The sequence below is a fragment of the Bacillus sp. J41TS8 genome, assembly GCF_018333035.1.
GTDB classification, from domain to species: domain Bacteria; phylum Bacillota; class Bacilli; order Bacillales; family Bacillaceae; genus Bacillus; species Bacillus paralicheniformis.
On the sequence record NZ_BORF01000010.1, the window covers coordinates 1 to 115343 of the forward strand.

107 protein-coding genes and 1 other annotated feature (1 of these 108 running past the window's edge) are annotated in these 115343 nt (G+C 46.0%); of the genes, 78 read left to right on the plus strand and 29 right to left on the minus strand.

What is annotated here, in order from left to right:
* Positions 1 to 186 precede the first annotated feature (186 nt).
* Positions 187 to 1617: an alanine/glycine:cation symporter family protein gene (locus tag KI350_RS14030; RefSeq protein WP_143261174.1), complete on the minus strand. Its 1431-nt coding sequence runs from the start codon at positions 1615 to 1617 to the stop codon at positions 187 to 189.
* A 23-nt stretch (positions 1618 to 1640) separates the two neighbouring features.
* Positions 1641 to 2624, minus strand: coding sequence for a glutaminase (locus KI350_RS14035; protein ID WP_020449986.1), 984 nt, complete (start codon positions 2622 to 2624; stop codon positions 1641 to 1643).
* A 388-nt stretch (positions 2625 to 3012) separates the two neighbouring features.
* On the opposite strand from KI350_RS14035, the gene KI350_RS14040 reads away from it, so the two are divergent.
* Together KI350_RS14040 and KI350_RS14045 are read left to right on the plus strand one after the other, a co-directional pair.
* On the plus strand, positions 3013 to 4341 hold the full coding sequence (locus KI350_RS14040) for a sensor histidine kinase (protein ID WP_031305214.1): 1329 nt from the start codon (positions 3013 to 3015) through the stop codon (positions 4339 to 4341).
* 6 nt (positions 4342 to 4347) lie between these two features.
* Positions 4348 to 5283, plus strand: a complete 936-nt coding sequence (locus tag KI350_RS14045) for a DNA-binding domain-containing protein (protein ID WP_020449988.1) — start codon at positions 4348 to 4350, stop codon at positions 5281 to 5283.
* Positions 5284 to 5325: 42 nt separating this feature from the next.
* On the opposite strand, the gene KI350_RS14050 is transcribed toward KI350_RS14045, so the two are convergent.
* The 3 genes from KI350_RS14050 to KI350_RS14060 form a co-directional block, all read right to left on the minus strand.
* Positions 5326 to 5862 carry a GNAT family N-acetyltransferase gene (locus tag KI350_RS14050; RefSeq protein WP_020449989.1) on the minus strand — a complete coding sequence of 179 codons (537 nt, stop codon included), beginning with the start codon at positions 5860 to 5862 and terminating at the stop codon, positions 5326 to 5328.
* A gap of 93 nt (positions 5863 to 5955) precedes the next feature.
* Positions 5956 to 7761 (minus strand): BlaR1 family beta-lactam sensor/signal transducer, encoded by a 1806-nt coding sequence (locus tag KI350_RS14055; protein ID WP_020449990.1) that lies wholly within the window; start codon positions 7759 to 7761, stop codon positions 5956 to 5958.
* A gap of 1 nt (position 7762) precedes the next feature.
* Positions 7763 to 8149, minus strand: a complete 387-nt coding sequence (locus KI350_RS14060) for a BlaI/MecI/CopY family transcriptional regulator (protein WP_020449991.1) — start codon at positions 8147 to 8149, stop codon at positions 7763 to 7765.
* A 364-nt stretch (positions 8150 to 8513) separates the two neighbouring features.
* On the opposite strand from KI350_RS14060, the gene blaP reads away from it, so the two are divergent.
* The 21 genes from blaP to KI350_RS14165 all read left to right on the plus strand — a co-directional run bounded on the left by blaP (position 8514) and on the right by KI350_RS14165 (position 31864).
* Entirely contained in the window at positions 8514 to 9437 is a 924-nt protein-coding gene (gene blaP, locus KI350_RS14065; protein ID WP_023857755.1) for a class A beta-lactamase BlaP, read from the plus strand.
* 342 nt (positions 9438 to 9779) lie between these two features.
* A complete protein-coding gene (locus KI350_RS14070; protein ID WP_143261176.1) occupies positions 9780 to 11531 on the plus strand; it encodes an alkaline phosphatase D family protein in 1752 nt (583 codons plus the stop codon).
* A 22-nt stretch (positions 11532 to 11553) separates the two neighbouring features.
* Positions 11554 to 11766, plus strand: a complete 213-nt coding sequence (locus KI350_RS14075; protein ID WP_020449994.1) for a twin-arginine translocase TatA/TatE family subunit — start codon at positions 11554 to 11556, stop codon at positions 11764 to 11766.
* Positions 11767 to 11841: 75 nt separating this feature from the next.
* Positions 11842 to 12576 carry a twin-arginine translocase subunit TatC gene (gene tatC, locus KI350_RS14080; RefSeq protein WP_020449995.1) on the plus strand — a complete coding sequence of 245 codons (735 nt, stop codon included), beginning with the start codon at positions 11842 to 11844 and terminating at the stop codon, positions 12574 to 12576.
* Positions 12577 to 12770: 194 nt separating this feature from the next.
* The gene (kdgD, locus tag KI350_RS14085) at positions 12771 to 13697 is read left to right on the plus strand and encodes a 5-dehydro-4-deoxyglucarate dehydratase (protein WP_020449996.1); all 927 of its coding nucleotides are present in this window, start codon (positions 12771 to 12773) and stop codon (positions 13695 to 13697) included.
* A 20-nt stretch (positions 13698 to 13717) separates the two neighbouring features.
* Positions 13718 to 15184: an alpha-ketoglutaric semialdehyde dehydrogenase GucD gene (gucD, locus tag KI350_RS14090; protein ID WP_020449997.1), complete on the plus strand. Its 1467-nt coding sequence runs from the start codon at positions 13718 to 13720 to the stop codon at positions 15182 to 15184.
* Positions 15185 to 15224: 40 nt separating this feature from the next.
* On the plus strand, positions 15225 to 16601 hold the full coding sequence (locus KI350_RS14095) for an MFS transporter (protein ID WP_020449998.1): 1377 nt from the start codon (positions 15225 to 15227) through the stop codon (positions 16599 to 16601).
* Positions 16602 to 16638: 37 nt separating this feature from the next.
* The gene (gudD, locus tag KI350_RS14100; protein ID WP_020449999.1) at positions 16639 to 18006 is read left to right on the plus strand and encodes a glucarate dehydratase; all 1368 of its coding nucleotides are present in this window, start codon (positions 16639 to 16641) and stop codon (positions 18004 to 18006) included.
* A 106-nt stretch (positions 18007 to 18112) separates the two neighbouring features.
* On the plus strand, positions 18113 to 18814 hold the full coding sequence (locus KI350_RS14105) for a FadR/GntR family transcriptional regulator (protein ID WP_154495802.1): 702 nt from the start codon (positions 18113 to 18115) through the stop codon (positions 18812 to 18814).
* 88 nt (positions 18815 to 18902) lie between these two features.
* On the plus strand, positions 18903 to 20429 hold the full coding sequence (gene garD, locus KI350_RS14110) for a galactarate dehydratase (RefSeq protein ID WP_020450000.1): 1527 nt from the start codon (positions 18903 to 18905) through the stop codon (positions 20427 to 20429).
* A gap of 311 nt (positions 20430 to 20740) precedes the next feature.
* Positions 20741 to 21451 carry a hypothetical protein gene (locus KI350_RS14115; RefSeq protein WP_020450001.1) on the plus strand — a complete coding sequence of 237 codons (711 nt, stop codon included), beginning with the start codon at positions 20741 to 20743 and terminating at the stop codon, positions 21449 to 21451.
* A gap of 1 nt (position 21452) precedes the next feature.
* Positions 21453 to 23375: a DUF6792 domain-containing protein gene (locus tag KI350_RS14120; protein ID WP_020450002.1), complete on the plus strand. Its 1923-nt coding sequence runs from the start codon at positions 21453 to 21455 to the stop codon at positions 23373 to 23375.
* A gap of 15 nt (positions 23376 to 23390) precedes the next feature.
* Positions 23391 to 23744: a hypothetical protein gene (locus tag KI350_RS14125; RefSeq protein WP_020450003.1), complete on the plus strand. Its 354-nt coding sequence runs from the start codon at positions 23391 to 23393 to the stop codon at positions 23742 to 23744.
* Positions 23745 to 23996: 252 nt separating this feature from the next.
* On the plus strand, positions 23997 to 24674 hold the full coding sequence (locus tag KI350_RS14130; RefSeq protein WP_126430477.1) for a response regulator transcription factor: 678 nt from the start codon (positions 23997 to 23999) through the stop codon (positions 24672 to 24674).
* Position 24675: 1 nt separating this feature from the next.
* The gene (locus KI350_RS14135; RefSeq protein WP_023857761.1) at positions 24676 to 25611 is read left to right on the plus strand and encodes a HAMP domain-containing histidine kinase; all 936 of its coding nucleotides are present in this window, start codon (positions 24676 to 24678) and stop codon (positions 25609 to 25611) included.
* 94 nt (positions 25612 to 25705) lie between these two features.
* Positions 25706 to 26650, plus strand: coding sequence for an ABC transporter ATP-binding protein (locus KI350_RS14140; protein WP_025810825.1), 945 nt, complete (start codon positions 25706 to 25708; stop codon positions 26648 to 26650).
* The gene (locus KI350_RS14145) at positions 26644 to 27327 is read left to right on the plus strand and encodes an ABC transporter permease (protein ID WP_025810824.1); all 684 of its coding nucleotides are present in this window, start codon (positions 26644 to 26646) and stop codon (positions 27325 to 27327) included. The genes KI350_RS14140 and KI350_RS14145 overlap by 7 nt, the downstream gene beginning before the upstream one ends.
* Positions 27328 to 27342: 15 nt before the next feature.
* On the plus strand, positions 27343 to 28041 hold the full coding sequence (locus tag KI350_RS14150; RefSeq protein ID WP_023857763.1) for an ABC transporter permease: 699 nt from the start codon (positions 27343 to 27345) through the stop codon (positions 28039 to 28041).
* A gap of 96 nt (positions 28042 to 28137) precedes the next feature.
* Complete coding sequence (locus KI350_RS14155; RefSeq protein WP_020450009.1) at positions 28138 to 29211, plus strand: DUF3900 domain-containing protein; 1074 nt, start codon at positions 28138 to 28140, stop codon at positions 29209 to 29211.
* 150 nt (positions 29212 to 29361) lie between these two features.
* On the plus strand, positions 29362 to 30534 hold the full coding sequence (locus KI350_RS14160) for a DUF4885 domain-containing protein (protein WP_025810823.1): 1173 nt from the start codon (positions 29362 to 29364) through the stop codon (positions 30532 to 30534).
* Between the two features lie 418 nt (positions 30535 to 30952).
* The gene (locus tag KI350_RS14165; RefSeq protein ID WP_025810822.1) at positions 30953 to 31864 is read left to right on the plus strand and encodes a macrolide 2'-phosphotransferase; all 912 of its coding nucleotides are present in this window, start codon (positions 30953 to 30955) and stop codon (positions 31862 to 31864) included.
* 34 nt (positions 31865 to 31898) lie between these two features.
* On the opposite strand, the gene KI350_RS14170 is transcribed toward KI350_RS14165, so the two are convergent.
* Complete coding sequence (locus KI350_RS14170; RefSeq protein ID WP_025810821.1) at positions 31899 to 32318, minus strand: MarR family winged helix-turn-helix transcriptional regulator; 420 nt, start codon at positions 32316 to 32318, stop codon at positions 31899 to 31901.
* A 277-nt stretch (positions 32319 to 32595) separates the two neighbouring features.
* Here KI350_RS14170 and KI350_RS14175 point away from each other — a divergent pair, with 277 nt between their 5' ends.
* The 16 genes from KI350_RS14175 to KI350_RS14250 all read left to right on the plus strand — a co-directional run bounded on the left by KI350_RS14175 (position 32596) and on the right by KI350_RS14250 (position 46901).
* The gene (locus tag KI350_RS14175; protein ID WP_025810820.1) at positions 32596 to 34107 is read left to right on the plus strand and encodes a class I adenylate-forming enzyme family protein; all 1512 of its coding nucleotides are present in this window, start codon (positions 32596 to 32598) and stop codon (positions 34105 to 34107) included.
* A gap of 107 nt (positions 34108 to 34214) precedes the next feature.
* Complete coding sequence (locus KI350_RS14180; RefSeq protein ID WP_023857768.1) at positions 34215 to 35429, plus strand: serpin family protein; 1215 nt, start codon at positions 34215 to 34217, stop codon at positions 35427 to 35429.
* 111 nt (positions 35430 to 35540) lie between these two features.
* Positions 35541 to 36368 (plus strand): PPC domain-containing protein, encoded by an 828-nt coding sequence (locus tag KI350_RS14185; RefSeq protein WP_023857769.1) that lies wholly within the window; start codon positions 35541 to 35543, stop codon positions 36366 to 36368.
* 63 nt (positions 36369 to 36431) lie between these two features.
* Entirely contained in the window at positions 36432 to 37259 is an 828-nt protein-coding gene (locus KI350_RS14190; RefSeq protein ID WP_059230726.1) for a DUF4885 family protein, read from the plus strand.
* Positions 37260 to 37376: 117 nt separating this feature from the next.
* The gene (locus KI350_RS14195) at positions 37377 to 38129 is read left to right on the plus strand and encodes a MerR family transcriptional regulator (protein WP_020450017.1); all 753 of its coding nucleotides are present in this window, start codon (positions 37377 to 37379) and stop codon (positions 38127 to 38129) included.
* 211 nt (positions 38130 to 38340) lie between these two features.
* Positions 38341 to 38520 (plus strand): hypothetical protein, encoded by a 180-nt coding sequence (locus KI350_RS14200; protein WP_023857771.1) that lies wholly within the window; start codon positions 38341 to 38343, stop codon positions 38518 to 38520.
* A gap of 15 nt (positions 38521 to 38535) precedes the next feature.
* Positions 38536 to 38883 (plus strand): PadR family transcriptional regulator, encoded by a 348-nt coding sequence (locus KI350_RS14205; RefSeq protein WP_059230724.1) that lies wholly within the window; start codon positions 38536 to 38538, stop codon positions 38881 to 38883.
* Positions 38876 to 39391 (plus strand): DUF2812 domain-containing protein, encoded by a 516-nt coding sequence (locus KI350_RS14210; RefSeq protein WP_020450019.1) that lies wholly within the window; start codon positions 38876 to 38878, stop codon positions 39389 to 39391. The genes KI350_RS14205 and KI350_RS14210 overlap by 8 nt, the downstream gene beginning before the upstream one ends.
* A gap of 58 nt (positions 39392 to 39449) precedes the next feature.
* Positions 39450 to 39708 (plus strand) — a binding site (T-box leader).
* Positions 39709 to 39808: 100 nt separating this feature from the next.
* Positions 39809 to 39970, plus strand: coding sequence for a tryptophan RNA-binding attenuator protein inhibitory protein (locus tag KI350_RS14215; protein WP_035337337.1), 162 nt, complete (start codon positions 39809 to 39811; stop codon positions 39968 to 39970).
* A 19-nt stretch (positions 39971 to 39989) separates the two neighbouring features.
* Positions 39990 to 40934, plus strand: a complete 945-nt coding sequence (locus tag KI350_RS14220) for a DMT family transporter (RefSeq protein ID WP_023857775.1) — start codon at positions 39990 to 39992, stop codon at positions 40932 to 40934.
* Positions 40935 to 41425: 491 nt separating this feature from the next.
* On the plus strand, positions 41426 to 42493 hold the full coding sequence (locus KI350_RS14225; RefSeq protein ID WP_020450023.1) for a YecA family protein: 1068 nt from the start codon (positions 41426 to 41428) through the stop codon (positions 42491 to 42493).
* A gap of 120 nt (positions 42494 to 42613) precedes the next feature.
* A complete protein-coding gene (locus tag KI350_RS14230; RefSeq protein WP_020450024.1) occupies positions 42614 to 43330 on the plus strand; it encodes a lantibiotic protection ABC transporter ATP-binding protein in 717 nt (238 codons plus the stop codon).
* The gene (locus tag KI350_RS14235) at positions 43327 to 44085 is read left to right on the plus strand and encodes a lantibiotic immunity ABC transporter MutE/EpiE family permease subunit (protein WP_023857778.1); all 759 of its coding nucleotides are present in this window, start codon (positions 43327 to 43329) and stop codon (positions 44083 to 44085) included. Before KI350_RS14230 ends, KI350_RS14235 begins: the two co-directional genes overlap by 4 nt.
* 1 nt (position 44086) lies before the next feature.
* Complete coding sequence (locus KI350_RS14240; protein WP_025810815.1) at positions 44087 to 44857, plus strand: lantibiotic immunity ABC transporter MutG family permease subunit; 771 nt, start codon at positions 44087 to 44089, stop codon at positions 44855 to 44857.
* Positions 44858 to 44877: 20 nt separating this feature from the next.
* Positions 44878 to 45540, plus strand: coding sequence for a response regulator transcription factor (locus KI350_RS14245; protein ID WP_212930503.1), 663 nt, complete (start codon positions 44878 to 44880; stop codon positions 45538 to 45540).
* Positions 45531 to 46901 (plus strand): sensor histidine kinase, encoded by a 1371-nt coding sequence (locus KI350_RS14250; RefSeq protein ID WP_020450028.1) that lies wholly within the window; start codon positions 45531 to 45533, stop codon positions 46899 to 46901. Before KI350_RS14245 ends, KI350_RS14250 begins: the two co-directional genes overlap by 10 nt.
* A 56-nt stretch (positions 46902 to 46957) precedes the next feature.
* Here KI350_RS14250 and KI350_RS14255 read toward each other — a convergent pair whose 3' ends face one another.
* The gene (locus KI350_RS14255) at positions 46958 to 47857 is read right to left on the minus strand and encodes a LysR family transcriptional regulator (protein WP_020450029.1); all 900 of its coding nucleotides are present in this window, start codon (positions 47855 to 47857) and stop codon (positions 46958 to 46960) included.
* Positions 47858 to 47966: 109 nt separating this feature from the next.
* Between KI350_RS14255 and KI350_RS14260 the strand changes: the two genes are divergently transcribed.
* The 3 genes from KI350_RS14260 (at position 47967) to KI350_RS14270 (ending at position 51279) form a co-directional block, all read left to right on the plus strand.
* Positions 47967 to 48383: a tautomerase family protein gene (locus KI350_RS14260; protein ID WP_065643673.1), complete on the plus strand. Its 417-nt coding sequence runs from the start codon at positions 47967 to 47969 to the stop codon at positions 48381 to 48383.
* Positions 48367 to 49107: an SDR family NAD(P)-dependent oxidoreductase gene (locus tag KI350_RS14265; RefSeq protein WP_065643674.1), complete on the plus strand. Its 741-nt coding sequence runs from the start codon at positions 48367 to 48369 to the stop codon at positions 49105 to 49107. The genes KI350_RS14260 and KI350_RS14265 overlap by 17 nt, the downstream gene beginning before the upstream one ends.
* A gap of 87 nt (positions 49108 to 49194) precedes the next feature.
* Entirely contained in the window at positions 49195 to 51279 is a 2085-nt protein-coding gene (locus tag KI350_RS14270) for a class I SAM-dependent methyltransferase (protein ID WP_065643675.1), read from the plus strand.
* Between the two features lie 10 nt (positions 51280 to 51289).
* On the opposite strand, the gene KI350_RS14275 is transcribed toward KI350_RS14270, so the two are convergent.
* Both KI350_RS14275 and KI350_RS14280 read right to left on the minus strand, forming a co-directional pair.
* Entirely contained in the window at positions 51290 to 52366 is a 1077-nt protein-coding gene (locus KI350_RS14275) for a DUF4352 domain-containing protein (protein WP_065643676.1), read from the minus strand.
* A gap of 617 nt (positions 52367 to 52983) precedes the next feature.
* Entirely contained in the window at positions 52984 to 54384 is a 1401-nt protein-coding gene (locus KI350_RS14280; protein ID WP_065643677.1) for a YfcC family protein, read from the minus strand.
* Positions 54385 to 54509: 125 nt separating this feature from the next.
* Here KI350_RS14280 and KI350_RS14285 point away from each other — a divergent pair, with 125 nt between their 5' ends.
* Together KI350_RS14285 and KI350_RS14290 are read left to right on the plus strand one after the other, a co-directional pair.
* Positions 54510 to 55679 (plus strand): M20 family metallopeptidase, encoded by a 1170-nt coding sequence (locus tag KI350_RS14285; protein WP_039073158.1) that lies wholly within the window; start codon positions 54510 to 54512, stop codon positions 55677 to 55679.
* A gap of 173 nt (positions 55680 to 55852) precedes the next feature.
* The gene (locus KI350_RS14290) at positions 55853 to 56983 is read left to right on the plus strand and encodes a type II asparaginase (RefSeq protein WP_026580480.1); all 1131 of its coding nucleotides are present in this window, start codon (positions 55853 to 55855) and stop codon (positions 56981 to 56983) included.
* 31 nt (positions 56984 to 57014) lie between these two features.
* Here KI350_RS14290 and KI350_RS14295 read toward each other — a convergent pair whose 3' ends face one another.
* Positions 57015 to 57467, minus strand: a complete 453-nt coding sequence (locus tag KI350_RS14295) for a GNAT family N-acetyltransferase (protein ID WP_039073159.1) — start codon at positions 57465 to 57467, stop codon at positions 57015 to 57017.
* A 100-nt stretch (positions 57468 to 57567) separates the two neighbouring features.
* Here KI350_RS14295 and KI350_RS14300 point away from each other — a divergent pair, with 100 nt between their 5' ends.
* A complete protein-coding gene (locus KI350_RS14300) occupies positions 57568 to 59067 on the plus strand; it encodes an amidase (RefSeq protein WP_020450038.1) in 1500 nt (499 codons plus the stop codon).
* A 22-nt stretch (positions 59068 to 59089) separates the two neighbouring features.
* Here the strand turns inward: KI350_RS14300 and pepF are convergent, their stop codons facing one another.
* Together pepF and KI350_RS14310 are read right to left on the minus strand one after the other, a co-directional pair.
* On the minus strand, positions 59090 to 60925 hold the full coding sequence (gene pepF, locus KI350_RS14305; protein WP_048350147.1) for an oligoendopeptidase F: 1836 nt from the start codon (positions 60923 to 60925) through the stop codon (positions 59090 to 59092).
* 111 nt (positions 60926 to 61036) lie between these two features.
* The gene (locus KI350_RS14310; RefSeq protein ID WP_017474015.1) at positions 61037 to 61306 is read right to left on the minus strand and encodes a GlsB/YeaQ/YmgE family stress response membrane protein; all 270 of its coding nucleotides are present in this window, start codon (positions 61304 to 61306) and stop codon (positions 61037 to 61039) included.
* A gap of 170 nt (positions 61307 to 61476) precedes the next feature.
* Here KI350_RS14310 and KI350_RS14315 point away from each other — a divergent pair, with 170 nt between their 5' ends.
* Positions 61477 to 63192, plus strand: a complete 1716-nt coding sequence (locus KI350_RS14315) for a serine hydrolase (protein ID WP_023857783.1) — start codon at positions 61477 to 61479, stop codon at positions 63190 to 63192.
* 59 nt (positions 63193 to 63251) lie between these two features.
* Here KI350_RS14315 and KI350_RS14320 read toward each other — a convergent pair whose 3' ends face one another.
* The 6 genes from KI350_RS14320 to KI350_RS14345 all read right to left on the minus strand — a co-directional run bounded on the left by KI350_RS14320 (position 63252) and on the right by KI350_RS14345 (position 69358).
* Positions 63252 to 64574: a (Fe-S)-binding protein gene (locus KI350_RS14320; RefSeq protein ID WP_025810806.1), complete on the minus strand. Its 1323-nt coding sequence runs from the start codon at positions 64572 to 64574 to the stop codon at positions 63252 to 63254.
* Positions 64571 to 65983, minus strand: a complete 1413-nt coding sequence (glcD, locus tag KI350_RS14325; protein ID WP_023857785.1) for a glycolate oxidase subunit GlcD — start codon at positions 65981 to 65983, stop codon at positions 64571 to 64573. The genes KI350_RS14320 and glcD overlap by 4 nt, the downstream gene beginning before the upstream one ends.
* A 119-nt stretch (positions 65984 to 66102) precedes the next feature.
* Entirely contained in the window at positions 66103 to 66405 is a 303-nt protein-coding gene (locus KI350_RS14330; protein ID WP_023857786.1) for a PTS sugar transporter subunit IIB, read from the minus strand.
* Entirely contained in the window at positions 66402 to 66734 is a 333-nt protein-coding gene (locus KI350_RS14335) for a PTS lactose/cellobiose transporter subunit IIA (RefSeq protein WP_020450044.1), read from the minus strand. The genes KI350_RS14330 and KI350_RS14335 overlap by 4 nt, the downstream gene beginning before the upstream one ends.
* 16 nt (positions 66735 to 66750) lie before the next feature.
* Entirely contained in the window at positions 66751 to 68037 is a 1287-nt protein-coding gene (gene celB / locus KI350_RS14340; RefSeq protein ID WP_020450045.1) for a PTS cellobiose transporter subunit IIC, read from the minus strand.
* Positions 68024 to 69358, minus strand: a complete 1335-nt coding sequence (locus KI350_RS14345; protein ID WP_026580483.1) for a 6-phospho-beta-glucosidase — start codon at positions 69356 to 69358, stop codon at positions 68024 to 68026. Before KI350_RS14345 ends, celB begins: the two co-directional genes overlap by 14 nt.
* A 162-nt stretch (positions 69359 to 69520) precedes the next feature.
* On the opposite strand from KI350_RS14345, the gene KI350_RS14350 reads away from it, so the two are divergent.
* The 4 genes from KI350_RS14350 (at position 69521) to KI350_RS14365 (ending at position 75355) form a co-directional block, all read left to right on the plus strand.
* On the plus strand, positions 69521 to 70255 hold the full coding sequence (locus KI350_RS14350) for a GntR family transcriptional regulator (RefSeq protein ID WP_020450047.1): 735 nt from the start codon (positions 69521 to 69523) through the stop codon (positions 70253 to 70255).
* Positions 70252 to 70986 carry a chitin disaccharide deacetylase gene (gene chbG / locus KI350_RS14355; RefSeq protein WP_026580485.1) on the plus strand — a complete coding sequence of 245 codons (735 nt, stop codon included), beginning with the start codon at positions 70252 to 70254 and terminating at the stop codon, positions 70984 to 70986. The genes KI350_RS14350 and chbG overlap by 4 nt, the downstream gene beginning before the upstream one ends.
* Before the next feature lie 400 nt (positions 70987 to 71386).
* Positions 71387 to 73183 (plus strand): glycosyl hydrolase family 18 protein, encoded by a 1797-nt coding sequence (locus KI350_RS14360; protein WP_374706257.1) that lies wholly within the window; start codon positions 71387 to 71389, stop codon positions 73181 to 73183.
* 90 nt (positions 73184 to 73273) lie between these two features.
* Positions 73274 to 75355, plus strand: coding sequence for a glycosyl hydrolase family 18 protein (locus KI350_RS14365; protein WP_035337317.1), 2082 nt, complete (start codon positions 73274 to 73276; stop codon positions 75353 to 75355).
* Positions 75356 to 75414: 59 nt separating this feature from the next.
* On the opposite strand, the gene KI350_RS14370 is transcribed toward KI350_RS14365, so the two are convergent.
* Entirely contained in the window at positions 75415 to 76365 is a 951-nt protein-coding gene (locus KI350_RS14370) for a trypsin-like serine peptidase (protein WP_023857791.1), read from the minus strand.
* 171 nt (positions 76366 to 76536) lie between these two features.
* Here KI350_RS14370 and KI350_RS14375 point away from each other — a divergent pair, with 171 nt between their 5' ends.
* The 3 genes from KI350_RS14375 (at position 76537) to KI350_RS14385 (ending at position 79782) form a co-directional block, all read left to right on the plus strand.
* A complete protein-coding gene (locus tag KI350_RS14375; RefSeq protein WP_020450052.1) occupies positions 76537 to 77310 on the plus strand; it encodes a glucose 1-dehydrogenase in 774 nt (257 codons plus the stop codon).
* A 157-nt stretch (positions 77311 to 77467) separates the two neighbouring features.
* On the plus strand, positions 77468 to 78298 hold the full coding sequence (locus tag KI350_RS14380) for a DUF1835 domain-containing protein (RefSeq protein ID WP_023857792.1): 831 nt from the start codon (positions 77468 to 77470) through the stop codon (positions 78296 to 78298).
* Positions 78299 to 78384: 86 nt separating this feature from the next.
* Entirely contained in the window at positions 78385 to 79782 is a 1398-nt protein-coding gene (locus KI350_RS14385; RefSeq protein ID WP_035337312.1) for a YcdB/YcdC domain-containing protein, read from the plus strand.
* 53 nt (positions 79783 to 79835) lie between these two features.
* Here KI350_RS14385 and KI350_RS14390 read toward each other — a convergent pair whose 3' ends face one another.
* Positions 79836 to 80687 carry a sulfurtransferase gene (locus KI350_RS14390; RefSeq protein WP_035339249.1) on the minus strand — a complete coding sequence of 284 codons (852 nt, stop codon included), beginning with the start codon at positions 80685 to 80687 and terminating at the stop codon, positions 79836 to 79838.
* A 154-nt stretch (positions 80688 to 80841) separates the two neighbouring features.
* On the opposite strand from KI350_RS14390, the gene KI350_RS14395 reads away from it, so the two are divergent.
* Complete coding sequence (locus tag KI350_RS14395) at positions 80842 to 81270, plus strand: cell wall hydrolase (RefSeq protein WP_023857795.1); 429 nt, start codon at positions 80842 to 80844, stop codon at positions 81268 to 81270.
* Between the two features lie 46 nt (positions 81271 to 81316).
* Here KI350_RS14395 and KI350_RS14400 read toward each other — a convergent pair whose 3' ends face one another.
* Positions 81317 to 82309, minus strand: a complete 993-nt coding sequence (locus KI350_RS14400) for an LLM class flavin-dependent oxidoreductase (protein ID WP_223254832.1) — start codon at positions 82307 to 82309, stop codon at positions 81317 to 81319.
* Between the two features lie 297 nt (positions 82310 to 82606).
* Between KI350_RS14400 and KI350_RS14405 the strand changes: the two genes are divergently transcribed.
* Complete coding sequence (locus tag KI350_RS14405; RefSeq protein WP_035337311.1) at positions 82607 to 83953, plus strand: C40 family peptidase; 1347 nt, start codon at positions 82607 to 82609, stop codon at positions 83951 to 83953.
* Positions 83954 to 84004: 51 nt separating this feature from the next.
* Here KI350_RS14405 and KI350_RS14410 read toward each other — a convergent pair whose 3' ends face one another.
* Positions 84005 to 84817: an ABC transporter permease subunit gene (locus tag KI350_RS14410; protein ID WP_023857798.1), complete on the minus strand. Its 813-nt coding sequence runs from the start codon at positions 84815 to 84817 to the stop codon at positions 84005 to 84007.
* A complete protein-coding gene (locus KI350_RS14415) occupies positions 84814 to 85701 on the minus strand; it encodes an ABC transporter ATP-binding protein (RefSeq protein WP_035337307.1) in 888 nt (295 codons plus the stop codon). Before KI350_RS14415 ends, KI350_RS14410 begins: the two co-directional genes overlap by 4 nt.
* Positions 85702 to 85849: 148 nt before the next feature.
* Between KI350_RS14415 and KI350_RS14420 the strand changes: the two genes are divergently transcribed.
* The gene (locus KI350_RS14420; protein ID WP_023857800.1) at positions 85850 to 86437 is read left to right on the plus strand and encodes a TetR/AcrR family transcriptional regulator; all 588 of its coding nucleotides are present in this window, start codon (positions 85850 to 85852) and stop codon (positions 86435 to 86437) included.
* A 113-nt stretch (positions 86438 to 86550) separates the two neighbouring features.
* Positions 86551 to 88446, plus strand: coding sequence for a DUF2207 domain-containing protein (locus tag KI350_RS14425; protein WP_212930504.1), 1896 nt, complete (start codon positions 86551 to 86553; stop codon positions 88444 to 88446).
* Between the two features lie 44 nt (positions 88447 to 88490).
* On the opposite strand, the gene KI350_RS14430 is transcribed toward KI350_RS14425, so the two are convergent.
* Positions 88491 to 88979 carry a DUF4188 domain-containing protein gene (locus tag KI350_RS14430; RefSeq protein WP_023857802.1) on the minus strand — a complete coding sequence of 163 codons (489 nt, stop codon included), beginning with the start codon at positions 88977 to 88979 and terminating at the stop codon, positions 88491 to 88493.
* Positions 88972 to 89535 carry a PadR family transcriptional regulator gene (locus tag KI350_RS14435; RefSeq protein ID WP_026580493.1) on the minus strand — a complete coding sequence of 188 codons (564 nt, stop codon included), beginning with the start codon at positions 89533 to 89535 and terminating at the stop codon, positions 88972 to 88974. The genes KI350_RS14430 and KI350_RS14435 overlap by 8 nt, the downstream gene beginning before the upstream one ends.
* A 315-nt stretch (positions 89536 to 89850) precedes the next feature.
* On the opposite strand from KI350_RS14435, the gene KI350_RS14440 reads away from it, so the two are divergent.
* The 10 genes from KI350_RS14440 to KI350_RS14485 all read left to right on the plus strand — a co-directional run bounded on the left by KI350_RS14440 (position 89851) and on the right by KI350_RS14485 (position 98000).
* On the plus strand, positions 89851 to 90453 hold the full coding sequence (locus KI350_RS14440; RefSeq protein ID WP_020450063.1) for a TerD family protein: 603 nt from the start codon (positions 89851 to 89853) through the stop codon (positions 90451 to 90453).
* A gap of 27 nt (positions 90454 to 90480) precedes the next feature.
* Positions 90481 to 91062: a TerD family protein gene (locus tag KI350_RS14445; RefSeq protein ID WP_020450064.1), complete on the plus strand. Its 582-nt coding sequence runs from the start codon at positions 90481 to 90483 to the stop codon at positions 91060 to 91062.
* A 79-nt stretch (positions 91063 to 91141) separates the two neighbouring features.
* A complete protein-coding gene (locus KI350_RS14450) occupies positions 91142 to 91720 on the plus strand; it encodes a TerD family protein (RefSeq protein ID WP_020450065.1) in 579 nt (192 codons plus the stop codon).
* Between the two features lie 65 nt (positions 91721 to 91785).
* Positions 91786 to 92559, plus strand: coding sequence for a TerC family protein (locus KI350_RS14455; RefSeq protein ID WP_020450066.1), 774 nt, complete (start codon positions 91786 to 91788; stop codon positions 92557 to 92559).
* A 92-nt stretch (positions 92560 to 92651) separates the two neighbouring features.
* Positions 92652 to 93833: an HpcH/HpaI aldolase/citrate lyase family protein gene (locus tag KI350_RS14460; protein ID WP_020450067.1), complete on the plus strand. Its 1182-nt coding sequence runs from the start codon at positions 92652 to 92654 to the stop codon at positions 93831 to 93833.
* Between the two features lie 149 nt (positions 93834 to 93982).
* On the plus strand, positions 93983 to 94204 hold the full coding sequence (locus KI350_RS14465) for a helix-turn-helix domain-containing protein (RefSeq protein WP_003178729.1): 222 nt from the start codon (positions 93983 to 93985) through the stop codon (positions 94202 to 94204).
* Positions 94205 to 94209: 5 nt separating this feature from the next.
* Positions 94210 to 95814 (plus strand): YceG family protein, encoded by a 1605-nt coding sequence (locus tag KI350_RS14470; protein WP_035337292.1) that lies wholly within the window; start codon positions 94210 to 94212, stop codon positions 95812 to 95814.
* A 16-nt stretch (positions 95815 to 95830) separates the two neighbouring features.
* The gene (locus tag KI350_RS14475; RefSeq protein ID WP_020450069.1) at positions 95831 to 96925 is read left to right on the plus strand and encodes a toxic anion resistance protein; all 1095 of its coding nucleotides are present in this window, start codon (positions 95831 to 95833) and stop codon (positions 96923 to 96925) included.
* Between the two features lie 151 nt (positions 96926 to 97076).
* Positions 97077 to 97778, plus strand: coding sequence for a cytochrome c biogenesis CcdA family protein (locus tag KI350_RS14480; protein ID WP_023857805.1), 702 nt, complete (start codon positions 97077 to 97079; stop codon positions 97776 to 97778).
* 21 nt (positions 97779 to 97799) lie between these two features.
* Positions 97800 to 98000, plus strand: coding sequence for a hypothetical protein (locus KI350_RS14485; protein WP_035337290.1), 201 nt, complete (start codon positions 97800 to 97802; stop codon positions 97998 to 98000).
* Between the two features lie 88 nt (positions 98001 to 98088).
* On the opposite strand, the gene KI350_RS14490 is transcribed toward KI350_RS14485, so the two are convergent.
* On the minus strand, positions 98089 to 99294 hold the full coding sequence (locus KI350_RS14490; RefSeq protein ID WP_023857806.1) for a nitrate/nitrite transporter: 1206 nt from the start codon (positions 99292 to 99294) through the stop codon (positions 98089 to 98091).
* Positions 99295 to 99744: 450 nt separating this feature from the next.
* Here KI350_RS14490 and KI350_RS14495 point away from each other — a divergent pair, with 450 nt between their 5' ends.
* The 3 genes from KI350_RS14495 to KI350_RS14505 all read left to right on the plus strand — a co-directional run bounded on the left by KI350_RS14495 (position 99745) and on the right by KI350_RS14505 (position 103124).
* The gene (locus KI350_RS14495) at positions 99745 to 100704 is read left to right on the plus strand and encodes an L-lactate dehydrogenase (RefSeq protein WP_035337288.1); all 960 of its coding nucleotides are present in this window, start codon (positions 99745 to 99747) and stop codon (positions 100702 to 100704) included.
* A 49-nt stretch (positions 100705 to 100753) separates the two neighbouring features.
* Complete coding sequence (locus KI350_RS14500; RefSeq protein WP_059230773.1) at positions 100754 to 102376, plus strand: L-lactate permease; 1623 nt, start codon at positions 100754 to 100756, stop codon at positions 102374 to 102376.
* Between the two features lie 109 nt (positions 102377 to 102485).
* The gene (locus KI350_RS14505; RefSeq protein WP_023855684.1) at positions 102486 to 103124 is read left to right on the plus strand and encodes a LysE family translocator; all 639 of its coding nucleotides are present in this window, start codon (positions 102486 to 102488) and stop codon (positions 103122 to 103124) included.
* Here KI350_RS14505 and KI350_RS14510 read toward each other — a convergent pair whose 3' ends face one another.
* A complete protein-coding gene (locus KI350_RS14510; protein ID WP_035337285.1) occupies positions 103125 to 104459 on the minus strand; it encodes an amino acid permease in 1335 nt (444 codons plus the stop codon).
* A 176-nt stretch (positions 104460 to 104635) separates the two neighbouring features.
* Here KI350_RS14510 and nadE point away from each other — a divergent pair, with 176 nt between their 5' ends.
* The 7 genes from nadE (at position 104636) to KI350_RS14545 (ending at position 112977) form a co-directional block, all read left to right on the plus strand.
* Positions 104636 to 105454: an ammonia-dependent NAD(+) synthetase gene (gene nadE / locus KI350_RS14515; RefSeq protein ID WP_020450077.1), complete on the plus strand. Its 819-nt coding sequence runs from the start codon at positions 104636 to 104638 to the stop codon at positions 105452 to 105454.
* Between the two features lie 121 nt (positions 105455 to 105575).
* Entirely contained in the window at positions 105576 to 106103 is a 528-nt protein-coding gene (locus tag KI350_RS14520; RefSeq protein WP_212930505.1) for a shikimate kinase, read from the plus strand.
* 262 nt (positions 106104 to 106365) lie between these two features.
* On the plus strand, positions 106366 to 107136 hold the full coding sequence (locus KI350_RS14525) for a nucleotidyltransferase domain-containing protein (RefSeq protein ID WP_145608026.1): 771 nt from the start codon (positions 106366 to 106368) through the stop codon (positions 107134 to 107136).
* A 370-nt stretch (positions 107137 to 107506) separates the two neighbouring features.
* The gene (locus KI350_RS14530) at positions 107507 to 108418 is read left to right on the plus strand and encodes a proline dehydrogenase family protein (RefSeq protein WP_171866290.1); all 912 of its coding nucleotides are present in this window, start codon (positions 107507 to 107509) and stop codon (positions 108416 to 108418) included.
* A gap of 23 nt (positions 108419 to 108441) precedes the next feature.
* Positions 108442 to 109992 carry an L-glutamate gamma-semialdehyde dehydrogenase gene (gene pruA, locus KI350_RS14535; RefSeq protein WP_023855681.1) on the plus strand — a complete coding sequence of 517 codons (1551 nt, stop codon included), beginning with the start codon at positions 108442 to 108444 and terminating at the stop codon, positions 109990 to 109992.
* A gap of 130 nt (positions 109993 to 110122) precedes the next feature.
* Positions 110123 to 111571, plus strand: coding sequence for a sodium/proline symporter PutP (putP, locus tag KI350_RS14540; protein ID WP_145608025.1), 1449 nt, complete (start codon positions 110123 to 110125; stop codon positions 111569 to 111571).
* Between the two features lie 161 nt (positions 111572 to 111732).
* On the plus strand, positions 111733 to 112977 hold the full coding sequence (locus KI350_RS14545) for a PucR family transcriptional regulator (RefSeq protein WP_023855679.1): 1245 nt from the start codon (positions 111733 to 111735) through the stop codon (positions 112975 to 112977).
* Between the two features lie 37 nt (positions 112978 to 113014).
* Here the strand turns inward: KI350_RS14545 and KI350_RS14550 are convergent, their stop codons facing one another.
* Positions 113015 to 113860 carry a TIGR03943 family putative permease subunit gene (locus tag KI350_RS14550; RefSeq protein WP_145608024.1) on the minus strand — a complete coding sequence of 282 codons (846 nt, stop codon included), beginning with the start codon at positions 113858 to 113860 and terminating at the stop codon, positions 113015 to 113017.
* Between the two features lie 4 nt (positions 113861 to 113864).
* Positions 113865 to 114776, minus strand: a complete 912-nt coding sequence (locus KI350_RS14555) for a permease (protein WP_049937190.1) — start codon at positions 114774 to 114776, stop codon at positions 113865 to 113867.
* A 179-nt stretch (positions 114777 to 114955) separates the two neighbouring features.
* On the opposite strand from KI350_RS14555, the gene KI350_RS14560 reads away from it, so the two are divergent.
* Positions 114956 to 115343, plus strand: partial view of an acetylxylan esterase gene (locus KI350_RS14560; RefSeq protein ID WP_035337279.1) — the start only. It continues 569 nt past the right edge of the window; only the first 388 of its 957 coding nucleotides appear in the window; the start codon lies at positions 114956 to 114958; its stop codon lies off the right edge, out of view.

The following is a 115343-nucleotide window of genomic DNA, read 5'->3' on the forward strand; positions in this document are numbered from 1 at the left end:
CCGGGACAAGTTCACTTAAGGCAAAGACTTCAAGCTGTTCGCGCTGATCTTTAGAGTGCTTAGACAACATGGAAAAACCTCCAAAAACTAGATTTCACTCACATTTTAACAAAAAAAGCTTGTCGATCAAGCCACTTTTTGTGGCTTTGTCGACAAGCTGAAAGCCGCCGGATACGGCGGCTTGTGTTATATCGCATTTTTGCTTTCGGTTTTTTGTTCGGTGCCGGAGCGTTCCCAGCATTCGACGCCTTCATGGTTTTCAAGAGCATCTTTATAAAAGACCGGATCTTTTCCAGCTTTTCGCTGTTTCACATAGTCTTTCAAGGCGGCAAATGCCACTTTTGACAGCAGGAAAATCGCGATTAAGTTGACGATGACCATCAAGCCCATGAACAAGTCGGCGAGGTCCCACACAAGCTGGACTTTTGATACCGATCCGAAGATAACCATCGCAAGCACACAGATTCTGTAAATGAAGAGCCATGCTTTGTTCGTGTGCAGGAATTCGATATTCGTTTCTCCATAGTAGTAGTTTCCGATTAAGGTGCTGAAAGAAAACAGGAACACCATAATGGCAAGAAAGCCTGAGGCCCATGCTCCGATGTGCGTGCTGAGCGATGCTTGCGTCAACTCGATTCCGCTCAGCCCCGGTTCTTGATACGCATCGGAAAACAAAATGATAAAAGCTGTGCTTGAACAAATCACCAAAGTGCTCGTGAAAACCCCTAAAGCCTGGACAAGACCCTGTTTGACAGGATGGCTCGTTGTCGCTGCGGCTGCTGCATTCGGCGCGCTGCCCATCCCGGCTTCATTCGAGAAGAGGCCGCGTTTGATTCCGTTCATTAGCGCTGCGCCGATGGCTCCGCCTGCCGCTTGTTCAAGGCCAAACGCATGACCGACAATCAAAGAGATGACGTCCGGCAGTTTCGTAATGTTCATCAGCATGACAAAAACGGCGACGCCGATATATAAGACGGCGAGAAATACGACAATATATTCGGACAGCTTGGCGATCCGTTTGATACCGCCGAAGGTAATGATGCCGAAGGCAATGGTAATAATAATCCCCAGTGTAAGACGGTCTGTGCCGAATGAGTTTTCAAAAGCGACCGTTATCGTATTGGACTGGACCGCGTTAAACACGATTCCGAAGGATAATGTAATCAAGACGGCAAACAGCGCACCCATCCAGCGTTTTTTCAAACCCTTTTCCATATAGTAAGCAGGGCCGCCGCGGAAGCCGTCTTTATCCTTTATTTTATAAATTTGCGCCAGCGTGCTTTCGACAAAGCTTGACGCCGAACCGATGATGGCGATGATCCACATCCAAAAGATAGCGCCGGGTCCGCCCAAGGCAATGGCGATCGCAATCCCCGTAATATTTCCTGTGCCTACTCTCGCGGCCATGCTAATGCAAAAAGCCTGAAAAGGAGAGATTCCGTTTTTGTCGGGTGCTCCTTCCTTTAAAACCCGGAACATGTCTTTCAGCAAGCGAACTTGAAAGAACTTCGATTTAAAAGTAAAAAACAGTCCTGAAGCCAGAAGCATAATAATTAATAGTTTTGACCAAAGAAAATCATTTGTGACAACAATGACTTCTTGAAGGAATTGCTGCATGCTTTCACCTCTTTTTTGTGATTTTAAAAAATACTGAGATCCCATTCACGGGCTATATGTTTTAACAGCATTCCGCCCGTCATGCTGTTGCCGTAATCGTCAATCGCCGGACCGTAGATGCCGATGCCGCATCCATGCCGAAAAGGCTGTTCTCTTTTCATGCTGGCAGGCACCGCGCACATGATTCCGCCGGAGACGCCGCTCTTTGCCGGAATGCCGACAAAGGCCGCGAATTTTCCTGAAGCATTGTACATGCCGCACGTCAGCATTAAAGCTTTTGTCAGCCTGGCGACATCCTTCGGGATCACCTGCTCTTGGCGGAGAGGGTGATATCCGTCATTTGCGAGAATCATGCCGATCAAGGCGATGTCTTCAGTGCTTCCTTCCATGGAGCATTGCTTCAAATAGACTTCAAGCGTTTCTTCGACGTCTGCTTCGAGGAAGCCGGTTTCCTTTAAATAATGGGCCAATGCTCTGTTCCGATGGGCGGTTTGCCACTCTGACCGAAATACTTCCTCATTGATTTCAAGCCGTTTTCCAATCATTTTTTCAATGACTTCATGAAGCGACTCCATTTTTTCCAGTGCCGATTCACCGGGTAGGATCGACGCAACGGTCAGCGCTCCGGCGTTGATCATCGGGTTAAACGGCTTTCCCGGCTTGTGCATTTCAAGGCGGATGATTGAATTGAACGCGTCTCCCGTCGGTTCTACATCAACACGGTCTAATACGTAAGAAATCCCTTTCGTCAAACACGCTGCGATAAAGCTGACCACCTTTGAGATGCTCTGGAGTGTGAATGATACGTCCCAAGTTCCTGCTTTGATCACCGTTTGATCAGAACCGATCACACAGATGCCGAGCTGGTTAGAGTCGATTTTTCCTAAAGCGGGAATGTATTCGGCGTTGCGTCCGCTTGCGGAAAAAGGACGGTAATGTTCAACCAAATCTTCAAGGCGGGATTGCCAGAAGCGGGCGTCATAGCGTTCTTCCAATACTTCATTCATCGAATTTCCTCCAATCTGACCTGTTAAAGCTTGCAGGTTTGCTGAAAAAATACGAGGCTCTAAAAAGCGGTGATTAGGGCATGGCGGCAGAAGGCAAAGGGGTATAAGCCTCTGCCGCACAAGTTGTTTTAAAGCCTGTTCTTTCCTGGGAAAAGGGGTTTGGGTTGCGCAAGGGAGTGAGTTGCGGGAAAATATAAGCGTTTTCAAATAGAGAAAATATACATTCAATTTATAATAGAACCTACATAAACCTACAAAAAGCGACAAAAATATTTAAAAAATAAGCCAATTGATTTAAAAATCAAATCGACTGTGGGTAAAATGGGAGTTGCGGAAAACGTGCGGTTAAAGTCAAAATAAAGCAACACGTTTGTAATGGAGGATCAGCATGATGGGTGGAAATTGGGGAAGCGTGATGAAAAAGGCGGCCCGGCTTGTAAAGAAAGACGGCTATATCTTAACAGTGATGATGTTAACGGTGCCGCTCGCAGGAGAGCTGAAGTTTTATCCGTTGAACGAGACCTTCCGGGTCAGCTTCGGCGTTCCAACTTTTTTCTTTCTTTTGTTGCTGCTGCGGAATGTCCCGGCTGTGCTGTCCGGCTTTTTAACGGGAGCGGCCGTCGTCGGGTTTCGGGTGCTGCTTGATGCATTCGGCCCGGGGCAGATCGATTGGTTGTCATCCTTTTATCACCATTATCCGACTTTTTTCTTTTATTTCACATATGCGTTTCTATTCTACTTGGCAAAAGTGAAGCGATTTCAATTTCGCCCGCTCTACATCGGGTTTCTGGGCTTCGGAATTGAACTGATTGCCGATGGAGCCGAACTGGTCGTTCAATATATGATGTTCGAGTCTACCGTCACCCCGGGAAAGATCCGCGACATGATGGCGATTGCTTTTTCCCACAGCTTTATTGTGCTGAGCTTTTTTAATGTCATGAAGCTGTATGAAACGCAATCGCGGGAAAAGCAGATCCGCGAACAAAATGAGCACATGCTGATGATCGTTTCAAATTTATACGAAGAAACCGTTCATTTGAAAAAGACGTTGAAGAATACTGAAGAGATTACGAACGAATCCTATCAGCTGTACAGGCTCTTAAATAGACAGAGCGATAACAATTCCTCTGTCCGGCAGATCAGCCAGAAGGTGCTGCGCCTCGCCGGTGAAATCCACGAGGTCAAAAAAGACAACCAGCGCATTTTCGCCGGGCTTTCAAAACTAATTTCGAAAGAAAGCTTCAGAGACTACATGGCGGCAGAAGATCTGGTCCGGCTTGTGACCGGCATTAATCGAAAGTATGCCGAATCGCTCGAAAAAGACATTGACTTTCATTATTCGATAGGCGGAGAACATCCAAAATACCACGTGTATACTGTATTATCCGTGATTAATAATATTATGGCGAATGCGGTGGAAGCGATTCAAAGACAGGGCTCCATCCGCCTCAGCCTCTATAGGCGCGCCGATGACATGCTGGAATGCCGCGTGGAAGATGACGGACCGGGCATTCCAGAGAAAGTCGGGGATGTGGTGTTTGAGCCGGGATACACGTCAAAATATGATGAATTCGGAACCCCTTCAACCGGAATCGGTTTGTCTTATGTGAAGGAAACTGTCGAGGAGCTCGGGGGGAGCATTCGATTTCAGAGTGATGCAAGCGGTGTTGTGTTTACGATCAGACTTCCGGTCCAACAATTGATTCAGAAAGGGTGAAGGCCTGTGCGTTTTTTTATTGCAGATGATGACCGTGCTGTGCGATCGATTTTAAAACAAATCATTGAAGACGAAGATTTGGGAGAAGTGGCCGGAGAAGCGGAAGACGGCTGCGATTTGGAAGGCCACGTCCTGAATTTGCAGCAAATTGATATTTTGTTTGTCGATCTTTTAATGCCGCTCCGCGACGGAATTGAGACGGTTCGTCATTTGTATGGCGCTTTCTCAGGGAAGATCATCATGATTTCCCAGGTGGAATCGAAGGAAATGATCGGTGAAGCCTATTCTTTGGGGATTGAATATTATATACATAAACCGATTAACCGCATTGAAATCTTGAACGTCATTCAAAAAGTCAAGGAGCGCATCGAGCTGGAAAGGTCGATCCATGACATACAATCTTCGCTGAACCGGCTCGTGAGTCTCGGCAGCGGACGAAAAAACGGCTTTAGGGAAAAAAGCATTCAGGAAACGGGCGAATTTCTCCTTTCTGAACTCGGAATCGTCGGGGAGAGCGGGTCCCAGGATTTACTCGCCATCCTTCAGTATTTGTTTGATGATGAACAGACTTCATTATATGAAAAGGACTTTCCGCCGCTCAAACAGATTTTTCATCAGATTGCCGAGCAAAAGCTCGGGCCGGCTGCTTCACCCGTGGAGATCAACAGGGAGATTAAAGCGTCTGAGCAGCGGATACGGCGGGCGGTCAGCCATTCGCTAAACCATTTCGCATCACTCGGTTTAACAGATTTTTCAAATCCGCGGTTTGAAAGCTATGCGTCCCGTTTTTTTGACTTTACTGTCATCAGCAAAAAAATGAAAGAGCTGCAGAAAGACTCTGCCGCCGCCTTGCCGTCCGCCCGCGTCAACACGAAGAAATTTATTCAGGTTTTCTTTTTGGAAGCCAAGCGGTTGAGCGAAAGCGCCGGAAAAAGGGGTTAAAAAGAGCTTCCTCACCTTAGAGGAAGCTCTTCTGCATGCCGGTTACCCAGCGTATTCTCTTTTCAGCAGCGAAAACATGTATACGTCAATCAGTCTTCCTTTCGCTTTCTCGTAATCTCTTAGCAGTCCTTCCTTTTGAAAGGATAACGAGTTGAGGAGTTTGATTGAAGGCGTGTTTTCGGGCTCTACCTTCGCTTCGATCCGGTTGAGGTTCAAGCTTGTAAAGCCGTAGTCGATCAGCTTTTGAACAGCTTCGGAAGCAAAGCCTTTTCCCCAATGATTTCTCCCTAAGTCATAGCCGATTTCAGCTCTGCCGTTTTCCTGGTCGATCATATTAAAACCGCACGTCCCGATGACTTCATCCGTTTCTTTCACAATGATTGAAAAGCGGTTTGCCTGCCCTTCAAGGCTTAAATCATTGATCATTTGGATCATGTCCCGCGCCTGTGAGACGTCTGTAAAAGGCGTGATATTCATATATTTTGTGACTTCCGGATCTGACCAGTATTGACAGAGGACATCTGCATCTTCCAATTCCATTTTTCTCAAAGTCAATCTTTCTGTATAAAGGGTTTCCATGTTCTTGCCTCCAAGTTCCGTATTATTAGGAATGTGAAAGGACCATTCATCGATTTGCGCATCATTCATGTTCATAGAATAAAAAGTAAACTGTTATCGGGAAACGGAGGGATAAATCCCTTTTTTATCTAAAATGGAAAGTGCAATTTCGGCAGCGGAGCTTCCGGCAGCCCGTTTTTCACCTTGAATATGAACAGCAAAGAAAAAAGTATTATCGGCAGTTTCTACATACCCGATAAACCAACCGGCATGGAGTTCCCCGTTGATTACCGAGGTTCCGGTTTTACCGGATAAAACCCTGCCATTTGATTCTTCTAAACGTATCGAATCTTTCACAGTTTCAATATTAGACTGTTTAAAATCAAATTCGTTATCATAAAACTTTTTTAATATATTGACCTGTTCAAGTGGAGAAATTTGAAGAGAGCCATCCAGCCAATAATCGGCCGGGACTGAAAAATCCTCATTTCCATAATGTATAGATTTGAGATAATGACGTAAATGATCCTCCCCAATTTGCCGGTCCAATTTTTGAAAATACCATGTTGTGGAGCTGCTCATCGCAGAGAATAAATCCTGGTCTTGATTCCATTCTTTATACGGATATTGAGTCCCATCCCAAGTCATGTGAGAGTCGTTCTTCGTGATGATCCCGGATTCCAGTGCGAGCAATGCGCTAAACACCTTGTAGGTGGAAGCAGGTGCGAATCTGGAGGTGCTTTCTTTCCTATTGTATATTGTATACTTTTTCCTATTAGAATTAAACAGGACAAAGCCCCCTGAGGCTGAAAATTTATCAAAAAAAGTGCTGTAATCTTCGTATTCTACATTGGTGCCGGGTAAAAAGCGTGTTTCTTTTTGCATGGCCAATATAGACACAGAAGGAGTACCGGCTAATATGGCCCCAAGAACAAGAGTGAACACTAAGGCGCTTTTCGCCTTTAGCAAAGGTGATGCCGTCTGAAAGTTGACAACTGTAACAATCCGTCTTTTGATATGTTTGTATGAGTTGCTGAATTCAGAAGCGGCTAACAAAGACGATGTTCTTTGCTTAATTGAAGTGAATTTTAAAATCACCTCGCCATATTTGAGGTGCAATTTTTTATCAAGCGTTTTTAATACGGCAAAGTCGCAAGAAATCTCCATCTCCGTTTTCGCTTCCTTTGATAAATACCATACGAGAGGATTAAACCAATAGACGATTTTCAACAGGCAAAGAAAATAGTTGATAAGCATATCTTTTCGTTTGCAATGGTACAGTTCATGAAGCAAAACACATTTCATTTCGTCGGCTGAAAACATTGAAATATCTTTTGGCAAGATAATATATGGACGAATGACCCCAAATGTAATGGGGGATTTTATCAATGGAGAACGGCCCAAAATGACTTTTTGATGAAAGCGTATTTCCTCTTTACATGTGTGAAAAAGGGATAATAGCTCTTTGTTGTTAACAATTTGCAGGTTCTTTTTTATTTTGCCGATTTTTAGATTGCTATAAAGAGTAGCCAAAAGCATAACGGCAACGCCCAATATCCAAACTGCGAAAAAGGCTGAATCTATCATTTTGGAAGACGATTGTTCAATCGACAACGAAAAGTCCTGCACCCAGTTTACATGTTGGCCGATTGCTTCTGTCGTCTTGTCTGTGGAGTGGGTTTGGGATAAGGCCGATTGAGCTCCTCCTAAATTCAGAATCCAGTCAAAATGATGGCTTTTTAGAAAATGAAAGGGGATAAAAGGAGCGATCAATGCCAAAAGAGAAATCACGCTAATATAATAGTGGGTGCCTACAGTGATTTGAGTCCTGAGCAGTTTTTTAATGAGTATGATGATAGAAAAAAACAGAGACAATAGAATTTGACTAACCAAAAAGGGAATAAAGAAAGAACTGCTCATTTCATTCCTTCTTTCTGTTCTTATGTTCTTCTAATATTTGATACAATTCATTAATTTCTTCACCTGACAGCTGATCATTCTCCAAAAAGTTTAATACCATCGAATTAAGAGTTCCATTGTAAAACCGGTTTAAAAAACTGTGACTCTTAACCTCTATATAATCACTTTCGTCTATATTTGGTGTGTAAACGAAAACCCGTCCTTCTTTATGGTGGTTTAAAGCGCCTTTTTTAATGAGGCGCAGCAGCATGGTTTGGATGGTTTTAGGGCTCCATGTACTGGTTTTGGATAACTCTTTAATTACCTCATTGGTATTGATCGAAGAATGCTTCCAGATGACTTTCATCACTTCTAATTCCGCATCAGAGATTTGAGGTATTTTTTTCATTTTAATCATCCTATACTTACAAATGTAATACTCTCATTATAGGTTTGCCATTTTAAGAAGTCAATTTAACTGGAGTGAACATGCAGTTTCTGCATTTTTAATTCCATCACTTCCCTCCGTTCATTTGTCCCCGGTGGAAACGAGGTCATCATTTCCTTCCGAAAAAACGGTTGCATTTAAATCTTACATATGTAATACTTTCAAAGACTACATTTGTAAGATTTGATGTTTGAGTCGGCTGAAAGATCGTACGTACCAATTATTGTTTCGTGATTGTTCAAGCCATAACACTGTAGGGATAGTGGAAAGAGTGCTTCATCTGGTTACGATCAATCAAATATTCAAACGGAGGGAGACGATTTTGATGAAATTATGGTTCAGTACTTTAAAACTGAAAAAGGCTGCAGCAGTGTTGCTTTTCTCTTGCGTCGCGCTTGCAGGATGCGCTAACAATCAAACGAATGCCTCGCAACCTGCCGAGAAGAATGAAAAGACGGAGATGAAAGATGATTTTGCAAAACTTGAGGAACAATTTGATGCAAAACTCGGGATCTTTGCATTGGATACAGGTACAAACCGGACGGTAGCGTATCGGCCGGATGAGCGTTTTGCTTTTGCTTCGACGATTAAGGCTTTAACTGTAGGCGTGCTTTTGCAACAGAAATCAATAGAAGATCTGAACCAGAGAATAACATATACACGTGATGATCTTGTAAACTACAACCCGATTACGGAAAAGCACGTTGATACGGGAATGACGCTCAAAGAGCTTGCGGATGCTTCGCTTCGATATAGTGACAATGCGGCACAGAATCTCATTCTTAAACAAATTGGCGGACCTGAAAGTTTGAAAAAGGAACTGAGGAAGATTGGTGATGAGGTTACAAATCCCGAACGATTCGAACCAGAGTTAAATGAAGTGAATCCGGGTGAAACTCAGGATACCAGTACAGCAAGAGCACTTGTCACAAGCCTTCGAGCTTTTGCTCTTGAAGATAAACTTCCAAGTGAAAAACGCGAGCTTTTAATCGATTGGATGAAACGAAATACCACTGGAGACGCCTTAATCCGTGCCGGTGTGCCGGACGGTTGGGAAGTGGCTGATAAAACTGGAGCGGCATCATATGGAACCCGGAATGACATTGCCATCATTTGGCCGCCAAAAGGAGATCCTGTCGTTCTTGCAGTATTATCCAGCAGGGATAAAAAGGACGCCAAGTATGATGATAAACTTATTGCAGAGGCAACAAAGGTGGTCATGAAAGCCTTAAACATGAACGGCAAATAAAAACATTGCGATGAATCCGTCAAAACATCATCTTACATAAAGTCACTTGGTGATCAAGCTCATATCATTGTCCGGCAATGGTGTGGGCTTTTTTTGTTTTCTCTCTTTAAAGATCATGTGAAGAAAAACGGGAAAATCGGTCTGCGGGAAAGGACCGGGTTTTTGTCGAAATCATAGGCGAATGGATTGGATTGTGACAAAATTCGACACATCTATTGGCGGTGCGACTTGATGGACCATCAACCGCGTCTCTCCTCCTGTTTACAATACTTTACAGTTCATTAATAAACTCTGCCTATAATAGAACCCGATCAATCATTTGTATAGAGAGGGGTAATACGAATGACACATGAAGGACCGCTGGAGGAATGGATGAAAAAGCTGAGCGAGGAAAGCCTCAAGGACAATACGTTTGACCGCCGCCGTTTTATTCAAGGGGCCGGCAAAATAGCCGGGCTTTCGCTCGGACTTGCAATTGCGCAATCGATGGGGGCAATCGAAGTCAATGCAGCACCGACATTCTCCGAATATCCGTTTACACTTGGCGTAGCATCGGGAGATCCGCTTTCTGACAGCGTCGTGTTGTGGACAAGGCTGGCGCCCGATCCGCTAAACGGGGGCGGGATGCCGAATGAAGCTGTATCCGTGAAATGGGAGATCGCGGAAGACGAACGCTTCCGCCGTATCGTCAAACGGGGAACCGAAAAAGCGACACCGCACCTTGCACATTCGGTACATGCTGAGGTATCCGGACTGAAACCGAATCATGTGTACTATTACCGCTTTAAATGCGGCAGCCAGCTGAGCCCCGTCGGCAAGACAAAAACGCTTCCGGCGGCAGGGGCAGATGTTGCTACATTCACATTCGCTTTTGCTTCATGCCAGCAGTACGAACACGGCTATTATACCGCCTATCAGCATATGGCGAAGGAAAAGCTCGATCTTGTGTTTCATCTCGGCGACTATATTTATGAGTACGGTCCGAATGAATATGTTTCAAAAACAGGCAATGTCAGGACACACAGCGGTCCTGAAATCATGTCGCTGCTTGATTACCGAAACCGCCATGCCCAATACCGTTCAGATGCAAACTTGAAAGCCGCGCATGCCGCCTTCCCGTGGGTTGTCACATGGGACGACCATGAAGTGGAGAACAACTACGCGAATGTCATCCCTGAAAAAGGCCAGTCAGTAGAAGCGTTTATTAAACGGCGCGCCGCCGCATACCAAGCTTATTACGAGCATATGCCGCTCCGCCGCAAATCCCTGCCGAACGGTCCTGATATGCAATTGTACCGGAATTTTTCCTACGGAAATCTGGCGGACATTAGCGTGCTTGATACCCGTCAGTATCGCGATGACCAAGCCAATGGAGATGGCAATAAGCCTCCTTCTGATGAATCGAATGATCCGAAGCGGACACTGCTTGGAGCCGAACAGGAGGCTTGGCTGTTTGACAACCTGAGTCGTTCTGGGGCGCAATGGAACATCATTGCACAGCAGATTTTCTTTGCGCAATGGAACTTTGGAACAAGCGCGGCGCCGATTTACAGCATGGATTCGTGGGATGGATACCCCGCTCAGCGCAAGCGGGTGATCGACTTCATCAAATCTCAAAAACTGAACAACATCGTCGTCCTCACCGGTGATGTGCATGCCAGCTGGGCAAATAACCTGCTCGTTGACTTTGACAATCCAAAATCGGACATCTTCGGTGTGGAATTCGTCGGGACGTCGATTACATCTGGAGGAAACGGCGCTGATAAAAGAGCGGATACGGATAAGATTTTATCGAACAATCCTCATATCAAGTTTTTCAATGATTACCGCGGCTATGTGCGCTGTACGGTCACACCGGAAGAATGGCGGACAGATTACCGCGTGGTCCCATATGTGACAGAACCGGGTGCCGCGATTTCGACAAGAGCTTCCTATGTTTATCATAAAGACTACACAGGGCTGAAACGGACCGCTTCCAACATTGTGCCTGGAGGCGTGAAGAAGTCAAACGAAGTCGAAGAAGACCGTTTCCTCGCACATACAAGAGCCCATCAGAAGCAAGTGAAGCAAAAGGAGAAAAAAGTAACCCAGTAATCAATGAAAGGATGACAGCAAAATGCTTTCAAATATCGGTATTCCGGGTCTCATCCTGGTTCTGGTAATTGCGCTGATCATTTTCGGGCCTTCAAAGCTTCCGGAAATCGGCCGGGCTTTTGGAAAAACGCTGACCGAATTCAAAAGCGCGACAAAGTCATTAGTATCTGCCGATGACAATGAGATCGGACAAGAGACTAATGTGAAAAAGCAAAGCGATCCATCGGCAAAATAGATGATCAATAGAGCGGGCGGGTGAACCCGTCTGTTCTTTTTTTCTGTTTAGCATGTGAAGGGGAGGAAGTCGAAGGTGAAAAAAAGGGAAACACATTTGATTGCCCATCTTGAAGAGCTGCGCCAGCGAATCATTAAAACGCTTCTGACGTTTATTCTGTTTCTCATCACCGGCTTTTTGTTTGTTCAGGACATCTATGACTGGCTGATCAGAGACCTTGATGAAAAGCTTGCTGTACTGGGGCCGGGGGATATTCTTTGGGTATATATGATGATTGCGGGGGTGCTGGCGGTCGCAGCCACCATACCGGTGGCCGCTTTTCAGACATGGCGGTTTGTGGCGCCTGCGCTGACCGACCGCGAACGGAGGACGGCATTATTTTATATTCCGGGGCTGTTCACTTTTTTTATTTTAGGGATTGTATTCGGTTATGTTGTGCTCTTTCCGCTCGTTCTTCAGTTTTTAATCGGATTATCCGCCGGCCATTTTCAAACGATGTTTACGGCGGAGCATTATTTTCGCTTTATGATGAACCTGACACTGCCATTCGGGTTTTTGTTTGAAATGCCCCTCATCGTGATGTTTTTAACGAGCCTCGGGATTTTAAATCCGGCCAAGCTCAGTAAAATGAGAAAAATTTCTTATTTTGCGCTGATCGTCGTATCAGTTGTGATCACACCGCCCGATTTTATCTCGGATGTGTTGGTGATCGTCCCGCTGCTTGTATTATACGAATTAAGCATCTCTTTATCGGCATTGATTTACCGAAAAAAAACCGCTGTGCAACCAGGGGCTGAGGCCCAAGGCTGAAGACGGACCGTGTCTTCAGTCTCTTTTTTTTTGCTTGATATAAAAAAATCAGAAAATAATGATATTGACAATTTGTTTATTTGTCTTACAATTAAACAAAAAGATGAATGGAGGGGTTTTCTAAAACAGAAACATCGCATTTCAACTGAATGATAACGCTTTCTCAGGAAATGAACGACAGGGGGATGACGGAGATGAGTCAATTACGGAAGGCGCCGGAAGGCATATTAGGTTTCCCGGTGGCACCCTTCAACAAGGAAGGAAAACTGGAGGAAGAAGCACTTTACGAAAACATCCGCTTTTTATTGGATGAAGGGCTTGAGGCGGTTTTTATCGCTTGCGGCTCAGGAGAATTTCAGTCTCTCAGCGCAAAGGAATATGAGCAAATGGTCGAAATTGCCGTCTCGGCGGCGGGCGGGAAGGTGCCTGTTTACACAGGAGTGGGCGGCAACTTGAGCACCGCTTTGGAATGGGCGCGGATTTCCGAGGAAAAAGGGGCTGACGGCTATCTGATTCTCCCGCCATACTTGATACACGGAGAGCAGGAAGGCCTCTATCAGTATACGAAAACAATCATTGAAAGCACGGATTTAAACGCCATCATTTATCAGCGAGACAATGCGGTTTTGACACTTGAACAGATTCAGCGGCTGACCGATCTCGAGCAGCTTGTCGGGCTCAAAGACGGCATAGGGGATATGGCGTTGAATATCAGTTTGTCGTATACGATAGGAGACAGGCTGGGCTGGCTCAACGGAATGCCGATGGCTGAAGTCACGATGCCGGCCTATGCTCCGATTGGCTTCACGTCTTATTCTTCGGCGATATCCAATTATATTCCTCATATTTCAAGGATGTTTTATGAGGCATTATTAAACGGCAACGACCAGCTTGTCAAAGAGATTTATGAGCATGTCATCATGCCGATTAACGAGATCCGCAAACTTCGGAAGGGCTATGCCGTGTCTTTGATCAAAGCCGGTATGGAAATCATGGGCCTTCATGTGAAAAACACGGCGAGACCGCCGATCGTTCCGGTGGAAAAAGAACATTGCCGGCAGCTCGAAAACATTCTGAAAAACGCGATGGGGCGTTATCCGAAAACGACCGCTGCCCTATAAACAAAAGGAGGAATTTGAAGATGTCTGTTGCAGCTGAAAATAAAACGTATTTTAACTTTATCAACGGCCGCTGGGTGAAGGCTGAATCGGGCGGGATGGAACAGAGCTTGAACCCGGCAGATACACGGGATATCGTCGGGCTTGTGCAAAAATCTTCGATTGCGGATGTAGACCGGGCGGTTGAAGCGGCCAAGCAGGCCAAAAAGGCTTGGAGAAAGCTGTCGGGAGCGGAGCGCGGTCAATTTCTTTACAAGGCCGCTGATATCATGGAACAGCGCCTCAATGAAATTGCCGAGTGTGCGACGCGTGAAATGGGGAAAACACTGCCTGAAGCAAAAGGAGAAACAGCGCGGGGAATCGCGATTCTCAGATACTATGCCGGAGAGGGAATGCGGAAAACGGGCGATGTGATTCCCTCCACCGACACATCCGCTTTCATGTACACCGACAGGGTGCCGCTCGGTGTCGTCGGCGTCATCTCGCCTTGGAATTTTCCCATTGCCATCCCAATTTGGAAAATGGCGCCTGCCCTCATCTATGGAAACACGGTCGTCATCAAGCCGGCTACAGAAACCGCAGTCACCTGCCTTAAAATTATCTCGTGCTTTGAAGAAGCAGGGATTCCGTCAGGCGTGGTCAATGCGGTGACAGGGCCAGGATCATCGGCCGGCCAAAGGCTTGCCGAACACCCGGATGTGAACGGAATTACATTTACAGGGTCGAACCAAACCGGAAAAATTATCGGCCGGACGGCGTTTGAAAGAGGGGCGAAGTATCAGCTTGAGATGGGCGGCAAAAACCCGGTGATCATAGCAGATGACGCCGACCTTGATAGTGCGGTTGAAGCGGTCATCAGCGGAGCGTTTCGGTCGACGGGTCAAAAGTGTACGGCGACAAGCCGCGTCATCGTCTTAAACGGTGTTTATAACCGGTTTAAAGAAAAGCTGCTTCAACAAACAAAAGAAATTACAATCGGCGACAGCTTAAAAGAAGATGTCTGGATGGGACCGATTGCGAACAAACAGCAGCTTGACAACTGCCTGTCCTATATTGAAAAAGGAAAGCAAGAAGGAGCGGACCTCATTTTCGGCGGCGATAGGCTGGCAGATGGAAAATACGAAAACGGCTATTATATCAGGCCAGCCATTTTTGACAATGTCACTTCCGGCATGACGATTGCCCAAGAAGAAATTTTCGGCCCGGTCATCGCATTAATCAAGGCGGATACACTTGAGGAAGCTTTGGAGACGGCCAATGACGTCAAATTTGGCCTGAGCGCCTCCATTTTTACGCAAAACATCGGCTGGATGCTGTCATTCATAGATGAAATTGAAGCGGGGCTCATTCGCGTCAACGCCGAAAGCGCCGGTGTCGAACTGCAGGCGCCATTCGGCGGCGTTAAACAATCGAGCTCACATTCACGGGAACAGGGGGAGGCAGCAAAAGAATTTTTTACAGCTGTGAAAACCGTATTTTTCAAACCGTAAATCAATCGTTTCGGTACAAATGAATAAAGGAGAAGATGCTATGAAAAAAAATCGTGCAGCCTCCCCCCATACCGCGGGGAAAAGAAGTTCTGTCCGCTGGTTTGTCGTGTCTATGCTGTTTCTCGTCACATCCATTAATTATGCCGACCGTGCGACACTCTCGATTGTCGGCGATTCTGTGCAGCATGAGCTTGGGCTGAGTTCGGTGGCGATGGGGTATGTCTTTTCCGCATTTGGCTGGGCGTATGTTGTCGGCCAAATTCCCGGAGGCTGGCTGCTCGACCGCTTTGGGTCGAAAATCATCATCGCCGCCAGCATCTTCTTTTGGTCATTGTTTACCCTTTTGCAGGGAACGCTTGGCTTTTTCGCCGCGGGAACGGCCGTTATCCTTTTATTTGCGCTCCGGTTTCTCGTCGGTCTGTCAGAAGCGCCGTCCTTCCCGGGCAACGGCCGGGTGGTGGCTTCCTGGTTTCCAAGCTCTGAACGCGGAACAGCATCGGCGATCTTCAACTCGGCGCAGTACTTTGCACTTGTCATTTTTTCACCGCTGATGGGGTGGCTCGCCCACTCATTCAGCTGGCATACGGTTTTTGTCATTATGGGTGCTCTGGGGATTGCGATGTCGTTTATTTGGCTGAAAACGATTTACGAACCCAAAAAACACCCGAGAATCAATGCCGCCGAACTGGCGTACATCGAAGAAGGCGGCGCGCTTGTCTCGATGGATGAGGGAAAGAACGCGGAAAAGAAGGAAAAGGAGTCCCAATGGCCTTACATTAAGCAGCTTTTAAGAAGCAGGATGCTGCTCGGGGTGTATATCGCCCAATACTGCATCACAACGTTGACCTATTTCTTTCTGACCTGGTTTCCGGTCTATCTCGTTCAGGCACGCGGCATGTCGATCCTTGAAGCGGGTTTTGTCGCATCGCTTCCTGCAATCTGCGGATTTTTAGGAGGATTGCTGGGCGGGTTCGTGTCAGACTTCCTTTTGAAAAAGGGCTGCTCGATAACGGTTGCCAGAAAAACACCGATCATCCTCGGCATGCTGATGTCCTGCTCAATGATCGTATGCAACTATGCAGATTCATCTTGGCTGGTCGTTTCCATCATGTCGCTTGCCTTTTTCGGAAAAGGATTTGGCGCGCTGGGCTGGGCGGTTGTGTCAGATACCTCGCCAAAGGAGTGTGCCGGCTTGAGCGGCGGCATCTTCAACACCTTCGGAAATATTGCGTCCATCACGACACCGATTATCATCGGATATATCGTGAATGCGACAGGCTCATTTAACGGAGCGCTTGTGTTTGTCGGTGCCAACGCGATTGCCGCGGTATTAAGTTATCTGTTTCTCGTCGGGCCGATCAAGCGCATCGAACTGCAGAAAGAGGAAGACCCTGCGGACACCACTTTATCCACATGAAATGTAAGCGCTTTAACAAGAGGGAGGCTAAATCGATATGAATACAAACATCCACCAGCATGTAAAAGAGGAGAAAGCATCGCAAACACCGTCAATTGCTGATATGCAGGTCATACCCGTGGCAGGGCGCGACAGCATGCTTTTGAATTTAAGCGGAGCTCACGGCCCCTTTTTCACACGGAATATCGTGATTTTAAAAGATTCATCAGGCGCTCTCGGTGTCGGCGAAGTTCCGGGCGGCGAACGGATCCGCCAGACGCTGGAGCAGGCGAAGCCGCTTGTCATCGGTCAGCCGCTCGGCGCTGTTCAATCGATTTTGCAGTCTGTCAGGCGTCGTTTTAAAGACCGGGATGCCGGAGGACGCGGGGTGCAGACCTTTGACCAGCGGACGACAATACACGCAGTGACCGCATTGGAAGCGGCTTTGCTCGATTTGCTCGGGAAATTTCTCGGCGTCCCTGTAGCGTCGCTCTTGGGGGAAGGCCAGCAGCGGGAAAAAGTGAAGATGCTCGGCTATTTGTTTTACATCGGCGACCGAAAGCGCACAACGCTTCCCTATATTAGTGAGCAAGAGGCAAGTGACGATTGGTTCCGCCTCCGCCGCGAAGAAGCGTTGACACCCGGGGCGATCGTCCGTCTTGCTGAAGCAGCTCAAGAACGATACGGTTTTCATGATTTTAAATTAAAAGGCGGCGTCCTTTCGGGAGAAGAAGAAATCGAGGCGGCATCCGCTTTGGCAAAACGGTTTCCCGAGGCGAGAATCACCCTTGACCCGAATGGCGCGTGGTCATTGGAAGAAGCGATTGCGCTTTGTAAGGGAAAACGGGATGTGCTCGCCTACGCGGAAGACCCTTGCGGAGCGGAAGCCGGATACTCGGGTCGGGAAATCATGGCCGAATTCCGCCGTGCGACAAGCATTCCGACAGCGACGAATATGATTGCGACAGACTGGCGGCAAATGGGACACGCGATACAACTGCACGCTGTTGATATACCGCTGGCAGATCCGCATTTCTGGACGATGCAGGGATCTGTCCGCGTTGCCCAAATGTGCCATGAATGGGGGCTGACGTGGGGTTCTCACTCCAATAACCATTTTGACGTCTCATTGGCCATGTTCACCCACGTTGCCGCAGCAGCTCCCGGCGACATCACGGCGATTGATACGCATTGGATTTGGCAGGATGGACAGCGTCTGACAAAACAGCCTTTTTCAATTGCTGACGGGTATGTCCAAGTTCCTGATCAGCCGGGGCTCGGCATTGAAATCGACATGGAACAGGTGGAAAAAGCAAATGAACGGTATGAGAAAATGAAAGCAGGCGAGCGAAATGATGCCGTTGCCATGCAGTTTTTGATTGAAAATTGGCGTTTCGACCCTAAACGTCCTTGTCTTGTTCGTTAATTGCGGAAACAGCGGTTTGAGAGGCCCCTAGCCGACATTGTCATACGCGATATTTTGTCTTACAATATGAACAACTGAAAGGGGGCCCACAGTCGTGGAAGAAGATATGGAAACATTGCAGGTCGAATCAGTCAATCGCAAGACATTGGCGAAACAGGTTGTAGAACGAATCGTCCATTTATTATCAAGCGGCCAATTGAAACCGGGGGACAAACTGCCGACGGAGATCGAGCTCATGGAAAAGCTGAATGTGAGCAGACCCGTTCTCCGCGAAGCTTTAATATCACTCGAAACGCTCGGAATTATTAAAAGAAAAACCCGGGACGGCACGTATTTTAATGATAAAATCGGCATCCAGCCGTTTTCTGTCATGCTGGCTTTGGCGGTTGATAATTTGCCGGCCATTATTGAAGCGAGGATGGCGCTGGAACTCGGGCTTGTCACGATCGCCGCAGAAAAGATCAATGACAGTCAGCTCGAAAGGCTGCAGGAAACGATCGATATCATTGCAAACAGCACGGATAATCATTATGGAGAAGCAGATAAAGAATTTCACCGGATTATCGCTTTGAGCGCGAACAACCCGGTGCTTGAGGGCATGATTCAATCACTCTTGATCACACACGCCAAAATCGACAGCCAGATTCCATACAGGGAAAGGGACCGGACTGTCGAATATCATACGAATATTTTGAAAGCCCTTCAACAAAGGGACCCATATCAAGCCTATCACCATATGTATGAGCACTTAAAATTTGTACGTGACAAAATACTGAATGGTCTTCGTGATGAAAAAAACAATCATTAAGTTGTTTGACAGCGCTTTCTAACATGTGCCGCAGCGGGAGAAGGGCTGTGGAAAGGCGCTGATCGAAAAGGGGAGTTGATCAATACTTATGCTTGTCAATCAAACTGAAACCCCGCTGTACATTAAGGTGAACGAAAAAGACAATACCGCAATCATCGTCAATGCCGGCGGACTGCCGAAAGGGACGGTGTTTCCTTGCGGGCTTAAACTGCAGGAGCGGATACCTCAAGGTCATAAAGTGGCTTTAACGAACATTACACAGGGCGGAGCCGTTATTCGCTACGGTGAGGTTATCGGCTATGCCGTCAAACCAATCGAAAAAGGCGGGGGGATTTCCGAGTCGCATATCATGCTTCCGGAAGCTCCGCCGCTCGATGAACTGCCCATCGCCAACAAAGTTCCAAAACCCGCTCCCCCTCTTGAAGGGTACACATTTGAAGGATACCGGAATGAAGACGGGAGCGTCGGCACGAGAAACGTGCTTGGCATTATGACAAGCGTGCAATGCGTCGCAGGCGTTCTCGATTACGCAGTTAAACGAATTAAAGAGGAACTGCTTCCAAAATATCCGAACGTTGACGGTGTCGCTGCATTAAATCATCAGTACGGCTGCGGTGTGGCGATTAATGCGCCGGAAGCCAAAATCCCGATCCGAACGATTCAAAATATCGCCAGACACCCTAATTTCGGCGGGGAAGCGATGGTGATCGGACTCGGCTGCGAGAAGCTCCTTCCGACGAGGATAGAGCCGGAAGGAGACGCTGAAAACATTCTTTCATTGCAGGAACGGCGAGGGTTTGAGCAAATGATACAATCGATTATGGAAATGGCCGAAGAGCGCTTAAAAAGGCTGAATGAACGGAAGCGGACAACATGTCCCGCTTCAGACCTGGTGATTGGCCTTCAGTGCGGTGGCAGCGACGCTTTCTCAGGAGTGACCGCAAACCCCGCGGCGGGATATGCGGCCGACTTACTCGTCCGGGCAGGGGCCACGGTTTTATTTTCGGAAGTCACCGAAGTCCGCGATGCCGTTCATCTCTTAACACCGCGCGCTGTCAATGAAGAAGTCGGCCGCGCCCTGATTCGGGAAATGGCTTGGTATGACCGCTATCTGGAAAGAGGCGAATCAGACCGAAGCGCCAATCCGTCGCCAGGGAACAAAAGGGGCGGGCTGGCAAACGTGGTTGAGAAATCGCTCGGCTCGATCGCGAAATCGGGAAGCAGCCCGATCAATGCCGTACTCGCGCCAGGTGAAATGGCTGTACAGAAGGGACTCACTTTTGCAGCGACACCTGCAAGCGATTTTGTATGCGGCACCCTGCAACTGGCTTCGGGCATGCATTTGCAAGTATTTACAACCGGAAGAGGAACGCCGTACGGCCTTGAAATGGCTCCGGTTATGAAAGTGGCAACCCGGCAGTCATTATCAGAAGATTGGCGCGATTTAATCGACGTTAACGCTGGACGGATCGCAACAGGTGAAGCTTCAATAGAAGAAGTCGGCTGGGAAATTTTCAGGACGATCCTTAACGTCGCAAGCGGAAGGAAAACATGGGCGGAACATTGGGGGCTCTCCAATGACTTGTGTTTGTTCAACCCCGCGCCTGTGACTTGATCGAAAAGCACCTTGATAAGGTGCTTTTTTAATTGTGAACTCGTTTTTAACAAGAAGTATAAAGTGGTTCTTTTTTCATATTTCCTCTTTGGTAAACTAAACCGCAGTACCTTTCGGAATCTTGGCGCATCAACCATACTGCCTGTTTTTTCAGAGGGCCGGCATACGATTTGCAGGGTGGTGATTCTTATTTCCTATTTATCTAATTTATTCCATGTTGTAACATAAAAAAGTATCATTTTCAAGCATGTCATTCGCATTAAAATGAAGTGCTTGCAGCTTAACTTAAAAGCCCTTGGAGGTTTAATAAAATGAAAAAGATGATGATATTGTGTTTTTCTATAATACTAATCTTTACAGGAGGATGCAGTATGAACGACAGCCAAAACGGCAAGAACGGCAATCAAGAAGAAGCGGTCAAGCCGAAAGATATGGACCCGAAAGACCTCCCGCAGGTTCCGGCGTTCCAGGATGAGAAAACAAGAGAATACATGGCATCAACAAAGGAAGTCGAGCCGGGCTATTATTTGCTTGAGTCTAAACTGAAAGGGTTTACGATGTTGTTTCCGGAGGATGGGAAATATGATGACAATTTATCCTCTCTCGGAAAAGATGAAGAGATAATCTCTTTTTATAGCTACGATGAAAAAACGAATGTTTCTCTTAATGCTTCTGTAGAATATTACCTAAATCAATCTTTCATCAATAATCCAAATGAAATGTTAGAACAAGTGAGGGAGGAAAATGGATATAAAGGACAATTTGAAAAGTTCCAGGAAAAAGATAAGGATATTTATTTTGCGTATATGAAAACTGTTCACGACGATACAAATCAAAAAAATAATGAGACTCATTCCTATATTGGTTATATAAATAAACAGAATTATGTTGGCATACAATTTACATTTGACTTTACTTGTCTAAAAAGTTCTAAACCTTGTTCACTTGATGTTGATTCTGCTGAAAAGAAAGCTAAGAAGTTAGTCAAATCCATCGTATTTTTAACTGGTAAGGAGAAATAGGATGGCAACTAAAAATATATTTGAAAATGAAAATGTGAAACTTCGTATAATAAACCTGGAATACAGCTATAAAAATAGGTTTGCTTCAAATAATCCAAATGAAGTGAAAAAAGCTAAAGATAATTTCGAGGCAGATGTTCGCAGAATTTATAAAGAGGAAACAAATCATGAACTTAAAGAAAATATAGAGATTTTTACGTCAAAAGAAATTCTAGAACATAGTAAGGATAAAACAATCAGTCAATCAGGCTATGATGGAACAGCTATTCATATAAAGGATAAGACAAAACATATCGATCAGCTCCACATTATTTCCGAGGGCAGCGCCGATAATGAAGATTGGAAATATAATTTCTTTGGATTGTTTTTGGGAATGGATAACAGACAATATAAGGCTACAAGGGAATTTTCAAGGGCCTCCAAGAGAAAGGTCGGTAACTCTAAAGAGTTAAAAACTTATGCTATGGGCCATTCTCTCGCAAACAATAACCAAGTTTTAGTGCAGTTAGTTAATGGTGAATTTGATGAGGTTTATGGTGTAAATGGGGCCCAAATAAGTGTAGATCACTTATTGTTGATTGATAAGAAAATGGCAAGGGAACTAAGAAAGAAGTATCAAGTAAACGATTTATCAACAATCCCAAAAGACAGACTCAAAAAAGCCATCATCAAATACTACAACGACAAAGGCGTCACAGCCAACATCACCCAGCGCATTTCCAGTAACGATCCGCTCTACGGTGTCAGCGGGAAGGCTGATTTTATTACGTTCGGCGATGTGAAGATGACGAACACACACCCGGATATAAAAGGATTCCGAAGTGTCATTGATCATATTCCTGATGAAGATGTGAGCAAACTGAAAGGGTACTTTCAAAAATATGCTGCTGATTATCGAAAGGGCGGCATTCAGGGTTTTGCTATGGAAGCAATCGGCGTAGATATGGATTTTTTAAACGGAATAATGAATGAAGAGGGTACAGCTCAGCAAATAGCATATTGCTTGAAACATCCGGCCCGCCTCTTGAATATGGTGGGTGCACTTGATAAAAAGCTGCCAGAGTTTAAAGCATTTTTTGCGAAAGTCAAGGCCTACAGCGGCCCTGTTCTCAATCAGCTTGAAGCAAACGGTTATATTGATGAAGCGAAAAAAAAGACCATTCAAAAAGACGTTGCCGAAGTAGAGCGACTGACAGGAAGGCTTGACGTTTTATATGAAAAGATCAAATTTCTTGTCGACTGGAAGACTGTCATATTTACTCTAAATAATAGACAACTCTCTCAATCACTAATGAAAAATTTAATCGAATTTTATTCAACTTATAAAGCATTGGAAGAAGCCTTAGGCAAACTGGATCAAGACACAAAAGACCTTCTCAATCTTATTGGCGAAGGCCACAGCATCACCCCGCTTCTAAACGCCCTATCCAAAAAGAAAGGCATCAGCTACAAAGGAGGAGACATCTATTTTTCTAAGAAAGGCAAGGACGGAAAAGAGATAAAGGTCAATCTGTCATCTGCCATCAGGATTTACCAGGCGGGGATGGCTGCCATTTCAAAGATTGAGGCTGAAATTGAACGCTACCAACGTGTTTTCCACCATGAAATCCACGATCATTTCGCAATTAAAAAATCTGAGTTGACAAAAGCCATTCATGACATGGAAGCCAATCCTTCCCGCTACCAATTCGACATTCAGTTCAAGCTCGCCTCAGGCTTCGCCGGATCAAACGGAAAGCTGAATAAAATCGTCGTCCACGACTCGTACCACACGGCCCCGCTTCCTCAGTGCGACGGCGTCGTCAGCGAATTAAAAAAACAAACCTCCAGCAAAAAGAAATTTGTAAAAAGCATTCGCGCCAGCATTGAAAAATTGTTCGATGAAGATGAGCAAATTTCGGCGCTGTTTGATTTTAAGGCATAGGGGAGGGGGATTAAGATGGTAAAACCGTTATTGGAGGAAACTGAAACAGTTTCAGCGACATATATGTTTTTAAGCAGTATTTCAGCAAAGGATAAAGCGGCCCGGCTGAACGCGCCGCTGAAAAGCGTTTTAAAAGAACTGAAAGAATTTGATAAAGTGCTAAAAAGCGAAATCGAAGGGCAAAAAGGTATGATGATCACGAAAATTAAAGAAGAATTAGATCACAAAAGTGAAAACCGCAAAACCGTCATCACCCGGATGAAATCAGACAACGAGCAGTTTGCAAACAGTTATCATGACATGATTGAAACTTTGCGGAAGCAAAACGTAACACTTTACTATAAAAAGAATAAGCCCCTTGATCAATAAAAGATGACCCCTGACATCAGAGGTCATTTTTTTGTTCCAATGACTTGTGTTTGTACAACCCCGCGCCTGTGACTTGATCCGTGTTAGTGGGAAAGTAGATTGGTATCCGTCAATAGATCCGGAAGCTACAAGAGGATTCAACTAGAAATATAAATAATTTTTGTAAAAAACACACGTTTTTCAATTACAATGAGTGTAATTGCACGTGTGTTTTTATGTTGAAAAGGATAGGTGAACAAGATGCAGCGCATATTGCTTATTGAAGATGATCATTCGATCAGTGAAATGGTCGATCATTATTTAACAAAAGAAGGGTTTGAGGTCGTGCTTGCTTTTGACGGAGAAGAGGGCGTTCGCTTGTTTCAGCAGGGCAATTATGATGTGATTCTGCTCGACATCATGCTTCCTAAACTGAACGGGATGGATTTTCTGAAATTGATCCGTGAACAGAGCAAGGTCCCGGTTTTAATGATTTCTGCAAAAGACGGGGATGTCGATAAAGCGCTGGGGCTGGGTTTTGGTGCGGATGATTATATTGCCAAGCCGTTTTCGATGATCGAACTGACTGCAAGAATAAAAGCCGCCATTCGGCGCGCAACGCAGTATTCCGCCAGTGAGCCGGCAAATCAAAAACTACGTATTCACGAGCTTACGATTGATATAGAAAATGTATCCGTACAAAAAAATGGTGAACCGCTTCAGCTGACATCAACGGAATGGAAAATGCTGACCTTGTTTGTGACAAACCCTAAAAAAGTATTCACAAAAGAACAAATCTATCGTTCGGTTTGGAATGAGGATTATTTTGGCGATCAAAATATTATTAACGTCCATATGAGGCGCTTGAGGGAAAAGATAGAGGATGATCCTTCCTCTCCGCAATATATTAAAACACTTTGGGGCATCGGTTATAAATTAGGAGAGTTTTAGCATGACAATGTTATGGATTGGCATGCTGATGATTTTGGCGTCTCTCAATATCGTCCAATATAAAATGAAAAAACAGCGGGACCAAAACTTGAAGTACATCACGGAAAAGCTCAGTATGATGCTAAATGAGCAGGCGGCTGATCAAATTTTATTAGGAACGGATGATAAAGTACTGCGGGATCTGCTCGTGCAAATGAACCTGTTTGTTGAGGAGCGTCAACGCATAACAGCCCGCTTTGCAAAAACGGAGCAGTCAATGAAACGAATGCTGACCAATATGTCCCATGATCTGAAAACCCCGCTGACTGTTGTGCTCGGATATATCGAGGCGATTCAAAATGACTCGGATATGGCGGAAGAAGAGCGTGAAAGGCTGCTGGAAAAACTTTATCAAAAAACAGGAGAAATCATTCAGCTGATGAATTCTTTCTTCGACTTGGCCAAACTCGAATCAGAAGATAAGCAAATACTGCTCACGAAAATACATATCAACGAAATATGCAGAAAAAACATTCTCCAACACTATGATGCCGTTCAGGCAAAAGGTTTTAAAGCTGTCATCGACATCCCGGATACCCCGGTTTATGCACATGGAAATGAAGAAGCGCTTGACCGGGTTCTGCAAAACCTTTTATCAAATGCGATTCAATATGGTGCAGATGGAAAGCTGATCGGATTGTCCCTTACATATGATGACACGCAGATTGTTATTACGGTTTGGGACCGTGGGAAAGGGATTGGCGAGTATGATCAGCAGCGGGTGTTCGAAAGGCTGTACACCCTTGAGGAATCGAGAAATAAAGCGTTCCAGGGAAGCGGGCTCGGCTTAACAATTACAAAAAGGCTCATTGAGAAAATGGGAGGGGGCATCTCTCTCCAAAGCAAGCCGTATGAACGGACAGCGTTTTCCATCACGCTAAAACGAATGACCTATTAGCAAACGTAAGAATTTCTTAAGAAACAAGAAATAAAAAAGACAGCGTCCATCGCTACAATAGACACATAGCAAAGACAGGAAAGGGGAAACAGAGTTGACTTACATCGTACAAACAAGCGGGCTTACCAAGACATTCAAAGGTCAAGAAGTTGTGTCAAATGTAAGCATGCATATACGAAAGGGAGAAATATACGGTTTTCTCGGCCCGAACGGAGCCGGGAAAACGACCGTCATGAAGATGCTGACGAGCCTCGTAAAACCGACAAGCGGGGAAATCAATATTCTCGGGCATAAGCTGACAAATCAATCATACGAGATTCTCGGCAAAATAGGCAGCATGATCGAATACCCGATTTTTTATGAAAATCTGACAGCCAATGAAAATTTAAATCTGCACTGTGAGTATATGGGATATCACAATAAAGCCAAGATTCAGGAAGTGCTGGACATGGTGAATTTAAAAAATATCGACAGCAAACCTGTCAAAACATTCTCGCTTGGTATGAAGCAGCGTCTTGGAATCGCGCGTGCCATTCTTACCAAACCCGACTTGCTCATCTTAGATGAACCGATTAATGGCCTTGATCCCATCGGGATTAAAGAAATCAGAAACTTATTTCAAGTATTGAGCAAAGAATATGGAATGACATTGCTCATCTCAAGCCATATCCTGAACGAAGTAGAGCAGATTGCAGATACAATCGGAGTGATTCGGGACGGCAGGCTTGTTGAAGAAGTATCGATGGAAAGCGTAAGAGGCCGGAACACAGAGTACATTGAACTCGTGACGCCGAATCAATTGCGGGCTTGCTTTGTGCTTGAACATGAGCTTCAGATTGCTAATTTTAAAATACTAAATGATAAAACGATCCGAATTTATGATGCCGAAGCTTCTCAAACAGCCATTTCTAAAGCTCTGATTTTGAATGATATAGAAATTGAGTCCATGAATAAAAAGCATACTTCGCTTGAGGACTACTTCCTCAGTTTAATCAACGGCAATGCGGCCAGCGCACAAGGAGGCGGAGATGCTTGCTGAATTTATTGAAAATCGAAATGAAAAAGATGAAGCTTGGCTGGTATGTACGCGGAGCCGTCTTTGCCAATTTCATCATCCTCGGTTTTCTGTGGATGGTGACCTTCACAGAAGGCAAGGATACGTTCCAAACGATTGATGAAACATTTCTTGTGATCGGCACTTTCGTCAGAGCGGTTTTTATCATTTTCGGAGCCGTGCTGATTTCAAAATTAATCATTTCAGAGTTTAAAAACAAGACAATACTTGTGATGTTTACGTACCCGATCAACCGAAAAAAACTGCTGGCTGCTAAACTGCTGATCGCAGCCGGGCTGACTTTCATTACGATATTGATATCAAATGCATGCGTTGCCGCTGCTTTTTTTCTGCTGAATTCAATCTATGGGGTCATCCCCGGCGAATTAACAGCTTCTATGGTTTCTCAGCAGGCTCTGAAAATGATCGTTTTTGCTTTTGGCGCCGCAGGAACGAGTTTAGTGCCCATCTTTTTCGGAATGCGGAAGCACTCCGCTGCGGCAACGATCATTTCGTCTGTCGTGATCAGCATGTTGATCAGTTCCACAAGCCCGGACTTTTCCATTTCTTCAATTGTTTATATTCCTTTATCTCTGGCCGCTGTCGGTCTGATTTTTTCCTTTTTGGCAGTAAGGCGGATCGAAAAAATAGATGTATTTTAACGGAGTTGAAGTTCAATGCTGAATTTAATTAAATTGGAGTTTAAAAAAACGAAACTAGGGTGGTATTACAAAGGTGCAGTGATTGCAAATCTATGTATACTCGGTTTTTTGTGCCTGATCGGATCGGAGGAAAAAAATCTTACTCAAGACCAAATGGCGATGGCTGACGCGGGATCCACGCTGCTGCTTCTCGGAACTTTTGTAAGGTCTGTGTTTATTGTCTTTGCAGGCGTGCTAATTGCCAAACTGATCATCGGAGAGTATAAAAACAGAACCATCACGGTCATGTTTACATATCCGGTCAGCCGAAAAAAACTGATCGCCGCAAAACTGCTGCTCACCGGCGGATTGACCTTCTTGACAATGATCGTGTCCGAACTGATTCTTGCGTTTATTTTCTCGCAGCTCAATGATATCTATCAATTCAGCCCGGAAAAACTGACGCTGCAAGCCATTGGAAATGAGATTGGCAGTATGCTCATTTACGCTGCTTCTTCGACAGGGTTGAGTTTTATTCCATTATACTTTGGGATGCGCAAACAATCCGTTCCTGCCACTATTGTGACATCCTGCATTTTGATTGCGCTGATCGGTCAGCAAAGTCCTGGATTCTCAATTGCATCTATTATTTATATTCCTGTTTCATTGGCTGTAATCGGGATTGTTATTGCGTTTTGGTCGATCCGAAAAATTGACCGGGAAGATGTATTATAATGGATCAATTATATAGTGAAGGTGCAAATTGACGGATTCCAGGCATTTACCTATACTTGAAGAACTGAAACAACAAGGAAAACGGGTGAACATGTCATGGAATTTGAAATTCGCTATATTTCTTTTTACGTCATTCAGGTCGACGGCAAGGATGAGCAGGCCAACAAGCAATATAAACATTTTCAGACGCTGGATACAGAGGAATTTGAAACCAGCGAACTGAAGGATTTCTTAGACGGGGAATTGAAAAAAATCGTGAAGCGGAAAGCCGAACGCCATCCGAAATCAGAGCAGGTGCCGACGAAAATCGGCCGCTTCATCACAGAACCGGGGCATGAGCTTGATTCTAATCCGAACTACAATCTGTTTCACAAAACAAAACTGGCGGAGACAAAGGAAGAATTCAATGAGCTGAGCGAACAGTTCGTCCGCACATACCTCGACACAAGCGCCGTCAGGGGAGGCGTTTTTTTGGTGGCGACAGCCGTACCGCGCAAATACTTCGATGATACATTTGTCTTTGTCATGAAGTGCGACTTTGAACCGAAGGTCGCTTCGATCGCCGATGAATCATCGCTGATCCGCAAGGTCGAAATGGCGATCACGACGAAAAACATGAAATCGATCCAGTATCCGCACATGCCTGAAGAGGGCATGACAGAGGAAAGCGAAGTGAAAATCCACCAGGCCTCGCACGCCCGCTACTTTGAAGACTTCTTAAAATTCGTCGAGTACGGCGAGTCGATGCCGGAAATCATGAAGTCCCAAGTGATGAACATGGTGCAGGAGCATGTGTACGAAGCATTTGAAGACAAAAGCGAAGAACTCCAGCAGTTTGAACATGATCTCGAAATCTGGGAAGCGAGCGAAAAGCGGGAGATTCAGGAACGCCTCGACACCCATCAAGTCATCGAAGCCTCCGCCCAGATCGTTGAGCATATGCCTGAGGCAGAGCTGAAAATGAAGCTGGGAGCAACCGAGATTAAAGGACTGCTGGCTGAATTCGGAGATTCGATCCACCTTGCCAAGGTAAACGGGCGCTATGTCGCGCTGATAGAAGCCGAGACGATTTCCTTTGAAAAGGGCAGTTCTCCGGTGGAATTTTATAAACCTGAGGGACTGCATGAGGTGATTGAGCGGATACGGAATAAAAGTGACAGGGAAGATTAGAAATAAGGAATGGCATCCGTTTTTTCGGATGCCTTTTGATTTTTCATCCAAATTGATGAGGGTGCTATGTAAATTACTGTTTAATAAGGTTAATATAAACATAATCAAGCCGATATAGGGATTATAGAAAGAATTGAGGAGAGGTACCCAATGCGTCTCAATAGTCAATACATCCGTACACAGCTGATGATTCAGAATATGTTGAAAAGGAATGCGGCTGATACAACTGTAAAAAATGTCTCTTCCGATATCACTGCCTTTGCGAAGAAGGCCAGCAGTCAAGCGGGAAGACCATCGAAGGAAAGTTTGAGTAAGCTGAACTACTCAAAGGACAGTATTGTGAATCATGCCGAAGCTTTCAGGCGGGCATACGAAGCAGCAAATGATCAAACTGTGGAAGAAACGAAGATCAATGCCCAAAACCCCTATGAGTCAGAAAGTGATATCAGGAAAAAAATCTTAGATGAAAAATACAGCAAAATCAATGCAATGAACAAAACGAAACCTGATCCTTTAGGCTATATTAAGGATAAATACAAAAATTCCAATTCCCCTTATTTCAGAAATGACCTGTCGGCAGCAGAAAGACAAGCTGCATATGACAATGAAACTGAGTGGCTGTTCAAAGGAAAAGCGCAAAACTATAATATGCAGGATGCCGCGTTTCGAAATGTGAATTTTAATGGGGAAGTAGAGGCGGAGAATGAGAAAATATATCAGCGCAGCCAAGTCAACAAACAGCTTCAAGCGCTGCTGGATCAATATCATATTGCCATTCCTGCGGATACGGCGCTCACCTTTACAATTTCCCCGATTGATTATCAAGTAAAAGTGAGCGGAACAGATGATGAGCAGCTCATCCATCAACTTGAACATATATTGCAATCAGGAGAAAACAGCAAACAGTTATTTCTGCATATCATGAAAAGCTTGAGCAGCGATTCAGCCCAATATTCCAAAGAAGCGCAGCAAAAGTATCACACGGTTCGCGAGATATATGAGGTGACAGGCTATCACCTGAAGGACTTGGAAGTGGTTGATGGCCGATATGTAACACCTGACGGCCGTGATTTGTTAGATGTGTATAAAGAAGAGCTGGAGAAGGACTCTGTCCAAAAGAAAACGGCTCATTTCGCAATCGCTCATTATGGAGCAGAGCTGAACAGACTTGCAGAAGCCGGATATGATTCTGTTCCGGATTTTATCTTATCTATTGACTACAGCAACGGATCTTTGCGGGATACAGGGCAAAAGAAAAGCTATGGAACCGGGGATACGGCTTGGCTAAGAGAATTAAAGCGCCGAACGGGTGTTAATTATTAGTTAGGCAGGAACATATGGGTTTCCTCTATCAGGTTGATTTTCTTAATAATTGAATTTTGCGTTGCGGGTCACCCTGCCACCTGTTAAAATAAGGATAACTTTAAAGAACGGAGGGATTTCCCAAATGGCATACATCAGATTCCGATTGAACTTTGTCCTCGCTAACTAAATCGTGAACAAAGTCTCTGCCTGTGTGCAGGGTAATCGGGATCAGTCTGCCTGTTTTTAGGGGACCCTTTATGCAATAACAGAGGGAGAGGCGCGGATTCCAGCGCCTCTTTTTTTGCCTTTAAAAATAGCTTATCTGAAGCTTGCCTTCAGTTTATTTGTCATATCTTTTTCCGTTTACTTTCCAGCGCAGGCAGACGACCTGTGCTTTTTTTTTATTAAAAACCTTCAGTAAAGGGGAAAATCGTATATGACAATTGTAAATGAACAAATTGAACAAATATTAAAACTTGCGGAAAAACACGGCCTTCGGCTGAAACGAAAGCATGCGGAAATCAACGAGTCCGGCATGGATTTTCAAGTCGTCTTTGCCGAAGATGAAGCAGGCAAGAGATGGGTCTTGAGAAAACCGCGGCGCGACGATGTGATTGAAAGAGCAGTGTATGAAGGGAAAGTGCTGAAGCTGCTGCAAAACCATCTTCCCGCCGCTGTGCCGGATTGGCGCATTCATACTCCCGAACTGATTGCATATCCGGAGCTTCCGGGGGTTCCTGCCGCGGTCATTGACATGGAGGTGAAGAATTACGTATGGAACATGGATCATGAGCCTCCGGCTGAAACCTTTGTCAAGTCATTGGCGAAAACGCTCGCGCTATTGCACAGCATTGATCATAAAGCCGCAGAAGAAGCGGGCATGCATGTGATGAATCCGGATGGCGTCAGGCGGTCAAAAGCAGAGCAGATGGAACAGATCAAAAGAGAGCTCGGGGTTAGCGGCGAGCTCTGGGAAAGATGGCAAAATTGGCTGTCCGACGACTCGTATTGGCCTGAACATACTGCGTTTATCCACGGCGACTTGCATCCCCCGCATATTTTAATTGACCAGCATCAGAGCATAACTGGGCTGTTGGATTGGACGGAAGCGAAAATCGCCGACCCGGCAAAAGATTTTCTATTATACGAGACGATTTTAGGAGAAGCCGAAACCGCCCGGCTCATCTCTTATTATGAAAAAGAAGGGGGCCGGGTCTGGCCGCGGATGAAAGAGCATATTACAGAATTGCAGGCCGCCTACGGCATCGAAATCGGCATGTTCGCCCTGCAGACAAAACAAGAAGAGCACTTGAAGATGGCGCTGGACGCGCTTGGGGTCAGACAATAAAAAAAGGGCTGTCGATTTCGATCGACGGCCCGTTTCACATCATAATTTTTTCAATCATAGCAAAAAAAACCTTTTTTTCTTCCTCTGACAATTTGCCGAAGAGCTTGTCGATCAAGGCCTGGCGGTTTTCCACCATTTGTGCGGCGATCCTCGTGCCTTCTTGCGACAGTTCGATCCAGACGGTGCGCCGGTCATCGTTATTTCTCGATCTGATCACAAAGCCCTCTTTCTCCAAATGGTTCAGAGCTGTTGTCGTTGCTGATGGAGACAGGGCGACCTCCTGTAAAATCTCCTTTATCGTACATGTTCCGTGTCTGTAAATGATACGCAAAATAAACCCTTTGCCGCTCGTGATATTTTTCGGAATCGTTTCTTCGTCCAATTTCTTTGAAGACCGCAAATATTTCGTGAAAGCATGATCCAATAGATTCGCTTCAATCCGATGGTGATTCATGAAGGTTTCCTCATTTCCGACATCGTGTAGTAGATCAGCAATTTTATGCTGGTCAAACAAACATAGGTCTATTTTATCATAAGCGAATGCTCCGCAAAAAACGATTTTATGAATTTTAACATGAGTCATTTAATTTCTTTTGTTATCAATTCATAAAGATAATAATTCTATTATGAAATAGTTTTACAATGGATATATTTTGTTTTAGAATGAATTTGTGCGTCACATAATCTCACCAGGTTTTGTGAGAAACAATGAAAATTTGGAGATGAAAATTTTGAGTACACTTCAGCAATTAATCAATCATCATATGGAAACGTCAGATGGGTTGGAAGCATTGTCCGGAGGAGATCGAACGTTTACGTTCAAAGCGTATCATCAACGGGTGAACCAGCTGGCTCATTATCTGCTGGAGGAGGGTGTTCAAAAAGGAGACCACATCGCGGTTTTATGTAAAAATAATCATCATTTTCCCGTCATTTTGCTGGCGTCTCTTAAAATCGGGGCGACAGTCGTGCCGTTAAGCTGGCAGCTGACATCGTATGAATTAAAAGGAATCTTGAACAACTGCCGGCCGAAGGTGATGTTTTATGACTTGGAATTTGCCGATATACTAACGCCGCTCCGCGAACAGCTTCAGTTCTGCCTGATGATTGAAGCGGGTGCGGGAATGAACACGACTGAACAGTTTGAGAGCCTATTTAAAAACAGGCCGCTGGAGGTGGAGGCCGACCAGGTGACCGAGCATGATTTGGCTTTAATGCTGTTCACCTCGGGCACGACCGGAAATCCGAAAGGCTGTATGGTCAACCACGGCAGTCTGGCCGCATACTTGACAGAGGTGAACGTGAAATCGAAACAGCTGAAAGGCATGCGCTTTTTAGCGAGCCATCCGCTTTATCATATGAGCTCGCTCAACCATGTTTTTCAGGCGGCTTTTGAAGGAATTGGGCTTCATTTCTTATGGGACCCCGAACCGTTTGAAATCCTGCAGGAGATCGAGAAGAAACACATTCATATGATGATGGCGTTTCCTTCCGTCTACACTTACATGCTGGAGGAAATGAAAAGACATCCATTCGACCTGTCGTCTGTGAAAATGCTTGTCTCCGGCGGCACCAAGGTGCCGGCGCGGCTGATTAAGGAGTACAATGACATAGGAATCCTGATGGTGCAGGGGTATGGCAGCACAGAAGCATGGACGGTCAGCGTATGGCGGCCTGACATGGGCTGGGATAAAGTCAATTCAGCCGGCAAGCCGATTCCGCAAGTCAGCATAAAAATCGAAGACCCTGATACACATGAAGAGCTGCCAAGGGGCGAAGTCGGAGAAGTCGTCGTCAAAAGCCCGTATGTTTTTGAAGGGTATTACCAAAATCCTTCCGCCACGCAAAAGGTGCTGAAAGACGGCTGGTTTTATATGGGGGACTCCGGCAAACTTGATGAAGACGGATTTTTATATATTACCGGCCGGTATAAAGACGTCATTGTCTACGGAGGCGACAACATTTATCCTGACCAGGTGGAGGAGATCATCGATCAAGTGCCCGGAGTCGTCGAATCGGCCGTCATCGGCGTCCCGGATGAAATGTACGGGGAAGTTCCGAGGGCGTATGTGGTGAAAAACGAAAGCTCCGGCCTTAAGAAGGAGGACATTATCGCGTATTGCAAAGAGCGCCTGTCCGACTATAAAATTCCTGAAATCGTTTTTACCGACAGCCTTCCGAAAAACAGGCTCGGCAAAATCGTCAAAAAAGATTTGCGCGAACTGGCTGTTAAAGGACAGTGAGCGCAGTAACAGAAAGCTTATCCAGCATTGGATAAGCTTTTTTTGCTGCCGTTTTTTGTAACGTTTTCCAATGCTAAACCCACTACAACAGTAGGAGGTGTTGACAATTGAAATCGAAATGGAGTGCGATGGTGATATGGACCGGTCTTTTATTGTTGGCCGGATGCGGAGTGCACAAGGAGGCCGATCCCCCGCCCGTCAGATCCGCGCAAAAAACGGACGCCTCGTTATCTGAAGCTGAACAGCGGTTTGCGCTCGCATTGTTTCAAGACATGATAAAAGAGGAAGGAAGCCGGAAAAACATCTTCCTCTCGCCTTACAGTATTCACCAGGCACTTGTGATGACGGCAAACGGTGCCGCGGGAGACAGCAGAAAGGAACTGCTCGGCACTTTAAACCTCAACCAGACGGATATGACATCGATCAACAGGATGTCACAATCTGTGAATCGTTCGCTAGAAACGCTGCCTCACGGCGAATTTTCATCGGCCAATTCGATATGGTCCAAAAGGGAGCTGAAAGAAAGCTTTCAAGACGCGATCAAAGGCCTTGGCGACGCCTATCAGCTTCATGATGATCCAAATCGGGCAGCAGAAGAAATCAACGGCTGGGTCAAAAAGAAAACGAAAGACCGCATTGATCAGATCGTTGACAAGGTCTCGTCGAATACGATTGCCTACATCATTAATGCCGTCTATTTTAGAGAAAGCTGGAAGCATCCATTTGATCCTCACATGACAGCGGAACAGCCATTTTATTCTGCGGACGGCTCCGCAAAAAAACACCCCATGATGACGCAGACAAACCGCTTTCCTTATCTGGAAAACAAACATTTTCAAGCCGTCAAGCTTCCTTTTCAAGACGAAGGTCTGTCATTGGCTGTTTTTCTGCCGAAAAAAGCGGCAAATCTTGAACAGCTTCTAGCTGGCATGACGTATGATCAATGGCGCGCCTTGCATAAGGGCTGGACGATGAAACAGGTGGAGCTCAAGCTGCCGCGCTTCTCATTTCAAACAGACTACATGTTAAATGAACCGCTTAAACGGCTTGGAATGAAAACCGTGTTTAGCAGCGCGGATTTTTCAAATATGTTTGCCGGAGAAGGCGCCGCTCAAATTGATAAAGTCAGACATAAAACATTTATCAAAGTAGATGAAGCGGGTACCGAAGCATCCGCGGCAACGGCGGTTGAGATCATCGAATCAGCTCCCGTCCCTGAAGTGACGATGACTGCAGACCACCCGTTTTATTTCGCGATTGTTGATGAAACATCCGGAATGAACCTTTTTGTGGGCAGTGTGGCAGAGCCGTCGGATGAGTAAACTTGGAAAAATTCTATTATTTTATAAAATATTCATTAAACTTCCAATTCAATTACCGATATAAGGAAGGGAGTTCCTTTATGGTGATGAATAAACGGGAGGCAAGGACAAATGAAAAAAAGTTTGTTTCTTTTCGTGTTCAGTGTGTTTTTGATGGCGATTCCAGCATTTTCGGCTTCGGCAAATGTTTACGAAGATGAGTATGAACCCAACAATTCTTTCGCTGAGGCTTATGATTTAGGATTGTGGAAATACAAGACGATTTCGGCGACGATTCACAGCGAAAGCGATAAAGATTATTACAAATTTTACGCGACAAAGGGAGAACAGCTTGCCATTCACCTAAAGAACATCCCGGCAAATACAGACTATGATCTTTACTTATTTAAAGATTCTTACGGCTATCCTGCAGTAGGATCTTCTGAAAGAACGGGAAACCAAAATGAAATTATCCGCTTGGATGTTCCGGAGACAGGCCGGTACATTGCGGTCGTCACGTCTAAAGACGGTTCATATGACGGTTGGGGATTTTACAGACTTGAATTTATCGACAGAATGAAGAGCGGTGCTTATACGGCGAATTTGTCTCCATCATCCATCTCAAGCCCGGGACAGGGAGTCGTTTCTCCGGTTGCCGCCGTCAATCTTGCCAATGTCTCGGCCATTCCCGAAGGAGCGACTGTGAAAAGCGTTTCCGCCGAGGGAACCATTTCTCCGAGCCTCGGACACACCTACAGGGAAGTTCTGAACAAGGAAGAAGGCGTTTGGCACACATCGGTTTCCGGCGGCACACTGTTTCCGGATCTAAAGCCTGAACTTGCGCTTCCGGTCAAAACGACATGGAATGTGAGATACTATTCGCTCGCTTGGAGCAGTTCAACATGGAGATCGCCGCAGCTGAAGATCAATTATCAATATGATTCAACATACGGCTGGTAAACAGATCCAAATTCCGTCCGATATAAAAAGTAATCGAATGTAATTGGCATGAAAGGAGCTCCCATGAATATTAGAGACAGGGTAAAACTTTCGCTTTATTCCGAGCAGCTGATGAAGCCTGCCGCCGCGGAGATGCCGGCTAAGACTACAGGTTCCAAGAGAATGGTCGGCAGCCAAACAGACACCCTCTCCATCAGCAAACAGGCTGAAGCGGCTCAAAAAAATGCACCGTCATTACGATCACAAATGAACGGTGTTCAATTTGAGATCTATAATCTTTATGTGGACAGGCAGCGTTTGAACAGCCAGATCGATGAGACGCTGCGCGAGAGCGGAATTTCTCTTTCCGAGAGTGAACATCTGACATTGCATGTAGACGGAAATAACCGGATTACAGTTGAAGGCATCGAAGATGAACAAAAAAGAACCCGGATCGAAGCCGTTTTAAATAACAGTGATAAACGGTTTGGCGCCCGTCTGTTGAGCCATGCGGAACTGATCGGTGAACAAAATGGAACGCCGCTGGATAAAGAAGCTTATGAAAAATGGCATGTGAATGAGTTTTTGAAAACGATTGCCGGTCTGTCTTTGGCTGATGTCAGTTTGGATGAAAAAGGAGAGCTTGAAGGCGGAAATGAGAGGCTCATCAGAGTGATTGAATCTGCTAAAGACCCGAAAAGCGACTTGGAGAAGAGCTTTCAAAACATGCTGAAGAAGCTGAAGAATGTTCTGGCGAAAGGGCCGGACACCATTGCGGACAGATCGGCTTCTTTCGGATATGCCGGCGGAACGCTCATCGATCTCAATGTATCAAAAGGATTCTCCGCGGGCCAGCTGAACGAGTGGCTGGATGATCCGTTTCTTAAAGAAGTCTTGCTGAACAATTCTTAAAAGACCTGGCAAAGCAATTTTGCCGGGTTTTTTGTTTGTATAAAAAAATTTCAAATTTCGCATTGACCCTCACGTTGCGGGATACTTTATAGTCAATATCGAAGGGAGGTCAGATAAATGAAAATGAAAGTAAAGGAAGTGGCCGACTTAGTCGGCATCAGTGTGCGCACACTGCATCATTATGATGAAATCGGATTATTAGCTCCGTCGGAGACGACCGAAGCCGGGTATCGGCTGTATTCAGATGACGATCTGGAAAAGCTGCAGCAAATCCTGTTTTTCAGAGAGCTTGACTTCCCTTTAAAAAAGATTAAAAGCATTCTTGAGAACCCTTCATTTGACAGGAATGAGGCGCTTCAGCTCCATCGCAAAGCGCTGCTGGAGAAAAGAAGCCGGCTTGACCAAATGATTGCGACAATCGATAAAACGATCCAATTCGCGAAAGGAGAAATCAACATGACAAACGAGGAAAAATTCGCGGGATTTGATTTCAGTCAAAACCCGTATGAGGAAGAAGCGCGGGAACGCTGGGGCGATGAAGCCGTCGACAGATCGAAGGCCTATATCGAATCCATGCCCGAAGGTGAACGGAAAAAGATGGAACAGCAATATGATGCCATTTACAGAAAAATCGCCGCCCTCAGAAAAGGCGCTTCAGACTCAGAGGAAGCACAGGCGGCTATAAAGGAATGGTACGACTTTCTGAACAATAACACCGGCCACAGCTATTCGCTCGAAGCTTTCAAAGGTCTGGGACAAATGTATGTCGCTGACGAGCGCTTTACGAAAAACATTGATCAATACGGCGCCGGCTTGGCGAAGTTCATGTGCGACGCCATGACGGTGTTTGCTGACAGGAATAAGGAATAATCGCTGGAAACCGCCTGATAAGGTCGTGAAATGACCTTTTAGGCGGTTTTTTTAATTTTAATGTGAGCTATTCCTTTTGGGCAATAGCCTGTGCTCACTTATTTGATTTGCAGGGTAAATGCTGTGTTTGATTTGTGTCGAATCTTCTAATATGTTATTATATCGTAAGTCGATATATCGTAAGGCGATGTAAAATAAGGAGGCGAATGATTTGAATACACACTTTACCGGGATGTTATTTGTTTTGAGCGGAATTTTTTTATTAAATTTAGCGATTTTATCAGGAATAAACGGTGTATGGTGGGGACTAGCTCTTGGCGGCAGCATCATTTTCAATCTAATAGGTGTTGTACTGCTCATGAGATATATAAATGAAAAACGCCATACTTAAAATGAGGTGCGAAAAGTGAAGAAAAAAACGGTGGAAAGCTATTTACCGCTTACGCAGGCTACGTATTACATATTATTGTCATTAACTCAACCACTACATGGCTACGGCATTATGCAAAGGGTTGAGAGCATGAGTGAGGGTGAGGTCAAACTAGGGCCTGGCACTCTTTATGGTGCATTAAGCAAACTCGAAAAGCAGGGGCTCATTAGAAAGGAAGGCGAATCCGGCGATAATCGGCGAAAGCAGTATATTTTAACGAATGAAGGATGGCAGGTGATTGAACTCGAATTTAAACGCCTATCCAAATTAGTGGCGATCAGTCAATCTATTTTTCAAAAAGAGGGAGATACAAGTCATGAGTAAAAAAAGAAAGCGTAAATTCCGTTTTTTTCTTGCTTGGCAAGACCGGAAGGAGGAGAACTGGCTGAATGAAATGGCAAAACAGGGGTGGATGTTAAAGTCCTTCTTTTTATTTATCTATATATTTGAAAAGACAAAACCAAGCAATACAGTATATCGGCTCGACTATAAGACAACATCAAACCTGGATCAGGAAGAATATATTCATATATACGAGGATGCAGGCTGGAAGCATGTGACACAGTTTTTAAATTGGCATTACTTTGCGGCTGATCCCAGTCAAGTTCAAACAAATGCGATTTATACAGACCGCGAATCTGAAGCAGAAAAATATAATGGCTTACTAAAAGTGCTGTATGCTGCATTTGCCAGTGTATTTCTCAGCTTGGGACTACCGCTTCTCGTCATAGGCATCCCTGGATATTTTTATTGGATAGCAGCATTCAATCTCCTTGTTTTGTGTCTGTTGACCGTGTGTATATTAAAGGTTCGTAAAAAAACAAGAATTTAATGCTGATTGACACTTGCTAATTTTCAGAGTAATATATTTTTTACAAATCATGTACGGTTAAACGATATTGAGGAAGAGCAAGTACGTGTCAGAGCATGGGTTTAAGAGAGTCGGTGGCTGGTGTGAACCGATGCCCTTCTGACGCCGAATGGGCTTCTGAATCGCTTCGCTGAAACGGACAGTAGGCGAAGCCGGGATAGTTCTCTCCGTTATCAAGAGAAGCGTATCGAAAGGGCTGACTGTTCCCTTTCCGTATGTTCCAAGCGAATCGTTGATGCGATTAATAAAGGTGGTACCGCGAGACCCTCGTCCTTTTGTGACGGGGGTTTTTTGTATTTTTAAGGAGGTGGTGGCCGTGGAGGAAGGCTGGCCGGAGTGGCCGCATCATATTAAACGGAAACGGAGGTGTGATGGTAAATGGTGATTGCAACGGACGATTTGGAAACGACATGTCCAAATTGCAATGGAAGCGGAAGAGAAGAGCCGGAGCCTTGTCCAAAATGTTCGGGAAAAGGTGTGATTTTGACGGCCCAGGGAAGCACATTGCTCCATTTTATAAAAAAACATATCCACGAATAAAAAGGACGGGTGTTGAAAGTTGAGTCGAGAAGAGAAGAGTACAGCTGAGCAGAGCGGCCATATTCAAAGCGGCGTTCGAAAAGCGGCCGGGGTCGTTTTTATGGTCTTTGGGACGATGTGTTTTGCTTCAAAATCCATTTTTGTCAAATGGGCTTATGAACAAGGTGCACAGCCGGAAGCGGTGCTGTTGTACCGGCAATTATTTGCGGCGCCGCTGTTTTGGCTGATTTTTGTTGTGTATCGTTCAAAGCTTCCGGCTAAACCAGAAAAAGCGGAGATTTTTAAAGCTTATGCGGCCGGATTGCTTTGTTTTTTTCTGTCGCCATTGCTTGATTTTATCGGCCTTCATGATGTTTCGGCAATCGTTGAACGGATGATTGTGATGAGCTATCCCATGTTCGTATTGATCATCACTGCCTTTGTAAATAAAAAAATGATCTCGGGTCAAACGTTTGCTGCCATCTTGCTTGTGAATGCCGGGCTGTTCTTGGCTGTCGGCGGATGGGATGTGCAAGCATTTGAAGCGAACCTGTCAGGAGCTTTTTTGATCTTATTGTCCGCTGTCGCCTATGCGGTTTATCTTGTTGTGGCGGGAGGCCTTGTCCGTCAAATCGGCGGGATTCGGATGAATGCCTATGGAATGTCGGCGGCAAGTCTTGCGATGGCCGGTTATGCGCTGTTTCGCGCAACAGGAAAACAGCCGGGAATCCTGCTTTCTTATCCTCCCGCAATGTATGTTTTTTTTATGATCATTGCAGCGGTGACGACGGTCATTCCTTTTTTATTCATGCTGGAAGGCATGAAGCGGATAGGAGCGGAGCGGGGAGCCGTCATTTCTATGATCGGCCCCGTTCTTACCATCTTCGGAGGTGTTTTGTTTTTAAACGAACGTTTAACATCCATTCAGTGGCTGGGGTGCTTCCTTGTGCTCCTGACCATCAGTCTGCTGGAATACCGGAAATAGAAAAAGGGATTCATATCCCTTTTTCTGTATGCACTTAAATACATAAAGATCGTTTACTCAGTGTCGCCTGTTTTCATGACCCATGAGACGAAGTAGTGCACGAAAGCCTGCCATAGCTTCATCTGTGCATCGGAGCGGCATCAAAAGCGGATACAAAACGTATACCAGCAGTGCTGTTGCACCGACCTCAGGAGATCCGTCTCCAAATCAATGCGGATGAAAAGTGTAATCCGACCGCCAATACGCAATCGATCAACAATGCACCCGCTCTAACCCAAAAACCAGCGTATTGCAAAATGTATAACACCCTCTGTCATAAATGGATGATAAAAACACAGAACTAACCATTTTATAGTCTTTTTTTCTATTTGTCCTCTTTTATAAAATTTTACTTTTCAGCTAAATCATACTGATTTTCATTATCGGATTTCCCCCTCCTGAAAGTTTTGATAAAATAAATAAGTTGTAGTATAAGATACGGAGGTTTAAACGTGGGAAAAGTAAAGAGAAATATGCCTTGCCCATGCGGCAGCGGGCTGAAATATAAAAAATGCTGCGGCAAAGCGGAGGGAGCGTTTCCGGCTGTCGCGGTGCAGGAATTGAAACAAATCCAGAAAGACGTCATGGAATTCGCTTTTACGGAACATAAAGACACAATCGATCAATTTCTTAATCAGTATTCTTTTCTGTCAGACTTGGAACAGTCTGCACAAAAGATATGTGTTTTTAATCTGGGCGTGTGGGGAGTATTTTCCCGGCCGTTGGCAGACGGAGGATTGACGATTTTCGAAGACTTTTTACAGAAAAAGGGTTCTTCGATTCTCAGATCGCAGACTAAGGAAGCCGTTCAATCGTGGAAAGACCTCTCCCCTGCGCTGCTGCGTGTGAAACATATAACAGATGGCGGCATTCGCTTTGAGGATGCTGTAACAAATGAAGAGCTCACTATAAGGATGAATGTGAAGCGGGAAGGGCCTTTTGTAGGCGAGTACGTGCTCGGCTTTCCGATCAAGATCGGAAGCCATACCGAGTTCTTCTTACAATTCACCATCTATCCTGCAAAAATGGCGGATGCTCTCAAAGACAGGTTAAACGATGCTTTAAGCCGTTTCACAAAAGAAGGCGGAACAAAAGAACAGCTGATGAGAGATGATTTTCATCATGTGTTAATGCAGCTTTGCCGTCAGGAAGAGAGTGCACCGTCTGAACAAGGGTCGGAAGACATCGAATGGGCCAATGAGATGGAAAAAGAAACAGCGCTTGTCTTTGAGAAAGGTATGCTTGACGAAGGACATTCTGAATCATTTGTCTCCTGGGCGGTCGGCCTTTGGAAATCGTATTGTGTTAAAAAAGCGCCGGTCATCAAGAAAACAGAAGCCTTTGCAGCTGCTTTGGAGTATTTTATCAATACGATCTCCAAATCGGAAAAATCGTTATCCCAGGCGAAGCTTGCAAAAAAATACGGTGTCAGCGCTTCGACCGTATCGAATCGTTTTAAAGATATTGAAGCCGTCCTGCAGGACGAACTGGATCATCATCTTGAGCTTATGCCTTCTTAAGGCAAAGGCCGCTAAACCTTTCGGGGAACCGGAAGGTTTTTTGCGTTTGATTCTGATTAAATCTTGAGAAAGGTATTTTAAGATATCGGTACCGATCAGATCAAACAAGGAGAGATTAAGATGAGTACAATTCTATTGGAAACAAGGCATCTTCAAAAAAAGTTTGGAAGGTCGCAAGCGGTCTCAGACGTCTCACTGTCAGTTAAAAAGAACAGTATTTACGGTCTTCTTGGACCGAATGGAGCAGGAAAATCAACGACTTTAAAACTTTTAACCGGAATCTTAAACCCGACTGCCGGGGACATTTTGGTTGAGGGGCGGAAATGGAAAAGGTCTGTATTAAAAGACATCGGTTCTTTAATAGAATCCCCGCCTCTGTATGATAATTTAACAGCCTACGAGAATGCCAAGGTGCATGCCACATTATTGGGTCTTCCTGATGCGAGAATAACAGAGGTGCTTAAAACTGTTGATATGCATCATGCCGGAAAGAAAAAAGCGGGGCAGTTTTCTATGGGGATGAGACAGAGGCTGGGAATCGCCATCGCTCTTTTAAATCGCCCTAAATTACTCATACTTGATGAGCCTACGAACGGTCTCGACCCGATCGGTATACAAGAGTTAAGGGAACTGATCAGGTCATTTCCAAAGCAAGGGATGACGGTCATCTTATCAAGCCACATTCTGTCGGAAGTCGAGCAGATCGCAGACCATATCGGGATTATCAGCGGAGGATACCTCGGATATCAGGGGAAAATCAATAAGGGGGACGATCTCGAGCGGCTTTTTATGGATGTTGTCAAATCAACGCGGGGGAAAGAAGGCGGAGAACAATGATCGGATATTATGCGAAAGCGGAAAACCTGAAGTTTAAAAGAACATTTTCGAGAAAGATGATCTTCATTGTGCCTTTGATTAATATTTGCTTCGCCTTTTTAATGAATCCAGGATTCTTTGTAGCAGGTACGTATAATTGGTGGTCTGTCATCTTGATGCCGGTCATGATCGCCTTGCTTTGTGCATTATCACACCAGAAAGAAATGAAAGCGTCGAATTATAACGGCATTTTTTCTTCTCCCGTACATTTACATATGATCTGGTCTGCAAAAATAAGCGTCATTGCGCTCTATTCTTTAGCGTCTCAAGCTGTTTTTTTAGGGTTCATGGTTGTGATGCAGTTTGTCATTCCTCAATTTTCGAGCATTCATTTGACAGTCATTGCAGCGAATCTGCTGCTTTGGCTTACGACACTGTGGGAGATCCCCATCTGTTTATGGATAGCGCGAAAATTTGGGTTTATATCTGCCGTTTTGTTCAATATGCTGGGCAGTATCGTGTTGGGCATCATGTCGGCATCAAGTCCTTTTTGGTGGCTGAATCCGTGGAGCTGGCCGATCAGGGTCATGTGTCCGACAATTGGCATCCATCCAAACGGTGTGCCTCTTGAAAATGGCGATCCTTTAACAAGCTGGGCAGTCGTTCCTCCGGCTGTTGTTCTATCTGTTGTTTTATTTGCTATTTTGGCGCGTCTGACCAGGCGGTCTTTTTCCCCTGCCGTTGATCGCAAATCGATAAAACGGGAGGCGGTTTGATTTGTTGCTATTTTTCAGATGCCTTGCGGCTGATTTTCAAAAAACAAAGCGCACATCTTTTATTTGGCTTCACTTGACCGTTCCGGTTATCTGTGCGAGTGTTTTTCTGCTTTATTTCTATAACAGAGATCATGATCCATATCAATTATACCGCACGTATTTTGAGGCAATTGCGATTGCCCTGCCGCTTCTGATTGGAATAGTGTGCGGAATGACGGCTTCATTAGAGGAGCGGGCAGGCCGTTTTCAAGTGCTGTTGGGCGGCACGGCGCCCAAATTAACGGCTTATTTAAGCAAAGTCACACTGCTTCTGTTCATGAACTTGTGTGCGGTATTCTTGGCTATTGGACTCTATGTATTGGGGCTCAAAGTTCTATTTCATGTGCCGAACCTGACAATCGCCCTTTTTTTAGAGGCTGGGGCATGGCTGGCAGCCGGAAGTGTCACACTTTATTTCATTTATTTTCTGATCAGCTGCATATTTGGAATGGGGGCTTCGATTTTAATAGGCGGGGCAGGTCTTTTGATGACAGCACTGATGAATACGGGATTGGGCGATGTCATTTGGAAATATAATCCCTGGGCATGGGGAATCAGGCTGACAGGGTATAAGGGGATTGACCGATTTGTCCAAATTGATCCGTCTCTGCGTTCTGTTCTAGACGGGGAAATCAAGCAGGGGGCTTTCATCATGGTGTTTGCTATAATAGCTGTATTCGCTCTAAGCATCGTTTGGTTTATCCGCTGGGAAGGAAGAAAAGCTTATGAATAATGAAAAAGGGTGGTCAGCAAGTGGCGAACATTTTGGCAGTAGATGATGAGAAAGATATTCTTGTACTCATACAAAATATTTTGCGCCGCGATCAGCATCAAGTTCATACATTGAGTCAAGTTAACGCCGAATCTCTCGACGTGTTTTCAGGGTATGATTTAATTTTGCTTGATGTGATGATGCCGAGGATGGACGGATTTGAATTATGCGAGAAAATCCGGCCGCTGGTAGATTGTCCGATCCTGTTTCTCACCGCTAAGACGGAGGAAGAGGCCATCGTTAAGGGCCTCCTGACTGGAGGAGACGACTATATTTCAAAACCCTTCGGCGTTCTTGAGCTCAGTGCGAGAGTAAATGCACACTTGAGAAGGGAAAGAAGAGAGAAACACGAAACTAAACGTGTGATTTCCGGTTTTTTATTTCACTTTGACAGCAAAGAAGTATTTATTCATGATCAAAAGCTGAATTTAACAAAAAATGAATTTAAAATATGTGAGCTGTTGGCTCAGCATAAAGGACGAACTTTTACACGAGAAGAAATTTATGATCATGTATACGGGCTGGAAGGTAATGCATTATACTCCACGATAACCGAATTTATCCGCACGATTCGGAAAAAATGCAAAGAACACGAAAGAGATCCGATCAAAACGGTATGGGGCGTAGGGTACAGATGGGAATAATCCGTAAAAAAAAGACGCTGCGCAGAGAACTGATCAAATATATGCTCACTTTGAGTTTCAGCCTGATCGCGATCACGGCTGTATATGTTTTGATCAATATGATCGGAATGAATGCAGGGCTGTTTTATCCTGCCAATTACAATGAAATCGAAGCTGAAAAGCTTAAGCCCAAGCTTCAATCGGCTGAACGGATAACGGAAGACATGATACCTGATACGATGCTGTATGCCATATTGGATAAAAAGTCGAAACAAAAGACAGCGGGAAACATGAAAGAAACGAATCTTTCAATTGTACGGAAAAAAATTGAGAGCAGGCCGTATGTCACCTTAAGTCAAAAAGGCTATATGATCATCGAACGCAAAGACGAGTATTGTGTGTTGGAGTATCCTTTGCGCGCTGAGTTTCGGTCTCCCCTGCTGAGACGGTTTCTCCCGAACTATGAGCTGACAAGCTTATGCATCATCATTCTGCTTCTAATTACGGTCGTTTTTGCGGTAACAACCCGATTTGCAAACAGGTTAAAAGATCATTTTCAAACATTAAACACCATCGCTGAGCAAATTAAAAAACAAAATTTAAATTTCACTCCGGAGTTTTCGAATATTAAGGAATTTGATCATGTGATCAGTTCCCTGATAGACATGAGGAATGCCCTTCAAGCCTCCCTCCGCGCGCAGTGGCACTTAGAGAAAACGAAAAAAGAACAGATCGGCGCATTGGCTCATGACATTAAAATTCCAATGACCATTATTAAAGGTAATGCGGAATTGCTGAGCTTATCACCGCAAAATCAAGAGCAGTCGGAATATATCAGATACATACTTGATGCGGGGCAAAAAATCGATCAGTACATTGACCAATTAATCCATTTGTCAAAAACGGAGGAAGCATTAAATATCGATTATAGAGAAAGCGCTGTGAAACCGTTAGTCGAAAGTGTTCTCAATGACACTGAAGCATACATAGGGAACAAATCGGTTGACATTGTGCTGAAGGAACAGAACCTTGAAGATAAAAAAGCACTGTTGGACAAACAGCTGCTTCATCGAGCGTTGATGAACATCATGACGAACGCTGCAGATCACACACCAGAAGGCGGGAGAATCGATTTTGAAGCTGTGTGTACGGATGATCAATTGATTTTCACAATCACTGACAGCGGAAAAGGATTTTCTCAAGAAGGCCTGCAGAAAGCTGCCGAGCTTTTCTATATGGAAGATAAAAGCCGGACATCGAATGGGCATTACGGTATGGGACTTACCTTTGCGCTCCGTGTTGTCAAGCTTCATCAAGGCGATTTATCGATTAAAAACGGTGAAGCGGGGGGCGGACAGGTGCAAGTAACCATCCCCCTCTGAGACCAGATCATCATCATTCAATGTCCCATTATGTCATCATCCCAAACCTTCCGACATCAGCCGGAAGGTTTTTTCGGTTCTCCCAGTTCCTGTTTCAAATATTGGTAAAGCTTTGCGTCCGCTTGTTTCAGCGGGAAAGACGCGGTTTTGCAAAGGATGCCGAAGGTTACGCTGATCGGGTCATCGCCGATAAACCGGACAATCGTTCCGGGAGGAGGAGGGGAGACGATGCTTTTCGGAATCAGGGCAACGCCGAGTCCAGCGGCAACATAATTTTTCAAAGCGGTCATGCTTCCAATCTCCATCGTGTTCATTTGGCTTCCCGGCAGCTCTTGAAACGCGATTTCGACTTTCTTCCGGTAGGTGCAATTGTTGGCTGTGATCAGTAGACGGTGCTCCCTAAGATCTTTCAGATGGATGTGTTCATTGTTTCCGGCGGGGTGTCCTTCAGGAAGCAGCACTACGAGCTCTTCAGCATATAGCGGTTCAAAATAAAGATCAGTTCCCATTGCCGGAGTCGAACAGACGGCAAGGTCCAGGCTGCCTTGAACCAGCCGTTCCCCCAATGTCGATGAGTTGGCGATATCTACGGAAACCCGGATCTTCGGATAATCCGCTAAAAATCTCCCCAACATCCGCGGCAAATCACAGCTCGCGATTGGTTCGACCGCTCCCAGACGGATATTTCCCGCTTCGCCAAGCAATAAGTCGGCCATATGATGTTGAAGGTGATCCATATTTTTGACAATATGGCTGCTTTCTTCAAAAAAAAGCCTGCCGGCTTCAGTCAGTCGGAATGTTTTCCCCCGCTCGAGCAATCGGATGCCGAGGTCTTCTTCGAGTTTTTTGATTTGCATTGTGACTGTGGACTGCGCATAATTCAGTTCTTCAGCCGCGCGGTTAAAGCTTCCGCAAGCCACGATTTTATGAAACGTCTTTAACGTTTTGAAATCCATCCCATCACCTCAAGTTCAATAAAATTGAATGAATCCTTCAAATGATTCAATTATACAAAATGATATAACCGTTATACACTATTAAACAATACAAAGGAGGAATAAATATATGCCATTTGTCAGGATGGATCTTTTAAAAGGGAGATCAAAAGAAGAGCTTCGCCGGATCAGCAGAACGGTTCACAAGGCGATGACGGAGACGATCGATGTTCCGGAAGATGATTATTTTCAGGTCATCACCCAGCACGATGAGGAAGAATTCTTTTTCGATCCCGGCTATATGAATATCGAACGGACGAAGGATTTGATCTATATTCACATCACAATGAAAGAGAGACCGGTCGAAAAAAAGCTGGCGCTGTATCAACGCATTGCAGAATGTTTACAAAAAAACGCCGGCATCCGCCAAGAGGACGTCATGATCATTGCGGCCGAAAACGTGAAAGAGAACTGGTCGTTTGGGAATGGAACAGCACAGCTTGCATCAGTTGAAAAGGGAGTGATGAAAAATGAAAATGAAAAATAAAACAGCCCTTGTCACAGGAGGCGGCACTGGGATCGGCAGAGCGGCATCGCTCGCTTTGGCAAACCGCGGCGCAGCGGTTATTGTCAACTATTCGCGTTCCGAAGCGGAGGCTGAAGAGACGGTTGGGATGATTGAAAATCAAGGCGGCCGCGCGCTCGCGATTAAAGCCGATGTTTCTAAGGTCAATGAAGTTCAAGGCATGTTTGATCGGGCGGCCCGTGAGTTCGGCACCGTCGATCTGCTCGTCAACAATGCAAGCATCACCAGGCATATCGAGCTTGATGACTTGGATGGAGCTTCTGAAGAAGTCTGGGATGAACTGTATGCGGTAAATGTCAAAGGGATGTTTTATTGCGCGAGAGCGGCGGCATCTTTAATGAAGCAAAATAAGCAAGGCGCCATCGTAAATGTCGGCAGCATCGCCGGACTGACGGGCTCAGGTTCTTCGCTCCCCTATGCCGTATCAAAAGCGGCGGTCCACGGACTGACGAAATCATTGGCGCATGCGCTCGCTCCGGATATCAGGGTCAGCTGTGTGGCACCTGGCGCTGTATCGACGAGATGGTGGGAGGGGAATGAAGAGAAAATGAAGCGGCTCAGCCAAAAGCTCCCGCTTGAACGGATCGCAAAGCCGGAAGATATCGCCTTGCTCATTTGCGCGCTGCTCGAACAAGAAACGGTTACTGGTCAAATCTTAACGGCGGACTGCGGCCAAACATTATAGCGGTTATAAGTCTATTATCCTATTTCTATATGAAACCATTTACCTTATGATTAGTCATATCGAAATAGAAAAAAGAGGGAAGAACGTATGAGGCGTTTACAATCGTTAGAAGCCATTGAAAAAGTGAAAAGCGGGGATTATCATGTTTTGCGTGATGCCGAATGGCTCAAGTATCTTGTTTTAACTGAAGAACAAAATGTCAATCTGGAGCGGATATCTTCGCTGGAGAACATGCCTCAGAATCCCGTGTTTCTTTATGTGGAACAGACGCTCTCCATCTTGGAGAAAGCGAACATTCCTGAGCGGGAAAAAGAAATCATTGAAGAGGTTCTTATATGGAGTGAAACGGCTAAGTGCGGCCAGCCTCATAAAAGAAAGGAATGGCGTGAGAAAGGCTTTCAGCTTGCGATCCATAATATCGGGTCGGCGCAGATTTATGCTGATCGAAGACAGGCGTATATGCCGGAGCGGCAGGATATTGAGGAACTCATCTATATTTTGATTTTGACGCATGGACTCGTCGGGCAGTATATCCGCGGGGAATCAAGGTATCGCCAATTCACTCCTCTTATCGATTGGATTGAAGCATCCGAACTTCAGCACATCGACATCAGGCGGGTTCTGTACGTTCTGAACAAATGTATCATTGAAGGGGTTTCGCCGGCACTTTGGGAATCGATTGAACAAGACGTGAACCGGATAATCGGCCAAATCTGCACAGGAGAAAGAAACAAAGATTGGCCGTTTGCGGAAAGGATCAGAAAACTGCGGGGACAGGCGCTCGATTCCGGCGAAGACAGCAGCCGGTACGAGCGGTTTTTGAGGGAACATGCGGCGGAAGATGCGCTGAGACGCTTCTTTCAGCGGATCGATTTATGGTATGTGGAATCCGCCTTGTCATCGTTCAGTTTTGAAGAGTTTGTCAAAATCTTTTTGCTTGTGCTTCGTTCTGTCAATCCTCTATCAGTCAAGCATATCAGCTTTGAGCCGCTGATGAAGGACATGTACCGTGATTACCAAGGTGTGCGTCATACGAATGTTTATAAAAAACGGATTATCGAAGCGTGCTTAAAAGAGATGTCGATCAGCGATTTGCTTTTCGGCGGGGTGCCTGTAAATGAACACGTTTCGCTTGCTGTTCAGCCGTTTGATCAGGCTTCCGAGATTGTCGGCGTCACGTTTTCGTTTTCGCAGGCCGGACTGAAGCTGATTGAATTTTGCCAGGAAGCGGAGAAATCGCCTTTATATGAACGGGCGATCGTGCTGCTTTATGATTTTTTTGAGTTTCGCAAGGATTCGTTTGACCGGCTGCAAAATGAAGCGGCTTATCTGTCTGACATGAACGGTGCGGAAGATTATAAAAAGAAGATTGCCGATTATGCTGTTGGAGAAAGAATGCTCGACATCGGAGCCGGAGGCGGGGTGATGCTTGATTTGCTGACGGACCAGCATCCTGAAGCAGAGGTCATCGGCATCGACCTTTCCGTCAATGTCATTGAGGAGCTCCAAAAAAGAAAAGTGCGCGAACATAAGCCGTGGCATGTGAAACAGGCTGATGCGTTGGATCTTCCTGAGTACTTCGAACAGGAAAGCGTCGACACGATTGTATTTTCATCGATATTGCACGAATTGTTTTCATACATTCCGTATGAAGGAAAACGATTTAATCATCTCGTCATTGCCCAAGCGTTAAAAAGTTCCTTTGATATTCTGAAGCGGGGAGGCAGAATCATCATCAGGGACGGAATCATGACCGAAAACAAAGAGGAAACGCGGCGGATTCGCTTTAAAGACCCGGATGGAATGGATTTCTTGAAACGGTATGTCCATGATTTTAAAGGGAGAAAGGTGCAAATTCTTGAGGCTGAGAAGGATGCGGCCGTACTGTTTGTGAATGACGCGATGGAATTCCTCTATACATATACTTGGGGAGAAGAAGCCTATCCGCACGAAGTGCAGGAGCAGTTCGGCTATTTTACGCCGACTGAATTCCGGCGCTGTATTGAGAAAGAGTTGGGGGAACGCGCGAACATTCTTGTGTTCGAACACTATGTACAGGAAGGGTATGAAGAACACCTTAACCCTAAAATCGAGCTGACAGACCGGCTCGGCCGACGCGTGCCGCTGCCGGACAGCACTTGTTTTATTGTAATTGAAAAAAAGCACCACTAGGGTGCTTTTTTTAGTTGTTGCTTTTAAGGAAGCTTGAGAAGTATTGTTCGGTCTTGTAATTATCAGCATCCATTTTCCATTTGTCATTTTTTGATTTTTCAAGCTTAACTTCAACTGTTTTCTCACTTGAAGTCGCCTGTGCTTTTTTGATTTCTTCACTCATGATGTCAATCGCAGGATTGATCAATTCATCTCTGGACATGAAGTTTTTGCCGCTGTCTTTCACATAGTCTTCCAGTCTTTTCTTCACTTTCTTTTGGACATCCGTATTATCGATTGGTGTAACGGTTGCCTCAACAGTTGCTTCATCGCCTGAAATTGATTTTGTAACTGCTTTGACTTGAGATTTTTCTTGATAAGCGTTTTGGATGGCACTGATCAGTTTATTCAATTTCTTTTTATCGACATCTTCTTCATCAAAATATCCTAAAGAGCGAACGATTGATTTTTGAGCGCCTTCAAGGTAATCGGTAACGACTTCACGTTTATTTTCGTCGACCAGTTTATCAAAGTTATCATTATCTTTGCCGAAAATCGTTACATCTGTGTAAGCCAGCAAAGCTTTTGCCGGATCTTCAAGTTTTTTGGCTGTTTTCAGCAAATCGTCGCTGCCGCCGTCGATCTCGAATTTGACAGGATCGGCTTTGTTTTCACCGTACATGTCAGGTGTGTATTCAAGCTGAAACTTTTTGCCCTTTTCAACGATGTAATAGATATTTCCGTCGACTTCCTTGTCAGAATTCAGCGTGGAAGAACGAAGTCTCTTGTTTCTTTCATCATATACGCTGACGTCCGACATTTTTGAGTCGCCTTCGTAAAGGCTGAATTGGCTTTTATCAACCATCAATGGTTCTTTTCCTGTATTTTTAACGGAAACATTGATCTTTAGTATAAGTTCATTTTCGTGCAGGTTTGTTGATGAATCATCCGGAAGCGTATATTCGGAGCTTAGTATTTTAACTTCTGCATTATCTGCTTTTTTCGTATCTTCTTTCTCTCCGCTCGCACTTTTGCTGCCTCCGCAGGCTGTTGACACGACTGCTACAATCATCAAAAGCATCATTAGAAAAAACTTTTTACTTCGCATGGTCTGTCTCCTTTTTTATTATTATTTTTTCAATGTTATGTAAATGAAAAGAATGGGGTGGTTAGGGTAAAAAGGCCCTTCATCGGGACAAATCTTACTCAAGTCCCGGTCATTTCATTTATCTAACAGTGAAAATTTGATTATAATTCTTCCTTTTTCCTTAGTTTCTTTAAAAAAACAGAAACAACATCACTCATTTTAAGGTTTGAAGAATCAATAATAAATAGGTGTTAAATACTAATTTTGGTCAATGTTTTGCAAGATTAGGCATGTTTTCAAACTTTGGGTAGTATGAATAGACTAAAACTAATGACTTACAAAACGGTGCATTTAATTGAGATTGATCCATTTTCCAGCTTAGCCATGACAAGGCAGAACAGGTGAAAAATATAAGTGTTTTGTTTAGAATCCGCCACTTTGTTGATGAATTTTGAAATTGGACTATGGTGGATAAAAAGTCCCGTTTTCGGGTTTTCTTAACCTGAGCTTAAAATTTAGTAGATCAATCGTCTCAGAAACGCCGGTTTTGATGGTTTAGCTTCTCTATGGTCAGGGAGACGGAGACATGTATGAGGAATGCAGCCGGGGGCTCCGGCTGCATATTGTGGACCGGATGTTTACTTAATACCGATGATCATGGCGATAACAATTGCGGCGGCGCCGATGAAAATCCAGCCTGCGACCAGCTTCCAGACAAACTTGACCCAGCGTTCGTAAGTGACGCCTCCGATTGAAAGCGAAGCCATCAGTACACCGGAGGTCGGGATGATGGAGTTGGTGATTCCGTCTCCGTATTGATACGCGAATACGGCAATCTGGCGTTCGAATCCCAATAAATCGGCCAGCGGCGCCATAAGCGGCATCGTTGTGGCTGCCTGTCCGCTTCCGGATGGAATAAATGTGTTGATCACGATTTGCACGGCGAACATGCCAATGGCGCTGATTTCGTTCGGAAGTGAGCTGATGGCTGAAGCAAGGCTGTTGATGATCGTATCGATAATCTGTCCGTTTTCCAATACGATGACAATGGCACGGGCGAAGCCGACAATCAGCGCTCCGTATACAACCTGTTTCATACCATCGACAAATGAATGGAAGGTGTTGTTGATGCCGAGTCCTCCCGCAAGGCCGGCGGCAAAGCCGATGATGAGAAAGCCGGCCGACAACTCGCTTAAAAACCACCCCCATTGAAATACACCGAACATATTGATGCCGAAGCCCAATGCTGTAATCAGCAGGACGAGGCCGTGTCTTCCAGTGAAGGAAAGATCAGCTTGTCCTGCGGCTGTCTCTTCATTCATCTCTGTTTCGCTTCCATACATCAAACCGGTATTTGGGTGCGCTTTGACTTTTTCGGCGTACCGCATGACATAAAAAATGGAGAAACCGAGCATGGCGGCATAAACGGCCAATCTATAACCGAGGGCGCTAAACACCGGGACTTCCGCAATTGTCTGTGCGATTCCGACTGTGAACGGGTTCAACATGCCGCCGGTGAACCCTGCAGCCGCGCCAAGGGAAATCATCGCCAGCCCGGTCATTGAATCATAGCCAAGCGCTCTTGCAACAGTGATGCCGATCGGAATAAAAATAATCGTCTCTTCAGATAAACCGATCGTTGCGCCTCCGATGGAAAAGACGAACATGGTGACGGGAATCAGGAGGAAACCGCGTTTCTTCAAGCGCTGCACGAGCACATGAACACCTGCACGAATCATCCCGGTCTGATGGATGATGCCGAAAGCTCCGCCTATTAAAAAGATGTAAAAAATAATATCCGCCGATTGAATCATGCCTTCCGGTATGGCTTTAAACATCTCGAAAAAACCGACCGGACCGGCGTCAGTCTGTGTGTAGCTCCCTTGTACGATAACCGTTCGGCCGTCTTCTTCAACCCGCTCAAATTCTCCTGATGGAATGAAGTATGAAGCCAGTGCAGCTAAAATGATAATGAAAAAAATCAAAGCATAAGTATGAGGGAAGTGCAGTTTTATTTTCTGGGAGGTGCCATTGCTCATTCCGTTCGTCTCCTTTATAATGTATTAATATTCATATAATTATATATTTAATCATTTTGAGGATATGAGCTTTACTTTGTCAACCCTGGAAAAGAACTTCCGGTAATGGAGAAGGGAGAACCGTTATGAAAAAACAAATTGAGAAAGAGATCGAACATATTCGTGAAGAGCTGCTGCATATCAGCCAGTATATAGGCAATCACCCTGAACTGGGACATGAAGAATTCAAAGCTTCAAAGATTCTGTCCGAGGAGCTGAAAAAACACGGTTTTCAGGTGGAGTTAGGAACATGCGGCCTTGCGACGGCGTTTACGGCCGAATTTGACAGCGGCCGTCCCGGCCCTGCCATCGGGTTTATGGCTGAATATGATGCATTACCTGACCTTGGCCATGCCTGCGGGCACAATTTGATCGGCACGATGGCGGTCGGCGCCGCGATCGGCGTCAGCAAAGTCATCGCATCATGCGGAGGGAAAGTGTATGTTTACGGAACGCCTGCGGAAGAAACGAAAGGCGGAAAAGTAACCATGGCCGAACAAGGGGTTTTTGATCACTTGGACGCCGCTATGATGGTTCATCCGTATTGCAGGCATGAAAAAAGCGGAACATCGCTGGCGATGGATGCGATTCAATTCGAATTCTTTGGAAAGGCCTCGCATGCGGCGGGAGCGCCTCACGAAGGAATCAATGCGCTCGATGCCGTCATTCAGACATTCAACGGCATTAATGCGCTCAGACAGCATATTCTCCCTGATGCCCGGATTCACGGGATTATTCCGGAGGGAGGGAAAGCGGCAAATGTTGTGCCGGATTATGCGGTTGCCCAGTTTTATGTCAGAGGAACAGAACGTGCTTATGTCAATGAACTGCTCGATAAAGTAAAAAATTGTGCAAAAGCAGCCGCACTTGCGACTGGAGCCCGACTTAAGAGCTCTTTTTATGAGCTGTCTTACGATGATTTGAAAACAAATGAAACGCTGTCAGACGCCTTTACACAAAACATGATCGAGTTGGGCGTCGATCCCGATTCGATTCATGAAAAAGCGGACGGAGGAGGTTCAGTTGATATGGGGAATGTCAGCCAGATCGCACCTTCCATTCATCCTTATGTACAAATTTGCGATGAACCGTACGCGTGCCACACACCCGAGTTTCGGGAGGCAGCCATGAGCAGCCAAGGGTTCGAAGGCTTAATGCTCGGCGCAAAATCTATGGCATTCACGGCCTATGATGTGCTCACCAATGAAGAGCTGTTGAGAAAAATAAAGGAAGAATTCAGCTTTTTAAAACAATAGAAGGTCTGAAGAGGGAAACGAGGTTTCCCTTTTTTTAATGCAAAAAAACGCAGAAGAAAATCTAACATATAAATAGACAGCGTATAAATGCATTTTAAACTGGTATGAAAGAGAGGAGGAAAGAGAAAATACATATATAATTAGCGGACTTCGCAGCAGGGAGAGATCAAAACATGACGAAAAAACGAATGTTATTTATTGTGTTAGGCTTATTGCTTTTGATCAATGCCGGGTGCTCCGGTTCAAACGAATCTCGAAATGAAACAAAGGCCCGGGCGAAGACGGAAACTGCTTCTGTTAAGACTGCCCAAGGAAATGACCGTCTGCCCAACATAAGAATTTTGGCTACAGGGGGGACGATTGCCGGAGCGAATCAGTCCAAAACGTCGACGACCAATTATAAAGCGGGTGCAGTCGGGATTGATACGCTCATCGAAGCCGTTCCGGAAATGAAGGATATCGCGAATATCAGCGGAGAACAAGTGGCAAACATCGGAAGTCAGAATATGACCAATAAAACGCTCCTGAAATTGAGCAAGCGCACTGCGAAGCTTTTAGCTTCAGATGATGTCGATGGAATTGTCGTCACTCACGGAACGGACACCTTGGAAGAAACGGCTTATTTTTTAAATCTCGTCCTCAAAAGCGATAAACCCGTCGTTGTGGTCGGATCTATGCGGCCTTCCACAGCGATTGGAGCCGACGGGCCTGCCAACTTGTACAATGCTGTAAAGGTCGCTGCGAGCAAGGAAGCTTACGGGAAAGGAACCATGGTGGTGCTGAATGACCGGATTGCTGCGGCAAGATATGTGACGAAAACCCATACGACAGCTCCTGACACTTTCAAGTCGGAAGAAATGGGGTACCTCGGCAATATTGCCGACGGCATCTATTTTCATAATGACATCACAAAAAAGCATACGAAAGATACCGATTTTAATATTTCCAAGATCAATCAGCTTCCTCAAGTCGACATCATATACGGGTATCAAAACGACGGGCGCTATCTGTTTGACGCTGCAATCAAGGCGGGAGCGAAAGGCATTATCTATGCGGGAAGCGGAAACGGTTCAGTCTCCGACGAGGCGAAAAAAGGGGCAGTCGCAGCGGTGAAAAAAGGGGCGGCAGTCGTGCGTTCTACACGCACCGGCAGCGGGGTTGTTACGCCCAATCCTGATCTTGAAAAGGAAAACATATTGGCTTCCAACTCTTTGAACCCGCAGAAAGCCCGGATTTTGCTGATGCTGGCGCTGACCAAAACAGATGATCCGAAAAAGATCCAGTCCTATTTTGAAGAATATTGACGAGAATCCGCCGGGGAGCCCGGCGGATTTTTTAAAGATCGAGCGCTAAGCGAACCATATCGATGCAGCGCATGCCGTTTTCGTATATCGGTTTCTCGTAATGCCTCAAGAAAAAGTCGCGGTCGATGCCGGTGATTCTAAATCCGCATTTTTGATAGAGCGCAAGCTGCCCGATGCTTGAATTCCCGGTTCCGATTTCAATTGTCTTAAATCCTTGTGATTTTGCCGTTTCAATCGCATGCATAACCAATTGTCTGCCGATTCCTTTTCCCTGCAGATCTTCTTTGACGGCGATATTGACGAGCTCTGCTGTTTCTGGTCTCGTCGGCAGCAGCACATAGACACCTACAATCCGGCGGTCGATTTCTGCTGTATAGGATTGTCCCCGTTTGAGATAATCGATAACCAGTTTTTCGGAAGGGTCTGCCGTCAACAGTAAATCAAGCGGCGGCTCATGTTCTGGGTGTAACCTTCGAATATTCATTTCACTCATCTCCTTTTTGATCTAAACTGAAAACATTGAAATCCTCAAAAGGCTCATGCACAATAGTAAACACAAGCGAACAGTAAAGTGAGGTACTGATATGAATATATCTGACTATATGAAGCATGACGCAGTTGCTTTATCTAAGCTTATCAAACATGGGGAAGTAACGGTGAACGAATTAATCGATGCTGCTTTTTCCCGCCTTGAAGAAGTCAATCCAGAACTGAATGCGGTCGTTCGGACGAGAAAAGAACAAGTCAAACATGAATGCAGACAGCTCGATATCAGACAGCAGCCGTTTGCCGGGGTGCCGATCCTTTTAAAGGACATTTCCCAAGCGTTGAAAGGGGAGCCTCTTACAGCCGGCGCCAAGCTACTTTCATCTTATCAACCAAAGCGCGATTCGAATTTCGTTGCTAAATTGCGCGGCGCCGGCTTTTTATTTCTCGGCCAAACGAATACGCCCGAATACGGATTGAAAAATATTTCTGAGCCTGAATTATACGGGCCGTCGCGAAATCCCTGGAACACCGATTATTCACCCGGCGGTTCAAGCGGCGGTTCCGCTGCAGCGGTGGCGGCCGGAATCGTTCCCCTTGCAGGAGCTAGTGACGGGGGAGGCTCCATTAGGATCCCCGCTTCATTTACCGGGCTATTCGGTTTGAAGCCGACCCGGGGCAGAACGCCTGTAGGACCGGGCGTCGGGCGGCAATGGCAGGGAGCATCGATCGATTTTGCGCTGTCCCGTACGGTCAGGGACAGCGCTGCGCTCCTTGATATCCTGCAAACCGTTCAGCCTGAAGCCGCTTTTCAAACGCCTTTATTTCCGGGCCATTATGAAGAGGATATGAAAAAAGGGCTGGAGCGCCCGTTGAATATCGCATTTTCTGTAGAATCACCCGTCGGAACGCCTGTCAGTGATGAAGCCAAACAAGCCGTTCACCGCACCGTTAAATGGCTGGAAGCGCAGGGACACCGCGTCGAAGAGCAGGCGAACGGCGTTGATGGACTCCGGTTAATGGAGAACTACTACTTAATGAACAGCGGTGAAATTTCCGCGATGATTCTAGGAATGGAAAAAACGCTTGGAAGAGCGATCACTGTTCAGGATGTTGAAATTGTCACATGGGTGCTTAATGAAGCAGGCAAAAAAGTGTCGGCAGCCGAATTTACGGCAAGCCTTGCTTCCTGGGATCAAGCAGCTGCACAAATGGCGGCGTTTCATGAGACCTATGATCTGTATGTGACCCCTGCAACGGCTTACCCCGCTCCAAAGGTCGGCGAGCTTACTCATACCGAAAAAGAAGCCGAAGCGCTCCTGAAAGTGAGTGAGCTGGAAAAAAATGAGCAGCAGTCGTTGATTTATCAAATGTTTTTGAAAAGCTTGACATATACACCATTCACACAGCTTGCCAACTTAACCGGACAGCCTGCGATGAGCGTCCCGGTCCACCTCACAAATGAAGGTTTACCGCTCGGCGTTCAAGTGACGGCACCGAAAGGAAAGGAACATTGGCTGCTTCGCACCGCACATTTATTAGAGCAATCAGACTTATGGATCGGAATGAAAGGCAATCCGAAGTTCGGCAGTCTGTAACCGCATAAAAGAAGACCGGCTGTTAATCAGGCCGGTCTTCTTTTGGATCATACAGTTTTTCGAGCTCGTCAACCAATGTTCCGACATACGCAACTGCCTGGCGTATCGGTTGATCCGTCGACATGTCAACACCCGCGTGTTTCAACAGGTCCAGCGGTTTCATTGTACCGCCTGTTTTTAAAACGTTCAGCCATCTCTCGACGGCAGGGCGACCTTCTTCTTTAATTTGCTGCGAGACGATTGTCGATGCTGTCAGCCCGGCTGAATAGGTGTAAGGGTATAACCCCATGTAGTAGTGCGGCTGACGCATCCATGTTAAACCTGCCCCTTCATCAAGCTTCACTCCGCTGCCCCAGAATTCGGACAGCACGGCGGTGGTTTGTTCAGACAGTACGGAAGCGGTAAGTGCGCACCCTTGTTCGGCGAGTTCGTAGACTCTCCGCTGATATTCCCCTTCAAGCAGATGGGTGACAAAATTGTGGTAATACGTGCCCATCAATTGGTTGATGACCCAGCGCTTCATTTTCGGGTCATTTGTTTTGGAAAACAAATGCTGGGCGAGAAGCATTTCGTTCATTGTAGAAGGCGCTTCGATGAAATATAGAGACGGTCTGACATTCATGATGCGCTGCTTGCGGTTTGCCAAGTAGAAATGACCGGCATGACCGAGTTCATGGGCAAGGGTAAAGGCGTCCCGCATCGTATCCGTCCATGTCATCAAAATGAAGGGATGCACTCCGTACGGACTTGAACAAAACGCACCCGTGGATTTGCCGATGTTGTCAGCGAGATCAACCCACCGCTCAGTCAATGCGGTTTCCATGACTTCCGCGTACTCGGGTCCCATCACTTGTAAAGCGTCCAAGATCATCCGGCCGGCCTGTTCGTAAGTCGTCTTTGGACTGAAGTCGTGATCAAGCGGAGCCTGCAAATCGCAGAAGCGCATGTCGTCGAGGTCTAATACGCGTTTTTTCAAGGCGGCATACTTGCGCATATGAGGTGCAAGTTCGTTTTTAATCACATCAAGCTGGTTGTGGTACATTTCGAGCGTGACGCTTTGCGGCTGAAGAAGCATATCGGTGGCGGATTGATATCCGCGAAGCCTTGACATGCCGACCTGTTTTTTGACTTCTGTTTCATAGACGGCGGCGATGGTATTTTTGTATGTTTGCAGGGTATTTGTAAAGGAGTCAAAGGCGGTTCTGCGAATATGCGTATCAGGAGAGAACATGTATTTTCCTTCATATAACGCGAACGAATTGGCCAACTCATTGCCGTTCCGGTCCTGAATCGGTGAAAATTGCATATCTGCAAGCTTCGCCATCCCGAAAATTTTGTACGGTGCATCATGCACTTCGCCTAAAACGGCTAACGCTTCCTCTGTTTCGGGAGCAAGCTTATACGGCTTGCGCTCCATTATCTCGGACAGCATTTTGCTGAAAGGCTCCAGTCCTTTCTCATTTTTTATGTACGTCTCCACTTGATTTTCGGGGAATTCGAGAATTTCCGATTGGATAAATGAAAGCCCGGCGTTTAGTTTTGCTTGAAGTGCGGCCATCCTTGAAGCGTCGGCTTGGTTGACGGGGTTTGTCAAATCTTCGGACTTTCTGAGGTGAGTATAGGCGGCGGCCCGGACTAGGCGCTCTAGCAGTTTTTCCTGCAGCATTAAACAATCGAGCAACACGTCAGCTCCTTCGTGAAGCCTTCCTTTAAATGAGCCGATGGATACGAGATCTTCCTCAATTTTCACAAGTGCGTCTTCCCAAGCTTCATAAGAAGGAAATAAATCAGTAAGATTCCAAGTCAGTTCCTGCGGCACCTCAGAGCGCTTCGGTCTTTTTTCTGCCACTTTTTCCAATGTACAGCCTCCCCTTGAAAATATTTCGTGTTTCTAATTAATTATATAAAAGACGGCAGCAGAATGAAATAAAAAACGACGGTTTCTAATGAAACCGTCGTAAATCATCCATTATTGAGCATTGCGGTTTCGTCCGCCCATACTTCTCATGACAAGACTGACGATGAAAATCAAAATGATCGCACCGATCAGAGCCGGAATGATATTAAATCCGCCGATCATCGGACCCCAGCGTCCCAAAATCATGGAGCCGAGCCATGAACCGATAAATCCCGCGATAATATTTCCAATGATTCCTCCGGGTACATCACGTCTGATAATGAGGCCGGCCAGCCAGCCTAAAATTCCGCCGATGATCAATGACCAAATAAATCCAAACATTGAACAAAACCTCCTTGTTTTTTAGACATTTTCAGCCTTATACCTATCTTTTGGAATTCGTGAATAAATATACAAATTTTCTCTAAATGAAACCATTCGGGCGAACAAACGTATGGAATACGGACACCTGGAACAGGCATAAGACGCTTAGATCAAGAGAGGAGAGTAAAATGAGACAGCCTATAAAGGAATTAAAAGGCTTTCGGGCATTTGCCCTGGAAAAAATGAAGGAGTGGAACGTTCCCGGAGCCGCTGTTGCAGTCATTAAGGAAGACGAGATCATCATGGCGGAAGGGTTTGGATTCAGGGATAAAGAACGGAAATTAAAAGTGAACCCGGAAACGGTATTTGCGATCGGTTCCGCTTCCAAGGCATTTACAACGGCGGCGATGGCGGTTTTGGCTGATGAAGGGAAAATGGAATGGGACAAGCCGGTAAGGGAATACCTCCCGGAGTTTAAGATGTATGATCCGGTGGCAACCGAACGGATGACTCCCCGTGATCTGGCGTGCCATCGTTCGGGCCTCCCAAGACACGAAATGATGTGGTACAATTCCTCCTTTTCAAGGGAAGAGCTTTTCAGACGGCTCCGCTACCTTGAGCCGAATCTGGATTTTCGATCAAAATGGCAGTATCAGAACCTGATGTACATGACGGCCGGTTATCTTGCAGGAAGAATAGCGGGAACGACATGGGAGGAGTTTGTTCATGAGCGGATTTTCAAACCCTTGCATATGACATCCAGCAGCTTCTCGGTCGAAGATATGCAAAAGCTTTCCGATTTTGCCTTTCCATATCAAGAGAAAAACGGAACAGTTGAAAAAATTCCTTTTCGCAATATCGATGTGATCGGGCCGGCTGGATCGATCAATTCCAATGCCTTGGATATGGCAAATTGGGTGCTGCTTCAGCTTGGCAGCGACAAATTCAGCGGTGTTCTATCAGAGGGAAGCCTTCATGAGCTGCATACGCCTTGCATTTCCTGCGACTCCATTCTTAAAGCGAAGGAACTCCCTGTCTGCAGCTATGGGCTCGGCTGGTTTGTTGAACCGTACCGTGGCCGTCATATGATTCATCATGGCGGAAATATTGACGGTTTTTCATCGCTTGTTGCTTTCATGCCTTATGAAAAAATCGGGATTGCCATTTTGACAAATATGAACGGCAGCTTTCTCCCAAATGTTCTGGCGTACAATATTTTTGACCGCTTGCTTGGATTGGAAGAGATTGATTGGAACGGCCGGCTGAAAGGCGAAGCGGAAAAAATAATGAAAGCGGCTTTAGGCGTGGATCGAACCGCGGATCTTACCAAAATTGAAGGAACGAAGCCTTCTCATGACCTGAAGGACTACACAGGTGTATACGAGCACCCCGGCTACGGTGAAATCAAAATAGAGTGTAAAGACGGTATGTTACAGGCGCTCTTCAATTCGTTTGTGATGCCTTTGAAGCATTATCATTACAATATATTCGAGATGAAAATGCCGCTCACGGAGATGGCGATGCTCTCATCTTTCAGCGCTGATATACACGGACATATCAGCCGCCTTTCCGTACCGTTTGAAATGGCGGAAGGCGCTGGAGAAATCGAATTTGTCAGGAAGCCGGATCAGCGGTTGTACGATCCTGAATTTCTTGCTTCTTTAACGGGCGAATATGCATTGGAAGACGGAACAGATGTCGTTGTGTCTTTCAGAAACAACCGGACGCTCTGGGTTTCATTGCCCGGTCAGCCTGATTACGAACTTGAGCCTTACCGTGAGTTGACATTTCAAATCAAAAACCTGCCGGGTTTCAGCGTCCGGTTCGAAGCCGGCGATTCCGGACAGGTAACAGGTTTGCGCTTCATCCAGCCGAATGGAGAATTTCCTGCTGTCCGGAAATAGCAGCAGAAGACATATTTCGATTTATTTCCCGAGAAATATACCAAATGTGAGCCGCCTAGTCACTCCTGGACGGCTTCCAGCAATAAATCCGCCAGATGAACAGCTCTCACTTGGTTTGTAAGCCCAGCTCGTTCAATGCCGAGCTTCATTTGCAGCAGACATCCGGGATTAGCTGTAACGATCGTAGCGGCCCGGGTCGCTGCTGCTGCTTCCATTTTTGTATCGAGAATTTTCATCGACATTTCGGATTCGACAATGTTATAAATACCGGCTGATCCACAGCAGCTTTCGGCATTTTTCATTTCCTTGAATTCAATGCCGTTGATGCTGCGAATAAGGTATCTCGGCTCAGCGGAGGTGTTCATGACATTTCGCAAATGGCACGAATCTTGGTAGGTGACGATTTGCTGCGGCAGTTCAAGGGATCGCTGATCAAAGTTCAGCTCCAACAGGACGGAAGAAAAGTCTTTCAGTTTCCCTGTAAAAACCGCTGCCCGTTTCCGCCATTCAGAGTCATCTTTCAGGAGATGATCATATTCCTTTAAAAATGCTCCGCATCCCCCTGCATTTGTCACGATAAAGTCCGCGTTTGAATCCTCGAATGCCTGAATATTTCGTTTTGCGAGCAGGACGGCCTCAGACTTTTCGCCGCTGTGTCCGTGGAGGGCACCACAGCAGGTCTGCTGTTCGGGAATGATGATCTCGCAGCCGGCCAGCCGCAGCAGCTCGATGGTTGCCATATTCGTATCTAAAAACAACGTATCCATGAGGCAGCCCGAGAAAAAGGCGGCCCGTTTTTTTCTCTCTCCGATCGCAGGGAGCAGGTGCGGCCGTTTTTTCAGCTGTTTCATATCGGGAACTTTCGGCAAAACAGCCTCCATTTTCGCGAGATGGTCCGGCAAAAGACGAAGTAAGCCCGATTTGCGAATCACATTTTGCATGCCGGAACGCTGATACACGCCGAGTATTCCAGTCAGCGCCCTGATTCTGTTTTGGTGGGGGAAAAGCCCTTTGAATACCGCGCGGCGAAGCACTTTAACCGGAAGGGTGTGTTTTTTGTTCTGCTGAATAATATCCCTCGCTTCTTCAAGCAAGCGCCCGTAGTTTACGCCTGAAGGACATACAGGTTCACACGCCCGGCAGCCGAGGCAAAGCTCCAGTGACCGTTCGACATCCTCATCAGGCTCAATCGCCCCATCGACGACCGCTTTCATGAGCGCGATGCGTCCGCGCGGTGAATGGCTTTCCTGAAAACCGGATTCGATATAGGTGGGGCATGACGGCAGACAAAAGCCGCAGCGCATGCAATTCAGCAGCTCTTCCTCGTCCATTCTTTTTTTAAACTGCTGTTCAATGACCTTTCTTTCGTTAGCTGTCGTCATTTTGTCACCACCACCCGCTTGCGGGAGTCTTTCGCAAATATCTTCCCGGGATTCATGATGCTGTTAGGATCCAGCGCCTGTTTTACCGCCTTCATGGCGGCGATTCCCGCTTTGCCCAGCTTCAGTTCCAGATAAGGAGCTTTCATTTCGCCGACCCCATGTTCTCCGGTGATTGTTCCTCCCAGCTCAACCGCTTTTTTAAAGATGTCTTCAAAAGCCTGTTCGACCCGTTTCATTTCTTCACTGTTTCTGACATCTGTCGTACAGGTCGGATGAAGGTTGCCGTCGCCTGCGTGCCCGAATGTACAAATCGATATTTTGTGCTTTTCGGCGATCGTATTAATTGCTTTTACCATTTCGGCAATTTCAGAGCGCGGTACCGTGGCATCCTCCAGAATGGTCGTCGGCTTTAAACGGGCTAAAGCGGAAAGTGCGGTGCGGCGGGCCTCCCGAAGATTTTCCGCTTCAGCTTCTGTTTGCGCGGTTTGAACGGACACAGCATTTCCTTTTGTGCAAATCTCTTCAATCAGGGCAATGTCACGGCGGACTGCTTCCTCGGTGCCGTCCTGTTCGATCAGGAGAACCGCTTTGGCATGGACGGGAAGGCCGATTTTCGCGAAGTCTTCGATCACCTGAATCGTGGGCTGATCGAGAAATTCGAGCGTCGTCGGAATGATTTTGTGTGCGATGATATTTGAAACCGTTTGGGCTGCAGAGTCGATATCTTGATAGAGGGCGAGGACGGTTTTTTTTGTTTCGGGTGCCGGGATGAGTTTCAATGTTGCTTCAGTAATGATGCCGAGCGTTCCTTCAGAACCGACGAAAAGACGCGTCAAATCATAGCCGGCAACGTCTTTGGCGAGTTTGCCGCCAGTGCGGATGATATCCCCGTTTGCGAGAACGACTTCAAGCGCCATGACATAATCGCGTGTCACTCCGTATTTCAGCCCGCGGAGGCCGCCCGAGTTTTCATTGATGTTGCCGCCGATTGTCGAGATCTTCATCGAGCTCGGATCGGGCGGATAAAATAATCCCTTTTCTTCAGCGGCGTGAATTAAATCAAGCGTGATCACGCCGGGCTGAACGGTTATCGTTAAGTTTTCTTCATCGATTTCTAAAATTCGATTCATATGCTTAAACAGGAGGACAATTCCTCCTTCAGTCGGGCATGTGCCGGCGCAAAGATTTGTACCTGAACCTCTCGGCACAATCGGAATGCGGTGCGTGTTGCAGATTTTCACGATTTGCGATACTTCTTCTGTGCTGCGCGGGGCTATGACCGCGTCAGGCATCGATTGAAACTGGGGTGTCGCATCATAAGAATAGACGAGCCGTCCGGCGTTCGAATCGTCATAATTGACAGAGCCGACAATTTCAATCAACTGGGATTTCACTTGTGAGGAAATCATGTATGATCACATCCTTTACCAATTATTATACAAAAACAAACGCTTTCAAAAAATCATTCTTTTAAACTTCAAAAAAAAGAACCCGTTTTCAAAGAAAACGCGGTTCTTTGCAGGAGGCATCAGGTTGCAAGGCTGATTGCCTGATTCAGCACTTTTGCACCGTCCATCATTCCATAAGCCATTTGATCAATGACGGCCACGGGCGTATGATAAGGCTCGGCACGCTCTGTCATTTGCCCTTTTAAATACCGGACCTGCGGACCAATCAGTATCACATCAATTTCATCCAGATGACTTGGCAAATCTGCCTCCGCATATGCATTAATTTCGGCCTTCAATGAACGGTTTTTCGCTTCTTCCCTCATTTTTTTGACCAGTATACTCGTAGACATTCCAGCTGAACATACAAGTGCGATCTTCATTTTTCTCTTCCTTTCTGAAGCTCTTGATATAAATGAATCAATTCTTTCGCCAAATCTTTTACAGTCATGGCTGTCATTAAATGGTCCTGCGCATGGATTAATAATAGATTGGGTGAAAGGCCTTCGCCTTGTGCTTCTTTTTGCAGAAGGCGGGTTTGTGCCTGATGAGCTTGGCTCAGCTCCGATTCTGCTTCTTGTATTTTTTGATATCCGGTTTCCCATTCGTGTTGTTTCACAAGCTGCAATGCTTCCATTGCAGAAGAACGCGCATTTCCGGCGTGAAGAATGATTTCAAATGAGACCTGTTCCAATTGTAGTGTATCTGCCATAACATTCACTCCTTACTTATTCGTTTTCTGTCTGGTGCAAGGCGGAACGTTCTGCTGCTTTTATAAACGGGAGGTAGAGCAGGGTGGCCAGCACCAGGTTGAAGATTTGCAATAAGACTCCCCGGACTGATCCTCCGGTGACGAGATACCCGCTGACAATCGGCGGCGTTGTCCACGGAAGGATCGCGACAGTTTTCGGGACGAGACCGGAAGCCAAAGCGACATATGACGTAATCGTTAAAATTAATGGAATCAAGATAAACGGAATGAACATGATCGGGTTTAATACAATAGGAAGTCCGAACAGAACGGGCTCATTGATGTTAAAAAGGCCGGGTGCGAGAGACACCTTCCCGATCGTTTTGTAGTGCTTCGATTTCACGGCAATTAAAATGCCGGCAAGCAGAGCCAATGTCGTTCCCGATCCCCCCATAAATACGTAAGAATCGAAGAAAGGCTTTGTCACAATATACGGCACTTCAAAAGCGCTCATTCCTTGCGAGAATAAGTGTTGATTTTCCTGAATAAGCGGGAGGTAGACGGATTCCATGATCGGCCCGAGGATATTTGTTCCATGCAATCCAAAGAACCAGAGCAAATGATTCAAGAAAGTGAAAATCAAGGCTGACCCAACCGTGTTGGAAAGACCTTGAAGCGGCTCTTGAATCGTGCTGAAAACAAGCTCATGGATGCTTTGTCCCGAATAATGAACAATCAGAGCATTACATAGCCCGGCAGTGGATAAGATGACGGCAGCCGGCAATAGAGCATTCAAGGATTTTGTGACGCCGTCAGGCACTCCTTCAGGCATTTTGATTTTCCATTTCTCATTTTGTGAAAACAGCCGGAAGACTTCCGTCGACAGCAAAGCCACGATTAAGCCGACGAACAGGCCTTGTGCTCCCAGCCAAGTCATTGAAAAGCCAAAGTCTTCAGTGGTCGGCGTAAGCACGGCGAATGCGCCAATCCCGATTAATGCGGCAGACAGGCCATCTGTGTGATAGGACTCGGCCAGCTTAAAGCTGACAGCCGCAACGGCTAAAAGGCTCAACAGAGCAAAAGAGCCATTCCATATCGCCCCGCCGACAGCAGTCCATCCCTCTCCGAACAGGCCGGTCATAAAGTTTTGAAACGCCGGTATTGGAAAATTATTAACCAGGATGGCGAGGGAACCGATGATAATAAGAGGCATAATGGCGATGAATCCGTCGCGTATTGCAATCAGGTGTCTTTGGGAACCGATCTTTCCGGCGATCGGCATGATGTTTGCTTCGATGAATGCCATCATTTTATTTTGTTTCATGTTCACAGACCTCCTCAAAAAATTGCGGGAGGTAACGTTTATGCGCCTCGAGCATTTCATCCAGTACCTTTTGAGCTTTGTGATCAGAGGAGACCAACGGATTGGTGATCATGGCTGAATATGCCGTATTGTAGTCGCCGGTGACCGCAGCTTCAATCACTAATTGTTCAAATTTTTTCATCAGGCAGATCGGCCCGCAAATGGCAGCAGGCAGTTTTCCGACGGTCAGAGGAATCGGTCCGCTTTTTGTAATGACACTGTTGACTTCGATCACCGCATCATCGGGAAGGTCTGGTATGCTTCCTTTATTCAGTGTGTTCACGGTCTGAATATCCATTGAATGATGATAAAGCGAGTTCATTAATGAGCAGGCTGATTCACTATAGTAAGCCCCGCCGCGGCCTTCCAGTTCTTTAGGCTTCTCATGGATCTCGGCGTCTTTGTATTTCTCAAACAGCTGCCGCTCCACTTCCATGACGGTTTCCGCTCGTGTTCCGTTGTTATTGTACGCTTCGATATCTTTTGCGAGCGCATCTTCATGTTGATAATAGTACTGATGGTACGGGCTCGGAAGCATACGTAAAGACCGCAGAAATTGGCGATTCCACGGCAACGCCGCAATATTGGAGGGCGAGTAGCCGAGGTGATCATTCAACAGATGCTCAATCGTCTCTTCCGTCCGGTCGATGCCGTCGATCCATACCCTTTTTCCGAAAACAAAATGGTTGAGGCCTGCGAATTCAATCATGACGCGGTTCACATCCACGCCGAATATTTCTGCAATGCTATTTTTCATGTTGTAAGGAATATTGCATACCCCGACGACCTTTTGATGAGGTCCGTGCTTCAGCAAAGCTTCCGTCACGATGCCGGCCGGATTGGTAAAGTTGATCAGCCATGCTTCGGGACAAATCTTTTGGATATCGCGAGCGATATCCAGCATGACAGGAATTGTGCGGAAAGCTTTAAACATACCGCCGGCTCCGTTTGTTTCCTGCCCGATTAGGCCGTGGCTGAGCGGAATTTTTTCGTCTAAAGCTCTCGCCTTCAGTCCGCCGACTCTGATTTGAACCGTGACGAAATCGGCACCTTGCAACGCTTCTGCCCGATCTATTGTATGGCTCAGTTCGATGGGAACCCCCGCATGCCTGATCATTCGCTTCGCGAGTTCTGAGACGATGCGAAGTTTTTCTTTGCCCTCCTCGATATCAACAAGTGCAATCTCATTCACCGGAAATTGATGTTGCCGTTTGATGATGCCTTCAATAATTTCCGGTGTGTAGCTGGACCCTCCGCCTATAACAACTACTTTCAGCGCCATAATCCCCCTCCTTCATTCTCTTTATATGAAAGCGCTTCACACAATTGAAACTTAACATGTCATAACAAATTTGTCCATACATATTTGTTATGACAAATTGTTTTTTTTAGGAACCTTTTGTGTTATTCTATAATTACGAACACACCCCAAAGGAGAACATGTATGGCGAAACAACCACAGCTCCACAGTCAAATTAAACAAGATATTGTAGATAAGATTGAAAGCGGTTATTATCCGCCTGGCAGCCTGCTGCCGACGGAGTCCGAGTTTTGCAAACTGTATGATGTCAGCCGGACGACGCTGCGGACCGCGCTGAATCATTTGCTTATGGAAGGGGCCATTTACCGAAAGCAGGGAAAAGGGACATTTGTCGCCAAAGGAAAAGTAAAGCAGATCTTGAGCTCCAGCAGCCTCCGTTATGCAGAGCAATTGAAGGCTCAAGGCTTTAAACCGAAAATCAAAGTTGTTGATTTGCAAAAAATAAAGCCGTCTGAAAAAATCCAAACCCTCCTCGGAATCGACGCTGAACAAATGGTCTATCAAATCAAAAGAATCCGCTATGCGGACGATGAAGAAATCCAGTTTGAAACAGCCTATATCAGAACGGATCTCGTCCCCGAAGTAACGGAAGAAATGGCGAATATTTCACTTTACCAGTGCATCAGCAGGCAAGGAAACAACATAAAAAGAACAGAGGAACAAATCAAAATTGTGATTTCTGATGAGGAGATTGCACAACATTTAAATATTACACAAGGCACACCTTGCTTCCAGATATCGACGCAAACATTTTTGGCGTCGGAAGAAGTCGTCGAGTATTCTATGGCCTATTTTCGCGGTGACCGTGTTGAGTTCTTCATTGAACGTGATTATGAACAAAGGGGGAATGAAAGGTGAAATCTCTAATCATAAATGCGGATGATTTTGGATTTTCAAGGGGAGTCAACCTTGGAATCATTGAAGCTTTCCAGCACGGGGTGCTCACATCGACTACGCTCATGGTCAATATGCAAGAAGCGGAGCATGCCGTCGAACTCGCACGGCAAAATCGTGAACTCGGAGTCGGCGTCCACTTGACATTGACGGCCGGGCGCCCGATTCTCGGCGGACTGCATACGATAACGGATGAAGAAGGGAATTTTCGCAAGCTTTTGTACTACCAGGGTTTCTTCGACATTGACCTTGATGAAGTATACCGAGAGTGGAAAGCGCAAATAGAGAAAGCTTTGTCTTTCGGTTTAAATCCGACACATATCGACAGCCATCATCATATTCATACATACGGAAATCTCCCTGAGGTGTTTGTAAAGCTTGCGAAAGAGTATGACCTGCCATGCAGAAAGGTCAATCATGATCATCCTTCACTGTGGAAGGGTGTAAGGTCGAACGATGCTTTTGAGCTGAAAGTCGATCGATTGAAGGATCTTTCGAGCATCCTTCGTGATTATCAAGACGCAGCAGTGATTGAAGTGATGTGCCATCCGGCTTACGTCGATAAATGTCTGCTTGAAAAATCGTCTTTCCATTATCCTCGGGTATATGAACTTTCACTGCTGACGGAACCTTCTCTTAAATCGGCTTTGCAACAATGTCCGGATATTCGTCTTACGTCTTACGCTAGTCTATGAAGAGGCTAGAGGCGCCGCTTCTATTCCTTAAATGGAGTAGAAAGCGGCGGTTGTGTAGTCAATGTCTTCAAGTTGACAGTTCAGAAAATTCTGATTAATATAGATTTGTCATAACAAATTCAGCAACCCTTCGCCATTAAAAAGTCTTCTTTTATACGCAAATGTATAGACATCTATACGTGTTTCACCCTCAGCACAACCAGCTTTTCCAAACGAACACACCCGAAATTTTAATGAAATCATGATGTCAATCTCATTTATGTAAGCGTTTTCCCTTGTTGGCTTCTGTGCAGCTGCAGCTATTAGATGACAAGGAAAAATATAAAACAAACAAAAAAGGCGGTGAGGAATAGGAGATTTCTAGTTTCATAGTTTGTCAAAAAAATTGGATGAAAAGGAGATGAACATCGTGTTGGTCAACAAAAGCAAAAAGTTTTTCGTTTTTTCTTTCATTTTTGTCATGTTGCTGAGCTTGTCATTTGTAAATGGGGAAGTTGCAAAGGCCGATTCCGGAAAAAACTATAAAATCATCGGCTACTATCCATCATGGGGTGCTTACGGAAGGAATTTTCAAGTTTGGGATATGGACGTTTCAAAAGTCAGCCACATTAATTATGCTTTTGCTGATATTTGCTGGGAAGGAAGGCACGGGAACCCCGATCCGACAGGCCCCAATCCCCAAACATGGTCATGTCAGGATGAAAACGGAGTGATCGACGCGCCAAATGGAACAATCGTAATGGGCGATCCCTGGATTGACGCACAAAAGTCAAATCCCGGGGATGTCTGGGATGAACCGATCCGCGGCAACTTTAAACAATTGCTGAAGCTGAAAAAGAGCCACCCTCATTTGAAAACGTTCATATCGGTCGGCGGATGGACTTGGTCTAACCGCTTTTCAGATGTCGCGGCAGATCCTGTGGCAAGGGGGAATTTCGCCGCTTCGGCCGTTGAATTTTTAAGGAAATACGGGTTTGACGGGGTCGATCTTGACTGGGAATACCCGGTCAGCGGAGGATTGCCGGGGAATAGTACACGGCCGGAAGATAAAAGAAATTACACGCTGCTCCTGCAAGAGGTGCGTAAAAAACTTAATGCTGCAGAAGCAAAGGACGGCAAGGAATACTTGCTGACGATCGCATCCGGCGCAAGTCCGGAGTATGTGAGCAACACTGAGCTTGATAAAATTGCTCAAACCGTGGATTGGATTAACATCATGACCTATGACTTTAATGGCGGATGGCAAAGCATAAGCGCCCATAATGCGCCGCTGTTCTATGATCCAAAAGCAAAAGAAGCAGGCGTTCCAAATGCTGAGACCTACAACATTGAAAACACTGTGAAGCGCTATAAGGAAGCCGGTGTTAAGGGGGACAAATTAGTGCTTGGAACACCGTTCTACGGAAGGGGCTGGAGCGGTTGTGAGTCCGGCGGCCACGGAGAATATCAGAAGTGCGGACCGGCGAAAGAAGGGACATGGGAAAATGGAGTATTCGACTTTTCAGATCTTGAAAAGAATTATGTAAATCAAAACGGCTATAAAAGGTATTGGAACGATCAAGCGAAAGTGCCGTTTTTGTATAACGCGGAAAATGGCAATTTCATCACTTATGATGATGAACAATCATTCGGCCACAAAACGGATTTTATTAAAGCAAACGGATTAAGCGGAGCGATGTTCTGGGATTTCAGCGGCGATTCCAATCGGACGCTTCTCAATAAATTGGCAGCCGATTTAGATTTTGCACCGGACGGAGGCAATCCGGAGCCGCCTTCATCGGCACCTGTGAATGTGCGTGTAACCGGAAAAACTGCTACAAGTGTCAGCCTGGCGTGGGATGCGCCGAGCAGCGGAGCAAACATTACGGAATATGTCGTGTCATTTGAAAGCCGGTCGATATCTGTAAAAGAAACATCAGCGGAAATCGGCAACTTGAAGCCGGGTACGGCCTACTCATTTACAGTTTCAGCAAAGGATGCCGATGGAGAGCTCCATACCGGACCAACAGTAAAGGTCACGACGAATTCTGACCAGGCATGTTCATATGACGAATGGAAAGAGACGAACGCATACACGGGCGGAGAGCGGGTTGCATTTAACGGAAAAGTGTATGAAGCGAAATGGTGGACGAAAGGCGACCGGCCGGATCAATCCGGTGAATGGGGCGTATGGCGGCTGGTCGGAGGCTGCGAATAACAGAAAGTCAAATGGATAGAAAACGATAAAGAGAGATTTGGGAAAAAGCTTCTCACGTCTCTCTTTATGGACAAAGGAGTCTGAATAAACATGAAGATAGCCGCTTCATCTATTTTATCCTGTGTGCTGCTCCTTGCGCTTTTTATCCCGAACCGGCACATTTCTGCAGAGACTTCAAATGAACAACCGGACTGCCGTCCGGAAGGGCTTTGGGACTCAGGCGTTGAACATGTGCCGTACTGCGATGTATACGACCGGGACGGCCGTGAAAAGCTTGCCAATCAGTTAGACCGGAGAATCATCGGGTACTTTACAAGCTGGCGTACTGGAAAAGGCAATCAAGATCGTTATTTAGTAAATGATATCCCCTGGAAGTACTTGAGCCACATTAATTATGCGTTTGCCCACATCGGGGAAGATCATCGGATTTCAGTCGGAGATGAGACAGATGAGAACAACCCGTCCATCGGGATGACCTGGCCGGAGCATTCCGATGTAAAAATGGATCAAACCTTGCCGTATAAGGGGCATTTTAACCTTATCCATCAATATAAAGAGAAATACCCGAATGTAAAAGTTTTGGCGGCTGTCGGCGGTTGGGCCGAAACCGGCGGTTATGTTGACAGGGACGGGAAGCGGATTCCAAGCGGCGGCTTTTATTCGATGACAACGAATGGAGACGGATCTGTAAACCACAAGGGTATTCACACCTTTGCGGAGTCGGTCGTTGCGTTTCTCAGAAAATACGAGATCGATGGAATCGATATTGATTATGAGTACCCTACATCAATGCAGGATGCAGGAAATCCTGCAGATTGGAACATCGCCAATCCGCGGCGCAACGGGTTAAATAAAAGCTTTGAGGCATTGATGAAAATATTAAGAGAAAAGCTTGATCAAGCGTCCGCTGAAGATGGAAAGTACTACATGCTGACCATTGCAGCGCCATCATCGGCATATTTACTGAGAGGGATGGAAACGTTTAAGCCGCTTCGATATGTCGATTATGTCAATATTATGTCCTATGATCTTCATGGAGCCTGGAATGAGTTTGTCGGACCGAACGCTTCTTTATTCGATAACGGCGAAGATGCCGAACTCAAGCATTCCAACATATATACTACGCCGGAATATGAAGGGATCGGATATTTAAATACGGACTGGGCTTACCATTATTTTAGAGGAGCTATGGAATCGGGGCGAATCAATATCGGTGTTCCTTATTATACGAGAGGCTGGAAGAATGTGAACGGCGGAGTAAACGGGCTGTGGGGAACATCCAAAAGCGCAGATTGTCCTCAGGGACTCAGGCAATGCGGTGACGGAGCAACCGGAATCGATAATATTTGGCACGATAAAGATGAGCAGGGGAATGAAATTGGAGCAGGGGCAAACCCGATGTGGCACGCCAAAAACCTTGAAAAGGGCATTGCCGGTTCTTATCTGGAAAGGTATGGATTGAGCAAGGCTGATTTGACAGGCGCTTATCAAAGGCATTATGACGCGGGGCTGGCAGCGCCTTGGCTTTGGAATCCAGAAAAGAAAGTGTTTCTATCGACAGAGGATGAGGAATCGATCAAAACGAAGGCGGATTATGTCGTTGATAAAGGAATCGGGGGTGTCATGTTTTGGGATTTGAGCGGTGATTATGACTGGTATCCCGAACGAAACGGCAATAAAGGAGAATACGATATTGGCAATACTTTAACGAGCACGCTGTATCACAAATTCTCGGATACAACACCATACGATAACCGGCTCAGCACATCGCCTTTTCCTGATGAATCATTGGATGTAGACATAGAGCTGACGAACTTTCCATTAGGAGATCAAAATTACCCGATCCACCCGGTAATGAAGCTGATCAATAACAGCGATGTCACGATTACGGGAGGTTCTGTTATCGAATTTGATGTGCCGACATCCACTTCCCCTCGGTTTGGAAGCTGGAGCGGCGATCAAGTTGAAGTGATTGCTAAAGGGCATACGGGACCGAACATTGGCGGACTGACGGGAGATTTCCACCGCATCGGAGTGACTCTATCAAGCTGGAAAACGATTAAACCTGGTGAGGCGGCGGAGTTTCAGCTTGTTTATTATTTGCCGATCAGCGGCCCTTCAAATTTCACGATATCAATAGATGGAAAAAAGTACAGGCTTAATGTGAAGTAAGTGTACCAGCCGTTAGATATAACAGCCCGTTCCAAAAGGAAGCGGGCTGTCTTCGTGTGTTATTGGGCGCTGTTTTTCCAGTTGCTCAAATTGTCAAACACTTCTTTTGTAATCCGGGTGCCTCTGTTGTACGAAGAGCCGCCGTATACTCCATTTGTGTGGACGGCAAGCGAGCATGGACCGCTGCAGTTCGTTCTTGAACTGCTTTGTTCGAATACCGGTGAACCGCTCTGGCCTCCGTACGTGTCCATTGCATACTGCAATTTATACGTTTCGGAGATGGCAATCGGTCCTGAATGCTGCCATTGTGTGCCTGTTGTTTTATCGCCTGGATAACCGCTGATAGTAACAGTTGTCCCGACAAGTGATGAAGTGGTGTACGAGTATCCGAAGTATCCGACAGTATTGCCGATTGGTTCGCTTAGTTCGATTGCACCGTAATCGTAATTGGTGTTACCGCTTCTCCATCCTGACGGAATAAAGTAGCGCGTCGATTTAACAGAGCCGTAAGGGTAGCTTGTCCCGTTCCGTCCCGGCGAAACAGTAGCTGTCCCGGCAAATGAACCGCTTGATGTGTCATAGATGCAATGTCCGGCTGTTGCGACGGTTTTCGGACCGATCATCCATCCGGTGCACGAACCGATGCTGCTTGAAATATGAACGATCGCTCTGTACGGATATGCGCTTGTGTTGGTCACCCTTGTCCGATCATCAGAACCAATCACCGATTTAATGCTGTAAGGAGCTTTGGCGGAGGACTCTTTTGCCGTTTTTTCCTTTGTTTCATTCACTTTGCCGGTGCCTGTAAATGCCTTTGAATACGAGCCGTATTGATCGCTTTTCATGTTTGGATCATAGGTAACCGATGTTTCCGCTTTGTATGAAGGATCGCTTGAAACAGGAGAATGAGGCGATGGTGCGGCTTGGGCCGGGTGGATACCTAAAGAATAAATAGAAATACCAATGAGACCTGTGATCAAACCTCGTTTAACACTCTTTTTACTAACCAAATCGTATCACTTCCTTATTTTGTTGTAAGTTCAAGTTAGATATTAACAAAATAATTCTGAATTTTCCATATGTTTAAAAAAGATCATACTAGAGGCATGTATTCACATTTTGTTTGATCATATTGATACCGGGTAATGTACATGAAGAAAAGAAATTGAGGGGGGTTTAAGTTGTACAGTGATTTAAAAGGAAAAACAGCAATTGTGACCGGTTCTTCAAAAGGTATAGGCAAGGCGGTTGCAGAACGGTTTGGAAAAGAAAAGATGAATGTGGTTGTCAATTATCACAGCGATCCCGGAGGCGCACGGGAAGCCGTCGACAATATTCAAGCAGCGGGCGGAAACGCCCTTGCGGTAGAAGCTGACGTGTCTTCTGAAGAGGATATAAAAAAGCTGATTAAATCAGCAGTTGAACATTTCGGCTCACTTGATGTCATGGTCAATAATTCAGGATTTAACGGCGCAGAAGCCCTCCCGCACGAACTTGAACTTGGTGAATGGCAGAAAGTGATCGACGTTAATTTAACCGGTACGTTTCTCGGCGCACGGGAAGCCTTAAGATATATGGCGGACCGCCACATGAAAGGGAGCATACTCAATATATCAAGCGTTCATCAGCAAATTCCGAGGCCGAAAAATGTTCATTACTCCGCTTCAAAAGGCGGAATGAAGCTTTTGACAGAAACGCTTGCCCTTGACTATGCGGACAAAGGAATCCGCGTCAATTCGATCGCGCCGGGAACGATCGCAACCGAAAGCAATGAAGACTTGGAGGGAAGCCACAAGTCGGCACAGCTGAAAAAGATACCGATGAACGAATTTGGCGAGCCTGAACAAGTGGCTTCCGCAGCGGCATGGCTTGTGTCGAAAGAAGCCGCCTATGTAACGGGCGCGACTTTGTTCGTTGACGGCGGTATGACGCTTTACCCGTCACAGCTGGAATAGCAAGTGCATTTTTCAGCTCCCGTTCTGCCTTTTTCGAATGGCGGAATGGGGGTTTTTTATTGCGTCACCTTTTATATCCTGTTTTTGTATATAATAGTTAAAAAGATGAGTTTAATAGCTTTAATGCTATTACAACTTAACTAACAAGGAGATTATAATGCAAAACAATGTCGTTCACATTGCCTTCGGCGAATCTGCCGGCGGCAGTATTAACATGATGCTCAAACAGTCGGGAGGAACCCAGGAAAAGAGTCTGATCGTCCTTCCTGAATTATTTTCCATCGGGCCGCTTCAAAACCTGGAAATTAAAGAAGGCAGGGTCAATCGTTATGAATGGTTGAAAACATATCTCAATGACCGATTTCACGAGCTTGGAGAGATATACAGCCGTTTTGAAGATGCGGTTTCTGCATTAAGCCGTATTCAGGAGCAAGCCTCCGTCTTTATGTGGACGGGCGATCATGCACACGAACAAACGGGCCTGAGATTTGTACATCATATCCTTCGGCAAATGAACCTGGCTGTTTTCCATCTGAATACGTCGAAGTACTTTCCCTATACCCGAAGTTCTGGTGAATTGAATGATGAAAAACTGAGATTCATTTATGAACAAGGGGATCAGTCGGCTTTGACAGCCGCTGAAAGACGGGGCCTTGCGGAGGAATGGACAGCGCTGTCTCAGCAGACAAGCGTGTTGCGAGTATGGGAAGACGGCAGAATTAAAAGCGTGAAAGAAGACTTTTATGATTCGTTCATCATCGGCAAGCTCGCACAGCTTCAAAAAAACCGTTCAACCAATACCTTTATCAACTGTCCCCGCCTGATCGGCGAAGTCATTGGCCATCTGAAGGAGAACATCGGAGATGAATTCATCGAGTACCGCATTTTAGAGCTGATCCGCAAAGGCATTTTTGAGATGGAAGGCGTACCAAAAGGAATGAGATATTTTAGCATAAGGTTAAAATCGCCATTTAAGTTCACCATTTAAATCCAATTATCTTAATTTTCATGAAACGATTAATGGTATATTTCGTATACATAAGGAGACGAAAATGAAAGAGAGGTAGACAGGATTTGGTTCGTGAACAGTTAAAACAAAAAGCGCAGTCCATCAGTAAGGTTCCCTCACATTATCAGCTCATGATCGAAGATTACGGAGAAAAGGACGAAAAAGAGAGGCCGGTTTTTTTCGTCTGGCAGGATATTGAAGAGCCGGATCAGGACATATCGGTAGAGTTAGATCATCACGGCCGCTTAATCAGTTTGACAAAAGAGTATGAACCGGCGGTCGAGGAATCTCTTCCAGAGGAAAGGCTGCTGAAAATCGCCCTTCAGTTTACAGAACAGCATTACCCGAGTGCGTCTCATGAATTTGTTTACCATGAAAAGAAGGAAACAGAACAATTCGTCCGTTTTACGTATGTTCAGACTGTCCTTGATCTTCCGCTGCCGCAAACAGGCTTTTACGTCAAGGTCGCCAAGAACGGAGAGGTGATGGAGTTTCGCTATAACGGTGGAACAAGCTCTTTCTCCATTCCAAAGCAGATCGCTGATAAGGAATCGGTGACAGCCGATTATCTTAAACATATTCAATTCGAATTGGCGGTCGAAAAAGTCCGCAGTGAGCTTTATGAAGGGGGAGATGATCGCCCGCATCTCATTTACGAAGCAGACTTGCCGTTTTTCAGCTATCCTGCCGATATCACGGGAAAATGCCATATGAAGCCTGCGGCGGATGAAGAGGAAGAGGAGGAAACATTGCCGCTCCCTTTGCTGCCTGAGGCTGACCGTCATGCTGATATCGATGACATGATCGGCTATACTCCTTCGATGCGGAAAATCCGTGAAACCGATATGGGAGAGTCAATTGGAACGGTATGGCGCCTGGGAAACGAACCTGAGCCGAGAGACCGGAGTATAGCCGGCTATTTCGAAACATGGAACAAAAATACGTTGAAAATCATGAAAGATAAAAAGTCAGGGAAGCTCAAAGGGGTAGCTTCTTTCATCAAATCAGAAGGACACCTTTCCTTGAGCGTGGAAGACTGCTTGAAACGGGCGCTGCAATTTTTGTACAAGCTTTATCCCGGCGCAGATCAGCTTTTTCGAATGCATCCGGCGGAAAATGACGGGGACAGGCAAAACGCTTTTTTTCAATTTGATCTTCAATACAAAGAGGTGCCGTTAAGGCTTGGCTCTGCCAATATCAGTATCAGTCGGACAACCGGCAGGGTCGTCGGTTATAACGGTCCGGAAATCGAGCCGGAAGCGCTGGCCGATCTGAGTCCTTCGCCATCTATTTCAGAGGAAGAAGCGAAAGCGGTTTTTGCAGCGGCATTTGATGTGAAGCTGCAATGGGAAAGGGATTACAGTCGGGAAAAGGATGACTTCTACAGGCTTATTTACCGGCCGGTCTACCCGTACTTTATCGATGCCCATGACGGAAAGGCGTTTATGAGCAAAAACATGTAATAAACGGCGGCTGGCTAAGGCACAAAGGCCCCCGGCCGCCGTCTCTTGTAAGATCAGGTGTCGTCCTCTGTCCCAGTGGAGATCGGATGGTCGGGGTAGCTGATCCAATCGCTCCAGCTGCCGGCATACAGCTTCACATTTTCAAATCCGGCTTCTTTCAGGCCGAGCACATTTGGGCAGGCTGATACGCCCGATCCGCAATAGACGACAATTTCACTGTCCGGGTCTAAAACAGCATAGTGCTGTCTGAGTTGTTCTTTGCTTTTCCATAATCCGCTTTCGGTCAGATTGCCTTTCCAAAAAAAGTTTTTGGCTCCGGGAATATGGCCGGCCCGGTGATCGAGTGGCTCGTTTTCCCCTGTGTATCGGGAAGGATCACGCGCATCAATCAGGATGGAGCCTTTTCTGCCGATTCGCTTCAGCACGTCTCCGGCATCAAGGAGTTCGTTTTCTCTGAGCGCCGGCTTAAACTCGCGCTGGATAGGACGGGGAACCTCGGCGGTCATCGCATAGCCCGATTTGATCCAGTTGGACAGCCCCCCATCCATAATATAGACGCTGTCATGCCCGAGGTAGTGAAGCTGCCACCAAAAGCGCGCTGCAAACATGCCGCCGCTGTCATCATAAACAATGACATCTGTTTCCCGGTCAATGCCGATTTTCCCAAGCTTTGCGGCCAGACGGTCAGGGTCTTGAAGCGGATGTCTGCCGCCGTGCACTTCCGCATTACGCGACAGATCCTCTTTTAAATCAATGTAAACGGCTCTCGGCACATGGCTTTTCGTATACGTTTTCCGGCCTTCGTCCGGTTTTGTCAAATGAAACCTCACATCGACAATAACCGTTTGGTCCGGATTTTCCCTTAATCGTTTGTATACCCATTCAGGGCTTTTCAATACTGACAATCCGATCCCTCCGCTCCCCTTTGTTTTTTCTCGGGTTCTGATAATAGAAGAATAGCTTTCTTTCATGGGGAATGTCAAAGATAAATCCCGAAATCGTCATCACCTAAATGAAACAGAATATGATAAAGGTGACGACATCATGGGGGTGACTAAAATGGCAGTAGTTAAGGCTTCTTCTAAAGATATCAATCTTTTGGCCAGACTTTTGAGAGCGGAGGCTGAAGGTGAAGGTGTGCAAGGAATGCTGATGGTCGGAAATGTCGGAATCAACCGCATCAGGGCAAACTGTTCCGACTTTGTGGGACTTCGCACCATTCCGCAGATGATCCATCAGCCGCATGCGTTTGAAGCCGTGACGCACGGTTATTTCTATCAAAGGGCACGGGAAAGCGAAAGGCGCTTGGCGCGCAGGGCGATCAACGGAGAGCGGCTCTGGCCGGCAAAGTTCAGTTTGTGGTATTTCAGACCGGCAGGGGCGTGTCCCGCACAGTGGTATAATCAGCCGCATGTCGGCCGCTTTAAAGCGCATTGTTTTTATGAGCCGACAGCGGAAGAGTGTGAGAATGTCTATAATACGTTTTAATAAAAACATCCCTTTTCAACGGATTTTGAAAAGGGATGTTTTTTGATCAAAATAACTCTGCAAGTCTTTCGTAAGACTGCTTCTTATCTTCAAACCGGTAAACGTTCGTCAAAACCATAAACTCATCTGTTTGATATCGGTCAGAGAGCTCGAGCAGTTTTCTTTTGACCGTTCGAGGAGACCCGATCACCATACGGCTGCGGTTGTGGGCAAGCTTTTTTTTATCGGCAGCGGTGTAAGCGGCAGATCTTGCCTCCTCAATGCTTGGGACAAGACTGTCCAATCCTTTTTCAACTCTTAGAAGCCATAAATCCTGGCTCAAGCAAAGCTCTTCAGCTTTTTCATCGGATTCCGCACAAACGACGAAAACGGCGGCCAAAGATTGGGGGCGCTTAAAGAAAGGAGAAGGCCGAAAGCTTTCCCGATATAATTGAAAGGCGTTCCTCCCTCTTGCGGAATTGATGAAATGTCCGAATACGTATCCCGCTCCCATGTCACCGGCCAATTTCGCGCTGTTTTCTCCAAGCCCTAAAAGCCACACCTCCGGCGGCGAATCCGTCAAAGGGGCCGCTTTGATTCCGAAATAATCGTGTCCGGAAGGGACGGAATCAGTCAAAAAGCCCAACAAGTCTTGAAGCTGTCTCGGGAATTCGTCCAGGCTTTTATGAACCCCGTCTGTCAGCGCCAGCCTCGTTTTGGCTGTGCCTCCCGGAGAGCGGCCGATCCCCAGGTCAATCCTCCCGGGATAAAGGGCTTCAAGCTGCCGAAAGCTTTCAGCCACTTTAAAGGGACTGTATTGAGGAAGCAGAACACCGCCCGAACCGACGCGAATATTTGCAGTTTTTGCCGCAATGTGTGCGATCATGATTTCGGGAGCGGTACTGGCAAGTCCGCGTGTGCTGTGATGCTCGGCAAACCAATACCTTTTGTACCCCCATTGATCCGCGAGCTCTGCCAGCTCTGCAGAATGCTTCAAGGCTGAATACGCATCTGAGCCTTTTGATATTGGAACCTGGTCAAGAACACTGAGCTGCATCATTTGTCACCGGCCTTCCTTTTCAGTAAGACAAGCATATGAAAAACAGCAGGAAGGGTCAAATCGAAGAGAATACGAGAGTTAAAACAAGATGAGTCAAAACATGACACTGCTGAAACAAAAACGAAATATAAATGTAATATAAATTGACGCCTATTGTCGAAAATAGATGGTATAATAACGTCTGTACATCGGTAACGGATATATTAATCATAGGTCATAAGATTCATTTTTTAATAATGTTCAAGCGAATTTACATAATGAAAAAACAAGAATACATAAAGGAAAGAGGAGTAGAAAGTGAAAAAAAAGGTTTATACTTTTGGTTTAGCGTCGATTCTCGGAACAGCTAGTCTATTTACCCCCTTTATGAACAACACGGCATCGGCAGAAACCTCTCAGCAAAAACAAGAAATTCAGCAAAAGCGTTCTGAAGTGAATTCAGGCATCGAGGGCAAGCGGAAAGAAATCGCCAAGCTGCAAGACGAGCAGAAAAAGCTTGAAGCCAAAATCCAAGAGCTTGATAAAAAAGCACTTGAAACAAGCAACAAAATCGAAGACAAAGAAAAAGAAAACAAAAAAACCAAAAAAGAAGTGGAAGCTCTGAAAAAAGAAATCAAAGAAACTGAAAAGCGGATTGAAGAGCGTTCAAAAGTGATTAAAAATCGCGTGCGCAGCCTGCAGGAAAACGGCGGATCCCAAAACTATCTGAATGTCCTTCTGGGCGCACAAAGCTTCGGAGATTTTATCACTCGTGCAACGGCTGTTTCAACAATTGTTGACGCGGATAAAGACCTGCTTGACGAGCAGGAAAAAGATAAAAACAAGCTTGAAAAAGCAATGTCTGACTTAAATACAAAACTGGATGAAATCCAAAAAACTTTAGCCGATTTAAAAACGCTTAAATCGGATCTTGATAAACAGCTGAAAGAACAGGCGAACCTTTCTAAGCAGCTGCAAACGAAACAGGCGGCAGCAGAATCAGAGCTGAGCGATCTGAAAAAAGAAGCGGGCTCACTGACAAAAGAAGAAGCCGCTCTTGAACAAAAACTTAAAGAAGAAAGAGCTGCAGTGGCTGCAGCAGCAAAAGCGAAAGAAGAATCTGCTACGGCTGAAAAGTCAGACTCAGGATCAAACTCAGGTTCAGTCAGCAAATCCAACGGATCGTCCAACAGCGGTTCTTCAAGCAGCAAGAAAAGCAGCAGCCCGTCAAGAAACTACTCTTCCGGTTCTGTTGTCAGCAGCAATGGAAACGCAATTGAAGCTGCCATCAGCACAGGTTCAAGCATCGTCGGCAGATCTCCGTACGTATGGGGAGGCGGACGTTCTCAAGCTGATATCGACAACCGTCGTTTCGACTGCTCATCATTCGTACGCTGGGCTTATGCATCAGCAGGCGTAGAGCTTGGATTCGGTGCGACAACAAGCACGCTTGTCGGCAAAGGACGAGCTGTGAGCGCGTCTGAAATGAAGCGTGGAGACTTGGTCTTCTTTGACACATACAAAACGAACGGCCACGTGGGTATTTATCTTGGCAATGGCACATTCTTGAACGATAACAGCTCACGCGGGGTATCCGTCGATTCTATGAGCAACCCGTATTGGAAGAAAGCCTTCAGCGGAGTTGTCAGACGGGTCGTTGAATAAAATATCATACAGAAACAAACGCCGTTCCTGATCGGGAGCGGCGTTTTTATATTACAGCGGCAAGTCGCGCTTTTTAAAGATGAGAATGCTGAGTGCGAAGGCGGCAAAACCGACCGCGGCAAGAACAAGAGACACTTGAGCGATATCGGCGCTCCCGTTTACAATATCGCCAGGTCTGAATAAAGAGAAAACCGACAGGCTCCTCATCCATTCCGTCTTTTCGCTTAGTTTGCCGAGCAAGTCGAAGCTGAAGAATAAAAACGTGATGCCTCCGGAAAGTCCGAGGGCTCTTTTTTCGTCATTTGAAATGGCCGAAAAGAGGAACGAGATGCCGCCGACGGCAAAGAAGAGCAGAAAGCCGAGCAAGTTCAGAACGAGAAACCTTGACACATTAAAATCGTAATCACCGCCCAGCATCAAATGGTAGCCAGCCAGCCCGGCCGCTGTCGTCACGGCCATAATGATCAAAAGACCTGTCGTTAAAACGGCTGCTTGGGTGAAAGCCACTTTGCCGCGCGTTGTCGGCGCAGACAGAATATAGGCCATTGACCCTTGATCCACGAGCTTTGCCAAAAGCTTAGTCGACAGCATGACAGAGAAGATCGACAAAATCACGATAAAGATTAAACCGTAATACTCTCCAGACATAAAATCTTCAAGATTCCCCAGTCCGTTTTCAAACCCAAAAGCATTGAGAAAGCCTTCCGGCATTGATTTGATCATTTTCTCAATATCCTCCGCGTTGCCCGCGATGCTTGGATAAATGCCCAGTATCAAAAGAATATAGAAAGCGGAGCCTGCCCCGTAGCTTATGATTCCTTTCATGTTTGTTCTCATCATTTGTTTGTACAGGGAGAAGTTCATTTCACTGTCCCCTTTCTGTCATAGTAGTTCATGAAAATCTCTTCCAGGCTTTGTGAAGAAGAATCAATGTGCCGAATGTGATATTTGGCGGTTTCTTTAATAAATTGATCATGGTTCCCTAAAACGGCCACTTTGACACGATTGTCCGTCCGGGATTCGATTTGCAGACCCGAATTCATGAAGGCGGGAATGTCGCCCTTGTTTTCAAATGTAACTTCGAATACCTTTCGCTGCATCGACTGCAGTTCATGGATATCTTTGACGGCAATGATGATGCCGTCTTTTATAATGGCGGCTCTGTCACAGGTTCGTTCGATTTCAGGAAAGCTGTGGGAAGACATTAAAAACGTCGTTCCTCTCGCTTTTTCTTCGAGCACGATTTCAATAAACACTTTTTGCATCAGCGGATCGAGGCCTGAGGTCGGTTCATCAAGAATGATGACTTCAGGGCTGTGCATAAAGGAAGCGACAATCCCGACTTTTTGCTTCATTCCTTTCGACATTTTTCTGATCGGCGTATGAACATCGAATTGGAGCCGTTCGATGAGTTCATTGCGCTTAGCTGTATCTTTTAAACCATGCATGTTTGCCATGAAATCGAGAAATTGTTTTCCCGTCATTCCTTCGATAAATGCAATCTCTCCGGGAAGATAGCCGATATGCCGCTGAATGTCGCCTTGATGATTCCGGATGTTCATTCCGTTTACTTTGATATCGCCTTGATCAGGCTTCATAAACCCCATGATATGTCGAATGGTTGTTGATTTTCCAGCTCCGTTTGGACCTAAAAATCCAAACACTTCACCTTTTTGAACATGAAATGAAACATCAAATATACCTTTGCCATTGGAAAACTTTTTCGTAAGACGTTCAACTGTCAGCATGTGACACCTCCAAAATGAAAATTATGAAACAATAGTGATTAATAATTACAAAACTAATTTTACGTTCTTATGAACTTTTTTGTCAACGGAATTAGTGAAATATTTTTATGTTATAATTTCATTAAGAAAGATATGTAAGGATGGTTATATGAACGGATTTGAAAAAAGGGCTTTGCTGATTAAAGAGAAAATCAAAAAGACGGCTTTGGATATGCTCAAAACATGGGAGCCAAAGCGCATCCGGATAACCGATATCGCAAAAGCGGCAAATGTTTCGCAGGTGACGATCTATAATTACTTTGGAAGCAAAGAAGCGCTCCTGAAAGAGGTTTTCAAAGACTATATCGATCAGTCCATCAGCGATTTTGAAGAATATATGAACAAAGATATTTCCGTTAAAGAAAAGATCGAATTGATGATTTTGCAGAAAAGGGAAGCCAATAATCAAAAATTTGCTCTAACGGTCGTCAAAGAGGTGATGATCGAAGACAGTGAAATAATGGATTATGTAAAGCGGCAATACGATGAAAAAATCATTCCCCTTATGCTCCAAATGATTGAAAAAGGTCATCGGTCAGGCGAAATCTCTCCCAAGATCACCGCGGAAAGCTTTCTCATCTTTATGAATATGATCATTGAACATTCAAAAACTCTGGGTGAAGCCTTTGAAAAAAACAGACAGTTTACAGAGGAAATGATGCATATTTTCTTTTATGGCTTGTGCGGCAGACCGTAGATGTGCTTTTATAATAAAATTGTCATCTCTGTCATTTCTGTGAACCGCTGAAACAATTTCCTTGCTTTTCCGTATATAAGGCAGATACAAAAAACGAAAGGATTTACTAAACGATGAAGCACTCCTTTTTCTTTTTTATGTTCATTGCCTTTTTTCTCGTCACAGGCTTTTCTGAAGCAGGCAAATCCTTTTCGATCGAGCGGGCTGATATACGCGCGACAGTAAAAGAAAACGGTAATTTAAGCGTAGAGGAAGTTTACACATACGATTTTAAAGGCTCTTTCGAAGGGGCGACAAGATCGTTCAGCGAAGAAACCGCGAGCCGCTTGAAGAATTTTAAAGCCTATCTGCTTCCCAATCATCAAAAAAAAGGCGATCAAGCCATCCCGTTGAAGACAAAGAAAGAAGACGGGACTTATTATGCTTATTCGGCATCAAAGGATGAAACAAAAAAAGTGATGTTTCGCTATGTGATCGAAGATGCCGCCCAAAAGTTTGAAGACACGTCGATTTTGATTCATTCATTTTACCAAAAGGCAAATACGGATTTCGGCCGGGTAAAGATTGAAGTGCATCTGCCTGATTCGGTAAAGGCACGTGATATTCATGCGTTTTTGCGTGAAAAAGGAAACGGAAAGATTACGAAGGTGAACGATTCATCAGTCATCTACGAGACAGGACTCTATCGCGCAGGCACGGGCTCGGAACTGAGGATATATTTTCCGCAGAGCGCCTTGAAAGAGGCGGTCCGGCACCCTTCTTATCAGACAAAGGATGAGCTGCTGAAGGAGGAGAAAGACGAGGCGAAACGCTACGCCGATCGGGATGAACGGATTGCCGGCGCAGACAGGATGATTTGGATATTTTCGGGGATTGTCGGGTTCATGGTCATCATGGCTGTCATGCTTTCGTTTTTGAAGAAGAGACGCCGTGCCATGCTTTCGTTTGAAGAACTCGAGTCCTTAGATCCTGTACTTGTCGCTTTTCTTTACAAAAAAGGCCGTTTCACAGACCGTGATCTCCTGGCCGGCATGCTTTCGCTTTATCAGCGGGGATTGGTCACTATGCGGAAGGTACAGGCGGAAGAAAGGTTTCTTGACGATCCTGAGGCGCCTGATGACACATATCAATTCGAATTTTCCGGGAGCAAGGTGGATTTGCCAAAGCCTGATCAGCTCTTAATTGAAAAACTTTTTGAGCAAACGGGCAGCGATACCTATATGTTCAGGCTGGATTCCCTCAGCGGGCCGACTGAGGAGGAATGCAAGCATAAGGAACAGCTAGGCAAATATGAACGAAAGAGGATCATTCTTCAAAACGTGGTTCAAAAATGGACGGAAAGTGTCAGACAAGCGCCTGAATTCAAGGAGCTGTTTCAAGAAAACCGCTGGCTGAGAATGCTGTCGCTTTCACTGCTTTCGGTCCATACTGGACTCCTGCTCTTTATCCTGTATGCAGACGTGGTGCATCAGGCCGGATTCATGGCGGCTTGCGTCATATTTGGCTTTGCACTGTCGGCGGGCATTGTTCTTGCAAAATCAAAGCTGTATACGATTTTATTTTTGGCCGGCTTGTTTTTAGCATCTGTGTTTATCGACAGCATCCATACCATTTTGTATTACGGCATATGCGTCGGGCTGTCTATCTTTTTGATTGCCTTCATTCCGGCCGTAAAAGAGAGCAGGTACGCTTCCATCTGCCGAAGATCGATTCTTTCTTGGAGAAACCATCTGAGAAAAGAAGATTTGTTTTCAGGGAGAAGCCTGTCTCAAAACGAAAAGACGATGATCTATGCAATTGTGCTTGAAGTTGAGGATGAATCTGCAGGATGGTTTAATCAATCAGCAAGCAGGCTTGATTACGCTTCCCCTGTCCTGGGTATGGCCGCAGCAGGCTGTTTGCATTATCCGTTTTACAGCTGGCAGCTGCCGTCTTCGCAGGAGCACGCCGGGGCATATGATGCGGGCGGTCCCGGAGCGGGCGGAGGCGACGGGGCAGGAGCTTTTTAAGCAGAAAAGGGGCCTATCGGGTAACCGATAAGGCTCCTTTCTGCTTATTTCCCCGCTATATCTGATCCCCGCATTCGCTGCTCAGCGGTTTTGATTCTGCTGGTGACAGGTTGATGTCCGTACGCTTTTGCCAAGCCGAACAACGGCATGTTATGGTAAAAAGCCTCATAGCGCCCTTTTGGAACTGTATACGTTTCATGATAGATGCCAACGGCTCCTGATGCGGCAGTTTTCTGATAAAAACGGCGCCAAGCCGCCATATGTTTATCAGCCTTTGCATATGCTGTCAAATCTTCGAAAGAACGCCAATATTGAATGAGAAAAATCGTCCTGAAATTGATGGATGATTCCGTTGCCAGAAAGCCGAGGTCTTTGTTTTGATGAAGCTCTTTTATCATAGGGGCCATGGCGGTAAAAACCGGCCACCATTTATGAACAGCATGCCACTTGTTTATTCTCATCCCGATCACAAATACAACGACTTCATCTTCAGGGGCGGCAGTAAAAGGCTTGTTGATGATCGTTTTACCCATTGGTCCCTTCCTTTCCATTCAGCCGGTTGATTGTGGCTTCACACCATTCAATTCCGGCCGAGGTGGTGCGTTTTCCATAATCCAAAGTGAAAAGCCAGTACTCTCTGTCCTTTGAATGGGAGCTGCATGAAAGAATTGACTGCTCGATTGCTTGATATGCCTCAAGCCGTTCTTCAAGCTTTCGTTGGTACTCCTTGACTTTCAAAGCGGTTTTCTCCCGCTCTTCTTCCTTGCTGAAAAACAGCTTCAGCAAAAATTCGTTTTTTTCTGAGGCGATGCCATTGATCGGTTCTTCGAGCCAGCTATGCAGCGCTTTTTGACCTTCATCGGTAATCAGGTACTCTTTTCTGTCCGGCTTTTTGTCCGAGAGCGTCGGAGATGCAGCGACCCAGCCTGCTTCTGTTAATTGGCGCAGCGCGGGATAAATTTGGCCGTAGCTGATTTTCCAAAAATGATTCAAACTTTGGTCGATCATTCGTTTCATTTCGTAACCCGTCCGGTAGCCGGCCGTAATCAATCCAAGGAGAGCGTAAGTCGTGTGATTTCTTTTTGTCATACATACCGCCTTCTGTATCTTTTTGATATATATCTTTTAGATATACTATACCAAACACGATGACTTCGTGCAATCGCTACTATTGTCGTCTCTCTTTTGGCCAGGATGAAAAGATGATAAAAAAATATTGAAAAACCGCGAAACTTTCCCCTGAATCTTTCCGTATATATAGTTAAGCAGGTTAAATAATGATTCATTGGTCTTGTAGTTGTGAAGATATGAATCACGCTGGCGTGATAATTGGATCTATCAAACTCTTATTCTCATCCAGCACTGTGATCTTGAAAGTCATGATTCAACGGAGGAGTGAACAGTTTGGCTATTTCTTTAGAGAAAGGTCAGCGGATTGATTTAACAAAAGGGAAAGCGGGGCTTTCGAAGATTTTGGTCGGTCTCGGCTGGGACCCGGTAGCATCCGGAAGCGGCGGTTTTTTTGGAAAGCTGTTTGGAGGAGGAGCCCCGAATATTGACTGTGACGCATCCGTGCTGATGCTGGAAAACGGAAGAGTCACAGAGAACAAGAACGTCATTTATTTCGGAAACTTGAAGAGCAGATGCGGCAGCATCGAACATACCGGAGATAATCTGACAGGGGAAGGCAGCGGAGATGATGAACAAATCATCGTAGATTTGCAAAAAGTTCCTTCGCATATTCATAAGCTTGTCTTTGTCGTGAATATATACGATTGCGTGAAACGAAGCCAGCATTTCGGAATGATTGAAAATGCCTTCATACGCATCGTCAATATGAACGATCGCGTGGAGATGGTCAAATACAATCTGCGGGACGATTATTCTGGACGGACAAGCCTGATCGCGGGCGAGATTTACCGTGACGGCGCCGAGTGGAAATTCACCGCTGTCGGAGAAGGCACAAACGATACGAGCATTACGGAAATCGTCAAACGCTACGCCTGACATTCATAAAAGAAATGGGGAGATAACATGGCAATTTCATTAGCGAAAGGACAAAAGATCGATTTAACAAAAACAAATCCCGGATTGTCGAAAGTCGTCGTGGGCCTTGGCTGGGACGTCAATCAATATGACGGCGGCGCTGATTTTGACCTGGATGCGAGCGTGTTTCTGCTCAATGCAGAAGGCAAATGCGCTTCTGAAAAGGACTTTATTTTCTATAATCAGACCGAAGGCGCAGGCGGAGCTGTCATACATACAGGCGATAATCGAACAGGTGAAGGCGAAGGAGACGATGAGCAGGTAAAAATCAATTTGAATGCAGTGCCTGCCGACATTCAAAAGATTTCTTTTGTGATTACGATTCATGAAGCGGAAGCGCGCCGCCAAAACTTTGGACAGGTGTCAAATGCTTATGTTCGCGTGATCAATGAAGACTCGAATGAAGAGTTAATCCGCTATGATCTGGGTGAAGATTTCTCGATTGAAACAGCGCTGATCACGGGAGAGCTGTACCGTCACGGAGAAGAATGGAAATTCTCAGCGATCGGCTCAGGCTATCAAGGCGGACTGGCGAGGATCGCCACCGATTTCGGCCTGCAGGTCGGCTGATTTTGACGATCCGGACAGCAGTCGCCGCCCTGGCGTCCGTTTGTCCGGTCCCTGACATTTCTTAAAGGAGGTCCTATCGATGGCGATTCAATTATCTAAAGGGCAAAGGATCGATTTAACGAAAACGAACCCCGGTTTGACGAAAGCGCTGATCGGTTTAGGCTGGGATACAAACAAATATACTGGCGGCGCCGATTTTGATTTGGATGCGTCGGCTTTTCTTGTCGATCAGAACGATCGTTGCATCAATGAACGCGACTTCGTCTTTTACAACAACCTCGAGCATCCGAGCGGCGCCGTGATTCATACGGGTGACAACCGGACAGGAGAAGGTGAAGGCGATGACGAGCAAATCATCGTCGATTTCTCAAAAATACCCGACCATGTTGAAAAGATCGGCATCACGGTGACGATTCACGAGGCGGAAAGCCGCAGCCAAAACTTTGGACAAGTCTCAAATGCGTTTGTCCGGCTCGTTGATGAATCAACAAATGAGGAGCTGCTTCGCTTTGACTTGGGAGAGGATTTTTCGATTGAGACAGCGGTGGTTGTTTGCGAATTGTACCGTCATGGAGCCGATTGGAAATTCAATGCGATCGGCAGCGGATTTTCCGGCGGATTGGCATCGCTTTGCCGCAACTACGGCCTGCAAGTCTAGTTTTGCCGGCTGAATCACGTTTGCGTGGTTCAGTCTTGCTTTTTCATCATTAGGAGGTAACCAAAGTGGATTTATTTCATCATATTATGTCAGTTTACGCCTCATTTTTCGATTGGGAAATGTGGGTGGAAGTATTAACGGACCCCGTTTCCTGGGGGCTGATCGGCTCGCTGGTCGTGCTGGAAGGGCTTTTATCGGCGGATAACGCTCTCGTTCTCGCCGTCATGGTAAAGCACCTACCGGAAAAACAGCGCAAAAAAGCGTTGACGTACGGTTTAATCGGAGCCTACTTCTTTAGGTTTCTATTCATTGGACTTGGTATGATCCTGATTAAATTCTGGTGGATCAAACTGCTCGGAGCCGCATATCTGGCATGGCTCGTCATCAAGCACTTCTTCATCGGTGAGGGCGATGATGAATCAAACGCCATCAAAAAAGACAGCTGGATGGTACGCGTTTTCGGGGTCTTCTGGGCGACTGTCATTTCGGTAGAACTCATGGATCTCGCATTTTCGGTGGACAGCATCCTGGCGGCATTTGCCGTATCTGAAAAGGTATGGGTGCTTCTGATCGGCGGCATGCTCGGCATCTTAATGATGAGAACCGTTGCGAAATTCTTCCTGACGCTGATTGACAAAGTGCCTGAACTTGAAGCAACGGCCTTTGTTTTAATCGGGATCATCGCACTGAAAATGGCTGCGAGTGTATGGCATATTGAAATGCCGCACAGCGTCTTCTTTATCATTCTGATTATCGCTTTTGCCGTGACATTCATCATTCACTATATGAACAAGCAAAAAGCTGTGAAAGAGCAAACGGCGGCGTCAAAGGAAGAATAACAAACTGCAAAACATAAAGGGGGGAGTATATCTGCTCCGCCCTTTTTTACATCAAAGGGGTGTATGATTCTTATTCAAAGAAGGTGACCCATATGCAATACTTTGATTTTTTATCCGCCTCTCAAAAAGAAGATGTCTTTTTCAAACTGCCGGGTTCGGTTACTAAAGACTCTCCGAAGCACATTCTGGAGCATGCGCTTGGAGCTGCGCTTTATGTTCCGGGGAACCGAAAAGATATAGCAGATGTCATGATCAATAACAAGTATCCTGAGCTGTGCTCGGTCGTTTTTTGCCTTGAAGATTCGATCGGCGATTGTGAGGTTCTCCAGGCTGAAAACAATCTTGTCAGTCAGGCCGACATGATTTACCAGGCGCAAAAACTGCAGAACATCAGCGGCGATGTGCTGCCGCTGATGTTTATCCGGGTGCGGGAACCTGAGCAAATGCTCGAATTGGGCAACAAGCTCGGCCGCGCGCTTCACTTGTTTACCGGATTCGTATTTCCGAAGTTTTCGATGCTGAATGCGGAGCACTATCTTGATACTTTAACGAAATTGTCGCAAGAATCCGGCATTGTGCTGTACGGAATGCCGATCTTTGAGACACCCGACCTGCTGGCAATGGAAACGAGGGCAAAGGCGTTACAGGAATTAAAATCAACGCTGGGCTTTTATCAAGATATCGTTCTGAATATTAGGATCGGCGCGACTGATTTGTGCGGTCTGTATGGGATAAGAAGAAAACCGGAAACGCCGATTTATGACGTTTTGGTCATCTCTGATTTCATCAAAGATATCGTCAATTATTTCGGCTTGCAATTTGTGATTTCGGGGCCTGTCTGGGAGTACTTTGAAGATGCTTCGCGAACAGTTCAGACTTTTGGGCCGAATTGGGCTGATGCGGGGGAATCTTCGCTTGTGATCAATCGGTATATAGACGGATTGATCAATGAAACGCTTCTTGATCTGGCCAACGGCATTCACGGCAAGAGCGTGATTCATCCGTCACAAATAAAAGCGGTCCAAAGCCTGCACGTTATCTCAATGGAAGATTATCTGGATGCCCTGAGCATCGTCGAAAGTGCCGACGGCACCCGAGGCGTTGTGAAAAGCTCTTTTTCAAATAAAATGATCGAAATCAAGCCGTACCTCAGCTGGGCCAAAAAAATATTATTAAAGGCTGAAATCTACGGTGTATATCATGAAAACCGCAGCTATACAGACATACTTAGAGCGTCCAAACCGCTTTCAAATCTTGGATCGTTCGGAAGTTAGGCCGGGCCGGGTGTTGAGAAATGGGCAAAGCGCCTTTGCTGTATAAATGCCGCACCATCACTCCGGTCTCAAAAATAAGAGCCGCAGACGGCATCATATATTGTGAATATTCTCAGGAGAAAACAAATGAATGTTTAGGATGAACAGCCATGATGAAAATAGTCGATCTCACGAGCAGCGAGATTCTCAGTTCCCAGCAGGCTTGTGAAGAGTGGGGGATTGATTCGTCTACGCTCCGAAAGAGAGCGCATGATTTTCCTGCAGGAACAATCCGAAAGTTCGGGACAACCTATGCCGTAACAAGAGCGGGCATGTGTGCCGTATTTGGACGGAAAAGTGACACTGACTCAGAAGAAAGGGGAGACGGCTGAGCGCTATGAATCAAGAGATTAATATTCAAAACGCCCTGGTCAATGATGATGAATGGAAGCAGATCATCAAGAAGCCGCTGCCGGAGAGAACCCCGTATGAAAAAAACGGACATCTGATGATAAGCCGTCTGGCGGGACGGATTCTCGGAACGCCGCACGATGAAACGGATTACTACATATATCTCCATGAGCTGTATGAGTCCGGTGATGTGCATGTGTTAAGCGAGACGCTTGATAAGACCATTTCTCCGGAAAGGTTTCAGGCCATACAGCGCATCCATATGGTCAATCAGAAAGAAAAAGGGCTTTCCGTCAATCGGTTTGCCGCTTTTCTCGACGGGGAGCAGCTCATTCCTAAGCACCCTGACGCCGCGATGCACCGCCATTTAAGGAAGGCGCTTATCGAAGTGCTGCAGATGTTTCAGTCCTTTCATGAAAAAGGATTGAACGATCCGGAGTTTCGCCGGGTCCTCCTCGACCTTGTCAAATGGATGGGCAATCATTTGGAGAAGTGGCTGAAAGAAGCCGACTGCGAAAATGCGATGCCGAAAGTGGTTTGGTATGGGGACACCACAAAGAGCCAACGGTATTTTTTATACTATTTGATGCTTGTCGGATGTGATGTGCTGCTGTTTCATCCGGAGGGAAAAGACGAATTTCGCCAGCTTGATCCTGAGCAAAAGCTTTCTTTTGTTTTCACATACCCGGGCACGTCTGCATTAGAGCCGTTCCCGACTGAAAAGCCTCAGCGAAAATCAACGGTGGCGTACCGTTCCGCGAAGGAGCTGGATACTGTTCTGCACAATGAGGATTCGCTCATGTACAAACCTTGGCAGTTCAGGGAGCATACCCCGGTCTCCGTGACTTTGAAGACCACGTATGATGAACTGTTTTTAATTGCGAAGGAACGCGCCTTTATCAGACCCGATTTTCAAGCGTCTCAATCAACGGTCAACATTCCGAACTTATTCGCGATGGTCATGGGCGTCTCCGGCAATGAAAAAGAATACTGGGACCGTCTGCAGACGCTGACGGAGTATAAGGAGTCGCATACGATCCGACGCTTCCCGTTTACAAAGGAAGAGACGTCCAATTATCAATTCCATTACAGCCATGCGCTTGATCAAACGGGGACGATCGATCCGGGCCGATTAATGGAGAGCAATATATGGCGCTACAAGCATTTGCCTGAGGGAGTGCAGCGCGGCATTGCCCAAGCGGTTTCCAGGCTGTGCAAAAGCCCGAAGATGCTGGCCTTGAACAATGAAAAATCAGCCGATGTGCAGCTGTATTTGTTCACCCAGGCGGTACAGCTTCCGGCAGCGCTTTTGAATATGATTCAGACATTTGACTATTCACAGACAGTGCCGAAGCTGATCTTGTACCACACTGAACAGACGGGAACACTCACCCGTTCAGACGCGGCCGCCTTGCTTTTGTTAAATGAAATCGGCATCGATATCATCATCTATAATCCGCCGGGCTATAAGTGTATTGACCGCTATATCGATGGACAGCATTTCGATATCCATTGGCTTGATGACATGTCCTTCAACCAGGAGTTTAAAGAGCCGTCAATCGTCCGGAAGTTCATCAATAAAATCTTTTAAGGAGGGAGCCACTCTGATGGCAAATCCAAATGAAACAAGCATCGTCAATATCAGCAAAGAGGAAGAGATCACGATTGAAAAAGCGGAAGACATCCGTGCCAAACTCCGCCGGGAGCCCGATGTGCAAGCTCTGACACGGCAAATTGACGTGAAAAACCAAGTGGAGCTTTTAGAATTCGGAAAAGAGCCCGCTCTTGAAATATCCAAGTTCTCAGACCGTATTCTCTCTATGATGAGAACAAACAGTGTGACAGATTCAGGTGCGATGTTGACGCAGCTCGGAAAAATCATGGACCGCTTTGACAAGAATGACTTTGAAGAACAGAAAGGCCTGCTTTCCAAGTTATTTAAGCGCGGCAACAGCATGATCGAGAAAATATTTAAAAAATATCAAACGCTCGGCGGTGAAATCGAAAAAATCAACGTCGAAATTTCGAAATATAAAGATGAAATGACAAAATCGACCGTGACGCTTGATGAAATGTATGAAAGCAACCTCAATTACTATGTGGAGTTGGAGAAATACGTCGTAGCCGGCCAGATGAAAATAGAAGAATTGCAGCAGCTCATCCCTGAATATGAAGCGAAAGCGGCCAGCGGTAACCAAATGGCACAGATGGAGCTTGATACGCTTCGAAATGGCATTCAAGCGCTGGAAGAACGGGTGTATGATCTCGATATGGCGCGGATGGTTGCGATTCAAACCGCGCCGCAAATCCGCCTGCTTCAGCGCGGAAACACAAAGCTGATCGGAAAAATCAACTCGGCATTCATCATTACGATTCCGATTTTCAAAAACGGCATCATCCAGGCCGTGACCGCCAAGCGCCAAAAGCTTGTCGCCGATTCAATGAGCGAACTCGACCGCCGCACCAACGAAATGCTGAAGCGAAACGCGGAAAATATTTCGAGCCAGTCCGTTGAAATCGCGAGAATGTCCGGAAGGCCGAGCATCGATATTGAAACGATCGAACAGTCTTGGAATACGATTGTCAAAGGCATGCAGGAGACGAAGCAGATTGAAGATGAGAACAAACGCCTGCGCGAAGAAGGGGCCAAACGCATATTGGAACTTCAGGACAATATGAAAAAAGCCGCTTTAAACGGTTAAAAAGGATAGTGAAGAAGCCGTCCGCCGGATGATCTGGCGACGGCTTCAAATATACAAAAAATCACCGCCATGATAGGCGGTTTTTTATGTTATGCTAGAGAAAGAGAATCGCATGGTAAAAAATATATAAACATGAAGGGGATGGAAGTATATGGCCGCTTTATGGCTGGCATTCGGCGGCGGTTTCCTGTCGTTTATTTCTCCGTGCTGCCTGCCTTTGTATCCATCATTTATTTCCTACATCACCGGGATTTCGGTCAGCGATTTGAAAGACCGAGATGCAAAGCGCATCAAACAATCGGTGATGATTCACGCGGCTGCTTTTTTGGTCGGCTTTTCTGTAATTTTTTACATATTGGGTTTCTCCGCCAGCTCGTTTGGCCTGCTGTTTTTGCAATACCATAACTTGATCCGCATGCTGGGTGGAATATTTGTCGTCGTCATGGGCCTGTTCCTCCTCGGCGTTTTCCGGCCGGCTTTCATGATGAAGGAGCGGCGCCTTTCGTTTAGAAGAGGGAAAATAGGCTTGTTGAATTCAATGCTTGTCGGAATGGTTTTTGCAGCGGGCTGGACGCCGTGCATCGGGCCTATATTCGGAACGATCGCATATGCAAATTTTCAGAACCCTGATTTTGGGAGCGCATTCATGGTGATCACCGCATATTCTCTAGGTTTTGCCATTCCTTTTTTGCTCATGGCGTTTTTTATCGGAAACATCAGGCCGCTTATGAAATATTCGAATATGCTCATGAAAATCGGCGGCGCGCTGATGATCGTCATCGGCATCCTGCTTTATACGGACAACATGATATGGATGAATATCTGGTATTCGAATTTGACGAATCTCTTTTGAAAAGCTTATGTGAGTAAGATTGTGAAAAACAGCAAAATCGCGGAGGATATCAAGTGCTTGTTTGATCACTCATTTAAGGGACATGAGGATTTAGCCAATCGATTTTGGAAGGTTCGCAAATCTGAAGAGCCAAACGGGCTTTATCCGCTCTACAGCGGGATGCTGGAATTCGCGAAAAAAGTGCTTGAATCTTCATTTCAACAATCGGGAGGATCAGGGTGATATACGCTGCTTCTATTCACACGAGCATCCAATCGTCACGGTCCTGGCAGGAATAGAAAACCGCTCGAAAAGAATCGAGCGGCTCCCTTTATATTCGAATTGATTTCTCCTCGGTTTTCCACTGTTTTTTCCATCCGGCCTGAGCAAGCAAAAGCAGTCCGAGTGCCAAAAATGCGATAACGGTAAAGGTGAGGAATCCGCTTGAATACGTACCCGTGATTTGCTTCAGCGTTCCGAGAATATTCGGGAGGAAGAATCCGCCGATTCCCCCCGCAGCGCCCACGACTCCCGTCACCATCCCGATCTCTTGCTGAAATCGCTGCGGTACAAGCTGGAATATCGCGCCGTTCCCCATCCCGAGGCAGCCCATGCCGATAAATAATGCGGCTGTGACAACGCCAAGAGACGGGAGCATACTGACTGAGAACATGCACAGAGCCACCCCGATAAAGAGGAATTGCAGCAGACGCACGCCGCCGATTTTATCGGCAATCAACCCGCCGACAGGGCGGAGGCAGCTTCCCGATGCAACGACGAGCGTGACAAATTCGCCGGCCCTTACCGCCGGAACGGCATACTGGGATGCAAAAAAGTAGCTTAAAAAGTTGGACAAGCCGACAAAACCTCCGAATGTTACGCTGTAGAGAAGGCAAAAATACCAAGTGTCCCTTTCTTTGAAAACAGCAAAATAGTCTTTGAGCGGTTTAGGCGCCGGCTGATTCGGAGGTTCTTTTGCCATAAGGAAATAGCTGAATAACACGAGTATCAGAGGAATCAGCGCCAATCCCATGACGCCGTTCCAGCCCACTTGCTCCGCCAGGCGAGGGCCGAATAGTGTAGCGAGCAGTGTTCCGCTGTTTCCCGCTCCGGCGATCCCCATGGCAAGGCCTTGCAAGTGCGGCGGATACCAGCGGCTCGCCATTGGCAGGGATGCGGAAAAGCTTGCGCCTGCCACACCGAGTAAAATTCCGATGATATACAGCTCGGCGACCGATGAACCGAACTGCCACCCCCATATCAGCGGAATCATCGTCACCAGCATTCCGCCAATAGCCGTTTTTTTCGGTCCGAAACGGTCGGTTAAAATGCCGAGCACAATCCGGAAAAACGATCCGGCCAAAGTAGGTATGGCGACAATCAATCCGACCTGTGATGGAGATAAATCAAAATCAGCCGTAATATAAACACCAAGCGCCCCCAGCAACACCCAAATCATAAAGCTGACATCGAAATATAAAAAAGATGACAACAAGGAAGGCGCGTGTCCGCTCTTCCTCAAATCCGCCAATTTCAATTGCAACACTCCCCATCCGATAGATTCTAGAATTTATCATGACAAAATAGAATAGGGTTGGCAGTATTTTTGTCAGCTTTACTAACAAACTAAAAGATTGAATATTTAAAATGTTAATTTGGACGGCATTATACCCGGCGATGATTGAATGTTGCTGAAGATTTGAGGTGTTATGACTGTTGAAAAGGGGAAACTTAGATTGGAATGGGCCTGATGCACTTGCAGATAAAGCAGTCTTTTGCAGCACGTTTACCAATTTTTCTTTAGCTGTAAGGCATATTTTTACCAAAAAATGTACAAATTTAAGGAAGAAGTATGTAGAGACACAAAATAGACATAAATAAAAATGTATATCACTTGAAAAAGTATGTGAAGTATTGCACAATATGAATGTGAAGAGTTTCACAAACAGCTTAGATTTTAAAACAAACGGCAAAGGAATGATGAGTCATGAGAAACCAAAAAGTCAACCGTACAGTTTTGATCGGTGCGGGTTTTGTTGGAAGCAGTTATGCATTTACGTTAATTAACCAAGGTATCACAGACGAACTTGTGATCATTGATTTAAATAAAGACAAAGCAATGGGCGATGTCATGGATTTAAACCACGGTAAAGCATTTGCCCCACATCCTGTGAAAACATGGTACGGCACATATGAGGACTGCAAAGACGCCGACATTGTCTGCGTATGCGCCGGAGCAAACCAAAAGCCGGGGGAAACCCGTCTGGATCTTGTCGAAAAAAACCTGAGAATTTTCAAAGGAATTATCGGAGAAGTCATGGCCAGCGGTTTTGACGGCATCTTCCTTGTCGCTACAAACCCGGTCGACATCTTGACTTACGCGACTTGGAAATTCAGCGGACTTCCGAAAGAACGCGTGATCGGAAGCGGTACAACACTTGATACAGCCCGTTTCCGTTACTTGCTCAGCGAGTATTTCGGTGTCGCTGCCCACAATGCGCACGGCTACATCATTGGTGAACATGGAGATACGGAGCTGCCTGTCTGGAGCCACGCGAATATTGGCGGAGTTCCCGTCAGCGACTTGCTGAAAAGAAATGAGAAATACAAAGCAGAAGATCTTGATGAACTGTTTGACAATGTCAAAAACGCCGCTTACCACATTATCGAGAAAAAAGGTGCGACATACTACGGAGTTGCCATGAGCCTCGCGCGTATCACGAAAGCGATTTACCGCAATGAAGAAGCGATTTTAACCGTGAGCGCACATCTTGAAGGCGAATTTGGGGAAAATGATGTTTATATCGGAGTTCCGGCGGTTGTCGGCCGATGCGGAGCGAGGGAAATTATTGAGCTCGACCTGAATGAAAAGGAAAAACAGCAATTCAAGTATAGCGCAGGTGTGTTAAAAGCAATTTTAAAACCGCATTTTGAACTGCAGGCATAACTGAACATCATGAAGATACTAACACCATGAAGATTGCGAGATGATGAAAATGTGGCAGCAGATATACGATCCGTTTGGGAATCTGTTTATCAGCGCTTTTGCCGCCATTCTGCCGATTCTTTTCTTTCTCCTTGCATTGACCGTGCTGAAGATGAAAGGAATCATCGCGTCATTTTTGACGCTGGCGGTCAGCTTTATTGTAGCGGTTTTCTTTTTTCACATGCCGGCTGCGAAAGCTGTCTCAGCCGTTTTACTTGGAATTGTAAACGGTCTTTGGCCGATCGGATATATTGTCCTGATGGCTGTATGGCTTTACAAAATTTCTGTCAAAACCGGAAAGTTTAAAGTGATCAGAGCGAGCATTGCCGGGATTTCGTCTGACCAGCGGCTTCAGTTATTGCTGATCGGGTTCAGTTTTAACGCCTTTTTGGAAGGCGCGGCAGGCTTCGGCGTGCCGATTGCGATCAGCGCCGTTCTTCTTGTCGAGCTTGGTTTTAAACCTTTAAAAGCGGCATCTCTATGTTTAATTGCGAATGCGGCATCCGGCGCCTTTGGAGCGATCGGAATTCCGGTAATCACAGGAGCACAGATGGGAGGCTTGACACCGGTTGAGCTTTCCAGAACGCTCGCTTTGATGCTGCCGTTCATCACTTTCTTTGTCCCGTTCCTGCTCGTTTTCATACTGGACGGGTTTAAAGGAATAAGGGAAACGCTGCCGGCTCTCCTTGTATTAAGCGGAAGCTATACGGCGGTGCAGACTTTAACGATGATTGGATTGGGGCCGGAACTTGCGGACATTTTGGCCGCTTTAATCAGTATGGGAGCGCTGGCGCTGTTTTTGAAAAAGTGGCAGCCGCGCCACATATACAGAGAAACCGGGAATGAACATGAACCCGCTGAAAAATATCATGCAGCAGACATTATGAAAGCCTGGTCTCCGTTTTATATCTTGACCGCCGTCATTGCGGTGTGGAGCCTGCCCGGTTTTAAAGGACTTTTTCAGGAAGGCGGATGGCTGAAACAATCGACGATTTTATTCAACATGCCTTTTCTTCACCGGGAAGTGCTGAAAACGCCGCCAATCGCTCCGGAACCGGCACCGCTTGATGCCGTGATGAAGCTTGACTTCATTTCAGCGACGGGTACGGCGATACTGATCGCCGTGATCTTCACGATTGTGCTGAGCCGAAACATCAGTTTCCGCGGAGGACTTTCCAGCCTGAAAGAGACGGTCAAGGAACTGTGGCTTCCTGTTCTGACCATTTGCTTTGTGATGGGTTTTGCAAACCTGGCCAATTATGCCGGATTGAGTTCAACCATCGGACTGGCGCTTGCCAAAGCAGGGGATATTTTTCCGTTCGTCAGTCCCGTATTGGGCTGGATCGGCGTGTTTATCACAGGTTCAGTCGTCAGCAACAATGCATTATTCGGCCACCTGCAAGCTGTCACCGGAGCGCAAATCGGGACAAGCTCAGCGTTGCTGCTTGCCGCCAATACCGCGGGAGGCGTGATGGCCAAGCTGATCTCACCGCAGTCGATTGCGATTGCAACAGCCGCGGTCCAAGAGACAGGGCAGGAATCAAAGCTTTTCAGCCAAACCGTTAAATATAGCTTGATCCTGCTTTTCATCATTTGCATTTGGACATTTGCACTTTCAAAGCTTGGCATATAAAGAAGAGCCTTTTCCCGCAATGGGAAAAGGCTTTTTAATCTGTTTGTTCTATCATCTCCTCTTTTTGAATACATTGTACAAGTTATCCGCGGAAGGAGGACGAGATATGATAAACATCTTCCTGAGTTATGTGTTTTTGGGCTTGTCTTTGGCCGCACCTGTCGGCCCTGTGAATGCGGCGCAGATCGACAGGGGGATGAAAGGTGGCTTCTTTCATGCCTGGCTGTTTGGTCTTGGCGCTGTGACGGCGGATGTCTTATATATGGCTTTGATCTATTTTGGAGTCGCTCAATTTTTGACAGCGCCATTTTTAAAAACATTTTTATGGCTGTTTGGTTTTTTTGTTTTGACCTATACGGGGATCGAGAGCCTGGTCAAGGCGAAGGAAGTATCGCTGATGAGAGGTGCGGGAGAGAAAGGTTCATACCGCAAATCTTTCTTGTCTGGGCTGGTGATCTCCCTTTCAAACCCGCTGAGCATCATGTTCTGGCTCGGCATTTACGGAAGCATTTTGGCGAAAACGGTAGAGACGTACGAATCATACCAGCTGCTAATATGCAGTTCAGGCATTTTAATCGGACTTTTTTTGTGGGACTTGGCCATGTCTTTTCTTGCGGGGACATTCAGAACATTTTTAAGCCCGCGGATGATCCAAGCAACGACTTGGCTCGCGGGCATCAGTCTAATTGTTTTCGGATGTTACTTCGGCTATCAGGGGATGCTCGAACTGCTGAAGGCGGGAGGCTGATTATGTCTGCCCGTTTTTCTGTTCCTGATGGGCCCACCTTTTTTTCATCAGCATTGTCACAACAGCAATAACGGCAAGAAACAGAAGGCTCACAAAAAAGCCGGGTCTACTGTTTTTTTCAAATAACGTACCTGAAACGGCAAATAAAATCAGGACAAGCGCTGTGATAATCTGGACATTCCCTTTCATTTTTGGCTTTGTGAGCTTTTTGCTGGAAAGCAGGATAAACATCCAGTTATAGAGCAGCATTAAGCTGGCGGCCGTTGTCATATGTTCATAAAGCTGCTTCGGCAAAAGCAGTGACAGAACGATGGAAGCAGCGAGAACGAGCACCGTCAGGCCGAGTGCCGGCCACGATACTTTCGCCTTTTCTTTTTTCGCAAAGCAGGCCGGTGCATCTCCATTTTTCGCCATTGTTCCCATCAGTGTGGTGACAGCGAACAGGGAAGCAGTCAGCGTTGAAAAACCGGCGATAATGAAAATGCCATTGAAAATATCCATGATCAAATCGAGATGAAAGTCTTTTAATGACGTAATAAACGGGCTGTTCTGTTCGGTAAATGCCCCGTGGGGGACTAGGAGCATGGCCAGCCCGATCGATGCGACGTAAATCACAGCAAGGGTTATGAGCATCAGGCTCCCTGATTTTGATGAATCTTTCGGGTCTTTTAAGTGAATCGCCATCAGACCCATGACTTCTATTCCTCCATAGGCGTAAAATGTGTAAATCAACCCCGTCCATAATCCCATAAAGCCGAAAGGGAACAACTCGTGAACCCGGTCAGGGAACTGCGCGTCAGGCGTTTTTCCTGGTAACAGCCCGCACAATGCCAAGACAGCGATGATGATAAACATTAAAATGGCCGCCGTTTTCAACACGGCCAGTATGTTTTCCGTTTTTTCAAAACTGCTGCGCCCTGTGAAAATGACGATCAGCCCGAGAACCGCATAAATGGAGGCGAACACCCACAGCGGAACCTGGTTAAACCAATGGCGTGTAAACAGGGAGATCGCCGTCAACTGACTCCCGATAATCAGCATTTCCGATGACCAGTAGACCCAGCCATTGCTAAACCCCGCCCAATTGCCGAAGGCCTCCCTGGCATAAGAACAAAAAGACCCTTCAACAGGATGATCCGCCGTTAATTTCGCCAGCTGCTGAAAGACGAGAAAAGTGCCAAGGGCAGCAAGAAGAAAGGCGGCTAATACGGAAAAGCCGCTTTTCTTAATCGCGATGCTTGAACCGAGAAAAAACCCCGTTCCAATTGTGCAGCCGACTCCGATCATGGAGAGCTGCCACCATTTTAAATCTCCTTTTTTCGCTTGTCGTTTCATCGTTTCAACCCCTCTAAATCTTCTTGTTATTTTGCCAGGGGGCGCCTTTTTTATTCACGAAGAAAAGAGGGAGGAAAGGCTCTCTGCGCACCTCAATATTCACTTTGAAATAAAACATATGCTATAGTTAAAGACATAATCATTACGGTTCATTCAGTCAAAAGGAGGAATGACGGATGACTTTACAAGAAAAAATCATGCAGGAACTGAATGTAAAGCCTTCTATCGAACCGAAACAGGAAATTGAAAAAAGGGTCGGTTTTTTAAAAAGCTATTTGAAAAAAACGGGTGCCAAAGGTTTTGTTTTAGGCATCAGCGGAGGACAGGACTCCACATTGGCGGGCAGGCTTGCCCAGCTGGCTGTTGAAGAATTGAGAGAAGAAGGCGTTCAGGCGGAATTTATTGCGGTCCGCTTGCCTTACGGCGTTCAGCAGGATGAAGATGACGCCCAGCTGGCACTCAAATTTATCCAGCCGGACAAGTCTTTTGCTTTTGACATTGCTTCAACTGTAGGCTCTTTTGCTGATCAATATCAGTCAGTCACGGGAGAGGCGCTTGCCGATTTTCACAAAGGCAATGTAAAAGCAAGAGTCCGGATGATTGCCCAATATGCGATCGGGGGTCAAAATCAGCTGCTGGTGATCGGAACAGACCATGCTGCAGAAGCTGTTACCGGATTCTTCACAAAATACGGAGACGGAGGGGCAGACCTTTTGCCGCTAACAGGATTGACAAAGCGCCAGGGCAGAAGCCTGCTGGAAGAACTGGGAGCGCCGGAGCGGCTTTATACGAAGTCTCCGACCGCCGATTTGCTTGATGAAAAACCTCAGCAATCCGATGAAACAGAGCTCGGCCTGACGTATGATAACATCGACGACTACCTTGAAGGAAAAGCCGTCTCCAGCGAGGTGGCCGAGGCGATCGAAAAACGCTATAAGGCATCCGAGCACAAACGCCAAGTCCCTGCTTCAATGTTTGACGACTGGTGGAAATAGCAAAAAAGAGGCTGACTTCAGCCTCTTTTTTTATTAACAGGCACCCTATATCATTCAAGCTGGATTTGCCATATAATTAAGATATTTGATTCCTTTATGCAAGGAGGAGTAGAAGCTGGAAATGAATGCCGCAATGAGAGATAAGAATATCGTGCTGATCGGGTTTATGGGCGTCGGGAAAACAACCATCGGTCAGCTTCTGTCAAAGAAATTAGACCGCGACTTTATCGATATCGACCAGCAGATTGAAAATGACTTTCAAATGACTATTCCGGAGATGTTTAAACAAAAAGGGGAAGCGTTTTTCAGACAGACTGAAAAAGACTATATTTTTCAGATGTGCGAACATACAATGGGCAGCATCGTATCTTTAGGGGGAGGCGCTTTCCAACAGGAGGACATCAGAAAGAAGTGTCTCGAACACTGCTTTGTCATCTTTCTTGATTTAACATGGGAGAGTTGGAAGCAGCGGATAGATCTCTTGATTGAGAACAGGCCGGTTCTTCATAACCGCTCAATCGAAGAAATGAAACAGCTGTTTAATGAGAGAAAGAGCATGTATGCATTCCACAACTTGAAAGTCGAAACAGATCACCGGTCTGCCGAGGAAACGGCCGACTACATTGTGGAGATGCTGGGGCTTAGCTGATCTTAAACAAACGTTTAATTAAGCTGTTTCTATCGCTGTGTCAATATATTGAGCCAATGATTTGTCTGATCATTGGCTCTTTCGGTCTTGTTTGACCGTTTGACGTCCCGCCGCCATAAAAACGGGCAGGCCAAAGAATACACGGCAGCCACTTCTCTGGATAAGATCTTTTCTGGCTCTGCGACCGCAAAAAAGTCGCTTAATGCCTGAGCAGACACTATAATGTAAATAATAGAAACGATAAACTGGCGGTGCACTTATTATGAAACAGCGAATTCAAGAAGAACTGAAAAACATTGAAGCGACATACGGTGTTAAAATCCTCTATGCGGTTGAATCGGGCAGCAGAGCCTGGGGCTTTCCCTCACAGGACAGTGATTACGATGTCAGATTTATTTATGTCCATCAAAAAGATTGGTATCTGTCAATTGATGCAAAGAGCGATGTGATTGAACTGCCGATTGACGATTCTCTCGATATCAGCGGTTGGGAGCTGACAAAAGCGTTAAGACTGTTTAGGAAATCAAACCCTCCGCTTCTCGAATGGCTTTCCTCGGGAACGGTTTATTATGAAGCCTATTCGCTGGCGGAAAACATGAGGCGGCTGAAAAGCCGCGCCTTTTCTCCAGTCTCCTGCATGTACCATTATCTCAATATGGCATCAGGGAATTTCCGCCACTATCTGCAGCGGGAAGAAGTGAAAATCAAAAAATATTTTTATGTGCTCCGCCCAATTCTGGCTTGTCAGTGGATTGAAAGCCGCCGGACGGTTCCTCCGATTGAATTTCAGGTTTTGCTTGACGAACTTACGGAAGATGGACCGCTGAAAACGGAAATCCAACAGCTGCTTGAGAGGAAAAAGAAAGGGGAGGAGTTCAATCTTGAACCTCAAAACCCTATCCTCCACGCATTTATTGATCGTGAATTGGAGCGGCTTCAGACGGTTGCCAAAGCATATAAAACAGATCATGAAGATCTGACGCAGGAGCTTGACCGGCTGTTTAGAGAAACGCTAGACGAGGTGTGGGCATAACATAGTATTCCCTTTAAGTATTCTTAAAGGGTTTTTTCTTTGCATTCATAGGGAAATGGTTGAGTATAACAGAAAGCGTTTTCAAATAAAGCGGCGCGGAACGGCAGAAAGGGCATTCGCAAAAACGGGTTCGCCGAAAACGCATCCTGTTCTTTACCGAAGTTTCTTCCTGATTCTATTGTCGTATACCAACCAAGTTTTAGGAAGAAAGTTTCTGAAAAAATCCCAGCAGATGTAAAACATTGTGGAAAAACCACAAAAATCGTCAGCTTTTTTGTTTTTTCGAAATATTGTGAATCGACCCTTTGCTCTTATAAAATTAAGAATATAAAGAAATATTTCATGAGATGGCGGGGTGTGAGTAATGGAAGTGATAACAAGAGACTTTTTCCTATTCTTATCTAAAAGCAGCATCCTGAATCGCCTGGCGAGAAATTGGGGGAGTTCCGTCGCGACCGGAAAAATTATCGGAGGAAAAGATTTTGAAGCTTCAATTCCGATTATTAAGGGGCTGAACGAACAAGGATTGACTGTCACAGTTGATCATTTGGGCGAATTTGTAGACAGCAGGGAAGTCGCAAGGGAACGCACGCAGGAATGCATTCGGGCCATTCAGCTGATTGCTCAGGAACAGCTTAATTCACATGTTTCATTAAAGATGACGTCACTGGGGCTCGATATTGACCTTGACCTTGTCAGGGATAATATGACCAGCATTCTGGAATGTGCCGAACAGCACAAAGTGATGGTCACAATCGATATGGAAGATGAAGTACGCTGCCAAAAGACGCTTGACCTCTTTAAGGAGTTCAGGCAGAAATACGAGTATGTCAGCACGGTCCTGCAGGCTTACTTGTACCGGACCGAACAGGATTTGGAGGAGCTTAATCCGTATAATCCGTTTTTCCGTCTTGTGAAGGGAGCTTATAAAGAATCGCCACAAGTGGCGTTTCCTGACAAAAAAGATGTGGATGAGAATTACAAAAAGCTCATTAAAAAGCAGCTGCTGAGCGGCCATTACACAGCCATCGCAACTCATGACGACAAGATGATTGATTACACTAAAGAAATTGCGAAAGAGCATCAAATCGGCAAAGACCGCTTCGAATTTCAAATGCTGTACGGGATGCGCAGCAAAACTCAGGTGGAACTGGTGAAGGAAGGCTACAATATGCGTGTGTATCTTCCTTACGGAGACGACTGGTACGGATACTTTATGAGACGGCTTGCCGAACGGCCTGCCAACATCGCTTTTGCGTTTAAAGGCATGACGAAGAAATAAAACGATAAAAAGGGGAGATTAGCATGACAACACCTTACAAACACGAACCATTTACAAATTTCGGGATCGAAGAAAACCGGAAGGCATTCGAAAAAGCTCTGGAAACGGTAAATAACGAATGGCTGGGTCAGTCCTATCCTCTTGTTATCGATGGAGAAAGGTATGAAACGGAAGACAAGATTGTATCGATCAATCCTGCAAACAAAGAAGAAGTTGTAGGCACGGTATCCAAGGCTACTCAGGATCATGCGGAAAAGGCCATTCAGGCGGCTGCGAAAGCGTTTGAAACTTGGAGATACACAGATCCTGAAGAAAGAGCGGCTGTTTTATTCCGCGCGGCTGCCAATGTGCGCCGCAAAAAGCATGAGTTTTCTGCGCTTCTAGTCAAAGAAGCAGGTAAACCTTGGAATGAAGCGGATGCGGATACGGCAGAAGCGATCGATTTTATGGAATACTATGCGCGGCAAATGATTGAGCTTGCGAAAGGAAAGCCGGTTAACAGCCGTGAAGGCGAACGAAATCAATATGTGTACACACCGACTGGTGTAACGGTTGTTATTCCGCCTTGGAACTTCCTCTTCGCGATCATGGCCGGAACGACGGTTGCGCCGATCGTGACAGGAAACACGGTTGTTCTGAAGCCTGCAAGCGCAGCGCCTGTCATTGCTGCCAAGTTCGTTGAAGTGCTTGAAGAAAGCGGACTTCCAAAAGGAGTAGTTAACTTCGTCCCTGGAAGCGGAGCTGAAGTCGGGGATTACCTGGTGGATCATCCGAAAACAAGCATCATTACGTTTACAGGTTCAAGGGAAGTCGGAACGCGCATTTTTGAGCGCGCAGCGAAGGTTCAGCCTGGTCAGACACACTTAAAACAAGTGATTGCTGAAATGGGCGGAAAAGATACGGTCGTCGTTGATGAGGATTGTGACATTGAATTGGCTGCACAATCAATTTTCACATCTGCCTTCGGCTTTGCAGGCCAAAAATGTTCAGCAGGTTCACGGGCTGTCGTGCATGAAAAGGTATATGACGAAGTATTGAAGCGCGTAATCGAAATTACGGAGTCCAAGAAAGTCGGAGAGCCTGACAGCGCGGACGTTTATATGGGACCTGTCATCGACCAGGCATCGTATAATAAAATCATGGACTATATCGAAATCGGAAAAGAAGAAGGCCGCTTAGTCAGCGGAGGAAAAGGCGATGATTCAAAAGGCTACTTCATCGATCCGACGATCTTTGCCGATCTGGATCCGAAAGCCCGGTTAATGCAGGAAGAAATTTTCGGACCTGTTGTTGCTTTCTCAAAAGTCAGCAGCTTTGATGAGGCGCTGGAAGTTGCCAACAACACCGAATACGGCCTGACAGGCGCGGTCATTACTAAAAACCGCGACCATATCAACAGAGCAAAACAAGAATTCCATGTCGGAAATCTGTATTTCAACCGCAACTGTACAGGGGCGATCGTCGGCTACCATCCGTTTGGCGGTTTCAAAATGTCGGGAACTGATTCTAAAGCGGGCGGCCCTGATTATCTTGCGCTTCACATGCAGGCGAAAACGATCAGTGAAACGTTTTAAGGTGTAAGAAAAGGGGTTAAACAGGGGGACGAAGGCAGCCTTTCATAGGCTGCCTTCAAAAAAAGAGAAATTAGTCTAAAAATTTAGATAAACGGCAACTTGGGGGGAGATTCTTATTCAGAACGTACAATTGATCATTTCCATCGTGATTTACATGGTAGGGATGCTTTATATTGGGTATTACGCTTACAAACGGACAGCAAACCTCTCAGACTATATGCTTGGCGGACGGACGCTCGGGCCTGCTGTCACGGCGCTCAGCGCCGGCGCATCAGACATGAGCGGCTGGCTTTTGATGGGGCTGCCGGGCGCCATGTTTGCAACAGGCCTGAGCGGTTCATGGATTGTCATCGGCCTTGTACTCGGTGCATGGGCGAACTGGATTTTTGTGGCGCCGCGCTTGAGGTCATACACCGAGGTAGCAGGCAATTCGATCACCATCCCTGCATTTTTAGAAAACCGCTTTCATGACAAATCAAAGATCCTGCGAATATTTTCCGGAGTCGTCATTATTACCTTTTTTACGTTTTATGTATCATCAGGAATGGTTTCCGGGGGCGTTTTATTTAACAGCATGTTTCATTTGGAATATCATACAGGGCTGTGGATCATTTCGGGTGTCGTCGTGGCCTACACGCTTTTCGGCGGGTTTTTGGCCGTCAGCTGGACGGACTTTGTCCAGGGTATCATTATGGTTGTCGCGTTAGTTCTTGTTCCGGTTGTTACGTTCATTCAGACGGGGGGACCGATAGAAGCCTTCAGCGAAATCCAGTCGATCGATCCTAACCTCCTCAATATTTTTAAAGGAACGAGTGTCCTCGGCATCATCTCCTTGTTTGCATGGGGCCTCGGCTACTTTGGACAGCCTCACATTATCGTGCGCTTTATGGCGATATCCTCTGTCAAGGAAACGAAGAAAGCGCGCCGGATCGGCATGGGTTGGATGATCTTTTCAAGTGCGGGCGCACTGCTGACCGGATTGCTCGGTATTGCGTATTACTCGAAGAACGGGCTTCACTTGGATGATCCGGAAACGATCTTCATTCAATTGGGGAACATTCTGTTTCACCCTCTGATCACAGGCTTTTTAATCTCGGCGATTTTAGCAGCGGTTATGAGTACAATTTCCTCCCAGCTGCTAGTTACATCAAGTTCTCTAACTGAAGATTTATACAAAACGCTATTTAAACGCTCTGCATCTGACAAAGAACTCGTCTTTTTCGGACGGCTGTCGGTTTTGGCGGTTTCCATTGTCGGACTCTGTCTCGCCTGGACAAAAAACAATACGATTCTCGGTCTTGTCAGCTATGCTTGGGCGGGTTTCGGCGCGTCGTTCGGCCCAGTGATCATCTTAAGTTTGTTTTGGAAGAGGATGACAAAATGGGGGGCGCTTGCCGGAATGGTTGCCGGAGCAGTTACCGTCATCATTTGGGCGGAAGCCGGACTTTCCGATGTTCTTTATGAAATGATTCCGGGCTTTGCCGCCAGCTTGCTGTTTGTGTTTGTCGTCAGTCTATTGACATCAAAACCGGAGCAGCAGGTGCTTGATGAATTCGAGCAATACAAACAAACACTGTAACGATGATGGAGATGGGAAACCATTCTCCGTCTCTCTTTTTATAGGCCTTCTCCCCCCTTCTAACAGGGGATTGATCCCATTTTTTTAAAAGTCGCATATAAGTCTATACAAGAGTGTAAAGGAGAAGTATGATTAAGTTAAAAACGAGTAGGAGAAAGGATATGGAAGAGCTATTAGAACAAGTTGTTTCTCTTTCAAACATTAATGAGATCATTGACTTTATCAGCGGCGAGCTGAAAAAGCCGGTCATACTGGAAAGCGCAGATTTTTTCTTATTAGCTTATAACTCCTATTATATTAACCATTTTGATGCAGCAAACCAGCAAACGATTTTCTCCAAAAAATGTCCGCTGCCGATCTTTGAAAAGTTCGTCGAAGAAGGCATTATTGATCAATTGAAAACGATTCCGACTCCTTTTAGGGTAAAACAGATTGAAGAAATCGGGTTAAACCAGCGGGTTGTCGTCAGCGCCAAGTATAAAGACGAAATTATGGGCTATATCTGGGTGCAGGAGATTGAAGACGACCTGTCTGATGAAGAGCTTGATTTCTTATACAAAGCATCCTTTCATGTCGGGAAGATCATTTATAAGAAAAAACGCCTCAAACAAGAAAAAGAAGAACAGGCGGAAGAGCTTTACAAAAAGGCAATTAACGATCAGTTTCAAACGGAAAAAGAGCTGAAAGCCGCCGCCGATAAGGCGAGCGTTGTCCTGCCGGCCGTGTTTACCGTCATGGTGCTTCAAGTCGTTGACGGGGAGGATGAACTGCTCGAGGATCTGAAGGAAACGATCCGGTCTTATTTAAACCTGAAAGATAATATCAGTCACGTATTGGAGGATCATTCGAATATCGCCATCATTGTCGGCAGTGTGTCGCGCAAGCGTTCCGCGCTGGCTGCGGCCTCAGAACTGATCAACCGTCTGTTGACCCATTTGCGCTCGCAAATGCTGCCTCTTATTTTAATCGGGGTCGGCAATGAGTACAGCAGCCCGCTGTCCCTTGGCAGAAGCTACAGAGAGGCGCTCCAAGTGACGAAAGCAGCTGAAATCACGGGAAGCCAGGAACACATTCCCTATGAATACCAAAAGCTCGGGCTTTTCAGGTATCTTGATCAAATCGCCGCAAAAAACGATCATCTGCAATATGTAAACCCGGACCTTCAGCTGCTGAAAGAAAAAGATAAAGAAAGCCACACCGAATTTTTGAGAACGCTTGAAATTTATCTCGTCAACAACTGCAAGGTCAAGCCATCCGCAGAACAGCTGTTTATCCACCAAAACACGCTCAACTACCGTATCAAACAAATATTGGAAATGACATCGATCGATCTCAATGATTTTAATACTAGATGTCAATTGTTTATCGATTTAATGCTGATGAAGAAAGCAGGCTACAAATCGTAAACAGAAAAAGAAAAGCCGGTGCATGAAGTGCCGGCTTTTAATATGTCCGATAAACGTAAGGATCTTTCGGCTCTTTTATAGGAGACCAATCCTTCACCTTCATCACGGGAATCGTAGATTTGAAAGGCTGATAGTATTCGTTAGACAGCGTTCCTTTTACATGGAGCCACTGATCGTCTTTAATATTCGTATGTTCAGGGAATTCGACCAGCATACCGTAGACTCCCGAGTCGGCGATGCAATGAATGATTCCGAAGCGGAGAACAAACAGCTGTTTATCATCGATCGCTTCCCCTTTAAAGGCAAAACCGTCGAATTCGATCGTTCGGTCAAGGAATTCTCCCGGATATTGATAGATCGTTTCCATGCCCTTCAAAAAATCATCGTCTTTTAATGAAATATGCTGTTTTCCTTTATAATTTTTCAGCGCTTTATTCATCAATTCATCGTACCCTTCCTCGCCGTAGTAGATGCTTGTATCAGGGCGCAGGTACTGGGTTTGGGCATAATGCTCCGGCTGTTCGATCGCTTTGAACGAGAAGCCCTTCGACTTGACGATATTGGAATCAAGCGACGCTGCCGGCAGAAAAAGTCCGGTGCATAAAGGGAAGATGAACACGAAATAAATGAACATCCTTTTCAGAAAAGGCTTATCTTTTTCATGATCGTGATCATGGCCGCATCCGCAGTCGCGGTCACATCCTTTTTCGTCTGAGCCTTTCATATAAATGTAGAATTGCACCGCTGTCAAAATGGCCAGAAGAAAAATAGCGATGTATGAAAGGTAAGCATATTTCATATTAATATATTTTGTCAGATTGCCGGATGCATGAAGATGAAAAAAGAAAAACGTAAACAACATTAAAATGAATATGCGAAACATGTTCTCACCCCTTTACCAACAGTGATCCGGCTAAGACAATAACGGCGATGTAGGCGACTAAGACAAACACAAAACGTTTTTTAAAGATGCCGAGCATCATCAGCAGATTTTTAATGTCCACCATCGCTCCGAATACAAGAAAGGCGATAAGTGAGCCGAGTGAAAACGTGCTGCTGAAAGAAGAAGCAATAAAAGCGTCGACCTCTGAACAAAGGGACAGCACAAATGACAACCCCATCATAACAAGGGATGAAGACACATCATTCTGCCCGATCGCCAAAAGGGTAGATGTTTTAATATACGTCTGCATTGCCGCTGCGACAAATGCGCCGATGATCAAATATTTTCCGACTGAGAAAAACTCGTCAACTGCATGGCGGAGCGTCCCGCCGAGCTTTTGCAGGAAAGACTGGTTCGCATGGGTATGGTGGTGATGGCCGCGTGTCCCGTTCTCGATCAGCTGATTCCCTTTAAATTGATAAGAGATGATCAGCCCGACAATGAGAGACACCGCAATCGCCAATCCGCCGCGATAGAACACAACATCCCATTTGTTCCCGAAAGCGATGAATGTCGAGAATAACACAATCGGATTGATGATCGGGGCCGTCAGCATGAAGGCGACCGCTGCGTGAAGCGGTACGCCCTTTAAAAGCAGCCTGCGGGCAATCGGAACGATGCCGCACTCGCAAGCCGGAAACAATACCCCGGCAAATGTCCCTGACAAAACGGCGAGAAATCGGTTTTGCGGGATGATTTTCGCCATCATCTCCTCCGTCACAAACATTTGAATCAAACCTGATATAAAAACCCCGATCAAAACGAACGGAATCGCTTCTATTAATATACTGATAAATATTGAGTTCAGCTGCAGAAAGGATTGTGAAGCCACAAAAAAACCTCCGCGCAAATGCATATTTTTAGTTTCAATCTAGCATTATAACATAAATTGAAAAAGCGGTTTTGTGCGGCGGGGTCAGATAATGGGAGGAGCAGAAGTGACAGAATCAATACATATAAAATCCATACACAGCCTTGAAGGGGAATGTTATGATAAGAATATTCAAAAAATGAAAAGAAGAGGGGAAAGACAAGATGCAGCAGCCTTATGATATGCCGCTAGAACAGCTTTACCAGTATAAACCGGAACGGACGGCACCGGCTGATTTTGAAGAGTTCTGGAAGGGTTCATTGGAGGAATTGTCAAATATAAAAGCGGAGCCTGAGCTTGAACCGCATGAATATCCGGCTGACGGGGTAAAAGTCTACTGGCTTACATACAGAAGCACCGGGGGAGCGCGAATCAAAGGCTGGTATGCAGTACCCGACCGCCAAGGGCCGCATCCTGCGATCGTCAAATATCACGGCTATAACGCCAGCTATGACGGAGACATTCATGATATTGTCAATTGGGCTCTTCACGGTTATGCGGCATTCGGTATGCTGGTCCGCGGGCAGAGCAGCAGTGAAGATACAGAGACCT

What these genes read in the sequence shown, in the direction of transcription:
- KI350_RS14030 (WP_143261174.1), bottom strand. Translation starts at nt 1,617, where the DNA reads ATGCAGCAATTCCTTCAAGAAGTCATTGTTGTCACAAATGATTTTCTT.
- KI350_RS14035 (WP_020449986.1), bottom strand. Translation starts at nt 2,624, where the DNA reads ATGAATGAAGTATTGGAAGAACGCTATGACGCCCGCTTCTGGCAATCC.
- KI350_RS14040 (WP_031305214.1), top strand. Translation starts at nt 3,013, where the DNA reads ATGATGGGTGGAAATTGGGGAAGCGTGATGAAAAAGGCGGCCCGGCTT.
- KI350_RS14050 (WP_020449989.1), bottom strand. Translation starts at nt 5,862, where the DNA reads ATGGAAACCCTTTATACAGAAAGATTGACTTTGAGAAAAATGGAATTG.
- KI350_RS14055 (WP_020449990.1), bottom strand. Translation starts at nt 7,761, where the DNA reads ATGAGCAGTTCTTTCTTTATTCCCTTTTTGGTTAGTCAAATTCTATTG.
- KI350_RS14060 (WP_020449991.1), bottom strand. Translation starts at nt 8,149, where the DNA reads ATGAAAAAAATACCTCAAATCTCTGATGCGGAATTAGAAGTGATGAAA.
- blaP (WP_023857755.1), top strand. Translation starts at nt 8,514, where the DNA reads ATGAAATTATGGTTCAGTACTTTAAAACTGAAAAAGGCTGCAGCAGTG.
- KI350_RS14070 (WP_143261176.1), top strand. Translation starts at nt 9,780, where the DNA reads ATGACACATGAAGGACCGCTGGAGGAATGGATGAAAAAGCTGAGCGAG.
- KI350_RS14075 (WP_020449994.1), top strand. Translation starts at nt 11,554, where the DNA reads ATGCTTTCAAATATCGGTATTCCGGGTCTCATCCTGGTTCTGGTAATT.
- kdgD (WP_020449996.1), top strand. Translation starts at nt 12,771, where the DNA reads ATGAGTCAATTACGGAAGGCGCCGGAAGGCATATTAGGTTTCCCGGTG.
- gucD (WP_020449997.1), top strand. Translation starts at nt 13,718, where the DNA reads ATGTCTGTTGCAGCTGAAAATAAAACGTATTTTAACTTTATCAACGGC.
- KI350_RS14095 (WP_020449998.1), top strand. Translation starts at nt 15,225, where the DNA reads ATGAAAAAAAATCGTGCAGCCTCCCCCCATACCGCGGGGAAAAGAAGT.
- gudD (WP_020449999.1), top strand. Translation starts at nt 16,639, where the DNA reads ATGAATACAAACATCCACCAGCATGTAAAAGAGGAGAAAGCATCGCAA.
- KI350_RS14105 (WP_154495802.1), top strand. Translation starts at nt 18,113, where the DNA reads ATGGAAACATTGCAGGTCGAATCAGTCAATCGCAAGACATTGGCGAAA.
- garD (WP_020450000.1), top strand. Translation starts at nt 18,903, where the DNA reads ATGCTTGTCAATCAAACTGAAACCCCGCTGTACATTAAGGTGAACGAA.
- KI350_RS14115 (WP_020450001.1), top strand. Translation starts at nt 20,741, where the DNA reads ATGAAAAAGATGATGATATTGTGTTTTTCTATAATACTAATCTTTACA.
- KI350_RS14120 (WP_020450002.1), top strand. Translation starts at nt 21,453, where the DNA reads ATGGCAACTAAAAATATATTTGAAAATGAAAATGTGAAACTTCGTATA.
- KI350_RS14125 (WP_020450003.1), top strand. Translation starts at nt 23,391, where the DNA reads ATGGTAAAACCGTTATTGGAGGAAACTGAAACAGTTTCAGCGACATAT.
- KI350_RS14135 (WP_023857761.1), top strand. Translation starts at nt 24,676, where the DNA reads ATGACAATGTTATGGATTGGCATGCTGATGATTTTGGCGTCTCTCAAT.
- KI350_RS14150 (WP_023857763.1), top strand. Translation starts at nt 27,343, where the DNA reads ATGCTGAATTTAATTAAATTGGAGTTTAAAAAAACGAAACTAGGGTGG.
- KI350_RS14155 (WP_020450009.1), top strand. Translation starts at nt 28,138, where the DNA reads ATGGAATTTGAAATTCGCTATATTTCTTTTTACGTCATTCAGGTCGAC.
- KI350_RS14160 (WP_025810823.1), top strand. Translation starts at nt 29,362, where the DNA reads ATGCGTCTCAATAGTCAATACATCCGTACACAGCTGATGATTCAGAAT.
- KI350_RS14165 (WP_025810822.1), top strand. Translation starts at nt 30,953, where the DNA reads ATGACAATTGTAAATGAACAAATTGAACAAATATTAAAACTTGCGGAA.
- KI350_RS14170 (WP_025810821.1), bottom strand. Translation starts at nt 32,318, where the DNA reads ATGAATCACCATCGGATTGAAGCGAATCTATTGGATCATGCTTTCACG.
- KI350_RS14185 (WP_023857769.1), top strand. Translation starts at nt 35,541, where the DNA reads ATGAAAAAAAGTTTGTTTCTTTTCGTGTTCAGTGTGTTTTTGATGGCG.
- KI350_RS14190 (WP_059230726.1), top strand. Translation starts at nt 36,432, where the DNA reads ATGAATATTAGAGACAGGGTAAAACTTTCGCTTTATTCCGAGCAGCTG.
- KI350_RS14195 (WP_020450017.1), top strand. Translation starts at nt 37,377, where the DNA reads ATGAAAATGAAAGTAAAGGAAGTGGCCGACTTAGTCGGCATCAGTGTG.
- KI350_RS14210 (WP_020450019.1), top strand. Translation starts at nt 38,876, where the DNA reads ATGAGTAAAAAAAGAAAGCGTAAATTCCGTTTTTTTCTTGCTTGGCAA.
- KI350_RS14215 (WP_035337337.1), top strand. Translation starts at nt 39,809, where the DNA reads ATGGTGATTGCAACGGACGATTTGGAAACGACATGTCCAAATTGCAAT.
- KI350_RS14230 (WP_020450024.1), top strand. Translation starts at nt 42,614, where the DNA reads ATGAGTACAATTCTATTGGAAACAAGGCATCTTCAAAAAAAGTTTGGA.
- KI350_RS14235 (WP_023857778.1), top strand. Translation starts at nt 43,327, where the DNA reads ATGATCGGATATTATGCGAAAGCGGAAAACCTGAAGTTTAAAAGAACA.
- KI350_RS14250 (WP_020450028.1), top strand. Translation starts at nt 45,531, where the DNA reads ATGGGAATAATCCGTAAAAAAAAGACGCTGCGCAGAGAACTGATCAAA.
- KI350_RS14255 (WP_020450029.1), bottom strand. Translation starts at nt 47,857, where the DNA reads ATGGATTTCAAAACGTTAAAGACGTTTCATAAAATCGTGGCTTGCGGA.
- KI350_RS14260 (WP_065643673.1), top strand. Translation starts at nt 47,967, where the DNA reads ATGCCATTTGTCAGGATGGATCTTTTAAAAGGGAGATCAAAAGAAGAG.
- KI350_RS14265 (WP_065643674.1), top strand. Translation starts at nt 48,367, where the DNA reads ATGAAAATGAAAAATAAAACAGCCCTTGTCACAGGAGGCGGCACTGGG.
- KI350_RS14270 (WP_065643675.1), top strand. Translation starts at nt 49,195, where the DNA reads ATGAGGCGTTTACAATCGTTAGAAGCCATTGAAAAAGTGAAAAGCGGG.
- KI350_RS14275 (WP_065643676.1), bottom strand. Translation starts at nt 52,366, where the DNA reads ATGCGAAGTAAAAAGTTTTTTCTAATGATGCTTTTGATGATTGTAGCA.
- KI350_RS14280 (WP_065643677.1), bottom strand. Translation starts at nt 54,384, where the DNA reads ATGAGCAATGGCACCTCCCAGAAAATAAAACTGCACTTCCCTCATACT.
- KI350_RS14285 (WP_039073158.1), top strand. Translation starts at nt 54,510, where the DNA reads ATGAAAAAACAAATTGAGAAAGAGATCGAACATATTCGTGAAGAGCTG.
- KI350_RS14290 (WP_026580480.1), top strand. Translation starts at nt 55,853, where the DNA reads ATGACGAAAAAACGAATGTTATTTATTGTGTTAGGCTTATTGCTTTTG.
- KI350_RS14295 (WP_039073159.1), bottom strand. Translation starts at nt 57,467, where the DNA reads ATGAATATTCGAAGGTTACACCCAGAACATGAGCCGCCGCTTGATTTA.
- KI350_RS14300 (WP_020450038.1), top strand. Translation starts at nt 57,568, where the DNA reads ATGAATATATCTGACTATATGAAGCATGACGCAGTTGCTTTATCTAAG.
- KI350_RS14310 (WP_017474015.1), bottom strand. Translation starts at nt 61,306, where the DNA reads ATGTTTGGATTTATTTGGTCATTGATCATCGGCGGAATTTTAGGCTGG.
- KI350_RS14315 (WP_023857783.1), top strand. Translation starts at nt 61,477, where the DNA reads ATGAGACAGCCTATAAAGGAATTAAAAGGCTTTCGGGCATTTGCCCTG.
- KI350_RS14320 (WP_025810806.1), bottom strand. Translation starts at nt 64,574, where the DNA reads ATGACGACAGCTAACGAAAGAAAGGTCATTGAACAGCAGTTTAAAAAA.
- glcD (WP_023857785.1), bottom strand. Translation starts at nt 65,983, where the DNA reads ATGATTTCCTCACAAGTGAAATCCCAGTTGATTGAAATTGTCGGCTCT.
- KI350_RS14330 (WP_023857786.1), bottom strand. Translation starts at nt 66,405, where the DNA reads ATGAAGATCGCACTTGTATGTTCAGCTGGAATGTCTACGAGTATACTG.
- KI350_RS14335 (WP_020450044.1), bottom strand. Translation starts at nt 66,734, where the DNA reads ATGGCAGATACACTACAATTGGAACAGGTCTCATTTGAAATCATTCTT.
- celB (WP_020450045.1), bottom strand. Translation starts at nt 68,037, where the DNA reads ATGAAACAAAATAAAATGATGGCATTCATCGAAGCAAACATCATGCCG.
- KI350_RS14345 (WP_026580483.1), bottom strand. Translation starts at nt 69,358, where the DNA reads ATGGCGCTGAAAGTAGTTGTTATAGGCGGAGGGTCCAGCTACACACCG.
- KI350_RS14350 (WP_020450047.1), top strand. Translation starts at nt 69,521, where the DNA reads ATGGCGAAACAACCACAGCTCCACAGTCAAATTAAACAAGATATTGTA.
- KI350_RS14360 (WP_374706257.1), top strand. Translation starts at nt 71,387, where the DNA reads ATGAACATCGTGTTGGTCAACAAAAGCAAAAAGTTTTTCGTTTTTTCT.
- KI350_RS14365 (WP_035337317.1), top strand. Translation starts at nt 73,274, where the DNA reads ATGAAGATAGCCGCTTCATCTATTTTATCCTGTGTGCTGCTCCTTGCG.
- KI350_RS14380 (WP_023857792.1), top strand. Translation starts at nt 77,468, where the DNA reads ATGCAAAACAATGTCGTTCACATTGCCTTCGGCGAATCTGCCGGCGGC.
- KI350_RS14395 (WP_023857795.1), top strand. Translation starts at nt 80,842, where the DNA reads ATGGCAGTAGTTAAGGCTTCTTCTAAAGATATCAATCTTTTGGCCAGA.
- KI350_RS14400 (WP_223254832.1), bottom strand. Translation starts at nt 82,309, where the DNA reads ATGATGCAGCTCAGTGTTCTTGACCAGGTTCCAATATCAAAAGGCTCA.
- KI350_RS14410 (WP_023857798.1), bottom strand. Translation starts at nt 84,817, where the DNA reads ATGAACTTCTCCCTGTACAAACAAATGATGAGAACAAACATGAAAGGA.
- KI350_RS14415 (WP_035337307.1), bottom strand. Translation starts at nt 85,701, where the DNA reads ATGCTGACAGTTGAACGTCTTACGAAAAAGTTTTCCAATGGCAAAGGT.
- KI350_RS14420 (WP_023857800.1), top strand. Translation starts at nt 85,850, where the DNA reads ATGAACGGATTTGAAAAAAGGGCTTTGCTGATTAAAGAGAAAATCAAA.
- KI350_RS14425 (WP_212930504.1), top strand. Translation starts at nt 86,551, where the DNA reads ATGAAGCACTCCTTTTTCTTTTTTATGTTCATTGCCTTTTTTCTCGTC.
- KI350_RS14430 (WP_023857802.1), bottom strand. Translation starts at nt 88,979, where the DNA reads ATGGGTAAAACGATCATCAACAAGCCTTTTACTGCCGCCCCTGAAGAT.
- KI350_RS14435 (WP_026580493.1), bottom strand. Translation starts at nt 89,535, where the DNA reads ATGACAAAAAGAAATCACACGACTTACGCTCTCCTTGGATTGATTACG.
- KI350_RS14445 (WP_020450064.1), top strand. Translation starts at nt 90,481, where the DNA reads ATGGCAATTTCATTAGCGAAAGGACAAAAGATCGATTTAACAAAAACA.
- KI350_RS14450 (WP_020450065.1), top strand. Translation starts at nt 91,142, where the DNA reads ATGGCGATTCAATTATCTAAAGGGCAAAGGATCGATTTAACGAAAACG.
- KI350_RS14460 (WP_020450067.1), top strand. Translation starts at nt 92,652, where the DNA reads ATGCAATACTTTGATTTTTTATCCGCCTCTCAAAAAGAAGATGTCTTT.
- KI350_RS14465 (WP_003178729.1), top strand. Translation starts at nt 93,983, where the DNA reads ATGATGAAAATAGTCGATCTCACGAGCAGCGAGATTCTCAGTTCCCAG.
- KI350_RS14470 (WP_035337292.1), top strand. Translation starts at nt 94,210, where the DNA reads ATGAATCAAGAGATTAATATTCAAAACGCCCTGGTCAATGATGATGAA.
- KI350_RS14475 (WP_020450069.1), top strand. Translation starts at nt 95,831, where the DNA reads ATGGCAAATCCAAATGAAACAAGCATCGTCAATATCAGCAAAGAGGAA.
- KI350_RS14480 (WP_023857805.1), top strand. Translation starts at nt 97,077, where the DNA reads ATGGCCGCTTTATGGCTGGCATTCGGCGGCGGTTTCCTGTCGTTTATT.
- KI350_RS14495 (WP_035337288.1), top strand. Translation starts at nt 99,745, where the DNA reads ATGAGAAACCAAAAAGTCAACCGTACAGTTTTGATCGGTGCGGGTTTT.
- KI350_RS14500 (WP_059230773.1), top strand. Translation starts at nt 100,754, where the DNA reads ATGTGGCAGCAGATATACGATCCGTTTGGGAATCTGTTTATCAGCGCT.
- KI350_RS14510 (WP_035337285.1), bottom strand. Translation starts at nt 104,459, where the DNA reads ATGAAACGACAAGCGAAAAAAGGAGATTTAAAATGGTGGCAGCTCTCC.
- nadE (WP_020450077.1), top strand. Translation starts at nt 104,636, where the DNA reads ATGACTTTACAAGAAAAAATCATGCAGGAACTGAATGTAAAGCCTTCT.
- KI350_RS14520 (WP_212930505.1), top strand. Translation starts at nt 105,576, where the DNA reads ATGAATGCCGCAATGAGAGATAAGAATATCGTGCTGATCGGGTTTATG.
- KI350_RS14525 (WP_145608026.1), top strand. Translation starts at nt 106,366, where the DNA reads ATGAAACAGCGAATTCAAGAAGAACTGAAAAACATTGAAGCGACATAC.
- pruA (WP_023855681.1), top strand. Translation starts at nt 108,442, where the DNA reads ATGACAACACCTTACAAACACGAACCATTTACAAATTTCGGGATCGAA.
- KI350_RS14545 (WP_023855679.1), top strand. Translation starts at nt 111,733, where the DNA reads ATGGAAGAGCTATTAGAACAAGTTGTTTCTCTTTCAAACATTAATGAG.
- KI350_RS14550 (WP_145608024.1), bottom strand. Translation starts at nt 113,860, where the DNA reads ATGTTTCGCATATTCATTTTAATGTTGTTTACGTTTTTCTTTTTTCAT.
- KI350_RS14555 (WP_049937190.1), bottom strand. Translation starts at nt 114,776, where the DNA reads ATGCATTTGCGCGGAGGTTTTTTTGTGGCTTCACAATCCTTTCTGCAG.